Genomic DNA, 112973 nt, shown 5'->3' with positions numbered 1-112973 from the left:
GGAATGGTGCAGGATCTCGCCCTTGGGCAAGGCATGGGTGATGAAGACGTTTTCAACCGTTTCAAGATAGAAGTCGGCGGTGAGGTCCATCACCGCGAGATATTCGTCGTAGAAGTCGCGGTGCTTCTCGGCGGAATCGCCGTCGCCCTCCACCAGATGGCGGAACAGGTCCCGATGGGCCTGCAGGTGGCGGTCCAGGTTCATGGACATGAAGCCGTTGAGCTGGAGGAAGCCCGGATAGACCTCGCGCATGGCGCCCGCATGGGGCCACGGCACGGAAGTGATCACGTTGCGGCGGAACCAGTCGATGCCGCGGTCCTTGGCGAGGGCGTTGACCGCGGTGGGGCACTCGCGGGTATCGATGGGGCCACCCATGAGGATCATGGACTTGGGCACGTAGGGGTCGTCCTCGGCCTCCATGCGGGCGATGGCCATCAGCACCGGCACGGCGGGCTGGCACACCGCCATGACGTGGCAGTCGCCGCCCATGCTGTGGAAGATGGAGATCAGGTAGTCCACATAATCGGACAGGCCGAAGCGGCCCTCCGAGAGCGGCACCAGCTTCGCGTCCACCCAGTCGGTAACGTAGACGTCATGGGTCGGCAGCATGGCTTCCACGGTGCCGCGCAGCAGGGTCGCGTGGTGGCCGGACACCGGAGCCACGATCAGGAGGCGCGGCTGCGGCCGGCGCGGCGGATATTCGAATGCACGCTCGAAGTGCAGGAGGTTGCAGAAGGGTCGGCGCCAGACGGTATTCACATGCACCGGCACGCTCTGTCCGCCCACGCTGACGCGGGGAATGTCCCATTCCGGCTTGCCGTAGCGCCGCGTGGTGCGCTCGAACAGCTCACAGGCGGCCGCCATCGATTTGCCGAGGGTGGTATGGGAGACCGGATTGATGGGATTCTTCAGGAAGATCCGGCTGGCATCCGCCAGGGCCCGCGACGGATTGAGCGCCGCGTGGCTCATCTCATACATCCAGTAAAGGGGAGTCGAGAGGCCGACATCGCCCTGCGGCGGCAGGCGCATCGCGCTTGCGAACTCACCAATTGCCATGTTCGCTCCTCGCGTTTAGTGCGCTGTTCGCGATCTTGTCGTTACGAAGCGTGGGCGCACTCACAGGTTTGGTCAATGCCGACAAAAGACATAGGACGCTCTCGCGGGTCTTGTATGACCAAGATGTCACAATGCCCTTGCGGCAGTGTTACCGTGCGCTCCGTCTTTCCGGGGCGCGCCGCATGACCTCTGCCTTTGCCACGTCGCTGCACGGCCGCCCCTCGGGCCTGCGGCTCGACACGCTGATTCGCTTGCGCTGGCTGGCCGTCACCGGCCAGATCGCGGCGCTGGTGGTGGTGAATCTGGGCCTCGGCTTCCCCCTGCCGCTCAGCTCGTGCCTCGCGGTGGTGGTCCTGTCGGCCGCGGTGAACGTGCTGCTGCGCGTCAAGTATCCGGTCGCCCGCCGGCTGGGGGATGCGGCGGCCGGGCCGCTGCTGGCCTATGACGTGCTGCAGCTGACGGCGCTCCTTTACCTCACCGGCGGATTGAAGAATCCGTTCGTGCTGCTCTATCTCGCCCCGGTGATGATCTCGGCGACCACCTTGGCCTGGGGCACCACCGTGCTGCTCGGCATCCTGGCGGTGGCCTGCGCCGGCACCGTGGGCCTGTGGGCGCGGCCGCTGCCTTGGGCGGGGAGCGATATCCCGGTGCTGCCCGAGCTTTATCTCGCTGGTATTTGGGTGTCGCTTTCCGTGTCGGTGGGCTTCATCGGGCTGCATGCGTGGCGGGTGGCCGAGGAGGCGCGCGAACTGGCGGATGCCCTCGCCGCCACCGAGCTGGTGCTTGCCCGCGAGCAGCACCTGACCGCCCTCGACGGGCTCGCCGCCGCCGCCGCGCACGAGCTGGGCACGCCGCTCTCCACCATCTCCCTGGTGGTGAAGGAGATGCAGCGCTCCATGACCGACGACGATCCCCACGCGGAGGACGTGGCGCTCCTGCGTGACCAGGCGAACCGCTGCCGCGACATCCTGCAGACCCTCACCTCCCTGCGCTCCGGGGATGCCCCGTTCGACCGCATGCCCCTCGCCCTGCTGCTGGAGGAGGTGGTGGAGCCACACCGGAATTTCGGCATCGGCATCCATGTGTCGGTGAAGGACGATCCCGGCGCGCCGGTGATCGCGCGCAATCCGGGGCTGCTCTACGGCCTGGGCAACCTGGTGGAGAATGCGGTGGACTTCGCGTCCAGCCGCGTGGATATCAGCGCCGAATGGAGCACCGCGGGCCTCGACATCGTCGTGGCGGACGACGGGCCGGGCTTTGCGCCGGAGGTCAGCGGGCGGATCGGCCAGCCCTATGTCACCTCCCGCGCCCGCGACCGGCTGGAGCCGGACGGGGAGAGCGGCCTGGGCCTCGGCTTCTTCATCGCCAAGACGCTGCTGGAGCGCACCGGCGCGAGCCTCACCTTCGAGAACCGCCCCCCGCCCGGCACCGGCGCGGTCATCGGCATCCACTGGCCGCGCACCGCTCTCGCCATCGAGGTGGATCCTCGCGCGACAAACGGACGCAGTTCGGATTAGTCTGGGTCCCGGACGGCGTAAAAGCCGTGGCGGGCTCTTTTCGTTGGCCGGTCCTGCCGGCACTGGATTTGAGGAAGACGTGATGAATGAGACGCCGCTGCCCGACGTTGGGGAAGACCGGTCGGTTCTGATCGTGGACGACGACCGCTCCTTCCTGCAGCGCCTCGCGCGAGCCATGGAGGCCCGGGGGTTCGAGGTTGCCACCGCGGAGACGGTGGCCGACGGCCTTGCCCGGGTCGAGGCGTCGGCACCGGCCTATGCGGTGGTGGACATGCGCCTCGGCGACGGGACCGGGCTCGATGTCATCTCGGCGCTCAAGAAGCACCGGCCGGGGGCCCGGGCCATCGTGCTCACCGGCTACGGCAACATCGCCACGGCGGTGACGGCGGTGAAGCTCGGCGCGGTGGACTATCTGGCCAAGCCGGCCGATGCGGACGACGTGGTGGCCGCCCTCCTCGCCAGCGCCGACCACAAGCCGACCCCGCCGGAAAATCCCATGTCGGCGGACCGGGTGCGCTGGGAGCATATTCAGCGCGTGTACGAATTGTGTGGACGCAACGTATCGGAAACGGCGCGCCGCCTGTCCATGCACCGCCGCACGCTCCAGCGGATTTTGGCCAAGCGCGCGCCGCGCTAGCGGCTCGCGCAACGCAAAGTCGGCGCGCCGCGCTAGCGGCTTGCGCAACGCAAGATCAGCGCGCCGCGCGAGCGCCAGCGGGGCGAGGGTGGAGCGGGGTCGGCTTCAGATCCACCCTGCCTACCTCCGCCGTCATGTCGGGGCTTGACCCGGCCATGACGGCGGTTCGGGACGAACTGCCGTCGCCGGGTGTCAATCGCCTCACAGCAGTCCGCGCAGCAGGTCCGGATCGTGCAGCACGGCGAGCCGCGTGGCGGCGGCGCGGGCGAAGCGCAGGGTCAGCGCCTTGCGGGTCGCGCCGGGCAGGGGATGCAGCGGGGCCGCGCGCAGGCAATCGGCGCCGAAGGCGTCCGCCACCAGGAGGCCGGTCTCCTCGGGCAGGATCTCGACCGGGAAGTCGAGCGGCACCGCGAACATCAGCCGGTCGCAGAAGGCGCGGTATTCCGGCCATTTGGCATCGGTGCGGAAGTCGGCCACCGACGACTTGATCTCCACGATGGTGATCTCGCCCTTCGACCCGACGGCGAGGATGTCCGCCCGCCGTCCGGTCACCAGCGAGAATTCCGGGATCCCGGCTATGCCGGCGAGGGCAAGGTGGCGCAGCACGCCGCGCTGCACCGCCCGCGCCGTCTCCGACTGGCGTCCGTCCGGCCGCGGCGCCGGCAGGCCGTCCCTCACTGCTTCGCCTCCGCCGGGGTGCCCTCGCTGGCGCTGGCGGGCGCGAAGCCGCGCTTGATGGCGGCGTTGAGCTCGCCGCCGAACACGAAGATTGTTGCGGTAAGGTACAAAAACACCAGCGCGATCATCACGGAGGCGAGGCCGGCATAGGTGGTGACGTAATTGGCGGGGAATTCGGCGAGATAGAAGCCGAAGGCGGTGGCCGCCACCAGCCACAGCACCAGCGTGACCAGGATGCCCGGCGCCACTTCGGCGATCTTGCGCCGCCCGGCGGGCAGCCAGAGGTGGGCGACCACCAGCGATACCACCAGGATGATCGAGGTGGCGCCGAAGCGCAGCAGGGTGATCACGCGCGAGAACGGCGCCAGGGCCGGCAGTTGCGCCACCGCCGTCTGCCACAGCAGCGGGCCGAGCACCACGAGGAAAGACAGGGCCAGCATGGAAACGGCGGCGAGCAGCACGTAGCCGATGGATTCCAGGCGCAGCCAGTACCAGTGACGCATCTCCTTGACCCCGTAGGCGCGGTTGAGGCCGATGCGCAGGCTCTCCACGCCGTTGGAGGAGAAGTAGATGGCGAGGATCACGCCATAGGTGAGCACGTCGGTGCGCACCTGGTTCACCACGTTGTAGATCTCGCGCGAGATGGGGCCCGCCACCTGCTCCGGCCAGGTCTCCAGGATAAGCTGGATGGTTTCCGCCGCCAGCGGACGCAAATCAAGGAAGCCGGCCAGCGCCGTGACGAAGATTAGGAACGGGAACAGCGACATCAGCGCGGACAGGGCGATGTGGCTGGCGATGGCCCAGCCGTCGTCCGCGGAGAAGGTCCAGACCGCGTCGAACACGATATGGTAGATGCGCCGCAGCATGAAGGCTCCCGTTTCCCGTCACATCGGGCTTTCCGCTGGGATTGGCAAGCGCGGGACGCCGGACGGCGGCATCGCACCGTGTCCGCGCGACTGCGGCTGGCGGGCCGCGGGAGGCTGGGATAGAGACGCGGCGGGGCCGATCGGATGCCGCATCCGCGAGCCCTCCGGAAGAGGACCATGACGAGCCCCGAACCGGGTCCTGCCGCACCAGGGCCTCCCGCCCCGGATCCTTCCCCAGCCGGCCCGGCCAAACCCGGCTCGGCGGGATCGGGCGGCGCCGCGCCGGGCCTGCGGGCCCGGCTCGCCGGCTTCGTCGGGCCGGCCCATTTCAAGCTCGGCTTCCGCGCCGCCTTTGCCGGCCTCGCCGCCTATGCGCTGGCCTATGGCCTGTCGCTGCCCAACGGGTATTGGGCGGTGCTCACCGCCGTGCTGGTGGTGCAGTCCACCATCGGCGCGAGCCTTGCCGTCGCCATCGACCGGGCGCTCGGCACGGTGGTGGGCGGCGTGGTGGGGGTGACCGCCGCCATGCTGGTGGGCGATTCGGTGCCGCTCACCTTCGTGGCGCTGGGGGTGCCGTCTTCCTCACCGCCACCCTCTCCGCCCGCTCGTCGAGCTACAAGCTGGCGCCGGTGACGGTGGTGATCGTGCTGCTGGCCGATCCGGGCCACGTGCAGCCGTGGCTGGCGGGCCTGCATCGGGTGTTTGAGATCGGCGTGGGCGGGGTGGTGGGCATGGCGTGCGCCATCCTGATCCTGCCCGAGCGCGCCCTGTTCCGGCTGTTTCCCCATTGCGCCAAGACGCTTCGGATGTGCGCCCGCCTGCTGGAGCTGGGCCGGGACGGGCTGCTCGGGCGCGGCCTCGACCCGGGGGAGGTGGATGTCCTCAATACGCAGACGCGCACGGCGCTGCGCGCCGCCGATGCCCGCATCGCCGAGGCGCGCGCCGAACGCGCCGGGTGGCTGACCGGCCATGCCGATCCCGCGCCGGTGGTGCGCAACTGCCGGCGCCTGTGGCATTCGGTGATCATCCTGCTCCGGGTCTCCGACCGGCCCCTGGTGGAGCCGGTGGCGGGACGGGTCGCGCCGGCCCTTGATGCGGCGGTGGCGGCGCTCGGCGCCAGCATGGAGGGCCTCGCCGCCCGGCTCGACGGCGCGGCGGTGCCGGACTTCGCCGGCCGCATGGCCACCGCGGCGGCGGCCGTCGCCGCGCTGGAGGCGGAAGCCGAGCGGCTCAAGGCGGAGGGCGGGCTCGATGTCGCCCGCAGCGAGACGCTCATCGCGCTCTACTCGGCCGTTTCGGCCTGCGCGCAAGTGCGGGAGAACCTGGAGGATCTCGTCGCCCGCTACGACGAGGTGAAGGCCGAAGGCGGCGAGGGGGCGTAATCAGGCGTTGCTTTGGAACGGTTCCGAGGCAAGGATAGGCTAATTCTGCAATGCACAATTCCGGGAGTTGCCCATGTCCGTCAGCGCCGCCCTTCAGCCCGTCGGCACCGACCCCGTGGATGCGGTCGCGCTTGGTCGGCTGGCCACGGGGCGCCTCGAAGCCCTGCTGGCGGAAGCGACCTCCCTGGTGCGGGCGCGGGTGAGCGACGGCGGGCGCATCTCGTCGGCTTTGCTGGAGCGCGAGCAGCGCGCCACCCACGGCCTCGCCTGGTTCGCAACGTATGTCTTCTCGGTGCGCGAGCTGGTGCACTATGCCGACCGCCTCACCGAGATGGGCAAGTTCAGCGAGACCGAGCGCCTGATCGTGCAGATCGGCCTCGGCGAATATGTCGCGCAGATCCTCGGCGGCATCCCCATGAGCCAGGGGGAGATCGTCCGCCTCGGTGACCTCTACGTGGCCGAGGCGTCGGTGGCGAAGCTGCGCGAGGACCCGGCCATCGCCGCCCTCGTCGCCGGCGGCAACACCGCGCAGAGCCGCGCGGCGCTGGCCGACATCGTGCGCGCCGCCCACCCCACCGGCACCATCGGCGAGGCCGGCCTCGATGAGACCATGGAGGCCATGCGCACCGAGATGCACCGCTTCGTGGAGGCGGAGGTGGCCCCCCACGCCCACGAATGGCATCTGAAGAACGACTACATCCCGCTGGAGATCATCGCCCAGCTGTCGGAAATGGGCGTGTTCGGCCTGACCATCCCGGAAGAGTTCGGCGGCCTCGGCCTGCCCAAGGAGGCCATGTGCGTGGTCACCGAGGAGCTCTCGCGCGGCTATATCGGCGTCGGCTCGCTGGGCACCCGCTCGGAGATCGCGGCGGAACTGATCCTCGCCGGCGGCACCGACGACCAGAAGGCCCATTATCTGCCGAAGCTCGCCTCCGGCGAGATCCTGCCCACGGCGGTGTTCACCGAGCCCAATACCGGCTCGGACCTTGCCTCGCTGCGCACCCGCGCGGTGAAGGAGGGGGACGTCTACAAGGTGTCGGGCAACAAGACCTGGATCACCCATCCTGTCCGCGCCGACGTGATGACGCTCCTGGTGCGCACCAACCCGGCGGAGCCCGGCTACAAGGGCCTCAGCATCCTTCTGGCCGAGAAGCCGCGCGGCACCGACGAGAACCCGTTCCCGGCCGAGGGCATGACCGGCGGCGAGATCGAGGTGCTCGGCTATCGCGGCATGAAGGAATACGAGATCGGCTTCGACGGCTTTACCGTGCCGGCGGCCAACCTGCTGGGCGGCGAGGAGGGGCAGGGCTTCAAGCAGCTCATGACCACCTTCGAGAGCGCCCGCATCCAGACCGCCGCCCGCGCCGTGGGCGTGGCCCAGGCGGCCATGGAGGTGGGCCTGAAATATGCCGAGGAGCGCGTCCAGTTCGGCAAGCCGCTCATCGCCTTCCCCCGCGTCGCCGACAAGATCGTGATGATGGCGGTGGAGACCATGATCGCCCGCCAGATCACCTATTTTGCCGCCCGCGCCAAGGACGAGGGCCGCCGCACCGACCTCGAGGCCGGCATGGCCAAGCTGCTGGGCGCCCGCGTCGCCTGGGCGGCGGCGGACAACGCGCTGCAGATCCACGGCGGCAACGGCTTCGCGCTGGAATATCCGGTGTCGCGCATCCTGTGCGACGCGCGCATCCTCAACATCTTCGAGGGCGCCGCCGAGATCCAGGCCCAGGTCATCGCCCGGCGTTTGCTGGACGGGGGGAACTGAGCGCCAGGGTATCGAAGGCAGGGTATCGAAGGACCGCGGCCCCGGCGCCGTGGTCCTTCGCTTGCCGGAGCTTCCCGAGGGGGTGGAAAGCGGACCGCCAAGGCGCGCGGTGCTCAGGCCTTCAGCCGGGCCGCATTGTCCTGCGCATAGGTCGCCAGCGAACGCGGCGGCTTTCCGGTCAGGGTTTCCACACCGTCGGAGACCGCGGCCGTCCAGCCTTCGCGCACCGGATGGAAGATGGACGCGAGGAAGCGCGCATAATCCTGCGGCACGCCGGCACCGGTGAGGATGGCGACGAAGGCGTCGTCGTCGATGGGCGTGTAGGCGACGGGCTTGCCGACCGCGGCGGCGAGAATCGCCGCCGCGTCCGCGTAGCCGAGCGCCTCGGGCCCCGTCAGATTGTAGGCCTTGCCATCGAAGCTGTGGGAGGCGAGGGCGGCAGCGGCGCTTTCGGCGATGTCGCGGGCGTCGATGAAGCTGCTCTTCCCCTCCGCCGCCGGCAGGGCGATCCGGCCGTGGTCGAGGCCGGCTTTCCAGAAGGTGTGGAAATTGTCGGCGAACCAGTTGGGCCGCAGGATCACGAACGCCGTGCCCGAGCGCTCGAGCGCCAGTTCCAGCTGGCGGTAGGGGATGCTGTCGTCGGCGTCGACGCCGAAGACGCTCAGCAGCACCACCTTCACCTTGCGCTCCGCCGCGGCGGCGATCACCGGCAACAGCCGGCCCACGGGATCGGTGGATCCGGTGGGGAGCATCACGAAGGCGCGGTCGACGCCGGCAAAGGCGGAGGCGAAGGTGGCGGGATCGGCGAAGTCGAACACCACCCCCTCCGCGCCGTCCACCGCCTTGCCGGTGCGCGAGGCCGCCTTCACCCTCTCGCCCCTGGCCAGAAGGGCCTCCACCAGGGGACGGCCCACATTGCCCGTGGCGCCCAGAACCAGAATCGCACCCGACATCGTCCGCTCCATAAGTTTCAATTGGAAACCAGGTATCGAACAGATACATACATGCCCGGTGGGTGCTCGGTAAGAACGAACCTGAGGCTCACATGGTCACCTCCGGGAAACCGGGGGCGGGAACCGGGGCGGAAAATCCGGGGTGCCGATGCTTGCTTTCGATGTGTATGAGGACCGCTGCCCCACGCGGATGGTGCTGGACCGTTTGGCGGACAAATGGGCGCTTCTGATCCTCGACCGGCTGCACGACGGGCCGGTCCGGTTCAACCATCTGCGCCGCGACATCAAGGGCATCTCGCAGAAGGTCTTGTCGCAGACCCTAAAGAAGCTGGAGCGCGACGGGCTGATCTCGCGGCAGGTCTTCGCCACGGTGCCGGTGACGGTGGAATATGGCCTCACCGATCTCGGCCGGACGCTCACCGACACGGTGGCCGCCCTCGCCCATTGGGCCGAACGCAACATGGATGCGGTCGTCGCCGCCCAGAAGGCCTACGACGCCGCCGCTCGCTAGGGCGTTTTCGAGCGAAGCGGAGACCGGTTCGCGCGGAGAAAACGCGATCGCGCAAAGGTTTGGAGCGTTTCGCCGATTCCGTGAAACGCTCCAGGACCGATCGACCTGTCTGAATGTCGATCCGCTCCACAGGCGCCCGAGGCCGACGGAGGCGGCCGTCGCCCGGTGGCAGCTCACGCGTCCGGCGTGATCCCCATGTCGATCTTCATGTCGATTTCCAGATGATCGTGGCCGGTCAGCTTGAGGAAGGCGCGCAGGGCGTCGGGCGACAGGGCTGTGGTGCGATCGTTGGTGAGGGGGTGGCAGCAGATGGCGTCGGCGCGCAGCAGCGCGGCATCGATGGCGATCCTCACGAGCCCGGCCGTGTCGTTGACCGCCGCCAGCAGCGTCACCGATCCCGGCAGGACCCCGAGCTGCTCATAGAGGGCTTCAGGCGAGCCGAAGGACAGCGATCCTCGGGCGCCGAGCGGGCCGCGCAGGGCCTTGAGGTCGACCGGCGTGTCCTCGGCGATCGTCACCAGGAAATGGGTCTTCCGGCTGTCACGCAGGAACAGGTTCCTGGTGTGCGCGCCGGGAATGTCGCCGCGCAGCACCTTGGATTGCGCCACCGTATGCAGGGGCGGATGGGAGTAGGTGGTGGCGGGGATGCCCCGCGCCGCGAGAAAGTCGAGCAGGGCATCGGGGGTCAGCGGCATGGGGGGCGCCGGGATGAGGACAGTCCCGGTCGCCATAGCGTGCGCCGGCGCCGCGGGCAAGCCGCAGCCGGCAGAAGCGCGGCCGTGCGCCTCAGCGCAGCTTGGTGAGGCAGGCGCCGGCAGCTTCGGCGGCGCTGCGGGCGGTGCCGCGGGAAATGGCGCCGGACATCACCAGCCCCTTAGTGGTGTCGGCGACGAGGCTGCGCGGGTCCGACGCGCCGACGAAGCCCGGAGCGGCCGCGGCATAGATGGTCTTGGCATCGCCATCGAGGCCGGCGGCGCACTTGTCGCCGGCGGCCTGGTCCGCGAAAGCGGGGGCGGCAAGGGTGGAAACGAGCAGGACGGCGATCGAAAGCTGCTTCATGGGGGGGAGCCTTGCAGTGTGTGACTTCGGAATGCGGACACAGCCCGGTTCAGCGGATGCCCACGCGATTGACGGGGCCGCCGGCATTGGCGCCGACTCCTCGTCCCGGCGCAAGGCCCACGCCGGCCGCGCCCGCGCCGGCGCCGGGCAGCACGCCCACGCCCGGTGCTCCGGCACCGGGAACGCAGCCGGCCGGATAACCCGGCCGCGTGCAGTGGACCGCGGCCCGGGCCGCCGGCGCCACGGGCCGCGCCACGCACCCCTTCGGCACGCCCACCGTCCGGCAATAAACTACGGCGGAGGCCGGCGCGGCATGGAGGAACAGGAGACCGGCTGCCGAAAGCAGGGCCGTGGACAGGGCTGTGCGGGCCTTCATGTGGGGCTTCCAAGGTTTGCCGATGACTTTGCGACAGCTAGCGGCCATGCTCCGCGCCCACAATGACGATTCTTGGCCTCATGCCGGTGGGCGGTGGTGCAGCTGCTCGCGTCCGGCGCGGGCGGGGAGAGGGACGTGGAACAGGCGGGGATTGCACCGATCGGGGCGGGCCCGGGGCTTCCCGAATGGCTGCAGGCCGGCGTGGGCGCCGAGGCGCACGCTGCCATGCGGGCGCACCCGGCGTTCGGCCGCGCCCTGTCGTGCGTCGCATCGGGCATGACCGGGCTCTATGCCGGCAATCGCCTGATGAACCGCCTGCTGGGCGACCGCGGGCGAGCCGTGTTCGGCCTGCTCGTGCTCTATCTCCATGCGCTTGCGCCGGCCCGCGGCGGCGGGCTCACGGCGGCGCGGATGGCGGCACTGTGCATGCACACCGGCCTGTGCAGCCGTGGCCGCGCCAAGGCGCTCCTCGCCCTCATGCGCTGGGGCGGATACGTGGCGCCGGAAGCCGATCCCGGCGACCGGCGGTCGAAGCCGCTGGTACCGCAGGAGCGGCTGCGCGCGCTTCAGCGCCAGCGCTGGGACGTGATGTTCGGCGCCGTGGCGCTGGTGGACCCGGCGATGGAGCGCCTGGCGCGCAGGCTCGGCGAGCCGGCATTTTCCGATGCGCTCATCGTCGCCCTGGGGGATGCCTTCTGCGCCGGCTATCGCGTGGTGTCCGACGCGCCGCCGCTCGATGGCCTGATCGACCACGACGGCGCCCTCATGGTGCTGCTCGCGCTCCTGTCGTGCGAGGACGAGGATCAGCCGCCGCCCGCCATCGCCGAGCTGGCGCGCCGGTTCGACCTGTCGCGGGCCCATGTGCTGCAACTGCTGCGCGAGGGTGAGGCGCGGGGCCTCGTGCAGCGCGGCGAGAAGGGCGCGGGGCGGCTCTCGCCCGCCGGCCGCGACGCCGCCGGTCGCTTCTTCGCCGCCGCCTTCTGCCTTGTCGCGGCCAGCGCCCGCGAGGCGGAACGGGAAGCGGCCCGCGCCTGAGTGCATCGGCGCTACGCGCGCCGGCCGCAACTCACCCTTGCCATTCCGCCACCCTTTCGCTCCTGCACAAATTCCTTAAGACTAAGGTCGAGGCATCGACGTCTCGGGGAAGGGCAGGTCATGACCAGTGCGGTTTGGTCGACGCAGGCGGGGCGGGATGCGGAGGATGTGAAGGACCAGCCGCTCCGGGACGACATCCGCCTGCTCGGGCGCATCCTCGGCGACACGGTGCGCGAGCAGGAGGGCGAGGAGGTGTTCGACCTGGTGGAGCGCATCCGCCAGACCTCCATCCGCTTCCATCGCGACGACGACGAGGCGGCACGGGAGGAGCTGGGGGCACTGCTGGGCGACCTCAACGCCGACCGCGCCCTCGATATCATCCGCGCCTTCAGCTACTTCTCGCACCTCGCCAACATCGCCGAGGACGAGCACCACATCCGCCGCAACCGCGCCCACGCCATCGCCGGCTCGGCGCCGCGGGTCGGGAGTCTGGCCAATGCCTTCACGCGGGCGCAGGCGCAGGGCATCGGCGCGGGCGCGCTGGCCGATTTCTTCTCCGGCGCCCGCATCAGCCCGGTGCTGACCGCCCACCCCACCGAGGTCCGCCGCAAGAGCACGCTCAACCGGGAAATGGAGATCGCCGCGCTGCTCGACCGGCGCGAGCGCGTGGTGCCGACCCCGGCGGAGCAGGCGGAGGACGAGGAGACCCTGCGCCGCGCGGTGCTGACCCTGTGGCAGACGGCGCTGCTGCGCCGCATCAAGCTCACCGTGCTGGACGAGGTGGCGAACGGCCTCTCCTATTACGACTACACCTTCCTCTCCGAGCTGCCCCGTCTCTACTGCATCATCGAGGATCTCCTGTCCCAGGACGGGGCGGAGGTGGCGCTGCCCTCCTTCCTGCGCATCGGCAGCTGGATCGGCGGTGACCGCGACGGCAACCCCTTCGTCACCGCCGAGGTGCTGAAGGAGACCGTGCGGGTCCATCGCGAGCGCATCCTTGCCTATTACGAGCAGGAGCTGACGCAGCTCGGGGCGGAATTGTCCCTCGCCGCCCGCATCGTCAAGGTTTCCGAGGCGCTGGGCGAGCTCGCCTCCCGCTCGCCTGACCGCTCGCAGGAGCATCGCGAGGAGCCTTATCGCCTCGCCCTCGCTTATGTGCTGGGGCGGCTGCGGGCCACCGCCCGCAGCCTGCGCGGCGAGGATGCCGAGCCCGGCGGACTTGCGCCCTATGCCGGCGCGGGCGAGCTGAGGGCCGATCTCGACATCATCGACGCCTCGCTCTGCGCCAACGGCTCGAAGGTGCTGGCGCGCGGCCGCCTGCGGCTGCTGCGGCGGGCGGTGGACTGCTTCGGCTTCCACCTCGCCTGCATCGACCTGCGGCAGAATTCCGACGTGCACGAGCGCGTGGTGGCCGAGCTGTTCGAGAAGGTGGAGCCGGGGACGAACTATGAGGGGCTCGGCGAGGAGGCGCGCATCGCCCTGCTCCTGCGCGAGCTGGCCACCGCCCGGCCCCTGGCCTCGCCCTTCGTGACCTATTCCCAGGAGACGCAGGCTGAGCTCGCCATCCTGCACGCGGCCGCCGAGGCCCACCGGGCGCTCGGGCGCGAGGTCATTCCCAACTGCATCATCTCCAAGGGCGAGGGGGTTTCCGACCTGCTCGAGCTGGCGCTGCTGCTGAAGGAAGTGGGCCTCGTCACGGCCGAGGGGACCAGCGAGATGAACATCATCCCGCTGTTCGAGACCATCTCGGATCTCAAGGCGTGCGCGAAGGTGATGGACCGGGCCCTGGCCATCCCCGCCTATCGCCGGCTGGTTTCGAGCCGCGGCGCCGAGCAGGAGGTGATGCTCGGCTATTCCGACAGCAACAAGGACGGCGGCTTCGTCACCTCCGGCTGGGAGCTGTACAAGGCGGAGATCGGCCTTATCGAGGTGTTCCGCGCCCACAAGGTGCGGCTGCGCCTGTTCCACGGCCGCGGCGGCTCGGTGGGGCGCGGCGGCGGGCCGAGCTACGACGCCATCCTCGCCCAGCCGGGCGGAGCGGTGAACGGGCAGATCCGCATCACCGAGCAGGGCGAGATCATCGCCTCCAAATACTCCAACCCGGACGTGGGCCGGCGCAACCTGGAGATCCTGGTCTCGGCGACGCTGGAGGCGTCCCTGCTGCAGCCCCAGCACAACGCGCCGCGCACCGAATTCCTCACCGCCATGGAGGAAATCTCCGACACCGCCTTCGGCGCCTATCGCAACCTCGTCTACGAGACCGAGGGCTTCGAGGATTATTTCTGGTCGTCGACGGTCATCAGCGAGATCGCGACCCTGAACATCGGCTCGCGCCCCGCCTCGCGGGCGAAGACGCGCTCCATCGAGAAGCTGCGCGCCATTCCCTGGGTGTTCTCCTGGGCCCAGTGCCGGCTGATGCTGCCGGCCTGGTACGGCTTCGGCACCGCGGTGGAGGCCTTCGCCGAGCGGCGGCCGGACTATGGCCTGTCGTTCCTTCAGGCCATGTACCGCGAATGGCCCTTCTTCCGTACCCTGCTCTCCAACATGGACATGGTGTTCGCCAAGAGCTCGCTCGCCATCGCCTCGCGCTATGCGGAGCTGGTGCCGGACGAACAGCTGCGCGCCGCCATCTTCGGGCGCATCCGGGCCGAATACGAGCGCACACTGAGGCACCTTCTGGCCATCATGGGGCACAAGAAGCTGCTGCAGGACAATCCGCTGCTCGACCGCTCCATCCGCAACCGCTTCCCCTATCTCGACCCGCTCAACCACCTGCAGATCGAACTGTTGCGCCAGCACCGCGCCAATGCCGGCGACGACAAGGTGCTGCACGGCATCCAGCTGTCCATCAACGGCATCTCGGCGGGGCTGAGGAACTCAGGGTGAGCATCCCGTGGTCGTCGTGAACCCATCTCCCGCTTGCCGGCGAGGGCGGCGGCACATGGGCCAGGGCCCGCGCAACCCGGCGCCATCCCATTCCGGCACAGCCGGTCACCTGCGGCGGCACGCAGGGTGAACACACCGTGTCCGAATCGGATCGCGGTGTGGTTTCCCTGTCTGTCCCGGTTGGGGAATGGACCTCGCGCCGCATGCGCGTGCGTGCCGCCGTGGTCGAACGAATATGAGGCCGGACGTTCCCCCTTCCGCGAGCGGGTCTTTGAGGCTCTAATTGAAACGATTAGTGTTCGCTCCGGCGCGCCAACAAGAACGAGAAGCTCCAAGGATCGCAGCCATGTCCCTCACCCTCGGCGTGATCGCCGACGACTATACCGGCGCCTCCGACCTTGCGAACACGCTGACCAAGGAAAGCGTGCGCACGCTCCAGACCATCGGCGTGCCCGATGCCGCCCTCGCGCTGCCCGATGCGGATGCGGTGGTGGTGTCGCTCAAAAGCCGCTCCGTGCCGGCGGAGGAGGCGGTGAAGATGTCGCTCGCGGCCTGTGCATGGCTGAAGGCCCGCGGCGCCTCGCATATCCTGTTCAAGGTGTGCTCCACCTTCGATTCCACCGATGCCGGCAATATCGGTCCGGTCACCGACGCGCTGCGCCTGGCCACCGGCGCCGCCATCGTTCCGGTGACCCCGGCGTTCCCGGAGACGGGGCGCACCGTGTTCATGGGCCATCTCTTCGTCGGCACCGTGCCGCTGAACGAGAGCCCGCTGAAGGACCATCCGCTCAACCCCATGACGGATGCGGACCTGCGGCGGGTCCTCGCCCGCCAGAGCACCGGCCGCGTCGGCCTCGTGCCGCTGAAGGATGTGGCGGCGGGCGTCGACGCGATCCGCGCGCGGCTGGAGGCGCTGGCGCTGGACGGGCGCACGGCGGCCATCGTCGATGCGGTGTTCGATGCCGACCTCGTCGCCATCGGCGCCGCCGCAGCGGGCCTGCCCTTGTCCACCGGCGCTTCCGGCCTCGGCCTCGGCCTCGCCCGGGCGCTGGTGGCGGGGGGGCGGGTGCTGTCGCAGGCGGGCGACGGCGGCGCCATCACGCAGGGGATCGCCGGGCTTGCGGCGGCGGTGGCCGGCAGCTGCTCGGCGGCGACGCTGGAGCAGATAGCGGTGGCGGAGCGGGTGATGCCGGTGCTGCGCCTCAGCGCCGAGCGCCTGGTGACCCATCCGGACGAAGAGGTGGCCGATGCCCTCGCCTGGGCGAAGGGACGCCTCGCGGCCGGGCCCGTGCTCATCGCCGCCAGCGACAATCCCGAGCAGGTGGCGCAGGTGCAGGCCCGCTTCGGCCGCACGGCGGCCGGGCTCGCGGTGGAGCACGGCACGGCCGCCATCTCGCAGGGGCTGGTTGCGGCCGGGGTGCGCCGCCTCGTCATCGCCGGCGGTGAGACCTCGGGGGCAAGCGTCGATCGCCTCGGCCTGCCCGCCTTTCTTGTAGGTCCGGAGATCGCCCCCGGCGTCCCGCTCCTGCGCACCGCGGGGCAGGCGGGGGAGCCCATGGTGCTGGCGCTGAAGTCCGGCAATTTCGGCGGCCCGGACTTCTTCGCCCGGGCCTTCGCCTTGATGGGGGCGGGCGTCGCCTGACGCCGCCCCTTCCGCTTCGGGATCCGAGGGTGGAGGTTCACTCCCCCGGCTGCAAGGCCGGGGGAGACGCCGGGGCCGGGGCCCCATGGGGGGCGGCCGGGGCCGCCGCCTCCAGCGTCGCGTGGCCGTGCTGGGTCAGCGGCCGGTTGCCGGAGAGCGCCCGCAGCAGCACGTAGAACACCGGCGTCAGGAAGATGCCGAAGGCGGTGACGCCGATCATGCCGGAGAACACGGCGATGCCCATGGCCTGGCGCATCTCCGCCCCGGCGCCGATGGAGCTGACCAGCGGCACCACGCCCATGATGAAGGCGAGGGAGGTCATCAGGATGGGCCGCAGCCGCAGCCGGCTGGCCTCCATGGCGGCCTGGACTGGCGTGCGGCCGGCGAACTCCAGCTCACGGGCGAACTCGACGATGAGGATGGCATTCTTGGCCGAGAGCCCCACCAGCACCACGAGGCCGATCTGGGTGAACACGTTGTTGTCGCCCCCGGCGAGCCACACCCCGGTCATGGCGGCGAGCAGGCCCGTCGGCACGATCATGATGATGGCGAGCGGCAGCATCAGGCTCTCATATTGCGCCGCCAGCACCAGGAAGACGAGGAAGATGGCCAGCGGGAACACCCACACCGCCGAGTTGCCGGCGAGGATGTCCTGGTAGGTCAGCTCGGTCCATTCGAAGGAGAAGCCCTTGGGCAGGGTCTCGTTCGCGATGCGCTCCACCGCCGCCTGGGCCTCGCCCGAGGAGAAGCCGGGGGCGGCGCCGCCGTTCACGTCCGCCGAGAGGAAGCCGTTATAGCGCATGGCCCGCTCCGGCCCCGCCGCCGAGCGCACCTTGAGCAGGGCGGACAGCGGGATCATCTCGCCGGTCTGCGAGCGCACCTTCAGCGTGCCCACGTCCTCCGCCCGCGCCCGGAACGGCGCGTCGGCCTGGACGCGCACCGTGTAGGTGCGGCCGAACTTGTTGAAGTCGTTCACATAGGACGAGCCGAGATAGATCTGCATGGTCTCGAACACGTCGGTGACGGCGACGCCGAGCTGGCGCGCCTTCACCCGGTCGATGTCGGCGAACAGCTGCGGCACGTTCACCTGGTAGGAGGAGAACAGGCCGGCCAGCTCCGGCGCCTGCCGGGCGGCGCCGAGGAAGGCCTTGGTGGCTTGGTCGAGGGCCTCGTAGCCGAGGCCGGCCCGGTCCTCGATCTGGAACTTGAATCCGCCGATGGTGCCGAGGCCCTGCACCGGGGGCGGCGGGAACATGGCGATCATGGCGTCCGGAATGGCGGCGAACTTGCCGTTCAGCTTCATGGCAAGGGCGTTGCCGTTCAGCGAGGGGTCGCGCCGCGCCTCGAACTCGTCGAGGCCGACGAAGACGATGCCGGAGTTGGACGAGTTGGTGAAGCCGTTGATGGACAGGCCCGGGAAGGCGATGGCCGACTTCACGCCCGGCTCCTTCAGGGCGATGTCGCTCATCTTGCGGATCACCTCTTCCGTCCGGTCGAGGGTGGCGCCGTCGGGCAGCTGGGCGAAGCCGACGAGATACTGCTTGTCCTGCCCCGGCACGAAACCGGGCGGCACGGCGCGGAACAGCACCACGGTCATGGCCACGAGGATCACGTAGAGCCCCAGCATGATCGCCTTGTGGGCGATGGCGCGCTTCACCACCGAGCCGTAGGCGTCCGACCCGCGCACGAAGGCCTTGTTGAAGCCCCGGAAGAACCAGCCGAACAGGCGGTCCATGATGCGGGTCAGGCGGTCCTTGGGCGCGTCGTGGCCCTTCAGCAGCAAGGCGGCGAGGGCCGGGGACAGGGTCAGCGAGTTGACGGCGGAGATCACCGTCGAGATGGCGATGGTGAGGGCGAACTGCTTGTAGAACTGGCCGGTCAGCCCGGTGATGAAGGCCAGCGGCACGAACACCGCGATCAGCACCAGGGCGATAGCGATGATGGGGCCGGAGACCTCCTGCATGGCCTTGTAGGTGGCCTCGCGCGGGGAGAGCCCGTTCTCGATGTTGCGCTCGACATTCTCTACCACGACGATGGCGTCATCCACCACGATGCCGATGGCGAGCACCAGCCCGAACAGGGTCAACGCATTGATGGAGAAGCCGAAGACGTGCATCACCGCGAACGTGCCGACGATGGAGACCGGCACCGCCAGAAGCGGGATGATGGATGCCCGCCAGGTCTGCAGGAACACGATCACCACCAGCACCACCAGCGCCACCGCCTCCAGCAGCGTGTGCACCACCGCGTCGATGGAGGCGCGGACGAACTGGGTGGTGTCGTAGACGATGGAATAGTCCACGCCTTCCGGCATGTTGGCCTTGACCTCCTCCATCACCCGGCGCACCTCGTCGGCGATGCGGATGGCGTTGGAGCCCGGCGCCTGGAACAGCGGCACGGCCACCGCCGAGGTGTTGTTCAAAAGCGAGCGCAGCGCGTATTCGGAGGCCCCGAGCTCGATGCGCGCCACGTCCTTGAGCAGCACGATCTCGCCGTTCGAGCCGCTCTTCACCACGATGTTGCCGAACTCCTCCTCGGTGGCGAGGCGGCCCTGGGCATTGATGGAGAGCTGAAGGTCGAGGCCGGGCGCGCCGGGGGAGGCGCCCACCACGCCGGCGGCCGCCTGCACGTTCTGCGCCTGGATTTCCCGCACCACGTCGGCGGCGGACAGGCCGTGCTCGGCCACCTTCTGCGGGTCGAGCCAGATGCGCATGGAATAGTCGCCGGCGCCGAACAGCTGCACCTGCCCCACCCCTTCGATGCGGGCGAGGCGGTCCTTCACGTTCAGCACCGCGTAATTGCGCAGGTAGGTGGTGTCGTAGCGGTTGTTGGGCGAGATGAGGTGCACCACCATGGTGAGGTCGGGCGACGACTTCACCGTGGTCACGCCGAGGCGCCGCACCTCCTCCGGCAGGCGCGGCTCCGCCTGGGAGATGCGGTTCTGCACCAGCTGCTGCGCCTTGTCCGGGTCGGTGCCGAGCTTGAAGGTGACGGTCAGCGTCATGATGCCGTCGGTGGTGGCCTGGCTGGACATGTAGAGCATGTCCTCGACGCCGTTGATGGCCTCCTCCAGCGGCGTGGAGACGGTCTCCGCGATCACCTTCGGGTTGGCGCCGGGATAGGTGGCGCGCACCACCACCTGCGGAGGCACCACCTCCGGATACTCGGAGATGGGCATGGCCCGCATGGCGATCAGGCCCGCGAGGAAGATCATGACGGACAGCACGCCCGCGAAGATGGGACGGTCGATGAAGAACTTGGACAGGTTCATGGCACCCTCCCCCCATTGGAGGCGGTTGATCGGGATTTGCTGAAGGACGCGGGCACGCACGCGCTCATGCCTTCGGCGCGCGGGGCGCGGCGGCGAGCGAACAGGGGGAAGGGGCTGCGCCGTGTGCCGGGGGCGTTGACACCCGGCGCAGCCCACTCCCAGCCTCCGCCGAAAAGGCAGAGGAAGAGGCGATCTGGGGTCGTCATCGCGCCACCCCGGACCTCGGGGGCTCCCGATTTGCCGGGGATGGCGCGCTGAAGATCAGTGGGGCGCGGCGATGGCCCCGGTGGCGTCCGTCACCCGCATGGGCACCGCCTCCGGCGTCACCACGGCGCCGGGGCGCACGCGGTGCAGGCCGTTGACGACGACGCGCTCGCCGGCGGTGAGGCCACCGGTCACCACCCGCAGCCCGTCCACCGGAGCGCCGAGGGTCACCTCGCGCCACACCGCCTTGTTGGCCGCGTCCACCACGAAGACGAATTTCTTGTCCTGGTCGGTGCCCACCGCCCGCTCGCTCACCAGCAAGGCGGGCTCTGTCTTGGGCTGGCCCATTTCGAGGCGGGCGAACTGGCCGGGCAGGAGGCGCCCGTCGGGATTGGCGAAGCGGGCGCGCACCCGGACCGTGCCGGTGCGCGGGTCCACCTGGTTGTCCACCAGCTGCATGTGGCCCTCCACCGGCGCGCTGCCGGCAGACGTGGTCATGAGCACCGGGATGCGGTCCAGCTCGTTGGAGACATCGGCGCCGGCGCCGAGCCCGGCGAGGGCCCGGGCGACGGTCGCCTCGTCGGCATTGAAGCTCGCATAGATGGGGTCCACCGAGACCAGGCTGGTCAGCACCGGCGCGCCGGGGCCGGCGGCGACAAGGTTGCCCACCGTGATCTCGGACTTGCCCACCCGGCCGGAAACCGGGGCGCGGACCCGTGTGTAGCTCAGGTTGAGCTTCACCGCGTTGAGCTTGGCCTGGGCGGCGCGCAGGCTCGCCTCGGCGGCGCGCTGGCCGTTCACCCGCTCGTCGAGGTCGCGCTGGGACACGGTGCGCGTGTTGAACAGCCGCTCGCCGCGCTCCAGCTCGTTGCGGGCGAGCTCGACGCGGGCCTGGGCGGCGGTCACCTGGGCTTCGGCCTCGTCCACTTCGGCCTCGAAGGGCTCGGGATCGATGGAGACGAGGAGCTCACCTTCCTTCACCAGCGCGCCTTCGCGGAAGTGGATGGCCTTGATGGCCCCGGCGACGCGGGAGCGCACCTCCACCCGCTCCACCGCCTCGAGGCGGCCGGAGAAGGTGTCGAACAGGCGGGCGTCGCGCTGCTCCACCGTCGCCACCGCGACGGTAACGGCGGGGACCACCGGGGCGGCGGCCTTCTCCGCGTGGGCGCCCTCCTGCGGCAGGCCGTAGAGGGTGCCGAGAACCGCCACGACGGCGACGCTCCCGAGGAGCAGGCCGTTGCGGATGCGGGCGGCCGCCGGTCGCCTGGTGGTTCCGGGCTCGGCCGCGCCTCGATCGGTGGGGGTGGAAACGGCCGGCGCGGTGTTGACGGGCTCGGAATTCGTGGATTCGGAGTTCATGGATTCGGAGTTCATGGGGGGCAGTCCTGAAGGTCCGGGTGTTCAGAGGACGGACGAGTGGGGCGTGCGCCGACGCGTCCGCGTGGATTCGAAGAAGCGGGAAAACAGGGTGCGCAGGGTGCCGCCCCAGGAGGCGGGTTTCTCGGGCGCGGCTGCGAAGCCGTCGGGCCAGTGGGTGGGACCCGGCAGGAGGTCGAACTCGGTCGGCACGTCCGCCTGTTCGAGGGCGCGGGCATAGCGGGCGCTCTCGTCGCGCATGGGGCAGTCCTGCGCGCTCACCACGAGGGCCGGGGGCAGGCCCTGGAGGCGCGAGCAGGCGAGGGGCGTGGCGTACGGGTGGGCCGCCTTCTCGGGGGAGCCCAGATACTTCTGCCAGCCATCCGCCCACTTGCAGCCGCAGACCCCGGCCTCCGCCTCCCGGATGGAGGCGGTGGCGAGGCGGGGGTCGAGCATGGGCGAGACGAGAATCTGGCCGGACAGGTGGGGGGCTTGCTGGTCACGCGCCATCATGGCCAGGCCGGCGGCGAGGTTGCCACCCGATTCCTCCCCCGCCACATAGAGCGGCGCGCCCCGTCCGGCGAACTCGGCCCGCCGCCGGTAGAGCGTGGCGAGCGCGCCGAACGCGGCCGTGAGGGCGAACGGAAAGGGATGGTCCGAGGCCAGGGGATAGTCGGCCGACACCACCACCGCCCCGGCCTCCGCCAGCAAAGCGGCGATGAAGGCGCCGCATTCCAGCGTGCCGCCGGTGAACGCGCCACCGTGGAGGTGGAAGACGAGCGGTGCCGATCCCTTGTCCGGGCGGACGCCATAGAGGCGGGCTGGCAGGGAGCCGGTCTCCGTCTCGAGGCGCATCGCAGTCCAGGTGGCAGTCATCTCATCCGTCCTCAACCCCGAGCGGTCGGAGCAGCCTTGTGCAGTGCGATAACGTTATTGCCGATGAGGCTGCCGATAAAGCCTGCTGGATTGATATTATTATTCACCTTTGTGAACAATAAGCGCTGATCGACCAATGGAGCGCACGGCGATGGACCAGCTTGCTGCAATGCGGGCGTTCGTCCGGGTGGTGGAGACGGGAAGCTTCACCCGGGCGGCCGACCTGATGGACATGCCCAAGGCGACGTTCACCAAGCATATCCAGACGCTAGAGGGGCATCTGCGCACGCGTCTGCTCAACCGCACCACCCGGCGTGTCACCGTGACCCCCGACGGGGCGGCCTATTACGAGCGGGCGCTCGCCATCCTCAACGACGTCGACGAGCTGGACGGCTCCCTGTCCTCGGCGCAGGCGGCGCCGCGCGGGCGGCTGCGCATCGATCTTTCACCATCCCTGGCGACGCGGCTGCTCATTCCGGCCCTGCCGGACTTCCTCGCCCGCTATCCCGACATCGCCCTCGACGTGGGCTGCACCGACCGGCCGGTGGACCTGCTGGGCGAGAATGTGGACTGCGTGATCCGGGTCGGCGAGATCCACGACCCGAACCTCGTGGCGCGGCGCATCGGCGAGCTGCATTTCATGGCCGTGGCGGCGCCGTCCTATATCGCCCGCCATGGCATGCCGGCTCATCCGCGGGACTTCGACGACCGCCACCTCATGATCCGCTATTTCAGCGCCCAGACCGGGCGCTACTACCCCTTCGACTTCGTCCGCGGCACGGAAGTGGTGGAGGTGACCGGCCGCTATCGCGTCGCCTCCAACGACGGCAATGCCTATTTGGCCGCCGGGCTTGCCGGCCTCGGGGTGATGCAGGCGCCGCGGTTCCAGATCGAGGAGCACCTGCGCTCGGGCGCCCTCGTCCCGGTGCTCGCCGACTGGACGCCGGGGAGATGCCGATCCACGTGGTCTATCCGCCGAGCCGGCACCTCTCCAACCGGCTGCGCGTGTTCGTGGATTGGGTCGCCGAGCTGTTCGCCCGCTCCGAGCTCGTCCGGCGCGCGGCAGCGTGAGGCAGGCGGACCGGCGGCGCCTCAGTCGTCCGAATAACGCTGCTCGGCCCATGGGTCGCCGCGCATGTGATAGCCGCGCTCCTCCCAGAAACCGGCGGTGTCGCGGGCGATGAACTCGATGCCCTTCAGCCACTTGGCGCTCTTCCAGAAATAAAGGTGCGGCACCACGAGGCGTGCCGGCCCGCCATGCTCGCGGGTCAGCGGCGCCCCCTCCCAGGAATGGGCGATGAGGGCGTCCTCGGCGGCGAAGTCCTCCAGCAGCAGGTTGGTGGAATAGCCGTCGTAGGAATGCAGCATCACCGCCACGGCGTGCGGCGCCGGCTTCACCCTCTCGATGAGGTCGCGGGTCGAGACGCCCTCGAACGCATTGTCGTAGCGCGACCAGGTGGTCACGCAATGGATGTCGCTGACGTTCCGCGTCTGCGGCAAAGCGAGGAACTCGTCCCAGCTCAGGGACAAGGCGGTCTCCACGGCGCCGGACACGTCGAGGCGGAAGCGCTGCGGCGTCACCATGGGGCTGAGGCCGAGATCGAGCACCGGCCAGTCCTTCACCAGGTGCTGGCCGGGCGGCAGGCGCTGGGCGTCCGACCGGGCGACGCGGCCGGTCAGGAAGCGGCCTTCCTCGGCCCAGCGCTTCTTGGTGGCGGTGAGCTTGGTGTCGGGGGGCAGCGCGTCGTCGCGCGGTGTTTCGCTGGTCTTTTCGTTCACGGCGGGGCAGCTCCAAAAGAACGAAGGCGGAGAACGAACTCTGGCGAGCGGAAGCGACCATGATGGCATGGTGGCCGGGTCCGCGAAATGCGGCCGGCCCTTGCCCTCGCCCGCTCGTTATGAAAAACGCACGGTGATCGACACGGGCGGATGCGTGATGGGTGAAGCAGAGACGGCGGCGGGGAACGGCGGCGACTTCCCGGATCTTCGGCCCCTGTTCGCCGATGGCAAGCCCGCGCCGCGCGGCACCCTGACCGTGAACGCTCCCCTCGCCGACCTTACCTGGTTCCGCGTCGGCGGGCCGGCGCAATTGCTGTTCCAGCCCGCCGACGCGGACGCCCTTGCCGACTTCCTCGCCCGCCGGCCGGCGTCGCTCCCGGTGACCGTCATCGGCCTCGGCTCCAACCTCATCGTGCGCGACGGCGGGGTGCCGGGCGTGGTCATCCGCCTTGGCCGCGGCTTCACCGAGGTCGCAGTGGAGGGCACCCGCGTCACTGCCGGCGCCGGGGTGCCGGACGTGAAGGTCGCCCGGGCGGCGGCGGATGCGGGCGTTGCCGGTTTCTCCTTCCTGCGCGGCATTCCCGGTGCCATCGGCGGGGCGCTGCGCATGAACGGCGGGGCCTATGGCGGCGAGGTCAAGGACGTGCTGGTGCGGGCGGACGGCGTGACTTTCGCCGGCGAGACGGTGAGCTACACCAATGCCGGGATGGACTTCACCTACCGCCATTGCGGCGTGCCGGAGGACGTGATCTTCACACGCGCCGTCTTCGAGGGCCGGCCGGGCGACCCGGCCGAGATCGCCGCCGAGATGGCGAAGGTCACCGAAAGCCGGGAGGCGACGCAGCCGATCAAGAGCCGCACCGGCGGCTCCACCTTCAAGAACCCGCCAGGCCTGAGCGCCTGGAAGCTGGTGGACGCGGCCGGCTGCCGGGGCCTCACCATCGGCCGGGCGCAGGTGTCGCAGCTCCACACCAACTTCCTGATCAATCTCGGTGGCGCCACCGCGGCCGAGATCGAGGGCCTCGGCGAAGAGGTGCGGCGCCGGGTGAAGGCCCATTCGGGGATCGAGCTGGAATGGGAAATCAAGCGCATCGGCCTGCCGCGAGGGCTGCCGGGCGCGCACGACGTTGCGGGCCATTAGCAAAGGCGCAAGGCAACGGCGCGATGGTGTGGCGCCGCGCCGCCCGAGGGCGGGCGCGAGAGATCGGGCGCGAGAAATCGGGAACAGGCAGATGGCGAAACACGTGGCGGTGCTCATGGGCGGCTGGTCCGGCGAGCGCGAAGTCTCCCTGAACTCGGGAGCGGCCTGCGCCGCGGCCCTGGAAGGCGCCGGCTACAAGGTGACCCGCGTCGACGTTCAGCGCGACGTGGCCGAGGTGCTGGCGCGCCTGAAGCCGGACGTGGCCTTCAACGTGCTGCACGGCTGTCCCGGCGAGGACGGCACCATCCAGGGCATCCTGGAGATCCTGCGCATCCCCTATTCCCATTCCGGCGTGCTCGCCTCGGCCCTGGCCATGGACAAGGCGCAGGCGCGAATCATGCTCGCCGCCGCCGGCGTGCCGGTGGCGAGGGGGGGCTGGTGGCGCGCGGCGCGGCGGCGAAGGCGCACGTGATGGAGCCGCCTTATGTCCTCAAGCCCAATGCGGGAGGCTCCAGCGTCGGCGTGTTCATCGTGCGGGAGGATCAGGCCCATCCGCCGCAGGAGCTGACCCGCCTCGACTGGTCGTTCGGCGAAATTCTTCTTGTGGAAGAGTTCATTCCCGGCCTGGAGCTCACCTGCGCCGTGATGGGCGACAAGGTGCTCGATGTGATCGAGATCGAGTCCACGCAACAGTTTTACGATTACGAAAGCAAGTATGCACCCGGTGGTTCGCGCCACATCCTTCCTGCCCGGATTTTACCTGAAATTTACCAACGGGTGCAGATGTTAAGCCTCACGGCGCACCGAGCTCTCGGCTGCCGGGGGGTGTCGCGCAGCGACTTCCGTTTCGACCTCTCGAAGGGCGATGCCTCCGGCCTCGTCTGCCTGGAGGTGAACACCCAGCCCGGCATGACGCAGACGTCTCTGGTGCCGGAACTTGCAGCCCACGCGGGCGTCTCATTCGGTGAGCTTGTGACATGGATGGTGGAGGACGCGTCGCTGGAGCGCTAAGACCCCGCCCCGGCGCGGGGATGAGACCGTCACAGCGCCCCACCCCGCTGCCGCCGCCCGGCCGCCACAAGCGCCTGGTGATGGATTCGCGCCCGGCGAGCCGCAGTGCCCTCCTGCTCCGCCGCCTCACCGTCCGCCTCGCCGCCTCCCGCCTCGGGCGGCGCAGCGCCAGCCTGCTCACCCTCGCCGTGGTCGGCGGCTTTGCCGTCTACGGCGTCGTCCTCGGCGGGCACGTGGAGGTGGCCAAGGGCATCGTCCTCGACGTCGCCGACGCCGCCGGCAACATCGCCGGGTTCAAGGTCAAGGAAGTGAACATTTCCGGCCATGATCACATGACCCCGCCGGAACTCCTCGAGGCGGCCGGCATCAAGGCCTCCACCTCCATCCTGTTCGTGAACGCCGACGAGACCCGCGCGCGGCTCGAGCAGCTGCCGTGGATCCAGTCGGCGGCGGTGCGCAAGTTCTATCCCGACCGCATCGACATCGCGGTCACCGAGCGGCAGGCCTTCGCCCTCTGGCAGATCAACGGGGAAATCAAGGTGATCGCCCGCGACGGCACGCCCATCGCCCCCTATTCGGACGATCCGCGCTACGTGCAGCTGCCCATCGTGGTGGGCGAGGGCGCGCAGAAGCAGGTCGGCCCCATCGTGGATGCCCTGGCCCGCCTGCCGGCGCTGCGTGACAACGTGCGCGCCGCCATCCGCGTCGCCGAGCGCCGCTGGACGCTGAAGATGCGCAACGGCATCGACGTGCGCCTGCCGGAAACGGGGATGGAGGAGGCCCTCGCCACCCTCATGGATCTCGACCGCGACAAGAAGCTGCTCACCCGCGACATCACCATCGTTGACCTGCGCCTGCCCGACCGGGTGGTGGTGCGGCTCTCCGATGCTGCCGCCGACGCCCGTGCCCAGATGCTGAAGGCGCGCGCCAAGGCCAAGAAAGGAGGCCCCGCATGAGGCAGAGGCTCGCCCAGGGCTTCGCGCCGAAGATGCGCCCGTTGCCGCACAAGAAGAGCGGCATCGTCGGCGTGCTCGACATCGGCACCAGCAAGGTGGTGTGCGCGATCGCGCGCCTCAAGCCGCGCGGGGCGTCGGATGTCCTGACCCGGCGCACCCATTCCATCGACGTGCTCGGCATCGGCCACACCCGCGCCCACGGCATCAAGGGCGGCGTGGTGGTGGACATGGCCAAGGCGGAGCTCGCCATCCGCCAGGCCGTGGACATGGCCGAGCGCGCCTCGGGCGTGCAGATCGCCTCCGTGGTGGTGGGCGTGTCCGGCGGGCGTCTCGCCTCGCAGCACTACGAGGCCGCGGTGCGCCTCACCGCCCCGGCGGTGGAGGAATTCGACATCCGCCGCGTGCTGGAGGCGGCGTCCACCTATGCCGTGGGCGACGGCCGGGCGGTGATGCATGCGCTGCCGGTGGGCTATTCCCTGGATGGTCGGCGCGGCATCGGCGAGCCGTGCGGCATGCTCGGGCGCGAGCTCGGCGCCGACATGCACGTGATCACCGCCGACCTCACCGCGCTCAAGAACCTGGTGCTCTGCGTCGAGCGCTGCCATCTTTCCATCGAGGCCATGGTGGCCGCCCCCTATGCGGCGGCGCTCTCCTCCCTCACCGACGACGAGATGGAGCTGGGCGTCACCCTCATCGACATGGGGGCGGGGACCACCACCTTCTCCATCGTCGCCGGCGGCCACTGCGTCTATGTGGACGGGGTCGCCCTGGGCGGCCAGCACATCACCAACGACGTGGCCCGCGGCCTGCCGGCGCGCCTTGCCGACGCCGAGCGCCTGAAGGCGCTGCACGGCGCCGTGGTGGCGGTCTCCTCCGACGAGCACGACATGCTGACCGTGCCGCCCTTGTCGGGTGATTCGCGCGACCAGCCGCACATGGTGCCCAAGTCACGCCTCGTCACCATCGTCCGCCCGCGGGCGGAGGAAATTGTCGAGCTGTTGCGCGATCGCCTCAAGGCCTCGGGCCATGCCGGGGACGCCGGGCGGCGGATCGTCCTCACCGGCGGCGCGGCGCAATTGCAGGGGCTGGCGGACCTCGTGGCCCGGTTCATCGGGCCGCAGGTGCGCATCGGCCGCCCGCTGGGTGTTTCCCGCCTGCCGGAGGCCGCGCGCGGCACGGCCTTCGCGGTGACGGCGGGGCTTCTGGTTTACCCACAGGTTGCGGGCCTCGAGCATTTCGAACCCCGCCGCCGGCAGGCGGTGGTGGGCGAAAGCGCGGGATATTTCGGTCGGGTAGGACGCTGGCTGAAGGACAGCTTTTAGACATGGTTAACGAAAGCTGCCGTAACAAAGAGGTCATCAAGGATTCGCGAGCGGCGGACAGGGCCAATCGGGACGGAGCAATAGCATGACGATCAACCTTCAGATGCCCGACATTCGTGAGCTTCGTCCCCGGATCACGGTGTTCGGCGTGGGCGGCGCCGGGGGCAACGCGGTTAACAACATGATCACCGCAGGCCTCCACGGCGTGGAGTTCGTGGTGGCCAACACCGACGCCCAGGCGCTCTCGCTCACCAAGGCCGAGCGGGTGGTCCAGATGGGCGTGGCGGTGACCGAGGGTCTCGGCGCCGGCTCCCAGCCGGAAGTCGGCCGCGCCGCCGCCGAAGAAGTCATCGACGAGATCCGCGACCACCTGTCCGGCTCGCATATGGTGTTCATCACCGCCGGCATGGGCGGCGGCACCGGCACGGGGGCGGCTCCGGTCGTGGCCCGCGCCGCCCGCGAGCTCGGCATCCTCACCGTGGGCGTGGTGACCAAGCCCTTCCACTTCGAGGGCGCCCGGCGCATGCGCGTCGCCGAGCACGGCATCAGCGAGCTGCAGAAGAGCGTCGACACCCTCATCGTCATCCCCAACCAGAACCTGTTCCGGGTGGCGAACGAGAAGACCACCTTCGCCGACGCCTTCGCCATGGCCGACCAGGTGCTCTATTCGGGCGTCGCCTGCATCACCGACCTGATGGTGAAGGAAGGCCTCATCAACCTCGACTTCGCCGACGTGCGCGCCGTGATGCGCGACATGGGCAAGGCGATGATGGGCACCGGCGAGGCTTCCGGCGACAAGCGCGCCATCCAGGCCGCCGAGGCCGCCATCGCCAACCCGCTGCTGGACGAAACCTCCATGCGCGGCGCCGGCGGGCTCTTGATCTCCATCACCGGCGGCAAGGACATGACCCTGTTCGAGGTGGACGAGGCGGCGACCCGCATCCGCGAGGAAGTGGATCCGGACGCCAACATCATCCTCGGCGCCACCTTCGACGAGGTGCTCGACGGCATCATCCGCGTGTCGGTGGTGGCCACGGGCATCGACCCGGCGGTGATCCCCGAGCAGATCGCGCCGATCGGCGACCGCTTCCCCGAGCTCGCCGGGCGCAAGATCTCCAACGCCGGCCGCGCCGCGGTGGAGGCGACCCGCGAGGCGCAGATCCGCAGCGCGGTGGCCTCCATCACCGCCGACGACCTGATCGGCCTCGAGGACGCCGCCGCCCAGCAGCCGCAGGCGAGCTATGCTCCCCCGCAGCAGCGGGACTTCGCGCCGCAGGCCCAGGCACCCGCGGCTCCCCAGCATGCACCGGCCGATCGTGGCGTCGCCATCGATGACGTGACCATCCGCACCGCGCCGCCCAAGGCCTCGTCCTTCTATGTCGAGCCCGAGCCGGCGGCGCCTCCCGCGCCCATGGTGGAGGACGAGTTCGCCCCCTACATCCCGCCGGCCGGCCAGCGCCCGCGCAGCCCGCGCATGCCGCGCGTGGATGAGCTGCCGCTGCCCGCACAGAACCAGATCCGCGCCCAGCGCGGCGAGCCGCCGGTGGCCCAGGCCCAGCCGGACAAGAAGCGGATGACCCTGCTGCAGCGTCTCGCCCATGTGGGCCGCCGCGAGGAGGAGCCGGAGCCCCAGCGCCGCGAGCAGCCCAGCATGCGCGCGCCGGAGCGCCGTCCGGTGGATCCGCGCACCGCCGATCCCCGGGACAACCGAGGGGAAGGCCGTGGCGAAAGTCGTGGTGACATGCGCCCGACCATGCCCGCCCGTCCCGGCGACCCGGTCTCCGAGTTCGCCAAGCGTCCGCCGGCCCGTCCGGCCGCCGAGGTGCCGTCCCGTCCGGGTCCGCATCGCGACGAGGACGACCAGCTGGAAATCCCCGCTTTCCTGCGGCGGCAGGCCAACTGATCGACCGGCCGGCGGGCCGAAGCCCGCCGGCCGGCACCCTTCATGACTACCGGCCAGGCAGCGGCGCGCCCGGCGCGGACCGCGGTGCCGCGGATGGGTCGGAACGCCGCCTGATTGCCACCTTCCGGCCATCGATTCGAATCGCCGACGGCAAGCCCGGGAACGCACCGACCGGAGGGGACGCACCCGCTGAGTCGCGTCCAGCCGGCCCGAAGGAAACCTCACAACAGCTGTAACACAGGCGCCGCGCAGCGACTCGGTGCGAGCTGTAAGCTTTTGATAGTTAATGAAAATTTGACGTGTCGACTTGGTAACAGAGGGTAAGCAAGCGTGATTTGGCGCCGCCCTGCGAGGCGACTACGGTGCACCCAGCCAAAAAGTTCCACACGTCGAGCGTTGACAGTTTTTTCGTACAACCTCGGCGAAAGTGGGAAGGCAACGTGAAGGTTTGAGGGAAGGAGTGCGGCGGCCACGGGGCGCCGGGTTTCTTCTCCAACACGGGACGCACCGGACATGCAGACCACTCTGGCTCGCGAGATCGCACTGAAAGGTGTCGGCGTCCACGCCGGGGTCGAAGCGACCCTCACCCTGAAGCCTGCGCCCGCGAACACCGGAATCGTCTTCATCCGCTCCTTTGCCGACCAGTCGCCCCGCAAGGCCACGGTGAGCCGCACCTCGGTGCAGGCGACCGATCTTGCCACCGTCCTCGGCGACCGTTCGGGCGCCCTCGTTTCCACCGTCGAGCACGTGCTCGCCGCCTTCAGCGGCCTTGCCATCGACAATGCCATCGTCGAGATCGACGGCCCGGAAGTCCCGATCCTCGACGGCAGCGCCGCCGACTTCGTGCGCGCCGTGGATGCCGTCGGCGTCGCCGAGCTGCGCGGTCGCCGCAAGTTCCTGAAGGTGCTGAAGCCGATCCGCGTGGAGAACAACGGCTCGTTCGGCGAACTCCTCCCCTACGAGGCGGGCTTTCGCCTTGAGGTGGAGATCGAGTTCGCCCACGACGCCATCGGCCGGCAGCGCTTTGCCGCCACCATGTCCCCCTCGGTGTTTCGCCGCGAGCTGTCCGGCGCCCGCACCTTCGGCTTCCTCAAGGACGTGGAGCGCCTGCGTTCCGCCGGCTATGCCCGCGGCGCCGCCCTGGAGAACACCGTCTGCCTCGACGAGGGCGGCGTGATCAATCCGGACGGCCTGCGCTTCTCCGACGAATTCGTGCGGCACAAGGCCCTCGACGCGGTGGGCGACCTCGCCCTCGCCGGCCTGCCGCTGCTCGCCCGCTACCGTTCCTTCCGCGGCGGCCACAAGCTGAATTTCCAGGTGGTGGACGCCCTCTTCGCCGATCGTTCGGCCTACGCGATCGTGGAAGCCCCGACCCGGCCGGTCCGCGACACGGTGGGCGCTGAGATCGGTGTGGCGAGCCCGGTTCCGGTGTTCGCCCCGGAGATCTGAGGACGGTCCGAGGCGGGCCTGCCTGTTTGCATCCGAAAGCGCCCGAAGCCTGCTTCGGGCGCTTTCGTTTTACTGGGCGCGCCCTCGGCCAGATGGAGCGGAAGGGCGGAAGGGCCGGCCCCGGATTGCGCTTTGGCCTCGTGGACGATATCGCCAAGCCGGCGCATTAACGTCCTGGATGCGTTCCCTGTGCAAAATGGCGCCGAATTGTGCTCTGGCCGGGGGTCATGGCATTCTCGCCCGGCGTTGCCGGAGTGACACACCCGCCGGAACCCGGCTGCGGTGTCACCCCGTCGCCACATTGCCGACCGAAAGCCCCGATAGCGCGGACGGCGCAGCATTTTTCGGACGGCCCGGCGGGCGGGGATCGGAACCGGAAGGGCGAGGGCTGCGGAAGCCGCGCATGCTCGGGACTGGCCCCACGCCGGTTCTGCGCAGGGGCGCAGGGGTCGAGGGCCGGGGTCTGCACGCATGGCGTGGTTTCCCTGTCCGTGGATCCTCGGTTACAAGCGGCGCCATGGGGCGCGGGACGGAAGCTGAACCGTGATGCGATTCTTCTACGAGGCTCTGCACGCCCGCGCCGTTCTCAAGGCCGCGGGGCTCGCCCTCGCCTTGAGCATGAGCCTCTTCGTAGCCGGCTGCGCCGGCGACAAGGACGACGTGCTCATCCCCGACGAGCCGGCGGAGAAGATCTACAACGAAGGCCTCACCCTCCTGCGCCGCCAGGAGCCGGAAAAGGCCGCCAAGCGATTCGAGGACGTGGACCGCACCCATCCCTATTCGGAGTGGGCGCGCAAGTCCCTGATCATGACCACCTACGCCTATTTCGAGGCCGGCAAGTACGACGAGGCCATCGCCACTGGCCGCCGGTACGTGGCGCTCTATCCGGGATCGCAGGACGCAGCCTACGCGCAGTATCTCGTCGCCTCGGCGCTTTATGAGAACATTCCCGACATCACCCGCGACCAGCGCAAGACCCGCCAGGCCCTCGACGCTCTGGAGGATGTGGCGCGCAAGTATCCGAACACGGAATACGCCGCCACTGCCAAGAAGAAGATCGAGGTGGCGCGGGATCAGCTGGCCGGTAAGGAAATGATGATCGGTCGCTATTACCTGGAGCAGCGCAACTACACCGGCGCTATCAACCGTTTCAAGGTCGTGGTGACGCAGTACCAGACCACGCGTCAGGTGGAAGAGGCCCTCATGCGCCTCGCCGAGGCCTATATGGCGCTCGGCGTGGTGGGCGAGGCGCAGACCGCCGCCGCCGTGCTGGCCTACAACTTTCCTGACAGTTCGTGGTATAAGGCCGCCTACAAGCTGGTTCAGTCCGGTGGGGCCGAACCGCAGGAGAACAAGGCGTCCTGGATCAGCCAGGCGTTCAAGAAACCGGGGCTTGGCTGATCCTCCATGCTGGCTGCGCTCTCGATCCGGGACATCGTCCTCATCGAGAAGCTCGATCTCACCCTCTCGGAAGGCCTTACGGTCCTCACGGGTGAGACGGGTGCTGGCAAGTCGATCCTGCTCGATGCCGTGTCCCTGGCCCTCGGCGGCCGGGGCGACGGGGCCCTCGTCCGCCATGGCGTCGCCAAGGGGCAGGTGACCCTCACCTTCGATCTCGCCGCCGATCATCCCGCCCATGCGATCCTCGCCGGCGCCGAGCTGCCGGACGAAGGCCCCCTCGTCATCCGCCGCATCCAGATGGCTGACGGGCGCACCCGCGCCAGCGTCAACGAGGAACCGGTGAGCGTGCAGACCCTGCGCCTCATCGGCGCCAGCCTCGTGGAGCTGCACGGCCAGCACGCCGACCGGGCCATGGTGGACCCGGCCAGCCACCGGGCCCTGCTCGACGCTTTCGGCGGACTGGCCCCGGACGCCGCCGGCCTCGGCCTCCTGTGGCGTGCCTGGCGCGATGCGCTGGCCATCGCCCGCGAGGAGCGCGCCCGCCTGGAAGCCGCCGCGCGCGAGGCGGACTATATCCGCCATGCGGTGGAGGAGCTCTCGGCGCTCGCGCCCGCCGCCGGCGAGGAAGCGCTCCTCTCCGAGCGGCGCACCGCCATGATGCGCGCCGAGAAGATCGCCGGAGACCTCGACGAGGCCCTCGATGCGGTGGCCGGCGGCAGCTCTCCCGTGCCGTCCCTCGCCGCCGCCGTGCGTCGTCTGGAACGGCGGGCCGGCGAGGCGCAGGACCTGATTCGCCCGGCGGTGGAGGCCATCGACCAGGCCCTCGACGCCCTTGAGAGCGCGCGCGCCCATCTCGAGGCGGCACTCGCCGACGCGGCGTTCGAGCCGGCGGAGCTGGAGCGCATCGAGGAGCGCCTGTTCGCCCTGCGCGCCGCCGCCCGCAAATATGGCGCGGGTGTCGATGACCTGCCCGGCGTGGCGGCCCGTTTTGCCGCCGAGCTGGAGCGGCTGGATCAGGGCGCCGCCACCCTCGCGCGCCACGAACAGGCGGTGGCGGCCGCCGAGGCGGCCTATCGCGCCGCGGCCGACGCCCTTTCCCGCGCCCGGCACGGGGCGGCGGCCCGGCTCGACGACGCGGTGGGTGCGGAACTGCCGCCGCTGAAGCTCGAGCGGGCGACCTTCCTCTGCCGCGTCGCCAGTGATCCCGCCGCGGCGGGGCCGGACGGCTGGGACCAGGTGGAGTTCTGGGTCTGCACCAATCCGGGTTCCCGGCCGGGGCCGATGATGAAGGTGGCGTCGGGCGGCGAGCTCGCCCGCTTTCTGCTCGCCCTGAAGGTGGTGCTCGCCGATCGCGGCTCCGCGCCCACCCTCATCTTCGACGAGATCGACACCGGGGTCGGCGGAGCGGTGGCGGACGCCATCGGGCAGCGGCTCGGCCGGCTGGCGGGGAAGGTGCAGGTGCTGTGCGTGACCCATGCCCCGCAGGTGGCGGCGCGGGCCCGGCATCATCTGCTCATCGCCAAGGCGAGCGCCGACGGTGCGGCCGGGGCCGAGGCGCCGGTCACGACGCGGGTCGCCGCCCTCAGCGCCGCCACCCGCCGCGAGGAGATCGCCCGCATGCTGGCCGGCGCCACAGTGACCCAGGAGGCGCGCGCCGCCGCCGACCGCCTGCTGAAGGCGGCGCGCTGAGCGGTCGGAGCCGTCCCTGCGGGGCGGGTTGCGGGTCAGTCCGCCGGCGGCTTGTCGCGGCGCAGCGACTTCACCTGGCCCCGGCGCTCCTTGGATGCGAGCCGCCTTTCCTTGGATGCCAGGGTGGGACGCGTCGGCCGCCGCACCGGGGCCACCACGGTGGCGCTGCGGATCAGTTCAACCAGGCGGGATATGGCGTCCTCGCGGTTGCGTTCCTGGGTGCGAAAGCGCTGCGCCTGGATGACGATGACCCCATCCTGGGTCATGCGCCGGCCGGCGAGGCGGACGAGACGGTTTTTCACGCCCTCCGGCAGATGCGCCGAGCCGGCTGCGTCGAAGCGCAGCTGCACGGCGCTCGATACCTTGTTCACGTTCTGCCCGCCGGGGCCGGAGGCGCGCACGAAGACAAGCTCGATCTCATCCTCGGGAATGGCGATGCGGGAGGTGATCTCGATCATGGCGGGTCCTGGCGCGACCCTTCGAGGGATGGAAACGCCCGCGCTTCCATCCCTCGAAGGGTGAATCACGCAAGCATAGCCGACGGGAAGGGATTCGGCTTTTCGCCGGTCGTGGCCAGAACCGCCTCCAACCCGCTGCTGGGATGTGCGGCGCGCGGTGGTCGGCCTCCCTCCGCCGCCCGGCGGGGATCCGGGTCCGGCGGGATCAGATGGCGTGGCGGTTCGCGGTGGGCCCGAAATGCTCCACGTAGCGCGGGCTGATGACCGACACCGGCAGGATGATGAGCACGTCGGTGGTACCGAACTGGTGGTCCACCACCGCGCCGTCGCCGACGAAACCGCCGAGGCGCAGATAGCCCTTGATGAGCGGTGGCAATGCCTGCAGCGCGGCCTTGGGGCTGATCTCCGTCCTGGCCATGCGGTCCATGGCCACGTACCGGCTCTCGACGGCGCGGGCGCGCCATTCCTCGGGGGCCAGTGCGTTGTGGTGGAGGAAGGAGAGGGGCAACGCGAGGGCGTCGGGGTTCGTGCCCTCCAGGCTGGCGCAGCCGAACATGGCGTCGATCTTGTTGCGCAGGATGTAGGTCCACACCCCGTGCCAGAGCAGTTCCACCGTGCGCTTGTTGCGGTATGGCTTGAGCACGCAGGAGCGGCCGAGCTCCAGGAATTTCAGGTCCGGATGGGCGGCGATGACGCCGTTCACGTCGAACTCGCCCTGGGTATAGAAGCCGCCGTGGCGCCGGGCCACTTCCTGCCGCAGCAGACGGTAAGTGCCAACCACCTTTGGCTTGCGCCGGCCCAGCACCACCTTTCCCGCCTCGTGATCGAGGACGAGCAGGTGCTCGCAGATGGAATCGAAGCTGTCCATGTCGCGTCGGGCGAGGCGGGTGCCGGCGTCCGGCACCGCCGACATCTCTTCGTAGAAGACCTTGTAGCGCAGGCGCTGGGCGCGGCGCACGTCCCGCGCGGTGCGCGCCAGCCGCACCTCGAGGGCGCCGAGGCGCCCCAGGACGAGGCCATCATCGTCCGGCGGCAGGGCGTCCTTGTGGCGGATGCCCGAATAGGCGCGCAGGTCCGCCACCAGCTTCTGCGGCGTGGGCAAGCCCGGCTTGGCGGGAACCGGCCTGGGTGCGAATTTGTCAAACAATGCGGGAAAGGCGGCGTCTGGCTCGAGAAAGGCGGGCCGCGGCGCCGCGGTATTGTGGCCAGGATGCCGTGCCAAATCCCTGGTCCAATCCTTGGCCAGGTCCTTGGCCAAGTCCTTGGCGAGGTCCCGCGCAACGTCGATTCCCCGCCCGAAAAGCGCCGGGAGGTTGAACCCGGGATCCGTTTGTTCGGAACGTTTCATGCAACGACCCCCTCCTTGGGCCGCCGCTGGAGGCGTCCGCCCGCGCCGTGCGAAGGCACGCGGGGCGCCCGCTCCAGTCTCGGTCGGCGAGTCGCCGTCTTGCTAGCCGCCATCTTGTGAGCCGCCATCCCGCCGGTCGTCATCGACCAACGCCACCCACGAACTTCACCGTCAACCGACGCCGGCGCACCAAGCCTTGTGCACACATCCCCGGGCTGGAAGCCCCGGCCCAGTGCCCCCATCCGCCGAGGGCTCGGTGCCGACGGCAGGATGTGAATGTCACCAACACCATAGATTTCCAACGCTGATGTGACAATGCCGGCGGCAGGGCCGCGCCGGCGCGCCTTGCCGGCCCCGCTGCCGGATGATAGCCGGCATGGCCGGGTCCAGGCCGGCGTGATTCGATCGGGGGGCATCATGAGGAAGTTCAGCCATATGGCGGCGGGCCTCGCCCTTGCCGCCGGCGTGGCGCTGGCCGCGGCAAGCCCGGCGCAGGCGCAGCTGCGACCCACTCCGGCCGAGGTGGATACCATCGAGGTCCAGGGCGTGGGGCAGGTCACGGTCCTCACCTACCGGGCCCAGTTCGTTTCTGCCGATCCGGTCACCCGCCGCGTGGTGTTGGAGGGGCCGTACGGCCGCCGCTGGGCGGTGATCGCGCCGCCCCTTCTCGGCGACCTCAGCGCCTTCCGGAACAGCGAGACCCTGATCATCCGCGTGGCGCCGGGTGAGGTGACCGCGCTCGGCAAGGCCCGCCAGGGCCGGCCCGGCGAGGTGGTGAACGAGGTGGCGCTCAATGCCGGCCTACCCGGCTGGCCCGAGGGCTTCGGCGTGCGCGAGGTGACGATCACCACCATTTTCGTGGCCATCGACAAGGCGGCGGGCACCGTCACATTCGAGGGACTCGACGGCGTGGTGCGCACCCTGAAGGCCTCCAGGGCCCAGGTGCTCGCCGACCTGCAGCAGGTGGAGCCGGGCGATCTGGCCCAGATCACCTATCTGGAAGGCATCGCGGTCAACGCCATCCGCTGAGGCCGGCCCAGGCCGCCGATGGCATTGGCCGGGCGGCCTGCGCGCCGCGGTCGGTCGGGCGGGCGGGGCGCCCCGTGCTCCGGCGGCCGCCCCAACCACCGGATTCCGGCTGGCCTTCGCATGCCCGTGATGCGCGCGGGCATGCCGGTGCCCTGATCCAGATCGCCACGGTCCGCGCGAGCGCCCACCGCCTGCGCCGTAAAGTGGCATGGCGGCCTGCACCGGGTCAGGCGGCGGCACGCGGGCGCTCGGCGGCGGCGCGGTAGGCCAGCGCTTCCGCGAGATGGCGCCGGCCGACGCCTTCCGCCCCGTCGAGGTCGGCGAGGGTCCGCGCCACCTTGAGCACCCTGTGGTAGCCGCGGGCGCTGAGACGCATGGCGTCCGCCGCATCGCGCAGCAAGGCTGCGCCCGCGGCGTCCGGGACCGCCACCTGCTCCAGAAGGGGGCCGGAGGCGGCGGCATTGGTCCGCACGTCCGGCCGCCCGAGAGCGGCGTAGCGCTCCATCTGGATTTCCCGCGCCAGAGCCACCCGCGCCGCCACCTCCCGCGAGCCTTCGGTGGGCGCCGGCAGGACCAGGTCGGAGGCGGAGACGGCCGGCACCTCCAGATGCAGGTCGATGCGATCGAGGAAGGGGCCGGAGAGTCGCGCCTGGTATTCATCCGCGCAGCGCGGCCCCCGCTTGCAGGTGAAGCCGGGCTCCCCCGCCCGGCCGCATCGGCAGGGGTTCATGGCGGCGATCAGCTGGAACCGCGCGGGATAGGTGACGCGGTGATTGGCCCGCGCAATCAGCACCTCGCCGCTCTCCAGCGGCTGGCGCAGCGAATCCAGCACCTGGGGCGAGAATTCCGGCAATTCGTCGAGGAACAGGACGCCGTTATGGGCGAGGGAGACCTCGCCCGGCTTCGCCTTGGCGCCGCCGCCGACCATGGCGGCCATGCTGGCGGAGTGGTGGGGCGCGCGGAACGGGCGGCGATCCATGAGGGCGCCGTCCTCGATCGCTCCGGCCACCGAGGCGATCATGGACACATCCAGCATCTCGGCCGGCGACAAAGATGGCAGGATCGAGGGAAGCCGCTGCGCCAGCATGGACTTTCCCGCGCCGGGCGGACCAATGAAGAGAAGGTTGTGCCCGCCCGCCGCCGCGACCTCGAGGGCACGCTTTGCGGTCTCCTGGCCCTTCACATCCCTCAGGTCGAGCATGGTTTCCCCCGGCGCCTTCATCCTCGGTTCGGGCCGTCCCATCACCTGCCGGCCGGTCATGTGGTTGGCCAGCTGGATGAGGGATTGGGGCGCGAGGATCTCCATGTCCGGGCTCGCCCAGGCGGCCTCCGCGCCGCAGGGCGCCGGGCAGATCAGGCCATGGCCACGGGCGTTCGCGCCGATGGCGGCGGGCAGCGCGCCGGCCACCGCGGCGATGGCCCCGTCCAGCGCCAGCTCACCCACCACCGTGAAGCCGTCGAGGGCGTCCGACGGGATGGCGCCGATGGCTGCCATCAGCCCGAGGGCGATGGGCAGGTCGTAATGCGAACCCTCCTTGGGCAGGTCGGCCGGGGCGAGGTTCACGGTGATGCGCCGCGCGGGAAGCGCGAGCCCGGAGGCGATGAGGGCGGCGCGCACGCGTTCCTTCGCCTCGGTCACCGCCTTGTCCGGCAGCCCCACGATGGTGAAGGCCGGAAGGCCCGCGGCCACGTGCACCTGCACGTCCACGGGGCGCGCCTCCACCCCTTCGAATGCGACCGTCGCAACCCGCTGGATCACCGCCCGCCCCCGCTGAATGCTCTCAACCAACGGTAGTCGAGACACGCCTCAGCGGCAAGAACGAAAGTGGAACAATTCCGCTTGCGCGGCGTCCGCTCCCGGTTATGCTCCCGCGCAGCTTCGGCGGGATGAGGTGTGCGGCCATGGGGGCGGCGGGTTCGGAAGGCGGCGTGCACAGCCATGACAGCCACGTGGCCGAGATGTTCGGGCCGCAGGCGGCGGCCTATGTGGCGAGCGCGGTGCATGCGCGTGGCGCCGATCTCGAAGCACTGGCGGCACTGGTCGAGGATCTGCGCCCGGCCCGGCTGCTGGACCTCGGCTGCGGCGGCGGCCATGTGAGCTTCACCGCCGCGCCCCATTCCGGCGCCGTGGTGGCCTACGACCTTTCCGCCGACATGCTGGGCGCCGTCACGGCGGAGGCGCAGCGGCGCGGCTTCGACAATATCGTCACCCAGCAGGGCGTGGCCGAACGCCTGCCTTTCGCCGACGGCAGCTTCGACCTGGTGGCCTCCCGCTACAGCGCGCACCACTGGCGCGACGTGCCGGCGGCGATGCATGAGGCGCGGCGCGTGCTGAAGGACGAGGGCCGGATGGTGATCATGGACGTGATCGCCCCCGACTGGCCCGTGGCGGACAGCTTCCTCCAGGCGGTGGAGATCCTGCGCGATCCCTCGCACGGCCGGGATTACAGCGAGGCGGAATGGGTGGATTTCGCGGAGACCGCCCGCCTGCGGGTGACGCGCACCGCGCGCCGGCGCCTGCGGCTGGAATTTGCCTCCTGGGTCGCCCGCATCCGCACGCCGGACCTGCACGTGGCCGCGATCCGTTCCCTGTTCGCCGGGGCGGCCGCGGAGGTGGCCAGCCATTTCGAGTTCGAGCCGGACGGTTCCTTCACCCTCGACACCCTGACCCTGGAGCTGGAAGCGGCGTGAGGGTGACGGAGGGGTCCTGGGCTCGGCCCTATTTCTTCTCCAGCATCAGCGTGCCCTGCTTCTTGATCAGCCCCTGCGCCTTGCGGGCCAGCAGGTCGAGGAGGAAGGGCAGCTCCACCGAGAGGTGAACGGCATCATCGGTCACGTCCAGGGTGCCGTTTGCGGTCTGGGTGAGGGCGGCGATGCGGAAGTCCAGGTGCGCGCCGGTCCACACCTCCTCGAGGAGGGTGATGTGGCGGCCGAAGCGGTCGCGCACGGTGGTGAGCCCGACCTGAAGTCGCCGCACCGCCTCCGCCTGGCCGAGGCGGTGCGGAATGGAGGCGGTGAAGGGCTGTCCCATGGCTGCTCCCGTTGCTTGTCCCGTGCCGCGGCCGGGCACGACCTTCTGGACACGGACTTCTGGCACGACGCCCGGGGAACCCGGACTTCCGGGGCGGTCCGGGTTCCCCGGGGCGGCGTGCGGCCTCAGGCCGCGCGCTTCTCCTCGATCCGGTCCCAGATCTGCGCCGCAATGTCCGGTCCGCCGAGACGCTTGATGGCGCGCAGCCCGGTGGGCGAGGTGACGTTGATCTCGGTGAGGTTGCCGTCGATCACGTCGATCCCCACGAAGATGAGCCCCATCTTCTTCAGCGAAGGACCAATGCGCGCGCAGATCTCCAGTTCCCGGTCGGTGAGGTCGGTGGGTTTCGCCGCGCCGCCGCGCACCATGTTCGAGCGAAGATCGCCCTCGCTGGGCACCCGGTTCACCGCCCCGGCCGCCTCGCCGTCCACCAGGATGATGCGCTTGTCGCCGTGCTTCACGGCGGGCAGGAAGCGCTGGACCACCCAGGGCTCGCGGAAGGTGGTGGCGAACAGGTCGTAGAGCGAGCCGAAATTGAGGTCGTCGGCGGTCAGGCGGAACACGGCGGCCCCGCCATTGCCGTAGAGCGGTTTCATCACCACGTCGCCGAACTCGGCCCGGAAGGCCTTGATCTCGTCGAGGTCGCGGGTGATCAGCGTGGGCGGCATCAGCTCGGGAAACTCGGTGACGAAGATCTTCTCCGGCGCATTGCGCACATGGGCCGGGTCGTTCACCACCAGCGTCTTGGGATGAATGCGCTCGAGCAGGTGCGTCGCCGTCACATAGGCCATGTCGAAGGGCGGGTCCTGGCGCATCAGCACCACGTCCATCTCGCCGAGCGCCACGCGCCGCTTCTCGCCGAGGAGGAAATGGGCTCCCGCCTCGTCCTTCACCTCGAGCGGCTCGATGGTGGCGAAGACCTGGCCGTCGCGCATGGCCATGCGGTCGGGCGTGTAATGGTAAAGCGTGTGCCCGCGCCGCTGGGCTTCGAGCAGGAGGGCGAAGGTGGAATCGCCCGCAATGTTGATGTTGGCAATGTGGTCCATCTGGACCGCGACCTTGAGGGCCATGGCAATCTCCGGCGCCCACGGGGGGCTTCGCCTTATCTATAGGCGGCGGGCGCGCCCCGCCACCTTGCTTCAGAACTCCGCCTCGAACGCGCCGGGCAGGTGCTCGGCCTCGCCGGTGCGGGCGAGCAGCACCGCGTCGAAGCGCATGTTGAGGGCTGACAATTCCGGGTGCGCCGCGAGGTAGGCCGCTGCGGCGGCGGCGATGCGCCGCCGCTGGCGCGGCAGCAGGGAGAAGGCCGCCTCGGCGAGGCCGGCCCTGAGCTTCACCTCGCAGAAGACGAGCAGGTCGCCCTGCCGCGCGATGAGATCGATCTCCCCGGCCTTGGTGCGCACGCGCCGGGCAAGGATGTTGAAGCCCCGCGCGCCCAGCAGGGCGGCGGCGCGGTCTTCCGCGGCGAGCCCCCGGTCGTGGGCGGCACGGCGGCGCTGCGTGTCCGGCGAGGCCGGCGGCTCAGTCATCGCCGGCGGGCTGCGGACCGGAGCGGCCCTCGGTCACGGCGAGGGCCCGGGCATAGACTTCGCGTTTCGGACGCCCGGTCACCGCCGCGACGGCGGCCACCGCGTCCTTCAGCGAGCTCTCCCTGAGGGCGCGGGCGAGGGCTGCGTCCACCGCCGCATCGCCGGCGGCCTCCTCCAGCGGCGGGCCGATGACGAGCACGATCTCGCCCCGCGGAGCCTCCACTCCGGCATAATGCGCGGCGAGGGTGGGAAGGTCGCCCCGGCGCACCTCCTCGAAGGTCTTGGTCAGCTCGCGGCAGATGGCCGCCTTGCGGGGGCCGAGACGCTCGGCAAGGTCGGCGAGGCTTTCGGCCAGGCGCGGGCCGCTCTCGTAGAAGACGAGGGTGGCCGGAACCGTGGCGAGCGCGGCGATGCGGTTCCTGCGCTGGCCGCCCTTCGGTGGCAGGAAGCCGTCGAACAGGAAGCAGTCGGTGGGCAGGCCGGCGGCGACGAGGGCGGCGAGCAGCGCCGAGGCGCCGGGCACGGGATGCACCTTGTGGCCGGCCTCGGCCGCTTCCACCACCAGCTTGAAGCCGGGATCGGAGACCAGGGGCGTGCCCGCGTCCGAGATGAGGGCGACCCGCGCCCCGCCGGCCAGCCGGGCCAGCAGCTTCGGCCGGGCGCTGGCGCCGTTGTGGTCGTGGTATGGCACGAGGGAGGTGGTGATGCCGTAGCGGTCCAGCAGGCGGCGGGACATGCGGGTGTCCTCGCAGGCGATGATGTCCGCCGCCGCCAGGGTCTCCAGGGCACGGATCGTGACGTCGGCGAGGTTGCCGATGGGGGTCGCCACCACGTGCAGGCCCGGCGAGAGGGGCGGCGGGGACACGGTCGTCCCGGCGAGGAGGAAGGTCTTCGCGCCCCCTGCGGCATGGGGTTCCGGCCGGGCGGGGGAGGGCGATCTGTGCGGACTGGTCATCGAATCACCATAGCCCCGCCGGGGCGGGACGAAAACGGGCCTCAGCCCATATGCCGCGCCGCCGTGACCACCGCCTGGCCGAAGGCGAGGCCGCCGTCATTGGCCGGCACCTGGGCGGGAACGAGCACCGTGAGGCCGTGCCGCCGGAGCCGCCGTGCCGTTTCCTCCAGCAGCAGCGCATTCTGGAAGACGCCGCCGGAGACGGCGACGGTGGCGAGCCCCTCCGCCGTGGCAGTATGGGCCGCCACGGTGGCGAACACATCGGCGAGGCCGGTGTGGAAGGCGGCGGCCATGGCGCCGCGGTTCCGGCCGGCATGAAGATCTTGCATCAGCGCCTGCCAGAGCGGGGCGGGATCGATTTCGGTCAGACCCGCTTCCGGGCGCAGCGCGAACGGATAGGGGGGAGTGCCGGCTTCCGTGACCGCCACCGCCTCCAGGGCCATGGCGGCCTCGCCCTCGTGGCTCAGCCGGTCCGGCGCGAGGCGCAGGAGCGCCGCCACCGCGTCGAACAGCCGGCCGGCGGACGAGGCGGACGGCGCGTTCAGCCCCCTGCCCACCATGGCGCGCAGGGTGGCGACGGGCTTTCCCGCGAACAGGCTGGCGAGATGCGGATCGCCAGCCACCGCCGCCGGCCCCAGGGCGCGGTCGAGATGGGCCAGCAGCACGCGCCACGGCTCGCGGCTCGCCGCGTCGCCGCCGGCCAGCGGAATGGGCGAGAGGCGCGCGGCGCGGCGGCTCGTCCGGTAATCGCAGACCAGCACCTCGGCGCCCCAGACGGTGCCATCCTCGCCGAGGCCCAGCCCGTCGAGGGCGATGCCCACCACCGGCCCGTTCGCCCTTCGCCAGCCATTCTCCGCCATGGCGCCGGCGACATGGGCGTGGTGGTGCTGCACCCGCTCCACCACGAGGCCGCGCGCCAGCGCGACGGCTTCGCCGAGGCGGGTGGCGCGGTAGTCGGGGTGCAGGTCCACCGCCACCACCTGCGGGCGATGGGTGAACAAGGCGGTGTAGTCGGCAAGGGCGATCTCGTAGGCGTCGCCGGTGGCCGGCTCGTCCAGGTCGCCGAGATGGTGGGAGAGCAGCGCCTTCGACCCGTGGGTGAGGCAGAGGGCGTTCTTCAGTTCACCGCCCATGGCGAGGACGGGCGGGGCGCCGGCGAAGTCCTGCGGCAACGGCAGCGGCACGGGGGCAAGGCCCCGCCCGCGCCGCATCACCCTGGGCGCCCCGGCGGCGGTGCGTGCGACGCTGTCGTCGAGGCGCCGGGCGATGGGCCGGTCGTGCATCAGGAAGGCATCGACGATGCCGGCGAGGCCATCGCGCGCCGCATCGTCGCGGAAGATCTGCGGCTCGCCGGAGCGGTTGCCCGAGGTCATCACCAGAGGTCGGCCGGTCTCGGCGAGCAGCAGGTGGTGCAGCGGCGTGTAGGGCAGCATCAGGCCGAGATGGTGCTGGCCGGGGGCGATGCCGGACGCCAATGGCGCGCCTTGTTTCAGGGGCAGCAGCAGGATCGGGGCGGAGGGATGGAGGAGCGCGGCGTCCTCGTCCGCCGAAATGGTGCACAGCCCGTGGGCGGTGGCGAGGTCCGCCATGACGGCGAGGGGCTTGGTGGGCCGATGCTTGCGGGCGCGCAGTTCGGCGACGGCGGTCTCGCAGGTGGCGTCGCAGGCGATGTGGAAGCCGCCGAGCCCCTTCACCGCGAGGATGCGGCCGGCGCGCAGCAGGGCGGCGGCATGGCCGATGGGGTTCGCCTCGGCGGGCGCGCCTGCGCCTTCCACCCACAGGCGCGGTCCGCAGTCCGGGCAGGCGATGGGCTGGGCATGAAAGCGGCGGTCGGCGGGGTCTTCATATTCCGCCCGGCAGGCGGGGCACATGGCAAAGCCGGCCATGGTGGTGGCCGGCCGGTCATAGGGCAGGCCGGTGACGATGGAAAAGCGCGGCCCGCAATCGGTGCAGTTGGTGAAGGCATAGCGATGGCGCCGGGCCGCCGGGTCGGCGATCTCGGCGCGGCAGGCGGGGCAGGTGGCCACGTCCGGCACTACGCCGACTGACACGGTGCCGGCGCCGCTCTCGATGATGCGGAAACCGGGCTCGGGCACGGCCGCCGGGCGTCGCGTGATCGCTTCCACCCGCGCCAGCACGGGGGCTTCGGCCAAGAGAGCCGCGGCGAAGGCATCGAGGACCGCGCGGGGGCCGCTCGCGTGGATGATCACCCGGTCGCCGGCATTGCGCACATCACCGTCGAGGCCGAGCCGCGCGGCGAGGCGGTAGACGAAGGGGCGGAAGCCCACCCCCTGAACGATGCCGCAGACCTCGATCTGCTCCGCCCCCCCTTTCCCGTTCGGCATGGGACGGCTCAATGCACCGTGCAGACCATGCAAGGATCGAAGGAGCGCACGATGTGCTGCACGCTCACCGGCGTGGTCTCTCCCTGTCGGATCGGCGCGCCCACGAGGGCGGTTTCCAGCGGTCCGGGCTGGCCTCCGGCATCGCGGGGCGAGAAGTTCCAGGTGGTGGGGGCGATGATCTGGTAGCGGGCGATGCGGCCCTTCTCCACCACCATCCAGTGGCCGAGCGCGCCGCGCGCGGCTTCGGTCAGCCCGAAGGCGCGGCCGGCATGGGGCATCGTGCCCTGGGCGCACCAAGGCGCGCCGGGTTCCAGCTCCCGCACCCAGCCTTCCATGGCCACGAGGGTGCGCGCCGTCTCCACCAGCCGGCCGACGACCCGCGAGCGCACATTGGCGCCTTCCGCCGTGGCAAGGTCGCGGGCGAGGGGATGGCCCGCCACCACCTGCCGGGCGAAGGCGCCGGTCTCGAAGGTGAGGCCGGACAGCCGCGGCGCCTTGCACCAGGTGTAGCCGGTCTCGTCCGCCGCATCGGGGAAGGTCGAGCCCTCGAACGGGGCGTGGGGACCCTCCCGGCCTTCCATGCGGGCGAAGGTGTGGTCCTCGGCGATGGCGGCGGGATCGAGCGCGCCGTCCCGTCCCCCGGCGAAGGTGCCAGGGGCATAGAGCCGTCCGTCCGCCTGCGGATAGGCACCGTAGGACAGGAACCGGTCGTGGGCGCGGCCGAGGGTGACCAAATCGAGATCGGCGGCGATCTCCAGGAACAGGCGGAAATCGCCATCCGGCCCGGCTCGACGCCACGCATCGAGGTCGGCGGCGGCGGACAGCTCCGCCACCTGCTCCAGCGGCGCGCCGTAAAGGCGTTCCTCCAGGTCCGCCCGCACGGCGCCGAGGGTGGCGAGAAGACGCATCTGGTCCCGCGCGTCCGCCCCTTTCGCCACCCCGCCGGGCTGGAGTGCCAGCGTATGCGGCCAGCGGCCCGCGAGCAGGCCCAGCACATGGAGCAGCGTCGTCCGCGTCGCCAGCGCCCGGCGCACGCTCTCCCCCTGCGCCGCCTTGAAGCGCCGGGCGGCGGTGGCGAACCACGGCCGGTCCTCATAGATGGCGCGGGCGAAGTCGGGCATGAAGAAGACGTGGAAGTGGGTGAGGTGGTCGGCCACGTTCTCGGTGGCGAGGATCAGGTTGGTGGCGACACGGCCATTGTCCGTCGGTGCGATGCCCTGGAGCGCCGCCAGCGCCACCGCCGCCGCATGGGACTGGGACACCGAGCAGATGCCGCAGATGCGCGGGGCGATGACGAGGGCGTCGCGCGGGTCGCGCCCTTCCAGGATGCGCTCGAAGCCGCGGAAGAGGGGCGAGGAGACGAACGCCTCCCGCACCGCTCCGTCGGCCACGTCGAGGCGGACCTCAAGATCGCCTTCCACCCGGTTGAACGGGCCGACGACGAGGCGCGTGGGGCCTTGGCTCATCGTTTCCGGATGTCCCGGACGGCCGGCGGCGTCAGAACGTGGTCGGAGGTGGCGTTGCGCCTGAGGCGTTCCGGCGTCGCCGCCTTGGCGAGGGAGGAGAGGGCGATGAACCAGGCCTTGGGCATGTCCGTGGGCAGGCCCACCGGGATGCCGCCGATCTTCGGCGTGTCCAGGAAGGCATGGCCCGGCTCCTCGAATTCCGGCGCGGTACAGTTGATGCAGGCGTGGCCGCCACGGGTGCAGGACCCCTCGCCGTTCCACAGGCGGGTGTTGCAGTCGCCATGGGCCTGGGTGCCGAGGCAGCCCAGATGCTCCATCATGCAGCCGAGGTCGCTCATTTTCTCGGCACTTGCCTTGTACTCGTAATATTCGTTGCGCGGGCAGCCGTGATGAACGAGGTGGTCGGCGTAGAAGCGCGGGCGGGCGTAGATGTCCAGGTCGTCGGCGTGGATCAGCCCGGCGGCGAGTAGCATCAGCGTCTCGGTCACCCAGTTGGGATGGGTGGGGCAGCCGGCGATATTGATCACCGGCAGGCCGGAGCGGGAGCGGAAGGCGGTCCCCAGCGCGCCGCCGGGACGGCGCCCGTCATATTGCAGGCCGCAGGCGTCGGCCGGATTGACGCCGGCGGCGGTCACGCCGCCATAGGCGGCGCAGGTCCCCACCGCCACCACGTGCTCGGCCACGGCCGCCAGCCGCCGCACCCATTCGATGGTGGCGACGTTGGTGCCGGCCAGCATGTGGAACCGCCCGGTGCCGTTGGGGCCGCGCAGCAGGGCGCCCTCCACGCACAGGGCGTCGAGGGGCGCCTCGCCCGACAGCACGGCATCGAACAGGGCGAGCGCCTCTGCGCCGGTCTCCTCCGAGAGGGTCGGGTGCCAGAGGAAGCGGATGTTGGCGCTGGCGAGGGTCGCCGACAGGTCCGGCGCCTCGGCGCAGAGCAGCGACATGGTGCAGCCGCCGCACCCGCCCGATTGCAGCCAGAGCACGGTGAAGGGACGGCGGGGCGGAACCGGCCCCGGTCTCGCGCTCATGGCCGGCTCTCCGGCAGGACGAGGGCGACCACCGCCCCGCCGTCCGGATGGTTCGCGGCCTCCAGCCGGCCTTCGTGCTCCTCGGCGATGCGGTAGCAGATGGACAGGCCCAGCCCGGTGCCCTTGCCCACCGGCTTGGTGGTGAAGAAGGGATCGAAGACACGCCCGATGATCTCCTCGGGAATGCCCGGCCCGGTGTCGCGCACCCGCACCACCACCTGTCCGCCCTTCTGCCCGCCCCCCGGTGCGGCGACGCGGGCGCCGGTGATCTCGAGCCGACGGTCGGGCCGGCCCTCCATGGCGTCCACGGCGTTCTGCACGAGGTTCATCATGACCTGGTGGATGTGGCCGGGATGACCCACGACCTCCAGCCCCTCCGGCACGCTGACATGGATGGAGAGATCGGGCATCTGCGATTTCGCCACCCAGTCCACCGCCGAGCGCACCACCGAGGCCATGTCGAACACCTCGCGCGCCTCGCGCCGGTCGGAGGAGAAGCGGCGCAGGTCCGCCACGATGTCGCGCACCCGCTCGGCGCCTTCCAGCATGCCGGCAAGGGTGGCGGGGATGTCGGCGAGCGCCCGGTCCACGCGCAACTCGCCCCGCACCTTGGCGAGGCTTGCGGGATCGGCGCCGGCATGCACCGCGTCGAGATAGGCAATGAGCCGCTCGGCATAGCGCTTCAGCGCGTGGGCATTGCCGTAGACGAAGGAGATGGGGTTGTTGAGCTCGTGGGCGACGCCCGCCACCAGCCGGCCGAGGGAGGCCATCTTCTCGGCATGCACGAGCTGCTGCTGGGTGCGCTTGAGGTGCTCGTGGGCCTGCGCGAGCTCGTGATAGGCGGCGCGCAGCTCGCCGATGGGCCGGCCCACCAGCACGATGCCCACCGCCCGTCCGCGCGGGTCGAAGCGCAGCGCGCCGTTGACGGACACCGCGAGCGGCCCATCCGGCGTCGCCAGCGCGAATTCCCGGTCGGCGATGCGCTGGCGTCGGGCCACGGTGGACAGGACGTCGGCGGCGCCGGTGGGGGAGGCGGCATCAAGGAGTTCGGCGAGGGGGCGGCCGAGGAGGGCGTCGGCGCGCTGGCCGAAGGCGCGCTCGGCGGCGAGGTTCACCTGCTCCACCCGGCCGGAGAGGTCGCAGGCGACCAGCACGTCGGTCATGGAGCCGAGCAGGCCGGCGATGAAACCCTGGGCCTCCTCCAGCGCGGCGTTCTTCTCCTCCAGCTCCACCTGCTGGCGGACGAGCTCGGCATAGGTCTCGTCCATCTTGCGGATGACGGCGATCCACGCCTCCTCCGCGTCCACCGCGCCGAATTCCGTCCCGGCCCCGGCGAAGGCGAGGGGCGTGTCGGTGAGAAAGTCCTTGCCCTCGGGGAGGGGCATGCGGCGGTCCTGGGCACGAGGCGGCGAAAAGAGAAGGTTAATCCCGCCCGTCCCCGGGCGCAACGCCCGAGGTGTCCGGCGGCGCCCAGGTGGTGTTCCGTTGACGTCCAGGCCGCGTCAGCGCGACTCGATCCCGTCCCGCAGGGCGCGCAGGCGGTCGTAGAGGTCGGGGAAGTCGTCCTGCCTGGTGATGCCCACCATCTGGAGGAAGGCAGTCGGTCCGAAGCGGAGCCACAGCACCACCTTGATGGGGGTGCCGGTCTTCGCGTCCTTGCCGGTGGCCATGACCTCGAAGCCCGTCTGGCCGGAGATGCGCAGCGGCTCGGCCCGCTCGAGCCGCAGCTCCCGCACCCCGGGCAGGCCGGACATGAGGCGCACGGCGAAGTCGCGGCGATCGCCTTCGCGCGGGGACGGCGCGCCGATGGACACCACGAAGACCGGCTGCTCGGCGCCCTCGATGGCATTCTTTGGTCCGTCGGTGAGGAACACCACCGTGCCTCCCGCGGTGGCCACCGGGCGGAAGCCAGCCAGGTCGGTGAGGGCGAAGGGGAGCGCCGCCATCTGCTCGGTCACCGAGCGGATGGACAATGTGGCGAAGGCGGCCTTGACCACGGCGGACGGGTAGGCCTCGCTCTCGGAGTCCGGCGCCTGGAAGGTCAGGAAGGCCGTCACGGTCTCGTTGCCGGCCAGCAGCACCCATTTGCGCACCGTCACCAGACCGGCGGACTGGGTCGCCTCGTAGAGCATCGCCCGGGCGCCGGCGAGGGGGAACGGCTCCTGCTTCAGCAGGGTCACCCCCTTGGCCGCGAGGGCCTGCTCGCTCATGCCGGCCTCGATCTGCCCGAAGGCGTCCGGCGGCAGGTCGCGAATGATGAGGGAGGCGTTGCGGGCGCGGTCCTCGAAGCCGGGGAAGGCCTGGCTCTCCGTCATCCCCGCCGGCGGCACGAGGCCGATGACGGAGCCGCGCGGGAAGATCACGCCGGCGGTCATGGCCATGGCGGGAACCAGCAGAGCCAGCGCCAGCGCGACGGCGAGGGGGACGGCGGCAAGAGGACGGCGCATGAACGGCTCCGGCACGGACAATCGCCCCGTTTCGGGCGGCAATCCGGCATTTAGGTGGGGATCGCGAGCGGGGCAAGCGGCGGGAGCACGCGCCTGGAGCACGTATTCCTGAGCTGCCTCGCCATCCGACCGGCGCGTGATCCACCCGATCGGGTTGATACAGCGGGATCTGGTCCGGGACTAGGCGGTGGTGACCCGACGCAATGTGAGGTTGAAACGTCCGCCTTCGGGCAGCAGCGTGGAGGTCCCCGCCAGGATGCGGTCGATGCCGTGAAAGGCAAGGCGGCTCGGCCCCGAGAGCAGGAAAATGTCACCGGAGGCGAGGCGCAGGGAGCGGGTGGGACCGCTCCGCTCCTCGCCTCCGATGCGAAACAGGGCGGTGTCGCCGAGGGAGACCGACAGAACCGGCGCGGTGAAGTCCGCCTCGTCCCGGTCCTGGTGCAGGCTCATGCGCGCATCGGGCCCATAATAATTGATGAGGCAGGCCTCGGGCGGCGCGGGAAAGCCCGAATACCGTTCCCACAACGCCAGGAGGGCCGCCGGCAGGGGCGGCCACGGCCGGCGCGTGTCCGGATGGAAGGTCTGATAGCGGTATCCGGAGGCGTCGGACACCCAGCCGAGGGGACCGCAATTGCTCATGCGCACCGAAAAGGGCTTGGCGGTGCGGGGCATGGCGGGCGTGAAAAGCGGCGCCTCGGCGAGGACGGCGCGGATATCGGCGACGAGCGCTGCTTGCGCCTGCCGGTCGAGCGCCTCCCGAAACCACAGCGCGCCGGCGGCGACGTCGAGGGCACCCGAAGATGCCGTCATGCCCGGGAAGACCGCAATCCGGCAATTTGAAGAAGACGCCGGAGCGCCATGGCGGCTTTCCCTTGGCTGGAGCCGGGCTTTAATACGATAGTAACTATATATTACAGCGCTGATTTTGGCAAAATAGGAACAAATTGGCCCATGACGATGTCTTCCCGGGATGCTGGGGATGGGAAGAGGAGTTGTCATGAGAAACCGTCTTGTCCTCGGTGTCGGCGCCGCGGCCCTTCTGGCTGGCGCGTCCGGCGCGGCAGCGCAGTCCACGGTGGCGGTGCCGGGAGGTTACGTAACCTTCACCCCGGCCCAGCGCACCTACATGGAAACCTATGTGCTGCGTCATCCGGTACCACCAGCACCGGTCCCCGGCGGCTTCGTCGCGGCCATCGGGGAGGTCGTGCCGCAAGGCGTCGAGCTGCGGCGATTCGCGGTGGCGCCCGGCGAGGTGCAGCCGGGCTACGGCCCGCAAATCTACGGCCCGCAAATCTACGGCCCGCAAGGCTACGACCAGCAGGTGTACGACCAGCAAGGCTACGACCCGCGGGGATTCGACCAGGCCGATTATGACGCGCCCGCCGCCCCCGGCCCGGCTTACGGGGAGGGGTACGGCGTCTCGGGCTACCGCTACGTCGTGATGCCCGGCAACGAGACGGCGGTGGTGGAGCCCCGCAGCCGGCGGATCATCCTCATCATTGAATGACGCCGGGAGGACCGGTCCGGGGCGGCCCGCTCTGCCGCTCCGGAGCCGGTGGCCGCCGGCCGCCGTCTCCGGCATAGTGCCGCCCGCCGCGGCCCGCCGCGTCAACGGAGGAGACCTTATGGCCCCGCACGGGAAGTTCTACTGGAACGAGCTGATGACCGACGACGTGGAGCGGGCGAAGGCGTTCTACGGCGCCACCTTGGGCTGGACCTTCGACGCCATGCCCATGGAGGGCGAGCGGACCTATTATGTGGCCATGCTGGGCGAGGAAGCGGTGGCCGGGATGATGGACAAGACCGACCTTCTGCCGCCCACCGTGCCGCCGCACTGGTTCAGCTACATCAACGTGGACAAGCTGGACGCCCGGCTCAAGTTGCTGGAGGAGAATGGCGGGCATGTCATCCGCGCGCCGTTCGAGGTGCCGGGCATCGGCTGGATCGCCATCGTCGCCGACCCGACCGGCGCGCCCATGGGCTGGATGACCGCCGCCGATTGATTGCCGGCGGATACATCGTATCGGCGCTGGTCCTCGCGAAGGCGTGAAAAAGCGCCGCCCCGCCTGCCGGAACGCCTTGCGGGGCCAGAACACCCCCCTATATGCGCCTCGATCGTCGTTTTCGCGACGAACCCCAATTTACGTTCAGGGGGCCGGCGGATCGGCTGCGGGAGGGGCCTGCGGTCATCCCCCGCGGGTGCCGAAAGGGCCCGGTCGGCCTGCCGGCAAGGAGAAAACCATATGGCCAAGATCATCGGTATCGACCTCGGCACCACCAATTCCTGCGTTGCGGTGATGGAGGGGTCTGCCCCGAAAGTCATCGAGAATGCCGAAGGCGCGCGCACCACGCCTTCCATCGTCGCTTTCACGGAGGACGGCGAGCGTCTCGTCGGCCAGCCTGCCAAGCGGCAGAGCGTCACCAATCCCGAGCGCACCTTCTTTGCGGTCAAGCGCCTGATCGGCCGCCGCTACGACGATCCCACCGTCGAGAAGGACAAGCACCTCGTCCCCTACTCCATCGTGCGCGCCGACAATGGCGACGCCTGGGTGGAAGCGGACGGCAAGAAGTATTCCCCCTCGCAGATCTCCGCCTTCATCCTGCAGAAGATGAAGGAGACGGCCGAGTCGTTCCTGGGCGAGAAGGTGGAGAAGGCGGTCATCACCGTCCCCGCTTATTTCAACGACGCCCAGCGCCAGGCCACCAAGGACGCCGGCAAGATCGCCGGCCTCGAGGTGCTGCGCATCATCAACGAGCCCACCGCCGCGGCGCTCGCCTACGGCCTCGACAAGAAGTCGGCCGGCACCATTGCGGTCTATGACCTCGGCGGCGGCACCTTCGATGTGTCGGTGCTGGAGATCGGCGACGGCGTGTTCGAGGTGAAGTCCACCAACGGCGACACCTTCCTCGGCGGCGAAGACTTCGACATGCGGCTCGTGGGCTACCTCGCCGACGAGTTCAAGAAGGAGCAGGGCATCGACCTGCGCAACGACAAGCTGGCCCTCCAGCGGCTGAAGGAAGCCGCCGAGAAGGCGAAGATCGAGCTGTCGTCCGCGACCCAGACCGAGATCAACCTGCCCTTCATCACGGCGGATGCCTCCGGTCCCAAGCACCTGACCATGAAGCTCACCCGCGCCAAGTTCGAGGCGCTGGTGGACGACCTGATCCAGCGGACGGTCGAGCCCTGCCGGCTGGCGCTGAAGGATGCCGGCCTCACCGCCGGGCAGATCGACGAGGTGGTCCTCGTCGGTGGCATGACCCGCATGCCCAAGGTGCAGGAAGTGGTGAAGCAGTTCTTCGGCAAGGAGCCCCATAAGGGCGTCAATCCGGACGAGGTGGTCGCCATCGGCGCCGCCATCCAGGCGGGCGTGCTCCAGGGCGACGTGAAGGACGTGCTGCTGCTCGACGTGACCCCGTTGTCGCTGGGCATTGAGACGCTGGGCGGCGTGTTCACCCGCCTCATCGACCGCAACACCACCATCCCGACCAAGAAGGGCCAGGTGTTCTCCACCGCCGAGGATGGACAGACCGCGGTGACCATCCGCGTCTTCCAGGGCGAGCGCGAGATGGCGGCGGACAACAAGATGCTCGGCCAGTTCGACCTCATGGGCATCCCGCCCGCGCCCCGCGGCGTGCCGCAGGTGGAGGTGACCTTCGACATCGACGCCAACGGCATCGTCAACGTCTCGGCCAAGGACAAGGGCACCGGCAAGGAGCAGCAGATCCGCATCCAGGCGTCCGGCGGTCTCAACGAGGTCGACATCGAGAAGATGGTGAAGGACGCCGAGGCCCACGCGGCCGAGGACAAGAAGCGCAAGGCCCTGGCGGAAGCCAAGAACCACGCGGAAGCCCTCATCCACTCCACCGAGAAGGCGGTCGCCGAGCACGGCGACAAGGTCGGCGCGGCGGAGAAGGGGGCCATCGAGGCGGCTCTCGCCGATCTCAAGTCCACGCTGGAGAGCGGCGACGCCGAAGCGATCACGGCCAAGACCAACACCCTGGCCCAGGCCTCCCTCAAGCTCGGCGAGGCCATGTATGCGGCCCAGCAGGGCGGCGAGGCCGGTGCCTCCAAGCCGGCGGACGACGTGGTGGACGCCGAGTTCACCGAGGTCGACGACGACAAGAAGAAGTCGGCCTGATCCCTTCGCCTCAGGCGAATGTCAGGGCAATATGATGCCTGTCCCGGCTCCGGCCGGGACAGGCATCGCATCGGGGCGTGATGGATGAAGGCCGCAGCGAAGGTCGTTCTGGGCGCCGCATCGGGCGCCCTTCTCGTTTCATCGGCGGGCGCTGACCAGCCGAAACGCCTGACCGCCCAGTCGTTTTACGACCGGGCTGTCGTGGTGGAGATGGTTCTCATCGACGCGATCCGGAGCAACAAGCCGCGCCGTCTCCTGACGCTGTATGACGCGCTCCTTGACGAGTACGATGTCACGTGGGGTCGGGCGGCAGAAGCAGATGGGCGCGTGTGTGCCCGGTTGATTTCGGCGCTGGCCGTGGTCGCGGCGACCGTCCACGATCACGTCGAACAGCGGACCGAGCCGTCAAGTATGGCCAACAGCGCCTGGGTGAATTATCGGCGGGATTTGGCGCAGTGCGAAAAGCAGCCGGGCGTGGTGGTCTTTGACCGGAAGCTGCCGGAGAAATTGAGTGAGGTCTTCTGAGGCCATGGCCAAGCGCGATTATTACGAAACCCTCGGCTGCGACCGCGGCGCCGACGAGACGGTGCTGAAGGCCTCCTACCGCAAACTTGCGATGAAATGGCATCCGGACCGCAACCAGGGGGATGCGGAAGCCGAGGTCATGTTCAAGGAGGTCAACGAGGCCTACGAGGTCCTGAAAGACCCCCAGAAGCGTGCCGCCTATGACCGCTTCGGCCATGCCGCCTTCGAGAATGGCGGCGGGGGTGGCCCCGGCTTCGGCAATGATTTCGCCTCCTCCTTCGCCGACATCTTCGATGACCTGTTCGGCGGGAGCATGGGCCGCGGGCGCGGCGGCGGGCAGCAGCGCGGGCGCGGGGCGGACCTGCGCTACAATATGGAAATCACGCTGGAGGAAGCCTTCGTCGGCAAGACGGCGCAGATCAAGATCCCCACCTCCATCACCTGCGAGGCCTGCACCGGCACCGGCGCCAAGCCCGGCACCCAGCCGAAGGCCTGCCGCACCTGCGGCGGGGCGGGCAAGATCCGCCATGCCCAGGGCTTCTTCACGCTGGAACGCACCTGCCCCACCTGCCAGGGGCGCGGGTCGGTCATCGAGGACCCCTGCGGCGCCTGCGGCGGCGCCGGGCGGGTGACGCGCGAGCGCGCCTTGTCGGTGCAGATCCCCGCCGGCGTCGAGGACGGCACGCGCATCCGCCTCGGCGGCGAAGGCGAGGCCGGTGTGCGCGGCGGGCCGGCCGGCGACCTCTACATCTTCCTCTCCATCGAGCCCCACGCCTTTTTCCAGCGGGAGGGGGCCGATCTCTACTGCCGCGTGCCCATTTCCATGGTGACGGCGGCGCTGGGCGGCGCGGTGGAGGTGCCGACCATCGACGGCGACAAGACCAAGGTGAAGATCCCCGAGGGCACCCAGTCGCAGAAGCGGTTCCGCCTCTCCGGCAAGGGCATGCCGGTCCTGCGCACCCGCAACCACGGCGACATGTATGTGCAGGTGGTGGTGGAGACGCCGCAGAAGCTCACCAAGCGGCAGAAGGAACTGCTCGCCGAGTTCGATAAGGAAAGCTCCGGCGAGACCCACCCGGAATCGGCCGGCTTCTTCGCCAAGGTGAAGGAGTTCTTCCAGGGAGCCTCGGGCGAGGGGGCCTGATCCCCGCCGCTTCCGCAGGGATCAGGCGGCCTTTCGGGCGCATGTTTCCATTTCCGCCGCCAGTGCGCGGGCGATGCCCGCGTCATAGGGGGTCTTCGCCAGGGGGCCGAGCAGCCCCGTGAGGGCGCCGTCGTCGAAGACGACCGGCGTCGTCAGCAGGTAGTGCATCTCCACCAGTTCGCGCATCACCGGATCGAACAGGCCGGCGAGCCGCAGCATGGCCCGGTTCGCCACCAGCAGGCGGGGCTTGGCCTTGGCCATCGCGAAGGCGCGCTCCGCCACGTCCCGCACCGTGATCGTGCCGGCCCCGCCGAGATTGAAGGTGCGGCCGAAGGCGTCGTCGCACCCGATCAGGTCCCGCACCACCGGCCCCACGTCCGGGACGAAGATGAATTCGTGTGGCGTGTCGATGGGCCCCACCACCCTGGCCCGCCGCCCCTGCGCCGCCGCGGCGAAGATGTCGGAAAGGAAGCTGCGCTCCACGCCGGGCCCGTAGAAATCGGGCAGGCGCAGGATCGAGGCGCGGATCGTCCCCGCCGCGTCCGCCGCCATCAGGATGTCCTCCTGCGCCTTGCGCAACTGGCCCTTGCGGGTGTGCGGCGTGCGCGGGTGGGTCTCGTCGACCCGCGCCGCCTGCGGCCGGCCGAACGGATAGGCGGTGCCGATGAGGAGCAGGCGGGAGACCCCTTCCGCCGCCGCGGCCTCGATGGTCCGCCGCATAAGGACGGGGTGCAGGTGGAAGGCGTCGTAGGGCACGCCCACCATGGTGACGAGGGTGTCGAGGCCGTGGAAGGCGGCGCGCATGCCGGCTGCGGTGTCCGGCTCCCAGGCGCGGCGCACGGCCAGGGGCTGCGTCCCGAAGGCTGCGGCAAGTCCGCTTTCCGAACGGCCGATGGCGGCGAAGGGCGTGGCGGCGGCGGCCAGGGCGGCGGCGATGCTGGCACCGACCGGGCCGGTGGCGCCGACGAGGCCGATGCGCGGCGCGAGGGCGGCGGGGGTGGGTTGCAGGCGGCGGGCGGAAGGCATTAGAGTTCTCCTGAACGATGTTCACTGAACATAGTTCATAAACTGAACGTCGTTCATGTCAACTCCGTTCGAGGAGGTCCTGTGCCATCGTCCGCCGCGCCGCGTGCCCGAAGAAGGGAGGACGCCCGCGCCCGCATCCTCGCCGAAGCCCGGCGCATCGTGCTGGAGCAGGGCTTCGAGGCCCTCACCATGCGCCGCATCGCCGAGGCCGCCGGGTATTCCGCGGCCGCCCTCTACCTGCATTTCGAGAATCGCGAGGCGATCGCCCGCGCGCTCGGGGAGGAGGGGATGCGCGCCCTGCTTTCGACCCTGTCGCTGGCGGGCCAGATCCCGGACCCGCTGGCGCGCCTGACCGCGCTGGCCCTCGCCTATGTCGCCTTCGCCCGCGACGAGCCGGAAACCTACCGGCTGATTTTCATGGAGCCGGGTTTCGCCGCCAGTGCGCTCGGCGGCAAGGATGCCGCGGGGGCTGCGGCATTTGCGCTGATCGCCGGCGTGTTCCAGGACCTGGCCGCGGCCGGTCGATTGAGGCCCGGCAAGGCGCCGGACGCCCTTGCGCTCACCTTCTGGATCCTGCTGCACGGGACCGCTAGCCTCAAGCTCACCTGCTCCGCCTTTCTTTCGCCACCTGAGGAAGAACTTCTCGCCTCCGCCCTCGACAGCCTCCTGCTTGGTGTGCTCGCCGGGCCGCACGAATCTTGACCCCGCCTCCTTTCCCGTCTAAGCGCCTGATATCCGACCTTGTCGGGCGCTCGAGGTGCCGTAGATGCTCCACTCCCACGACCAGCGCAGCCCGCTTCGCAAGCAGCCGTTGCCGAAGCCCAACCTCAAGGACGAGGTCCGCTTCCTGCAGTCGTGGTTCCAGAATCCGCTGAAGACCGGCGCCGTGGCGCCCTCCAGCCCGGCCCTCGCCAAGATGATGGCGAGCTATATCGACCCGCGGCAGGACGGCCCGGTGATCGAGCTCGGGCCCGGCACCGGCCCGGTCACCAAGGCCCTGCTCCAGCGCGGTTTCGCCCCGGAGCGCCTCTTCCTCATCGAGTACAATCCAGAATTCTGCGCCCTGCTGCGCCTGCGCTATCCCGGCGTCACCGTGATCAACGGCGACGCCTACAAGCTGGGCAAGACGCTGGAGGACCGGCTGCCGGGCAAGGCCGTGGGCACCATCTCTTCGCTGCCGCTGTTCACCATGCCCGAATCGGAGCGGCACCGGATGGTGAACGAGGCCTTCGACCTCTCCCATCCCGGCGCGCCGTTCGTGCAGTTCACCTATGCGGTGGTCTCGCCGGTGCCCCTGGTGGCGGGCGCCATCGAGGGCGAGCGCTCCCCGCGCGTGTGGCGCAACATCCCGCCCGCCCGCGTGTGGGCCTATCGTCGCCCCTGATGTTTCGGGCCGGCGCCGTCCCGCGCCGGTCTCATCCCGAGGCGGGGCCGCCGTGACGGACTTCCTCTATCTGACCCATCCGCAGGTGCGGGTGGACCCCGCCGTCCCCGTTCCCCGCTGGGGCCTGTCGGAGACCGGCGTTGCGCGCACGCGCGCCTTTGCCGCACGCGCCGACCTCTCCTCCTATAAGCGCATCGTCTCCTCCACCGAGGAGAAGGCCCTCCAGGCCGCCGGGCTCATCGCCGCCGCGCTGGGCCTCGACGTGCAGGTCGGGGAAGGCCTCGAGGAGAATGACCGCTCCGCCACCGGCTATCTCCCGGAGGCTGAATTCCAGAGTATGGCCAATGCCTTCTTCGCCCGGCCGCAGGACAGCGTGTCCGGCTGGGAGCGCGCGGTGGATGCGCAGGCCCGCATCGCCGCGGCGGTGGCCGCGGCCCTGAAGGACGGGCCTCCCGGCGACCGGCCGGCGATCTTCGTCGGCCATGGCGGCGTCGGCACCTTGCTTCTGTGCCACCTCGCGGGCTACCCCATCTCGCGCGTTCACGACCAGCCGCCGGTGGGCGGCGGATGCTGGTTCCGCGCCGGGAGCACTGCGCGCCCGGACCGGTGGCGCACCATGGAGGAGGCCGGATGAGCGAGGCACACGCCGACGCCCGGGACCGACTGATCGTCGCTCTCGATTTTCCCAGCGCCAGCGCGGCCGAGGCGCTGGTGTGGCAGCTTGGCGATGTGGTGAGCTTCTACAAGATCGGCCTTGAGCTCACCGTCGCCGGCGGCCTCGACCTTGCCGCCGACCTCATCGGCGCCGGCAAGAAGGTTTTCCTTGACCTCAAGCTGCACGACATCGGCAACACCGTCGAGCGGGCCACCGCCGCGGCGGCGGAGCGGGGGGTGAGCCTGCTCACCGTCCATGCCTATCCCCAGACCATGGCCGCCGCCGCCCGCGGCGCGTCGGGCAGCGACCTCCAGGTGCTGGGCGTCACCGTGCTCACGTCCTATGACGATGGCGACCTCGCCGCCGCCGGCTACGGCGCCGGGGTGACCGACACGGTGCGCCTGCGCGCCGGCCAGGCGCGGCAGGCGGGGATCGCCGGCGTCATCTGCGCGCCGACCGACGCCGCCATGGTGCGGGGCATCCTCGGCCCGCGGGGCCTGGTGGTGACGCCGGGCGTGCGGCCGCGGGGGGCGGAGGTTGGCGACCAGAAGCGCATCGCCACGCCGGCCGAGGCCATCGCCGCCGGGGCCGACATGATCGTGGTGGGCCGGCCCATCGCCGCCGCGCCGGATCCGCTCGCCGCGGCGCGCGCCATCCTCGAAGAGCTGGGCGGCTGAGGAGGGGGGCAATGTCAAAGGGCTACTGGTTCCTCAATCTCGATGTGGTCAACCCGGTGGACTACATCACCTACCGGGAGGCGAACCTGCGCTTCGCGCAGGCGCACCAGATGGACTTCGTCATCCGCGGCGGGGACTTCGAGCATCTCGAAGGCATCAAGCGGCATCGCAACGTGCTGGTGGAGATGGCCTCCTTCGACGTTGCCGTCACCACCTACGAGGCGCCCGACTATCGCCCCGTCCGCGACCTGCGGCAGGCCACCGCCATCGCTGATCTCGCGGCGGTCGAGGGTTATGACGGGCCGCAGCCCTCGCCGGCCCCGCCGCCGGAGGGCACGGTGGACAAGCCCCGTGGCTACTGGATGGCCAAGGTGGATGTGACCGATCCGGAGCGCTACAAGGACTACATGGCAGCCAACGCGGCGCCCTTCGCCGAGTATGGCGGGTGGTTCCTGGTGCGGGGCGGGCGGCATCAGCTGCTCGAGGGACATGGCCGCGCGCGCTACGTGGTCGTCGCCTTCAAGGACGTGGCGACGGCGCGCGCTTGCTATTACTCACCCGGCTACCAGAGGGCGCGCGCCATCCGGCAGGAGGCCGCGGTGGCCGACGTCGTCCTCGTCTCCGGCTATACCGGCCGGGAGGCGGCACCCGTCTGAGGCGCCGCCGCACGCAAGCCGGGGCGTTGAGGACCGGCCGGCAAACCACGAATCGGGGACATGAACCGTGTCTGATCTGCGCATCGTCATCGCCGGAGCCGGCGGCCGCATGGGCCGGGCCCTCATCAAGGCCATCGCGGAGACGACTGGTCTCGAGCTGGTCGGCGCCCTGGAATATTCGGGCTCGACCCATCTCGGCGAGGATGCGGGCCTGATGAGCGGCCTGAGGCCCAACGGCGTGACCGTGGAAAGCGACGTCGCCCCCACGCTCAACGGCGCCGACGTGGTGGTGGATTTCTCGACGCCTTCCGCCACGGTGCGGCTCGCCGAGCGCCTCGCGGAAACCGGCATCGCCCATGTCATCGGCACCACCGGCTTTTCCAACGCCGACAACGCGGCCATCGCCGCCGCCGCCCGGCGCACGCCGGTCATGAAGTCGGGCAACATGAGCCTCGGCGTCAACCTGCTCGCCGCCCTCACCCGCCGGGTGGCGGCGACGCTGGACGACAGCTTCGACATCGAGATCGTGGAGATGCACCACAACAAGAAGGTGGATGCCCCCTCCGGCACCGCGCTCCTCCTCGGCGAGGCGGCGGCGAACGGGCGCGGCCGCGCGCTGGACGAGTGCTCCGAGCGCGGCCGCGACGGCCACACCGGCGCGCGCAAGCCGGGTGCCATCGGCTTCGCCAGCCTGCGCGGCGGCTCGGTGGTGGGCGAGCACGTGGTCATCTTCGCCGGCCCCTCCGAGCGCATCGAGCTCACCCACAAGGCCGAGGACCGCATGATCTTCGCCCACGGCGCGCTGGTGGCGGCGCGCTGGGTGAAGGGCCGCGAGCCGGGCCTCTATTCCATGGCCGACGTGCTCGGCCTTGCCGACTTCTGAAAAAACGCCGGAGCGTCCTTCCATGTCCGACCGCATCCTCGTCCTCGTCCGTCACGGGCAGAGCGAGTGGAACCTGAAGAACCTGTTCACCGGCTGGCGCGATCCCGACCTCACCGAGCAGGGCGTCGCCGAGGCGAAGCGTGCCGGCACGCTGCTGAAGGCCGAGGGCCTGTCCTTCGACGTGGCCTTCACCTCCGCCTTGACGCGCGCCCAGCGCACCCTCGCTTTGGTGCTCGGCGAAATGGGACAGGAGGGGGTGAAGACCTCCCGGGACCAGGCGTTGAACGAGCGCGACTACGGCGACCTCTCCGGCCTCAACAAGGACGACGCCCGCGCCAAGTGGGGCGAGGAGCAGGTGCACACCTGGCGCCGCTCCTACGACGTGCCCCCGCCCGGCGGCGAGAGCCTGCGCGACACCGTGGCCCGCACCCTGCCTTACTACGTGCAGGAGATCCTGCCGTGCGTGCTGCGCGGCGAGCGCACGCTGGTGGCGGCCCACGGCAATTCCCTGCGCGCATTGGTGATGGTGCTGGAGAAGCTCTCCCCCGAGGGCATCATGAAGCGCGAGCTCGCCACCGGCGCGCCCATCTTCTACCGGCTGGCGGCGGATTCCACCGTGCTGGAGAAGCGCGACCTCATCGCCTGAGGCGTGATCCCCCGCCCGGAGGGCAGGAGCGGGCGCCCGGTGCGGGCGTCCGCTCCCGGCACGCCGGCGGTGGACGGGGGAGCGGCGGGCGCATCTTGCCCCGCCTCGATTCTTGACACCCGCGAGGCGCCGCCTCTATATGCGCGTCTCTCGGTGAGGCAGCGTAGCTCAGTTGGTGAGAGCGCCGGATTCATAACCCGGAGGTCGGCGGTTCAAATCCGCCCGCTGCTACCAGTTCCACACCGCCCTCATTTCCACGCCGCCCTCAAAGCCCCGCCTCGGCGAGGAATGCGCGCACGATCGCGCGGGTCTCGCCGGCCCGGCCCACGAGAAGATGGCCGCCCGTGTCGTAGACGACGAGCCGCGCACCCGGGATCCGCGCCGCCGCCACTTCCGCGGCGGGCAGGGTGTTGAAGAGGTCGTCGCGGGCCGAAACGATGAGGGTGGGGACCGTGATCCGCTCCAGCGGCAGCATTGGCGGCGGGCAAGCGCTGTCCAGCCGGATGCCCGCCGCGCGCACGGACACCGGCGCGACCGAGGCGGCAATGCCCATGACCCGCGCCCGTTCGCCTTCCCCCGCCTGATCCAGCAGCGCCGGCCGCACGCCGACGAAACGGATCAGCATGGCGGGACCCAGCGCCTTGATCATCCACCAGAAGAAATCGCCCCCGGCCTGCACCACCGCGAACACCATGCGGCTGCCTCCGGTGGGGTCCACGGCGACGGGGCTGTGCGGCGCGTCGAGGGCGGGCACCAGCAGCACCAGGGCGCGGACCTTGTGGGGATGCCGCACCGCCAGTGCCGCGGCCGATCGCGCCCCGGCCGACAGGCCCATCACCAGGACAGGCCCCAGGCCGAGATGGTCGAGGAGGGCGGCATGGGCATCGGCCTGCGCCGCCACGCCGCCATCGGGGGCATCGGCGGTGTCGGGCACGCCGGTCCGCAGGTAGCCGAAGCGGGATGGGGCGATGACGCGGAAGCCATCCCCCATGAGGTCGGCGGCGAAGGAAAGGCCGTGGTCGAAGCCGCCGCCCGCACCGTGGATGGACAGCAGGACCGGGCCCTCGCCGACGTCGGCATATTCCACCGGCCCGCAGGACAGGTGCGCCACTTGGCTGCCGGAGGCGACGGTTTCGAGCGCCCGGGCGTGCGCGGCCCGAAAGCGTCGGATGATCACCGCGACGGCGACCAGCGCCGCCAGGCCCAAGACGAGGACGAGGAAAACACCGGTCGAACCCATGGCGTCTGGCCTCTGTGCGGACGTATGATCTTAGAGCACGCGCGCAAAGGAGGGGCCATGACGTTCGGAGCTGCAGTCCAGAGCTGCCTGTCGAAATACGCGACCTTCAGCGGCCGCGCGCCGCGCAGCGAGTTCTGGTGGTTCTGGGTGTTCACCCTGCTGGCGGAGATCGCCGCCCTGGTGGTGAGCGCGACGCTGCTGAGCGGCTCGGTGGTGACGGGATCGGCCACCTCGTCCATGCAGGGTTGGTTCGTCTTCGTCTCCCAGAGCTGGCTCACCGGCATCGTCCACCTGGCGCTCATCCTGCCGTCGCTGGCGGTGGCGGTGCGGCGGCTGCACGACGTGGGGCGCAGCGGCTGGTGGTTCCTCATCCTCTTCGTGCCGTTCGGCATCTTCGTGCTGTTGTTCTGGTGGGTGCAGCCCTCCGAGCGGGAGCCCAACGCGCACGGCCTGCCGCCGCTGCTGGCGGCAGGCTGACGCGCGGGGCACCGGCCCTCAGGTGTCGTCGCGGGTGCGCACCCACTCGATGATGCCGGAAAAATCCTTGCCCTCGTTCCCCTCGGCGGCGAACGCGGTGTAGAGGGCGGTGGCGGCCGCGCCCAAAGCGGTGGCGGCGCCGGAGGCGTCGGCGGCTTCCTGCGAGAGCTTCAGGTCCTTCAGCATCAGCGCCGCGGCAAATCCCGGCTGGTAGCCGCGATTGGCGGGGCTGGCGGGCACCGGGCCCGGCACCGGGCAGTAGGTGGTGAGCGACCAGCACTGGCCGGACGAGGTGGAGGCGACGTCAAAGAGCGCCTGGTGGGAAAGGCCGAGCTTCTCGCCCAGCACGAAGGCCTCGCTCACCGCGATCATGGAAATGCCGAGGATCATGTTGTTGCAGATCTTGGCCGCCTGCCCCGCGCCGGCGCCGCCGCAATGCACGATCTTCTTGCCCATGAGCTCCAGCAGCGGCCTTGCCGCGCCGAAGGCCGCGTCGGCGCCGCCGACCATGAAAGTCAAGGTCGCCGCCTCGGCGCCGCCGACGCCGCCGGAGACGGGCGCGTCCACGCTGGCGTGGCCCGCCGCCTTGGCCGCCTCGTGGAAGGCGCGGGCGGACGCGACGTCGATGGTGGACGAATCGATGAAGAGCGTGCCGGGCTTCGCCGCCTCGAACAGGCCTTCGGCCCCGGTGGTGGCGGCGATCACGTGCTTGCCCGAGGGTAGCATGGTGACTACCACCTCGGCTGTGGCCACCGCCGCCTTTGCACTGTCCGCGAGGACCACGCCCCTCGCCCTGGCTGCCTCCAGCGCCGCGGGCACGAGATCGAAGCCGAGCACATTGTGGCCCGCCTTCACGAGGTTGCCGGCCATGGGCCCGCCCATGTTGCCGAGGCCGATGAATGCGATGGTGGTCATGATGGGTCCTCCCCAGATGGGCGCCGCCGGTGCGGCCCCGGTCGATCTTCTCAGCCGTCATGCCCCGGCCTGTCCGGGGCATGACGGCCTGGAGGGTGTGCTGCGCGGAGCCGCCCTCAGTTCCCCTGCGCGATCAGCGCACGGGAGATGATGAGCCGCATGATCTCGTTGGTGCCTTCCAGGATCTGGTGGACCCGGAGGTCGCGCACGATCTTCTCGATGCCGTAGTCGGCGAGGTAGCCATAGCCGCCGTGGAGCTGGAGCGCCTCGTTGGCGACCTGGAAGCCGGTGTCGGTGGCGAAGCGCTTGGCCATGGCGCAGAGCTGGGTGGCGTCGGGGGTCTTCGCATCCAGCGCCGCGGCGGCGCGCCAGAGGAAGGTGCGCGCCACTTCCAGCTCGGTCGCCATGTCGGCGAGGCGGAACTGGAGGGCCTGGAAGGCGTCGAGCCGCTGCCCGAAGGCCTTGCGTTCGCGCATGTAGGCAAGCGTGCGCTCCAGCGCCGCCTGGGCGCCGCCCAGGGAGCACGCGCCGATGTTGAGCCGGCCGCCGTCGAGCCCGGCCATGGCAATCTTGAAGCCGTCGCCCTCCGCGCCGAGGCGGTTGGCCACCGGCACGCGCAGGCCCTCGAAGATGACGGAGCGGGTGGGCTGCACGTTCCAGCCCATCTTCCTTTCGTTGGCGCCGAAGGAGAGGCCCGGCGTGCCGGCCTCGATGACGAGGGTGGAGATGCCCTTGGGGCCGTCGCCACCGGTGCGCACCATCACCACGTAGATGTCGGACGCGCCGGCGCCGGAGATGAACTGCTTCTGCCCGTCCACCACATAGAAATCGCCATCGCGCACCGCCCGCGTCTTGAGGGCGGCGGCATCCGAGCCGGCGCCGGGCTCGGTGAGGCAGTAGGAGGCGAAATGCTCCATGCTGGCGAGGCGGGGCACCCATTTGCGCCGCTGGTCGTCGTCGCCGAAGCGGTCGATCATCCAGGTCGACATGTTGTGGATGGACAGATAGGCCGAGGTCCCGGGGCAGCCGGTGGCGAGCGCCTCGAAAATCAGCGCGGCGTCGAGGCGGGAAAGGCCGGAGCCGCCCACGTCCTCGCGCACATAGATGCCGCCCATGCCGAGCGCCGCGGCGGCGCGCAGGGCGTCCACCGGGAAGTGCTTGGTCTCGTCCCACTCCACCGCGTAGGGGGCGATCTGTTCCCTGGCGAAGTCGCGCGCCATCTCGCGGATGGCGACCTGGTCCTCGGTGAGCGTGAACATGTGGAAGGCGCCTTGGTGCGAGCCGTCATCCACCCGCGGGGGCGCGCCCCTCGGCGGGCATGGTCCTGCCGAAGCCGCCCCCTCCGGCGGAGGGGGCGGCGGTCCGGCTCAGTTCATGGTGGGGATGACGAACTCGGCGCCGTCCTTGACGCCGGAGGGCCAGCGCGACGTGACGGTCTTGGTCTTGGTGTAGAAACGCACGCCGTCCGGCCCGTGCTGGTTAAGGTCGCCGAAGCCGGAGCGCTTCCAGCCGCCGAAGGTGTGGTAGGCGAGCGGCACGGGGATCGGCACGTTGATGCCCACCATGCCCACGTTCACCTTGGAGGCGAAGTCGCGCGCCGCATCGCCGTCGCGGGTGAATATGGCAACGCCGTTGCCATATTCATGCTCGGTGGGAAGGCGCAGAGCCTCCTTGTAGTCCGGGGCGCGCACCACGGAGAGGACGGGTCCGAAGATCTCCTCCTTGTAGATGCGCATGTCGGCGGTCACGTGGTCGAACAGGCAGCCGCCCATGTAGAAGCCGTTCTCATAGCCCTGGAGCTTGAAGTTGCGGCCGTCCACCAAAAGCTTGGCGCCTTCCTTAAGGCCGATGTCCACATAGCCCTTCACGCGCTCCACCGCCTCGCGGGTGACGAGGGGGCCGAAGTCGGCGGAATTGTCGGTGGAGGGGCCGATCTTCAGGCTCTCCACGCGGGGCACCAGCTTCTCCAGCAGCCGCTCGGCGGCGTCCTGGCCCACCGGCACCGCCACCGAGATGGCCATGCAGCGCTCGCCGGCGGAGCCGTAGCCGGCGCCGATGAGGGCGTCCACCGCCTGGTCCATGTCCGCGTCGGGCATGATGATCATGTGGTTCTTGGCACCGCCGAAGCCCTGGATCCGCTTCCCGTTGGCGGCGCCCCGGGCATAGATGTACTGGGCGATGGACGACGAGCCGACGAAGCCGACGGCCTGGATGTCGGGATCGTCGAGGATGCCGTCCACCGCTTCCTTGTCGCCGTTCACCACGTTGAGGATGCCCGGGGGCAGGCCGGCTTCGAGCATCAGCTCGGCGAGATGCATGGGCACGCCGGGATCGCGCTCGGACGGCTTCAGGATGAAGGCGTTGCCGCAGGCGATGGCGGGGCCGAACTTCCACATGGGGATCATGGCCGGGAAGTTGAACGGGGTGATGCCGGCCACCACGCCCAGCGCCTGGCGCATGGAATAGATGTCGATGCCCGGTCCGGCGCCGTCGGAGTAGTCGCCCTTCATCAGGTGCGGGATGCCGACCGCGAACTCGACCACCTCCAGCCCTCGCTGGATGTCGCCACGGGCGTCGGGAATGGTCTTGCCGTGCTCGCGGGCCAGGAGCTCGGCGAGGGCGTCGTAGTCGCGGTGCACCAGCTCCAGGAACTTCATGAGCACGCGGGCGCGGCGCTGGGGATTGGTGGCGGCCCAGGCCGGCTGGGCCGCCTTGGCGTTCTCCACCGCGGCCCGCAGCTCGTCCTTGGAGGCGAGAGCGACGCGGGCGATCACCTCGCCGGTCATGGGCTGCCAAACGTCGGCATAGCGGCCGGACGTGCCGGGCACGTGCTTGCCGCCGATGAAATGGCCGATCTCGCGCATGATGCGTGTCCTTCTTGAGGGATGCGTTTCCGGTACAACCGCAGCCCTTTCCGGGCCGCGTTCGTTGGCCGGCACATTGCCGTATCTTTTTATGCACATCTACGGCAATCTCCGCACCATCCATGTGCATCAGTTCACATCAGGGAGAGGCATGCGCGCCGGTGATTTCGACTGGTCCGACCTGAGGTTCTTCCTGGCGGTGGCGCGCGCGGGGCGCCTCACGGCGGCGGCGGCGCGCCTGAAGGTGGAGCATTCCACGGTCAGCCGGCGCATCGCCGCGCTGGAGGTGGCGCTGGGCGCCAAGCTCTTTGATCGCCGGCCCCACGGCTACGGCCTCACCGCCGCCGGCGAACGCCTCATCGCCGCCGCCGAGGGCATGGAGACGCTGGCGCTGGCCGCCCAGGGGGAGATCGGCGGGGCGGACCTCGGCGTCGCCGGCACCGTGCGCGTCGGCGCGCCGGACGGGTTCGGCACCTTCTTCCTCGCCCCGCGCATCGGCGCGCTGGCCGACCTGCATCCGGAACTGGACATCCAGCTCCTGGCCATGCCGCGCCTGTTCTCCCTGTCGAAGCGGGAGGCCGACATCGCCATCTCCCTGTCGCGGCCGAAGGAGGGGCGGCTGCACGCGCGCAAGCTCACCGACTACCGGCTGGGCCTTTACGCGGCGCGGGCCTATCTCAATCGGCACGGGCCCATCGAGAGCCGCGCGAGCCTGCAGCGCCACCCGTTCATCGGCTATGTGGACGATCTCATCTACGCACCGGAGCTGGACTACGTGCCGCTGGTGGCCAAGGACCTGCGCGTGCGGCTGAAGAGCTCCAGCCTGGTCGCCCAGCTCACCGCGACGCAGGCCGGGGCGGGGGTGTGCGTGCTGCCCTGCTTCATGGCCGACCTGTTCCGCGACGAACGGCCGGATGCCCTCGTGCCGATCCTGCCGGAGGAGGTGGGGCTGACCCGCACCTTCTGGCTGCTCACCCACACCGACACCCGCGACCTCGCCCGCATCCGGGTGGCGGCGGACTTCATCACGCACCTGGTGCAGAACGCACGCGGACAATTCCTGTCATCAAGGTAGTATCGGGTGGAAAGCATCGGCGGCTGGCCTCGGAGGGGGCCGGCCCAAGGACCGTTGGCCGAGATCTGGATGCACACGCGGACAACGAGCCCCCCTTCGCCGATGGCCCGGCAACAGACGGTCGCCCTGTGCGCCGTTCTCGCCGCCGCCTATGTGCTGCTGGGGCGGCTGACGTTCGCGGTTTCGGTGGAGTACGGCAACGTCACCAGCGTGGTCTTCGCGCCGGAGGGGGTGGCCCTCGCATTCTGCATCCTGTTCGGCCCTCGGGTTGCGCCCGGCATCGTCCTCGGCCAGGTGATCCTGTCCTTGTGGTCCGGCCCCTCTCTCCTCGGTGGTATGTTCATCGGCTTCACCAATGCCGCCGAAGGTGTCCTTGGCGGATGGCTGTTCCGGCGCTGGGCGATATCGCCGCTCTTCAACCGCCCGCGGGACGTGGCGCTGTTCGTGGCGATGGTGTTCCTCATCCTCCAGCCGGTCAGTGCCACGGGCGGCGTGCTCGTCCTTTATCTGTTGGGTGCCATTCCGGCCGACATCATTCCGGCGGGCTGGGCCCCCTGGTGGGTCCAGGGCCTGCAGAAGCCCCTGCCGTCGCTGGATCTGGTTCCCTCCGCCTGGGTGCACTGGTGGATCGGCAACTCGGTGGGGCAGCTTCTGGTGGCGCCGCTTATCCTGGCCTGGAGCGAGACCCCGGCCACCCGTGCGTCCGCGACGGGCGGGCTCGACTTTGCGTTGAGCGCCGGCGGTATCGCGCTGGTGGCGGCCTTGGCCTTGAGCGGGTTTCCCACCCATCCCCTGCTGTTGCTCGCCGTGACCTACTTCCTGCTGGTCTGGATCGGTCTCAGGCGCGGACTGCGCGGCATCACCCTCGCCAACGTGCTCATCGGTGCCGCGGTGACCTGGGCGGGGGCGTCCGGCGAGGGTTTCATGTCCCACCTGACGGTGGCGGACCGGCTCTCGAACGTCGGCTTCTTCGTGGCCGCGGCCTGTATCGTGTCCCTGATGCTGTTCGCCATGTTCGAGGAGCGCGAGATCCTCATCGCGCGGCTGACCCGGCTTGCCTCCTGGGACTCCCTGGTCGAGCTCCACAATCGCCGGTATTTCATCGAGACGGCGGAACGCGAGGTGGCCGCTTCGCAGCGCTATGGCCGTGACCTGGTGCTGCTCATGCTCGATGCCGACAATTTCAAGCAGCTCAATGACCGCCATGGCCATGCCGCCGGTGACGCTGCGTTGAAGATGATCGCCCACGTGTGCGCGACGGTTGCGCGGCGCAGCGACGTGACCGGACGCATCGGAGGGGAGGAGTTTGCCCTTCTTCTGCCGCAGGCGACGCTGGAAGCTGGCCAAATTCTGGCGGAACGCCTGCGGGCGCAGATCTCGGCGACCCCTGTCCCCGTCGGGGCGGCGCTGAATCTCCACGTCACGGTCAGCATCGGTATCGCAAGATTGGGCGGTCGGGAAAATCTCGATGCGCTCATGGGCGCCGCCGATAAGGCGCTCTATGCCGCCAAGCGCGCCGGACGCAACAGGGCGGCTCTGGCGGATTGACGAGCGCGAGCCCTTGCTCCGCACCTTGACTGAGCCGCCCTCTCCCCCTATACGAGCCGCTTCCCGATCCAGCGGGTGAGTGTCGAAGGGCCGTATGGCCCCGAGCGGCGTTCCCTGCGTGACACGATACAAGAAGGACTTCTGCCATGTCCCGGCGGTGCGACCTGACCGGCAAGGGGGTTCTGAGCGGCCACACGGTGAGCCACTCGAACCACAAGACCAAGCGCCGGTTCCTGCCGAACCTGTGCAACGTCACGCTTGAGAGCGAGACGCTGAAGCGCACCATCCGTCTGCGGGTGAGCGCCAATGCGCTCAAGAGCGTGGATCATCGCGGCGGCCTCGACGCCTTCCTCAAGAAGGCCCGCGACGAGGAGCTGTCCCCGCGCGCGCTCGAGTTCAAGCGCCTGATCGCCAAGGCCGAGGCGGCTCCCGCCGCGGCCTGAGGTCGACCTCAGGGTTCTGAGACGTATTCACCCGCGGGCGGCGACGCTTGCGGGTTTTCGTCGTCTGCGGCGTGGCGTGTGCGGAGTGGGTGGCCCGCTTCTTCACACCAGCTGGCGCACCGCCTCGGTGAGCCGCTCCAGGTCTTCCGGCCGTGACAGGCGGTGGTCGCCGTCCTTGATGAGGGAGAAGACCACGTCGTCCTCGGCGAGGCAGCTGACCAGCCGCATGGCGTGCTCCCACGGCACGTCCTCGTCGCGTGCCCCCTGCAGGATGCGCACCGGACAGCCCACGGCGAACGGCGCGCCGAGCAGCAGGTGCCGTCGCCCATCCTCGATCAGGCCTCGGGTGATCACATAGGGCTCCTCGCCGTAAAGCGTCGGCTTGAGGAAGCGCCCGGTGGTCTCGATCAGCGTCCGCACCGGCGGCGGGAAGCGCGCCCACATGAGCGCTTCGGTGAAGTCCGGCGCCGGGGCCACCAGCACCAGCCCCTTCAGGCGCCTCTCGCCCCGTGCCGCCAGCAGGCGGGCGAGGAGCAGCGCGATCCACCCGCCCATGGACGAGCCGATCACCACCTGCTCTCCTTCCGTCTTCGCATCGAAGACCGCAGCCGCCTCCTCCAGCCAGTTCGAGAGGGTGGCGTCCTCGAAGGCGCCGCCGGAGGCGCCGTGGCCGGAATAGTCGAAGCGCACATTGGCCCGGCCGTGCGCCGCCGCCCAGCGGGCGAGGTGCTCGGCCTTGGTGCCGGTCATGTCGGACTTGAAGCCGCCGAGCCAGAACAGGCCGGGCGCGGCGCCGGCCAGCGCGCGCACGGCGATGTCGCGCCCGCCCACGTCCAGGCGGGAGGCGTCCTCGTTCAGCGGCGCGTCGGAAAGGGGCCTGTCAGAAGGGATCATGCCGGGGTCCGGATCAGGCGAAGGTCGCGAAGTAGCGCTCGATGATGCGCCCATAGATGCGGGCGAGCGCCCGGATGTCGCTGACCGGCGTCGCCTCGTCCACCTTGTGCATGGTCTGGCCCACGAGGCCGAACTCCACCACCGGGCAGAGGTCCTTGATGAAGCGGGCATCGGAGGAGCCGCCGGAGGTGGAGGCCTCGGGCCGGCGCCCCGTCTCCGCCGCCACCGCATCGGCGACGAGGTCGGTGAACGGGCTGGGCGCGGTGAGGAAGCTCTGGCTGGCGCCGGGCCGGAAGGCGAGGGCGTAGGCTGCCCCCGCCGAATCGAGCCGGCGCACGATCTCCGCCTTCAGGCTCTCCAGGGTGAAAAGGTCGTTGAAGCGCACGTTGAAGCGCGCGGTCGCCTCCGCCGGGATGAGGTTGAAGACGGGATTGGCCACGTCCACCGAGACCACTTCGAGGTTGGACGGAGGGAAGAAATCGGAGCCCTCGTCCAGCGGCATGGCGGTGAGGGCCGCCAGCAGCTTCAGCAGGCGGGGAATGGGATTGTCGGCGAGGTGGGGATAGGCCACGTGCCCCTGCACGCCCTTCACCGTGACGATGCCGGAGAGGCTGCCTCGCCGCCCCACCTTGAACGCGTCGCCGAGGGCCTGCGGATTGGTGGGCTCGCCGAGCACGCAATGGTCGATGACCTCGCCCTTGGCCGTGAGCCACTCCACCACCCGCACCGTGCCGTCCAGCGCCGGGCCCTCCTCGTCGCCGGTGATCAGGAAGGAGAGGCTGCCGCGCGCCGGCCGCCCGAATGCGAGGGCGGCGGCGAGGAAGGCGGCCACCGCGCCCTTCATGTCCACCGCGCCGCGTCCGTAGAGCACGCCGTCCTCGACCGTGCCGGCGTAGGGCCCATGCCGCCATGCGGCGGCGTCGCCTTCCGGCACCACGTCCACATGGCCGGCGAAGCACAGATTGGGGGCCGCCTCGCCGATGCGGGCGTAGAGATTGACGACGGGCACGCCGTCCGTGGAGAAGGTCAGGCGCTCCACGTGGTATCCGGCAGCCTCCAGCCGGCGGGCGACCAGCTCCAGGGCATCCTGCGCATGGGGCGTGACCGAAGGGGCGCGGATGAGCTCGGCGGCGAGCGCCACCGGATCTGCGGCTTCTTCCCCCGGCTGGGGCTTGACGGGAACGGCACCGGTCATCAAGGAAACCTCTCGCCTCCCGGGGCGGACAGGGTGGCGACCGATTTAGCGGGAAACACCTGCGCCTTTCCAGCAGTTTCGTGGCAAGACGGCTGGGTTCGGCGCGTCTTTCCTGCGGATCCGCCACGAGGATGCCGCCTTCGGGCGACAGGAACGCCGCCGCGGAGGTTCCATATGCGATCGATGAAGTCCGCGGCCAGCTTGGCCGCGCTCGTGCTGTTCCTGTTTTCGGTGCAAGGCGCTGCGGCGCAGCAGCCGGAGCAAGGAACACCTGCGCCTGCGCCGGCTGCGGATTCCCATGCCACGGTCCCTCCCGCCACGGTTCCTCCCGCCGCGAACCCGCCCGCCTCCTCCGCACCTGCGGTCCCGGCGGCGGCCGCCGCGCCCGCCGCCGCCGCGCCGCCGCGTCCGGCGCCCGCGCCCCCGGATCCGGCCATCGTCGCCCTGCGCGAAAAGATGGAAGCGAGCCGCGTGTCCCTCGATTCGCTGGAAGCGGCCCTGGCGGTGGAAGGGCTGCGGCCGCCGGACCTCGACGAGCTGCGCCAGCGCATCGATCCGGCGCGCCGCGATCTTGTCGCCGTCGGCGAACAGATCTCGCCGCGCCTGTCGGATGCGCAGACGCGCCTCGGCGCCCTGGGCGCCAAGCCTGCGGAAGGGGCCACCGAGGACCCTGCGGTGATCGCGGACCGGGAACGCCTGCAGAAGCTCTCCGCCGACCTGGACGCGGCGCTGAAGCAGAACCGCGCGCTGCTGATGCGCGTCGATCAGATCACCGACCGCATCAGTTCCCGCCGCCGCGCCCTGTTCACCGGGCAGATGTTCGAGCGTTCCGATTCCATCCTCGACCCCGACCTGTGGGCCAACGCGTTCAACGCCATCCCCTCCGAGGTGCGGGCGTTCCGGTTCCTGACCGGCGACTGGGCGGCCTTCGCCACGCGCCGCCACGGCTTGCTGGCGATCCTCGGCATCGTCGCCGGTGCCGCCGGCATCGTGATCGCGGTGGTGGCGGGCGGCCACTTCCTGCGCCGCAGGCTGCGCACGCCCGCGCCCGAGGGGGGCGAGGCCTTCTCCCGGCTGCGGTCGGCGCGCGAGGCCCTGAAGGTCCTGTTCCTGAATGCCCTGGTGGCGCCCGCCGCCACCCTCGCTGGCCTTGCCTTCCTCGGCGCGTTCGAGGTGATTCCGCCGCGGGCGGAGGACCTGGTGCGCGGGCTCGTCGTCGCCATCTTCATCAAGGCCGTCGGCAATGCCATGGGCCGTGCCCTTTTGGCGCCCGACGAGCCCTGGCGCCGCCTGCCGCCCGTTTCCGACCGGGGCGCGGTGATCGCCTACCGTTACTTCTCGTTTGCGGTGTGGACGCTGGCCATCTCCGCCTTCCTCAATGCCCTGCACAAGGCGCTGTTCGCGCCCCTGGGGCTGACGGTCAGCACCAGCGCGCTCATGGCGCTGCTCATCGCGGGCTTCATTGCGCGCTTCCTGGTCAATCTCGCCGGCACCGAGGAGGCCGCGGACGACGAGGAGGCGAAGCCGGCCGACGCGGCGGCTCCGGTTCCCGCCCGCTCGTTCGAGGGGCGGCACTGGTTGCGCTTCGTGGTGTGGATCGTGGTGGCCTTCCTGCTGGTGGCGCTGGTGACGGGCTATGTGAGCTTCGCCGCCTTCGTCGCCGCCCGCATCGTGGTCGCGGCGGCGGTGCTGGGCGGGCTCTATCTGCTCTATGCGCTCATCGACGCCTTCTTCAGCGAGGGCCTGTCGTCGGATACGCACCGCGCGCGGTCGTTCGCCAAGACCCTCGGGCTCAAGCCCACCAGCCTGGAGCTCCTGGGCGTCGTTGTCTCCGGCCTGCTCAAGGTGCTGCTGTTCGTGGTGGCGGCCTTCCTCATCGCCGGCAGCTGGGGCACCTCCACGGCGGACGTGATGGACACGGTGGAGCGGGCCTCCTTCGGCGTGCGCATCGGCAACGCCACCATCACGCTGTGGAGCGTGTTCTACGCGGTGGCGCTGCTGCTGGTGAGCCTGGTGGTGGCCCGCGCCTTCCAGCGCTGGATCACCACCTCGCTCCTGCCGCGCACCGGCCTCGAGCCGTCGCTGCAATCGTCCATCGGCACCATCGTCGGCTATGTGGGCACCATCATCGCCATCATGATCTCCATGAGCGAGATCGGGCTCAACCTGGAGAACATCGCGCTGGTGGCCGGCGCCCTCTCGGTGGGTATCGGCTTCGGCCTGCAGTCCATCGTGTCCAACTTCGTCTCCGGCCTGATCCTGCTCGCCGAGCGGCCGATCCGGGTGGGCGACACCATCAACGTGAAGGGCGAGGAGGGCTATGTCCGGCGCATCTCGGTGCGCTCCACCGAGATCGAGACGTTCGAGCGGGCCACGGTGATCGTGCCCAATTCCGACCTCATCACCGGCATGGTGAAGAACTGGACGCACTCCAACACCACCGGGCGCATCATCGTCGCGGTGAGCGTGTCCTACGATACCGATGCGGAGGAGGTGCGCGACATCCTCGTCTCCTGCGCCTGCGACCATCCGCAGGTGCTCCAGTCGCCGCCGCCGCGGGTGTTCCTCACCAAGTTCGCCGATGCGGGCATGCTGTTCGAGCTGCGCTGCGTGGTGGCCAACGTGGACTACGCGCTGACGGTGAAGAGCGACCTGCATTTCCAGGTGCTCTCGCGGTTCCGCAAGTCCGGCATCGGCATGGCCGTCCAGCCCTGGGCCTCGCTCTCCCGGGCGCCGGCGGACATGGTGCCGCCGCCGCCCGTCCCGCCGGATCCGCTGCAGTGAGGGGGCCAAGGGCCGCGCATCGGCCCGGGTCCCCGGCCAAGCGTGTTAACGCTTCCTCACCGCCCAGGCGTGCTAACGCTTCCTCAACCGTGGGGGCCGCACAAGGTCATCGGACCTGCGGGGGCGACGCCTCCGCGAATGCCAGCTGGAAGTGAGCCATGCGCGACCCGATCCTTCGCCGTTCCGTCCTCGCCGGTGCCGGGCTCGCGCTGACCCTCCTCGTCGCCGGCTGCGGCACGACGGACACTGCCCTCGACACGCAGCCGGCCTTCTACGCCAACCTCGCCAAGACCGGGAAACCGGTGGACGTGGCCGCCGCCGCCTCCCTCCTGTCGGACTATCGCACCGGACGGGGCCTGTCGCCGCTCACCCCGGACGAGCAGCTCAACAAGATCGCCCAGGACCAGGCCAATGCCATGGCCAGGGCCGACAACCTCTCCCACGAGGTGGGCGGGCGCAATTTCATGACCCGCATCAAGGCGTCGGGCTACAACGCCTCCAAGGCGGTGGAGAATGTGGGGGCGGGCTACCATACCCTGGCCGAGGCGTTCTCCGGCTGGCGCGATTCCCCGTCCCACAACAAGAACATGCTGGAGGCGGGCGTCTCCCGCATGGGCATCGCCACGGCGAACGCCCCCAACTCCAAGTACAAGGTGTACTGGGCCCTGGTGTTGGCCCAGCCCGACAGCGCCGGGCGCTGAGGCGTCGTCGCCGGGCCGGTCCTCATCCGGCAAAACACCTGTGTGGACCTTCCCGATCCGAGCCTGTAGCGTGCGCCGCAACATGGACGGGGGCGGAAAGGCGCGGGAGTGATGCTGGCGCACAGCAGTGACTATGAACGCCGGCGCCGGGCGTTCCACTGGGATATCCCGAGCCGCTACAACATGGCGGTCCACGCCTGCGACGCGGTCGCCGCCCGCGCGCCGGATCGGCCCGCCGTGTTCCTGCCGGCGGGCGACGGGTTCCGCCCGGTGTCCTATGCGGCCCTGGCGGCGCTGTCCAACCGCCTCGCCCATGCCTTGCTGGCGCATGGCGTTGCGCCCGGCGACCGGGTGGGGATCCTCCTGCCCCAGTCGCTGGAAGTCCTCGTCACCCATCTCGCGGTGTACAAGATGGGCGCCATCGCGGTGCCGCTGGCTGGCGCCTTCGGCGTCGACGCCATCGCCTACCGCCTCGCCGATTCCGGCGCGAAGGCGCTGGTGACCGACGATGCGGGTCTTGCCAAGCCCGCGGCGCGACCGGAGGCGCTGGCCCTCGTCGTCGGCGTGGACGGCGCGCGGGGCGGGGCCGAGGGCGCCGTCCTCGCCTTCTCCGACCTGCTCGACGCCGCCTCCGACCGGCCCCTCGACATCGCTTCCGGGCCGGACGATCCGGCGCTGATGATCTATACCTCCGGCACCACCGGTCAGCCCAAGGGCGCGCTGCACGGCCACCGGGTGCTGTTGCCGCACGTCAGCGGCGTCACCTTCACCCACGAGGGCATCGGCCAGGCCGGCGACCGCATGTGGACGCCGTCCGACTGGGCCTGGGCCGGCGGACTGCTCAACACCGTGTTGCCGGCGCTGGCCCTCGGCGTGCCGGTGGTGGCGCAGCCGCGCGGCAAGTTCGATCCCGAGGCCGCCTTCGCGCTTCTCGCCCGCGCCGAGGTGCGCAACGTGTTCATCCCGCCCACCGCGCTCAAGATGATGCGCACGGTGCAGAACCCGGGCGCGCGCTTCGGCTTCCGCCTGCGCACGGTGGGCTCGGCCGGCGAGGCGCTGGGGGCGGAGACCTTCGAATGGGGGCGCGAAGCGCTCGGCGTGCCGGTGAACGAGTTCTACGGCCAGACCGAATGCAACTACGTGATCGGCTCCAGCGCCGCCCTCGGCGTCGCCAAGGCCGGCGCCACCGGCAAGGCGGTGCCCGGCCACGAGGTGGCGGTGCTGGGCGAGGACGGCGAGGTCCTGCCCCCCGGCCGCATGGGCCAGATCGCCGTGCGCACACCCGACCCGGTGATGTTCCTCAGATACTGGAACCGGCCCGAGGCCACCGCCGACAAGGTGAAGGACGGCTGGCTCATCACCGGCGACCTCGCGCGCATGGACGAGGAGGGCTATTTCCATTTCCTCGGCCGCGACGACGACGTGATCACCTCGGCCGGTTACCGCATCGGCCCGGCGGAGATCGAGGACGTGCTCATCCGCCACCCGGCGGTGGCCATCGCCGCCGCCGTGGGCAAGAAGGATCCGTTGCGCACCGAGATCGTGAAGGCCGTGATCGTGCCCATGCCGGGCGTGGTGCCGACCCCGGAGCTGGAGGCCGACATCCGCGACTTCGTGCGCACGCGCCTTGCGGCCTACGAATATCCCCGCGAGATCGTGTTCGTGAACGAGCTGCCGCTGACCACCACCGGCAAGGTCATCCGCCGGCTGCTGCGGGAGTGAGCCGCGGCCGGCTCGCCCCTCGCCTCCTCGCCCTTCGCCTCAGTGCGCGGCGCGGGGGATGATGGCGCCCCGGTGCATGATGACCTCCGCCGCGAGGCGGTGGCCAGCCTGCGCCGCGTCCTGTGGCGAGGCGCCCGCGAGCCGGGCCGCCAGATAGCCCGCATTGAAGCTGTCGCCGGCCCCGGTGGTGTCCAGCGGCGCGACCGCGCGCTCCACCGGCACCTCCACCGTGCGCCCGTCCGCATGGACGAGGGCGCCCGCCACGCCGTTCTTCACCACCACCTCCGACACGCCGTAGGTGGTGATGCGCTCGATGGTGGCGGCGGGCGAGGCATCGCCCCACAGGGCCACCTCGTCCTCGAAGGTGGGCAGGGCCATGGACGAGCGCTTCATCGCCTCGGCGAACACCGTGCGCGCCCGGTTGAGGTCGCCGCCCCAGCCGCGGGGGCGGAAATTGCCGTCGAACACCCGCCAAGTCCCGGCAACTGCGGCGCCGGGACCCTCCCCCTCGCGCGCGTTGCCGGCCATCTCCAGCGCCGCCAGGAAGCGGCCGAGGCCTTGGTTGGAATAGAGCGACAGAGTGATGCCGGAGAAATAGACGACGCCCGCGCCCACCAGCGCCGCCGCCACGTCCTGCCAGCCCTCCGCCTCGAACAGGCTGCGGGCGGGGGAGGTGTCGCGCCAGTAATGGAAGCTGCGCTCGCCGGCATCGTCCGTGGTGATGAGATAGAGCCCCGGCACCCGGCCCCTGGCACGCTGCACGAGGCTCATGTCCACCCCCTCGGCGGTGCCGAGGGCCAGGATATCGCCGGAGAACGCGTCGTCGCCCAGGGCGGTGGCATAGGCCACGTCCACGCCGGCGCGGGCCAGATAGACCGCGGTGTTGAACGTGTCGCCGCCGAAGGCGAGGCCGAAGCGCCCATCGGAGCCGCGGGCCAGCTCCACCATCACTTCGCCCACGCAGACCACCTTGGACACGACGCGCCTCCGCCCGTTCTGCCAGGCGCCCGCCTTCGGAGCGCCGTCGCCTGGCCGGTTTAGAGCATTTTTGCCCCCGGTTGAATCACCCGGGGCCCGGCTTTCACTGGAGGCTGGGGGGAACCACCCGGACATAAGTGCCCCCGCGTGCCCAGGGGCCGCCGCTCAGCTCCGGAAGCACCGTCATGGGCGAGCCGTAGCGGGCGCGCAGCTCCCGGGCCCGGCGGGTGTTGGCCTCGATGAGGCACAAGGAGCGCTGCTCGAAATTGCCGATGCCGCGTGGCCCCTCGAACGGGGCGACGCTCTGGCAGTCGAAATTGCGGTAGAGCAGGAAGCGCGACTGCGCCTCGTCCAGCAGGCTGCGCCACCGCGTGCGCTGCACCGCCGGCAGGTCGCTGCGGGCGTCGATGACGACGAGGGCATTCGCCAACTCGGCCTCTAGCTCCTGCTCGGAGGTGCGGGTGAAGTCGAAGAGGCAGCGATTGTATTCCCGCGTCGAGCGGCGGTCGCGCGGGCAGGCCGGGTTGCCGGCCCAGCGCTCCGGGGGCCTCGGCGCGGGCCCGGATTTCGTCCCGCCGGACGGCGGTGCCGGGAACGGGGCGGTCGCCGCCGGCTGCATCCCCGCTTCCGGGAGATCGATGGCGGCGGTCACCGCGGCAGGCGGGGGTGGTTCGGCGGCGGGTTCGCGGAGAGGCGTTTCGGGCGGGAGCGTTTCGCGGGCCGTGGTGTCGCCGGGCGGCACGGTGTCCCGGCGGGGCAGGTGAATCAGGGCGAGGGCCGGGCCGAGGGCGAGGGCGAGCAAAGCGAGGCCGGGGCCCCACCGCCGCACGCCACCGCCGCGGCCCGCCACCGCTCAGGCGACCTTGCGGTTCGCCGCGAGGAAATCATCCATGCGCGTGAGCGCCTGCACGATGTTCTCCCGCGAGGTGGCATAGGACAGGCGCAGGTAGCCCTCGCCATGGAGGCCGAAGTCCGGCCCGCCGATCACCGCGACGCCCGCCTCTTCCAGCAGGGCGGAGGCGAGCGTCTTGGCGGAGGCCCAGCCGGTGCCGGTGATGTTGGGGAAGGCGTAGAAGGCGCCCTTGGGCGTGGCGCAGGTCACGCCCGGCAGCCGGTTCAGCCCCTCCACCACCATGCGGCGGCGGGCGTCAAACTCGGCGGTCATGGCGGCAACCGAGTCCTGCGGACCCTCCAGCGCCGCGATGCCGGCATATTGGGTGGCGGCGTTGACGCAGGACCAGCAGTTCACTGCGAGCTTGCGCACCTGGTTGTAGAGCACCTTCGGCCAGATGGAGTAGCCGAGCCGCCAGCCGGTCATGGCGTAGGTCTTGGACCAGCCGTTGAGCAGGATCAGCCGGTCGCGGATCTCGGGATAGGCGAGCAGCGTGCGGTGTTCTTCCCCGTCGAACAGGAACTGGTCGTAGATCTCGTCCGACATGAGGGCGACATGGGGGAAGTCGGCGAGGCCCTTCACCAGCTTGTCGATCTCGGCGGCCGGCGTGACCCCGCCGGTGGGGTTGGCGGGGGAGTTGATGATGATGAGCCGGGTACGCTCGGTGATGAGGGCGAGCGTCTCCTCGGCCGAGAAGGCGAAGCCGTTCTGCTCGCGGATCGGCACCGGCACCGGCGTGGCGCCGGTGTGCTCGATCATGGAGCGGTAGATGGGAAAGCCCGGGTCCGGGTAGAGGATCTCGGCGCCCGGTTCGCCGAACAGGCGGATAGCAGCATACATGGTGACCTTGCCGCCCGGCATGATCATCACCAGGTCCGGGTCCACCTCCGCGCCATGGCGGCGGTGGAGGTCGGCGGCCACCGCCTCGCGCAGGGGCAGGATGCCGACGGAGGGCGTATAGCCGTGCTGCCCGTCGCGCAGCGCCTTCACCGCGGCCTCGACCACATGGTCGGGCGTGCGGAAGTCCGGCTGGCCGATGCCGAGATTGAGGATGGAGCGTCCCTCGCCCGCCAGCGCCGTCGCCCGGGCGAGCACGGCGAACGCGTTCTCCTCGCCGATGCGGTCGAAGGCGGAAACCGTGGTGAGCATGGCGAAACGCTCCTTGGGGCGGCACTCGAATGTGGCCGCGGCGTCTGGCGCGCCGCTTTTCGGGGGACGGACTGGATAGCACCGATGACGGGGGGAGGGGAGAGGGGGGAGAGGAGAGGAGAGGGGGGGACGACGCGTCGCTCTTGCGGTGAGCGCGTGCGGCCGTGTTAAGCAGGCCGCCCTCTGCCCTCTCGCGCGAGTCCCGCCATGACGTCGTTCCAGGAGATCGAGATCGCCATCGTCGGCGGTGGCATCGTCGGCCTTTCGGTCGCGCGCACGCTCCAGCGGCTGGGTATCAGCGTGATCTGCTTCGAGGCCGCGACCGCCGGCAGCGGCCAGTCGGCGGGCGGCTCGCGCATCATGCGCGCGGCCTATAGCGACCCGGCCATGCTGTGGCTGGCGCAGAAGGCCCGCAAGGGGTGGGATCAATGGGAAGCCGAGGCGGGGCTCGATTTCATCGACCGCACCGGCTCCTTCCTCATCGTCGAGAACGCCGAGGCGGAGCGGGCCCGGCTCGAAGGCCTGAAGCTCAAGGTGCGCTTTGTCAGCGAGGAGGAGCAGCGCGTGCTGCTGCCGGTGCGCGAGCCCTGGCGGGCCCCGGTGATCCTGGAGGAAGAGGCCGGGACTATCCGCGCGCAAGCGAGCATCGCGTGGCTCAAGTCGAGCCTCGGGGCGGCGCTCCTGGAGCACACGCCCGTGCTCGGCCTCAGCCAGCGCGCGCGCCATGTGCTCGTCGCCACCCGCACGGCCATCTTCCGGGCCCGGCGGGTGCTGGTGGTGGCGGGCATGCAGACCCCGGTGCTCGGCCGGGCCATGGGCGTGAGCGTGCCGCAGGTGTACAGCGTCCACCAGCGCCTGCTCTTCCCGCTGAAGCCCGGCTATCGCGACCGGCCCATGGTGTCATTCCGTGACAAGGGCGATCATCGCCATGGGGTGCTGTACACCTACGGCCTTCCGGCGCTGCACGACGACCTGTTCGCGGTGGGCCTGGAGCCCAGCGACACCGACCGCACCGGCGGCGGCGATCCCGACATGGTGGTGGAGCACACGCTGGCGCTGGTGGAGGAACTGCTGCCGGGGCTGGAGACGGGCGGCTTCCGCATCGAATCCTGCGTCTCCACCTCGCTGGAGCATCCGCAGGACGGCGCCCCGTGGGAATCCGAGCGGCTTGAGGTGGTGCGGCGCGGGGCGGTGGACTTCTTCGCCGGCGGCCATCTCTTCAAGTTCGCCCCCGCATTGGGCGAAATGCTCGCCGGCATGGTGCTCGGCGGGGATGTCCCGGCCATGTTCCAGCCGGAGTGAGGCGGCCTGATCGCGACCGGCCCATGCCCTGGCCCATGCCCTGACCCATGCCTTTTTCGTCGGGGGCCCGGGCATTTGGCGGTTCCCACAATCGCGAAAAAATGCTCCGTTTTCCTGCATCGGCGCGCCGTCTGCCCATGCCGCCCGACAACGACAATGGCCGCCCGCCACGGGGCTCGGGCGGCGAACTGAGGAACGCCATGCAGATCCCCCACAATCCCTTCAAGCGTGCCCTTCATGACGGCCGGCAGCAGATCGGCTTCTGGTGCGCCATTCCTTCCAACTACGTCTCCGAGATCCTGGCCGGCGCCGGGTTCGACTGGATCGTGCTCGATACCGAGCATTCCCCCAACGAGCTGCCCAACGTGCACGCCCAGCTCCAGTCCATGGTCGGCGGCACGGCGCAGCCGGTGGTGCGGGTGCCGTGGAACGATTCCGTGACGCTGAAGCGCTTCCTCGACATCGGAACGCAGAGCTTCCTCATCCCCATGGTGCAGACGGCCGAGGAGGCGAAGGCCGCGGTGGCGGCCACGCGCTATCCGCCCCACGGCATCCGCGGCTACGCGGTGGCGGCCCGCGCCACCCGCTTCGGCCGCATCCCGGATTATTTCGAGCGCTATGCCGACGAGATGTGCGTGCTGGTGCAGGTGGAGACCATAGAGGCGCTGGAGCGGGTCGAGGAGATCGCCGCGGTGCCGGGGGTCGACGGCGTCTTCATCGGTCCCGGAGACCTGTCCGCCTCCATGGGCTTCCTGCACCAGCCGGCGCATCCGAAGGTGGTGGAGGTCATCGAGAAGGGGCTCGGGCGCATCGCGGCGGCCGGCAACCGGGGCGGCGTGCTGGTGAGCGACCCGGCGCTGGCGCAGCGCTACATGGCGGCCGGCTCGGTCTTCACCGCCGTGGGGGTGGACGCCGCCCTCTTCGCCCGCACGGTCGACGGGGTGGTCAAGCGCTACAAGGGATAGCCGGGGGTCCGGGAGGAAGGCGCGGGTCAGCGCGCCTTCTTCTTGATGCGCACCAGCTTGAAGAAGCCCACCGGGAAGACCGGAGAGATCTCGATGACCTCCATGTCGGGATACTTCGCCGCCCAGTTCTTCAGCCGGCTGGCCTTGAAGGCGATGCTCCAGCCCACCTTCTTCACCAGCGGGGCCAGCGCCGCCTCGATGTGCATGGCGGGGCCTTCGTCCGCCCCGAGCTTGGAGGCGACGATGATCTCGCCGCCCGGCTTTAGCACCCGGTACATCTCGTCGAGCGCGCCTTCCGGGTCCGGCACCAGCGTGATCACGAACGGAACAGTGACGGCGTTGAAGCTCTCGTCAGGGAAGCCGAGGTTGCAGGCGTCCATGGCGGCGAGCAGGCCCACCTGGGACAGGCCGCGCTCCACCTTCTTCTCCACCGCCTTCTGCAGCATGTGGAAGGACAGATCGATGCCGGTCACCTGCGCGCCACGGGGGTAGTAGGGCAGGACGAGGCCCGTGCCCACGCCCACTTCCAGGATCTTCGGCCCGCAGGCGGCGGCGGCGTTCGCCGCCTTGCGCTGGGCGTCGGCGAGCAGCTTCACATAGACCTTGTCGTAGATGGGCGCCCACTTGGCGTAGACGCGCTTCTGCCCTTCGAGATCGTACTGAACCGCCATCGTCGGTCTCTCCCAGCCCCAGCCGCCCCTCAGGCGACCTCGGCGATGCTCTTGGCCACCCGCTCCGCCTTCACGATCGTGCCGCCGCCATAGAGGCGGGCGGCGGCTCCGGCGCCATCGTAGAGCACGCAGGCCTGCCCCGGCGCAACGCCTTCCTCGCCGACCGCCAGATAGACGGCCGGTGTGCCATCGGCGCCACGGCCGAGCCGGGCAGGCACCGGCGGGCGCGTCGAGCGCACCTTCACGAACACCTCCGCCTCCCGCGCCACGGCCTCCTCGAACGGCATGTCGCCGAGCCAGTTCACGTCGGCCATATGGATGGCGCGCACCGCCAGAGCCTCGCGCGGGCCGACCCGCACTTCCCGCCGCGCCGCGTCGATGGCGATCACGTAGAGCGGTTCGGGCGTGGCGATGCCGAGGCCCTTCCGCTGTCCGATGGTGTAGTGCATGACGCCGCGATGGCGGCCGAGCACGCGGCCGTCGAGATGCACGATGTCGCCCGGCTCGGCGGCTTCGGGGCGCAGACGCTCCACCACTTCCGCATAGTCGCCGCCGGGCACGAAGCAGATGTCCTGGCTGTCCGGCTTGTCCGCCACCGGCAGGCCGAATTCGGCGGCGAGCGCCCGCACGTCCGCCTTGCGCATCTCGCCGAGGGGGAAGCGCAGGCGGTCGAGCTGCGCGGCGGTGGTGGCATAAAGGAAATAGGACTGGTCGCGCGCCTCCTCCGCCGCCCGGAAGAGGCCGCGCCGGCCATCGGGCAGCGCTCGGCTGGCCACATAATGGCCGGTGGCCAGGTAGCGGGCGCCGAGCTCCTCGGCTGTGGCGAGGAGGTCGCGGAACTTGACCGTGCGGTTGCAGTCCACGCAGGGGATCGGCGTGACGCCCGCGGCGTAGCTCGCGGCGAAGCGGTCGATCACCTCCTCCTGGAAGCGGCTTTCATAATCCAGCACGTAATGGGGGATGCCCAGGGTGCGGGCCACCTCGCTGGCGTCGTAGATGTCCTGCCCGGCACAGCAGGCGCCGCGCCGGTGGGCCGCCTCGCCATGGTCGTAGAGCTGGAGCGTCACGCCCACCACGTCATAGCCGGCGCGCGCCAGGAGGCCCGCCACCACGGAGGAATCCACCCCGCCCGACATGGCCACCACCACGCGGATGGAGGCGGGGTCGCCCGGCATGTCGAAGGGAGGAGCCGCTGGGATCATGTTGGTTCTTCGTTCCGCCGCGTGGCGCGGGCGCGGCCTCAATATAGGTGCGTGCGCCCGGGACGCAATTCGTTCCCGTTCTCAGGCCAGGTTTCCGGGCCAGGTTTCCGGGCCAGGTTTCCGGGCGAGGTTCTCGGGCCCCGTTCTCTGGGCCGCGTCCTCTTGGTCCTGCATCACGGCAAAATCGGGGTCGGTCGCGCCGCCGGGGCAGGCTGCACGCAGCTCCCCTCTCGTGGGACCGACGGATGCGGGGGGTGCGAGGCGCGCCGACGCTCCTATGCGCGCGCGGCGCGGCGGGCGGGCTCCTCGTCCTCCGCCGGGCCCTCGAACACCGCGATCAGCGCCCGCCTTATGGTGGACTGGCGGGCGGCGCCGGTGATCTTCGCGCCCATCAGGTCGGTGACGTAGAACACGTCCACCGCCCGCTCGCCGAAGGTGGCCACATGCGCCGAGGCGATGTTGAGGTTGAGCCGCGACAGGGTGTTGGTGAGGGCGAACAGCAGGCCCGGCCGGTCGAGGCCGGACACCTCCACCACCGTGTGCCGGTTGGACCAGGAATTGTTCACCGTCACCTCGGGCTCCACGGTGAAGGTGCGGCGGCCCTTGGGCAGCTTGCGGGCCATCACCTCCGGCAGCCGGACCTCGCCGGTCAGCGCCTGCTCCACCGCCTCCTGGATGCGGCCGGCGCGGCGCAGTTCGTCGTCGTCCCGGTCGAAGGCGCGGCGGATGGCGATGGTGTCGAGGGCAAGGCCGTCGGTGGTGGTGGAGATGTGGGCGTCCACGATGTTCGCCCCCGCCGCCGCGCACGCCCCGGCGATGATCGACAGCAGCTTGGGATGGTCGGGCGCGAGCACGGTGAGGGTGGTGATGCCGCGCCCCGGCTCCAGCGCCGCATGGGTGGCGATGGAGCGACCGGCCTGCTCGGTGGCATCGACGAAGCGGGCGTGGCGCAGCTTGGTGTCGAGGTCCACCCGCAGCCAGTAGGGCGGGTAGTGCCGCGCCACGTAGGTGGCCACCTTCTCGTCGGTCCAGTCGGAAAGCGCGTGGCGGAACTGGCCCTGGGCGGCGGTGACGCGCTTGCCCCGGTCCACTTCCGAGAAGCCGCCGGTGAGGACCGGCTCGGTCTCATAATAAAGCGTGCGCAGCAGCTGGGCCTTCCAGCCGTTCCACGTGCCCGGCCCCACCGCCTTGATATCGGCGGTGGTGATGATGGTGAGCAGCTTCATGCGCTCGAGGTTCTGCACCACCGAGGCGAAGTTCTCGATGGTCTTGCGGTCGGACAGGTCGCGGGACTGGGCCACCTGCGACATGACGAGGTGCTGCTCCACCAGCCAGGCCACCGTCTCGGTCTCCACCGGCGAGAGGCCGAAGCGCGGGCACAGGCGCCGGGCGATGCGGGCGCCGGCCACCGAGTGGTCCTCGGGGCGGCCCTTGGCGATGTCGTGCAGGAGCAGGGCCACATAGAGCAGGTTGCGGTTCTTCACCGTGCCCATGAGGTCGTTGGCGAGGCCGTTCTCCGGATTGACCTTGCGCTCGATCTCCGAGAGCACGCCGATGCAGCGCAAGAGGTGCTCGTCCACCGTATAGTGGTGGTACATGTTGAATTGCATCATGGCCACGACCTTGCCGAACTCCGGCAGGAAGCGGCCGAGCACGCCGGCCTCGTTCATGCGCCGCAGGACCGTCTCAGGCGCGTTCTTCGAGGTGACGATCTCCAGGAACAGGCGGTTCGCCTCGGCATTCTCGCGCACGGCGGCGTCGATCAGCGGCAGCGAGCGGGCGGCCAGCTGCATGGCATCGGGATGGAGCGCGAGGTTGCGCTTGTCCGCCACGTGGAAGATGCGGATGAGGTTGACCGGGTCGCGCCGGAACGCGTCCTCGTCCGCCACGTTCAGGCGGTCATGGTCGAGGATGAAGTCCGTCGTTTCCTTCAGCGTGATGCGGCGCGAGCCGGCACGGAAGCGCTCCACCATGCCCTTGAGGCCGGGAACCGGCTTCTCGTGGCGCTCCTCCAGCGCGGCGGAGAGGATGGCGGTAAGGTCGCCCACATCCTTCGCCACGAGGAAATAGTGCTTCATGAAGCGTTCCACGTCCTTCTGGCCGGGATGCTCCGTGTAGCCGAGGCGCTGGGCCATATCCCGCTGCACGTCGAAGGACAGGCGGTCCTCGGGGCGGCCGGTGAGGAAGTGGAGATGGCAGCGCACCGACCAGAGGAAGTCCTCGCAGCGGGTGAAGAGGCGCGCCTCCTCGCGGGTGAAGACCGCCTTCGCCACCAGCTGGCTGGTGGTCTGCACCCGGTAGACGTACTTGGCGATCCAGAACAGGGTGTGCAGGTCGCGCAGCCCGCCCTTGCCGTCCTTCACATTGGGTTCGACCAGGTAGCGCGACTGGCCGGAGCGGCGCAGGCGCTCTTCCCGCTCCGCCATCTTGGCGGCGACGAACTCGGCCCCGGTGCCTTCCACTACTTCCTTGTCGAAGCGCTTCTCCAGGTCCTCGAACAGGGCTTTCTCGCCCACCAGGTAGCGCGCCTCGAGGATGGAGGTGCGGATGGTGAAGTCCGCCCGCGCCTGGCGCAGGCACTCCTCCACCGAGCGCGTGGCGTGGCCCACCTTCAGCCCGAGATCCCACAGGATATAAAGCATGGCCTCGGCCACGCTCTCGCCCCAGGCGGTCTGCTTGTAGGGCAAGAGGAACAGGATGTCCGTGTCGGACCCTGGCGCCATCATGCCCCGGCCGTATCCGCCCACCGCGGCGACGGCCATGCGCTCCGAGCGGGAGGGGTTGTCCACCGGATAGAGGAAGGTGGCCGCCACCTCATGGGCCGAGGTGATGACCGCGTCCTGCAGGGCGGACAGGCGCATGGCGCAGCAGCGCCCGCAGCCGTCCTCCTTCAACAGGCGCTCAGCTTCGGCGTGGCCCTCCTGGAGGGCCTTCTTGAGGCGGAGCACGACCGCGTTGCGCAGGTCGATGTCACGTCCCTTGTGGGCGGCGCCGATCTCTCGGATCTCCGCCTTGAGCATCAAGCCTTCGAAGGGTTCGCCGATGACGCGGTGGGCTCTGGGGGTACGGATGGTGGACATGCTCGGCGATCTGCAAGGCCCGCGAGGAAAAGGCAGTCTTCCCCTTTACCGCAATCATCCGCTGGCCGCGAGCGGCGTGTTGCGGCTGCGCTCATCAAAGCGCCCATCTTCGGAGGGAGGATGCGTACCTGACGCAAGGAGATGCATCATGCGAGGATGGACGAGGGGGAGGGTGCCGGCGGTCCTCGTCATGGCCGGGTTGACTGTCGCCGGCTTGACTGTCGCCGGCTTGGCCGTGGGCACGCAGGCCGCGCAGGCGCAGACAGCGGCCCAGACCCGGCAGTCACCGGCCCAGACCCGGCCGAGCGCGCGCCCGACGCCGAAGCCCACCCAGCCCGCCCGCACGTCGCCGACCACGCGGTCCCGGTCCACGTCCCCGCTGCGTCCGGACCCGACGCCGGATCCGCGGCCGAACCCCTACCCGAAGCCGCAGCCGACGCGGCCGACGACGCAGGCCCCCCGCATGGCCCCGCCGCCCGACGACCCGTCGCCGGTGGTGCTCCAGCCGTCCCAGCGTGCGTGGGGGCCCGGCGGGCCAGTGGCGGCCGGCGCGGCCCTCGGCTCACTGCAGCCGGGACTTGCCACCTCCGTGGCGGGTCCGGCTCCGGCCAACGGCATGTGCTGGTATTACAAGACCCCTGACCGCCGGGTCGGCTTCTGGGACAAGTGCACGCCGTAGCGGCGGCACGCCGTGGGATCGCTGGCGTCCCGGCTTGACCCCCGCCGGGGCCGGCTTTGCGGGCCTTCCTTAACCGCTCCTTATGGCCGCCGACCTTACCTTTCGCCATCGCGGCCGCCGGGAAGGCGTCTGCGGCACGCGCTGCGCTTCCGCCCCAATTCCATGGTGGAAGGGGCGGGAATCGATCGATTGGTGAGCGACGGGTCTTGCGGATGGTGGCACGCGGACGAGGCGAGGGCATGAGGCGGGAACCGGTGCTGGAGCGCCAGGAATCCCTGTTCGACATCCGCCTCGATGCGCGCGACCGCTCGGGTGGCGCCCCGCCTCCGGCGGACCCGCCGCGCCGCGTCCGCGCCGCGAAGAAGGCCGAGCCACCGCCGGAGCCGCCGGCGCCCCGCCGCGGCCGCGCCGAGCCGCCCGCCCGCCCGCGGCGCAGGCGGCGGGGGCCGTTCCTGTTCCGCCTCGTCAAATGGGGCTTCATCCTCGGCCTGTGGGGCGTCCTGGCCCTCGCCGGCGTCATCGCCTACGAGGCGTCGAAGCTGCCGCCCATGCAGACGCTGATGATCCCCAAGCGTCCGCCCACCGTCACCGTGCTGGCCGCCGACGGCAAGGCGCTGGCGACGCGCGGCGACATGGGCGGTGTCGCGGTGCCCATCCGCGAGCTGCCGCCCTATCTGCCGAAGGCGTTCGTCGCCATCGAGGACCAGCGCTTCTACAGTCATTTCGGCCTCGATCCGGAGGGCCTGGCGCGGGCGCTGGTCACCAATCTCACCTCGCGGCGCCTGCGGCAGGGCGGCTCGACGCTGACCCAGCAGCTGGCCAAGAACCTGTTCCTCACCCAGGAGCGCACCGCCTCGCGCAAGGTGCAGGAGCTGGTGCTGGCCCTGTGGCTGGAGCACAAGTTCACCAAGGACGAGATCCTCGACCTCTATCTCAACCGCGTCTATTTCGGCGCCGGCGCCTACGGGGTGGAGGCGGCGGCCCAGCGCTATTTCGGCAAATCGGCCCGGCAGGTGAGCCTCGCCGAGGCGGCCATGCTCGCCGGGCTGGTCAATTCCCCCTCCCGCCTTGCCCCCACGCGCAACCTCAGGGGGGCGCAGCAGCGCGCCGCTTTGGTCCTCTCCGCCATGCGCCAGCAGGCGATGATCTCGCAGGACATGGCCGGCGCCGCCCTCGCCCGTCCGGCGCAGCTGTCGCGCGCCGGCATGCCGGATTCGTCCGGCTACGTGGCCGATTGGGTGATGGACCAGATGGATTCCTTCGTCGGCGAACTGCCCGGCGACGTCACTGTGCGCACCACGGTGGAGCCCGCCCTGCAGCAGGCGGCCGAGCGCGCGCTCGAGGACACCCTGGCGAAATCCGGCGCCAAGTACGGCGTCGGGCAGGGCGCGCTGGTGATGCTCGACACGGACGGCGCGGTGAAGGCGCTCATCGGCGGCCGCTCCTATGCGGACAGCCAGTACAACCGGGCGGTCACGGCGCGGCGCCAGCCGGGCTCCGCCTTCAAGCCCTTCATCTACCTGACTGCGCTGGAGCACGGCCTGACCCCGGACACCGTGCGCGAGGACGCGCCGGTCCAGCTCAAGGGCTGGCGGCCTGAGAATTCCACCCACGACTATCGCGGTCCGGTGACGCTGACCACCGCCCTCGCGCTCTCGCTCAACACCGTCTCGGTCCGCCTGACCCTGGAGGTCGGCCCCAAGGCGGTGGTGGCGACGGCGAAGCGCCTCGGCATCGCCTCGGCGCTCGATCCCAACCCCTCCATCGCCCTCGGCACGTCCGAGGTGTCGGTGCTGGAGCTGGCATCCGCTTATACCCCCTTCGCCAATGGCGGCATCGGCGTGGTGCCCCATGTGATCGACACGGTGAAGTCGGCGGACGGCAAGACCCTCTACCAGCGCGCCGGCGCCGGGCCCGGCCGCGTCATGGATCCCGCCTATGCGGCCATGATGAACCAGATGATGACCCAGACCCTCGCCATCGGCACCGCCCGCCGCGCCGACCTGCCGGGCTGGCAGGCGGCGGGCAAGACGGGCACCTCGCAGGATTATCGCGACGCCTGGTTCGTCGGCTACACGGCGCGCTACGTGACGGCGGTGTGGCTCGGCAACGACGATTCCTCGCCCACCAAGAAGGCATCCGGCGCCAACCTGCCGGTGGAGATCTGGAGCCGGGTGATGAAGACGGCGCACCAGAATGTGCCGGTCGCCGAATTGCCCGGAGGCCTGCGCACGGCCGGTTTCGGCGGCATCGGCTATGGCCAGCCGGGTGGCAGCTTCCTGCCGCCCGAGAGCGTGCCGGACGACCGGCCGCCGGCCGTGGTGGGGGAAGCGCCCGCGCCCCGGCAGGAGGAGCCCATGACCCTCGACCGCTGGTTCGTGCAGACCTTCCTGGGAGGCGGCCAGCGGCGATGAAGGGGATCTGCCGTCGCACCGAACGGCTCAGCCCGGCTGACCCTTGCCGGGCCGCGCGCCTTGCGTCGGTGGCCCGGCTCTAGGATAAGGCTGGGATGACCAGCCCCGTTTCCGACGTCGCGCCCGACGCTCCCGATCCCTTCCTCGAAACCGGCCGGCTGCTGTTCGCCGGCGATTGGCAGTTCGTCACGGCGGCGCCCACCATCGAGGTGCTGCCGCCCATGCAGGGGATGGAGATCGCCCTGGCCGGCCGCTCCAACGTCGGCAAGTCCTCGCTGGTCAATGCGCTGACCGGCCGCAAGGCGCTGGCGCGCACCTCGGTGACCCCCGGTCGGACGCAGGAGCTCATCTTCTTTCGGGTCGGCCCCGAACTGTCCCTCGTCGACATGCCGGGCTACGGCTTCGCCAAGGCGCCGAAGGAGAAGGTGGACGCCTGGACGCGGACCATCAAGGCGTATCTGCGGGGCCGGGTGAATCTGGCGCGGGTGTTCGTGCTCATCGATTCCCGCCATGGCATCAAGCCGGTGGACGAGGAGATCCTGGACCTGCTCGACAAGGCCGCGGTCTCCTACGCCATCATCCTCACCAAGATCGATCAGGTGAAGCCGACCGCCCTGCCGGGCGTGATCGCCGGGGTCGAGGACAAGATCCGCCGCAGGCCCGCGGCCTATCCGGTGGTCTATCCCACATCAAGCGAGAGCGGGGCCGGCTTTCCCGAGCTTCGGGCCGCGGTGGCGCGGCTCCTGGCCGAGCAGGGCTGAAGCGGCCGGTCGTCACGAAGCTCCCGATGGGCCGGGGGCGGAGGGGCCATTGCGCCGGGGTGGGGAAAGCGGCCCGGGGCGCCGGCGGAACGGCTTGCGGGTGCATGACGCCGCGCCGAATTCAGGGCGTTTCCGTCAGCCGTCGGGGCGCGGCAATGCCCGCGCCAAGGGGGCGGCGACGCTTGATCGGCGGTGTTAGAATAGTCCGTCGGCGGCCCGCCGTCTCAGGCGGACGTGTCGGCGAGCGAAAACAGGCGCGCGCGATTTCGGCGCGCCTGATCTCAGCGCCGGTCGCTTTCTTCCTGGAGGAGGGCCTCGGTGGCGGCGATGGCGCCTTCGAGGTCGGAAAGCTTGCGCAGCGTGCCATCGGAAGGAAGAGTGGTGCTCTTCGCTGCGGTCAGGAGCAGGTCACGCTGAGCCGACTTGAGACGTTCGAGAAGGCTCGAAAGGTCGGCCTCTGCCTGTTGCGCCATTTTATTATTCAACTCCACAAATGCAGAAAACAGGCGCAGCCTGCGAGCCACGCCCGTTTGCTTGTTCAGCGCCTGCCGCCCGAAATCACGGGCGACAGGCGGAAGAATTCAGTCGGCGAGTTCGATGCCGCGGGCTTCGGGGCCCTTGGGACCCTGACCCACCTGCACCACCACGCGCTGGCCCTCGGCCAGATCGGTGAGGCCGGACCGGGAGATGACGGTGACATGCACGAACACGTCCTTGCCGCCGCCTTCCACCGCGATGAAGCCGAAACCCTTGTCGGGGTTGTACCACTTCACCGTGCCGACGCGCTCCTCGGTGGGGCCGGTCGCCGCACGCGGGCCGGCGCCCGCGGAACGGGGCGCGCCGCCGCCGAAGCCACCGCCGCCAGCACCGGCGCCGAAGCTGGTGCGGCGCGGGGGAGCGGCTTCCGCCGTGGAGGTATCGACCTCAAGCACTTCGGTGACCTGACGGCCTTTCTGGCCCTGGCCGACACGCACCGAAAGCTTGGATCCGGGAGGCACGCTCTCCTGGCCGGCGGCTTCGAGGGCGCGGGCATGGAGGAAGACGTCGCCCGAGCCATCGGCGAGCTCGACGAAGCCGAAGCCCTTCTCGGGGTTGAACCACTTCACCGTGGCGTCGATGGGCGGGCCCGACGGCATGGGGGCACTGAAGCTGCTGCTCGGCGATGAAAACGGACGGTCCCCTCCGAAGCCGCGGTCACGCGGCGGCGCAAAGTCGTCGTCAAAGCCACGGCGGCGCGGCTCTCGGAAGTCTCGGTTACGGCTCATGTGTATTTCCGTTGAGGTCAGTCGCCAATTTTGGCTTAGGGCCATCCACCACTGCCAGATGAAGATGCGTTCTTCGTGCCAATTTAAGATGCACGCACAGGGCGTCTTGAGTTCCGCCTTCGCACAACGCTCGATCCAGCCACCCGCGTCTCGCCTCGTAGCCTAATGGACAAGGTCGGAATTTCGTGCCCATGCGCATGGGCCCACGCCTCCAACCAGCAAACAGACTATCACATCTGCTTGGCTTTGGTACATGAATGTTGAATGACCGGAGCGGGCCGTGCACCGCCGCCGTGGCCGGGGACAAGTGCCTACCGCTGCGGCGAAAAGGCTCAGTTGCACCGCCGCGCCGGTGCGCCGCGGCATATCGGAAGAACTCCAATTTTTATTTCGCCGGTATCCATCTATTCATGTCGGCATGCAACGCGTGGGGGCCCGGAAGCGCCCCGCCCTTGAGGAAGCCGCGATGACCCACCCTGACGAGCGCACCCGCCATCATGCGGCAGCGGACGCGCCGCCCTTCGAGGGGTCACCCCTCGACCTGCCGCCGTCGCAGGAGGCGCTGGCGCTGATGGAGGCGCGCCGTTCCCTGCCGCTGCGGGCCCTCGTGGCGCCAGGCCCCACCGTCGACGAGCTCCGACCGCATGTTGGCCATCGCCACCCGGGTGCCCGATCACGGCCGCCTCGTGCCGTGGCGCTTCATCGTTCTGGAAGGCGAGGGCAGGGCGGTGGCCGGGGATCGGCTCGACGCCCTGTATGCCACCCAAAATCCCGGCCTGGCGCCGGACAAGGCGCATATGTGGCGCGACTATCTGCTGCGCGCGCCGGTGACCGTGGTGGCGGTGAGCCGGCCGGATCCGGCGGCGAAGGTGCCGGTGTTCAACCAGGTGCTGTCGGCGGGGGCGGCCTGCATGAACCTCGTGCTGGCGGCCACCGCCCTCGGCTATTCCGCGCTGTGGCTGCTGAAATGGCCGGGCCGGGATCCCGATGCGGCGGCGCTGCTCGGCGTGGCGCCGCACGAGACGGTAGCCGGCTTCCTCCACATCGGACGCCCGGCGGCGCGGGCGCCGGACCGCCCGCGGCCGCGCCTCGACGAGGTGGTGACGCGCTTTAAGCCCTGAACGCTCCGCCGATCTCGAAGCGGGGTCAGTGCGTCAGCTGCATTTCCACGCGATAGGCGCGACGGAAGTAGATCGCCGAGACATACAGCGCGGCGAGGCCGAACAGCGCCATGAGGGCATATTCGCCGATGTCGCCGAGGTTGGCGAGGCCGGCGAGCGCCCAACCGGCGGCGACGGCGGTGGCGAAGGCTTCGGTGGCGATGAGGGCCGTCGCGCTCAAGACCGTCAGCGCATGGCGCCCCTTGCCCCTCGTCCCGGCACCCTTCGCCCCCGTCTTGTCCGAACCCGCCATCTTTCGTCTCCCGCACGGCGTCAGGAACAGCCTGCCGTCCGCCCCAGCGCGCTTTTGCGTTCCAGTGAAACGCAAGACGCGCTAGATGATTGGTTTAACGCATTTTCTTCACGCGAACCGCAACCCGCTTCGCTCGAAAACGCCCGATATGGGCGGCGAAACTGCGACGGGCGCGGCCCGGGGTCAAGTGCGACCCCCTCGGCCGTGGCCCGCACCGCGACCCTTGCCCGCCGGACCGAGGACGATCATGCAGCCAGCCCACGCCTTCGAAAGCACCCATGCGACGCGCGGTGTCGTCGCCGCCCCGCACCAGCTCGCGGCGGAGGTCGGGCGCGATGTGCTTGCGGAAGGCGGAAACGCCATCGAGGCCATGGTGGCCGCCGCGGCCGCCATCGCGGTGGTCTATCCGCACATGAACCATCTGGGTGGCGACGGCTTCTGGCTCATTCGCGAACCGACGGGGCGGGTGCGCTACATCGAGGCCTGCGGCTTCGCCGGCGCCCATGCGAGCATCTCCCATTACCGCGACATGGGCCTGGAGGCGGTGCCCACGCGCGGCCCCCTGGCCGCCTTGACGGTACCGGGAGCGGTGGGCGGCTGGCGCCTCGCCCTCGAGGCCGCCCAGGCGCTGGGGGGGCACATGAGCCTGCCGCGCCTGCTCGAGCCCGCCGTCCGCTTCGCCCGCGAGGGGGTTGCGGTTTCCGCCTCGCAGGCCAGGCTTACCGCGGAGAAGAAGGCAGAGCTGGAGCATGTGCCGGGCTTCGCCGCCGCCTTCCTGCCGGGCGGCGCGGTGCCGGCGGTGGGGGCGCTCCAGCGCCAGGCGCGCCTTGGCGACACCCTCGACCACCTGGCCCGCGCCGGCCTCGGCGATTTCTATCGCGGCGACGTGGGGCGCGAAATGGCCGCCGATCTCGATGGCATCGGCAGCCCGGTCACCCGGACCGACTTCGAGACCTACCAGCCGGTGGCGCGGGCGCCTTTGGCGGTGAAGCTGCCTCGGGCGCAGCTGTTCAATGCGCCGCCGCCGACCCAAGGCCTCGCCTCGCTGCTCATCCTCGCGCAGTTCGCGCGGCTCGGGGTCACCGAAGCCGAGGGTTTTGCGCATGTGCACGGCCTGGTGGAGGCGACGAAGCGCGCCTTCATGGTGCGCGACCGCGTGGTGTGCGACTTCGACCACCTGACGGAGGACCCCGGCGCCCTGCTTGCGCCGGCCGCCGTCGACACGCTCGCCTCCGGCATCGACATGCGCCGGGCGCTGCCGTGGCCGCAGGGCCGGGGGGGGGCGACACGGTTTGGCTCGGCGCGGCCGATGCGTCCGGGGTCGTCGTCTCTTACATCCAGTCGATCTTCTTCGAGTTCGGCTCCGGCTGCGTGCTGGGCGGGACCGGGGTGCTGATGCAGAACCGCGGCGCCAGCTTTTCGCTGGATCCCAAGGCGCGGAACCCGCTGCGACCCGGCCGCAAGCCCTTCCACACCCTCAATCCCGCCATGGCGGTCTTTCCCGACGGGCGGGTCTTGGCCTACGGCACCATGGGCGGGGAGGGTCAGCCCCAGACCCAGGCGGCGGTCTTCAGCCGCTACGGCCTGTTCGGCGTGCCGCTGGCCGAGGCCATCGCCCGGCCCCGCTGGCTGCTGGGGCGGACCTGGGGGATGTGGAGACGCGTCTGCGGCTCGAGCCGCGGTTTCAGGAGGGCCTGGTGGAGCGTCTCTCGGCGGCAGGCCACGACCTGAGCGTCGTGCCCGACGCCTACAGCGACCTCATGGGCCATGCGGGCGGCGTGGTCCTGCATCCCCGCGGCCAGATCGAAGGGGCGCACGATCCCCGCTCGGACGGAGGCGCCGCTGGAGCGTAGATCCGGAGGGCGCGGCACCCGCGGCGGTGCACGCGCCCCACAACGAAACCGGCCGCTCTCCGGGGAAGAGAGCAGCCGGCGGCTTCGGCTTTTTCGCGGACCTTCGATACGGATTTGCCGCTCAGCTTGATTCACCCTGAGCGCATCCGGCTCCAAGGCTGCTTCGGACTTCAGCGCTGGTCGCGCCGCTCGTCCCGCTGATTGGTGCTCTTCTGGCCTCCCTGCTGCTGTTGGCCGCCTTTCTGGCCCGGCACCTGCGCCTGCTGTTGCGCCTTGCCCTGGCCGGACTGGCTCTTCTCATTCGGGTTCTGGGGATTGCGCTGGTCCTGGTCACGATTGGACATGATCGCTTCTCCACTTCAGCCCCGCTGACAACAACGCTCGCGCACGGCGAAGGGTTCCGGCGGCGCGGCCCTTCGCGTCGCCATTGCCGGCACAAACGAAAAGACCCGGCCGGAGCCGGGTCTTGTGCGTCGGGACGAAAAAGCGAGGGCTCAGGCGGCCTCGTCGGCCTCGAGGTCGGCGTCGAGGTCGGCCTCTTCGGCGACCTTGGCGGCGCCGCGGCGCGGCCCCTTGAGCAGGTTCTGCTCGATGAGCTTCACCGCCTCGGTCTCGGTGATGTTCTGCACCGCCGAAAGCTCGCGCGCCATGCGATCGAGAGCCGCCTCGTAGAGCTGGCGCTCGGAATAGGACTGCTCGGGCTGGGCATCGGAGCGGTAGAGGTCGCGCACCACCTCGGAGATGGAGACGAGGTCACCGGAATTGATCTTCGCTTCGTATTCCTGCGCGCGACGGCTCCACATGGTCCGCTTGATGCGGGCGCGGCCCTGCAGGGTCTCGAGCGACTTTTCGACGATATTGGTCTCGGAAAGCTTGCGCATGCCGACGCTGGCGATCTTCGGCACGGGGACCCGCAGCGTCATCTTGTCCTTTTCAAAGGAGATCACGAACAGTTCGAGCTTGAAACCGGCGACTTCCTGCTCCTCGATGGCCGTGATGCGGCCTACGCCGTGGGAAGGGTAAACAATGTGCTCGCCCGTCTTGAAACCGAGACGGGCTTGCGTGTTCTTCTTTGCCGACATGCTCTTGACACTCCTGATCCGGCCCGGGGGCCGAACCTGTTGGTGCGCCGGCCGGCCGGTCCGGTCACCGGGACGACACGCACCCTCAGCTGCGGACTTGGGTCGCGGCCGGAACGCCCGACAACCCGCTCTGCCAGTCGATGGCGATGATCAACCGCTCGCGCCACGCCGTAGAAGCCGGCTGGCACGCGAATTCCCGCCCCTGTGTTCCCGAGAATGCGCCCGAATACATGCACGACCATATTGCAGGCGCGATGCGGCTGGAGATGGAAGCAATCGACTGTAAAGTTACGTATATCACAATTTTTGTCGGAATCAAAGCGCGCCGTGTCGCGGACCTTACCTTGCCGCTCCGCTCCGGCATCTTGACGGTCCTTGCCCCGCCGGGATCGGCGAAGGATGGTCGGTGTCATATAAGCATTTCTTTATATCCTTATTGCGAGGAGGTGGATCCTCGTGCTACAGGGGCCGGCAGATTTCGCGTCCACCGGCGCGGCTCATTCCAAGCGGAGCGATCCATGAGCAACGATTATGTGGTGAAGGACATCAACCTTGCCGACTGGGGCCGCAAGGAACTGGACATCGCCGAGATCGAGATGCCCGGCCTCATGGCCACCCGCGCCGAATACGGCCCGTCCCAGCCGCTCAAGGGCGCCCGCATCGCCGGCTCGCTGCACATGACCATCCAGACCGGCGTGCTCATCGAGACCCTCAAGGCGCTCGGGGCCGACGTGCGCTGGGCCTCCTGCAACATCTACTCGACCCAGGACCATGCCGCGGCCGCCATCGCCGCCGCCGGTACCCCGGTATTTGCCGTGAAGGGCGAGACGCTGGAAGAGTATTGGGAATACACCCACCGCATCTTCGAGTGGGCCGATGGCGGCACGCCGAACATGATCCTCGACGACGGCGGTGACGCCACGCTCCTGGTCCATCTCGGCAAGCGCGCCGAGGAAGGTGACACCGCCTTCCTCGACGGCGCCACCAACGAGGAGGAGGAAGTCCTCTTCGCCGCCATCAAGCGCCGCCTCAAGCACAAGCCCGGCTGGTACTCGCTCCTCGCCAAGACCATCCAGGGCGTGACCGAGGAAACCACCACGGGCGTGCATCGCCTCTATGAGATGCACAAGAAGGGCACGCTGCTGTGGCCTGCCATCAACGTCAACGACAGCGTCACCAAGTCGAAGTTCGACAACCTGTACGGCTGTCGTGAGTCCCTGGTTGACGGCATCCGCCGCGGCACCGACGTGATGATGGCCGGCAAGGTCGCCATGGTCGCGGGCTTCGGCGACGTGGGCAAGGGTTCCGCCGCTTCGCTGCGCAACGCCGGCTGCCGGGTGATGGTGTCGGAAGTCGATCCCATCTGCGCCCTGCAGGCGGCCATGGAAGGCTATGAAGTGACCACGATGGATGACGCCGCGTCCCGCGCCGACATCTTCGTGACCGCCACCGGCAATCTCGACGTGATCACGGTTGAGCACATGCGGGCCATGAAGGACCGCGCCATCGTCTGCAACATCGGCCACTTCGACAGCGAGATCCAGGTGGCCGGGCTGAAGAACTTCAAGTGGCACAATGTGAAGCCGCAGGTGGACGAGGTGGAGTTCTCCGACGGCAAGCGCATCATCCTGCTCTCCGAAGGCCGCTTGGTGAACCTCGGCAATGCCACCGGCCACCCGAGCTTCGTGATGAGCGCCTCCTTCACCAACCAGACGCTGGCGCAGATCGAGCTGTTCACCAAGCCCGGCCAGTACGACAAGCAGGTCTACACGCTGCCGAAGCACCTCGACGAGAAGGTGGCTTCGCTCCATCTCGACAAGATCGGCGTGAAGCTGACCAAGCTCACCGACCAGCAGTCGGCCTATATCGGCGTGCCGCAGCAGGGCCCCTTCAAGCCCGAGCACTACCGCTACTGACGGCTCCCGGCCGTGGCCGGCGGCCACGGCGCCGCTCATGCTCCGGAACGCCGGCCTTCGGGCCGGCGTTCTGCGTTCATGCCGGTGCGTGCACCCTCGTTCCCGGAGTTCCGGGGCGGATTCCCCGCTTCCAAGGGCTTTACCGCAGCGCATTGTGTTCCCCCGCGATCGGAGCTAGGTGTTGAACGCACCCGCTTCGGGCGGGCGGAGCCGGGCGGTTCCGGATGCGGCCCAGCGCGACAGTCGCGGGGCCCATCCTCGGGCCGGGGTCTGCCCGTATCCCGCCGGGGGGAAACGCGCGGGGGCTTGCCTTGAACGGTTTCGTGCGACGGACGCGAGGCGTGACACTGCGCGGCGCGGGGGCGGGACTGCCTCGGCGCCAGGGCGCTTCGTGCTCATCTTCACCCGCGCCGGCGTCCCGGTGCTGAGCGGCCATCGCCCTCTATGTCCATGAGCTTTTCCCGCGATCGCTCGCGCCTCCTGCCGTTCGCCGCCGAGATCGGCGCCCTCGGCGTGGTCTTCGGCGACATCGGCACCAGCCCCCTCTACGCCCTGAAGCAGGGTGTGCTGGCGGTGGGCGGCACCAATTTCCTGGGTGCCGACGTGCTCGGCCTCCTGTCCCTCATCACCTGGAGCATCATCCTCTCGGTTACGGTGAAATACGTGATGCTGGTCCTGCGGGCGGACAATGACGGGGAAGGCGGCATCCTCGCCCTCGTGACCCTGCTCGACCTCCACCGCAGCGCACTGGGTCTGCGCTGGTATCTGCTGGCCGCCGGCCTGCTCGGCGCGGCCATGCTCATCGGCGACGGCGTGCTCACCCCGGCCATGTCCGTGCTCTCCGCCATCGAGGGACTTCAGGTCATCGCGCCGGAGCTGGAGCACTGGGTGGTGGCGCTGACCGTCCTGGTCCTGCTCGCCATCTTCCTGTCGCAGCGGCTCGGCACGGAACGCATCGCCGCCTTCTACGGGCCGGTGATGCTCATCTGGTTCGGCTCGCTCGCGGCCCTGGGCGTCTACGGCATCCTGCAGGCGCCGCAGGTGCTGGCCGGGCTCGACCCGCGCTACGGCATCCTGCTCATGGTGCAGCACCCGGGTCTTGCCGGCGTCATCCTCGGCGCCTGCTTCCTGGCGGTGACCGGCGGTGAGGCGCTTTACGCCGACCTCGGCCATTTCGGCCGCCCGGTGATCGCGCGCGCCTGGATGTTCGTGGCCATGCCGGCGCTGCTGCTCAATTATTTCGGCCAGGGCGCGATCCTGCTGGTGGATCCGAACGCGGTGCGCAACCCGTTCTACGACCTGTGCCCGGACGTCTTCGACGTGCCGCTGCTGTTCCTGGCCACGGCGGCGACGGTGATCGCCTCCCAATCCATCATCACCGGCGTGTTCTCGCTGGCCAAGCAGGCCATTGAGCTCGGCTACCTGCCGCCCATGCGCATCCGCTATACCAGCGAGCACAACGAGCAGCACATCTATGTGGGCCGGCTCAACTGGCTGCTGATGATCGCCTGCATCGCCGTGGTGCTGGGCTTCGAGGCCTCCGACCGGCTCGCCTCGGCCTACGGCATCGCGGTGGCCTTCGCCATGGTCACCACCTCCATCCTGTTCATCGCCCAGGTGCACCGGGCCTGGGGCTGGCCGGCGCCGGCGGTGTGGCTGATGGCGACGGGGCTCCTCGCCATCGACTTCGCCTTCGCCTCGGCCAACATGACCAAGATCCATGACGGGGGCTGGCTGCCCCTGAGCATCGCCGGGGCGGTCATCTTCGTGATGGTGAGCTGGCGGCGGGGATTGGAGGGCGTCGTCGCCCAGCAGGTGCGCTTCACCGAGCCGCTGGACAATTTCGTCGCCCGCAAGGATCGCACGAACGACGTCGAAAGCCCGCGCACCGCCATCTTTCTGTCTCGTGCGGGTGCGATGACCCCTGTCGCGCTGTCGCGAATGGCGGACCTCCTCAAGGTCCGGTTCGAGATGGCGGTCATCGTTTCGGTGTGGATCGCCGCGCGCCCCCGGGTGTCGGTGGAGGACCGGGTGAAGGTGACGACCCTCAACGACGGGTTCGTGCGGGTGGATCTGCGGTTCGGCTACATGCAGCAGATCGATGTTCCCTCCGTGCTCGGCCCGGCGCTCAGCGCCCGCGGGATCGATCCGGACGCGGCCATCTACGTGATTGGCCACGAGCGGATCATTCCGCCCGACGAGGTGACGAAGGTGAGGGACGTGGTGGCCCACGTCTTCGCCTTCCTTGCCCGCAACGCGGAGCGTTCGGTGGACCGGTTCGGGCTGCCGCGGGCGCGGACGGTGGAGATTGGCTATCCGGTGAAGCTCTGAGGGCCACCGGAGGCGCCTCGCGCAAGCCCGCGCGAGCAGCGTTCCGAGCGAAGACCACAAAATGCCGCTTCAATCTCGCACGAAAGCGTGCAGATGTGAGCGGCAGCTGACGTTGCGGGCGGGGGGTCGGTGACGCAATGAGTGTGCGGGCGGTGCTTTCCAGAATTTGGGCTTTCCTGCGGGATCGCGTCGGCCTCCACGGGCTCGGCTTCGTCCTGAGCCTCATCGTGATCGCGTTCGCAGCGGTCGTCCTCTACCGGATGCTTCACAATTTGAAGCTCGCGGACGTGATGGATGCCCTCGCGGCGAAGAATCCGCGCGACGTGGTGATCGCCTTCTTCCTCGTGGCCGGCGCCTACCTCACGCTCACCTTCTATGACTGGTTCGCCCTGCGCACCATCGGCAAGGACCATGTGCCCTACCGCGTCGCGGCGCTCTCGGGATTCTGCTCCTATTCCATCGGCCACAACGTGGGGTTCACCGTCTTCACCGGTGGCTCGGTGCGCTACCGCATCTATTCGGCCTGGGGGCTCGGCGCCATCGACGTGGCCAAGATCTGCTTCGTGGCGGGCCTCACCTTCTGGCTGGGCAACATCGCCGTGCTCGGTCTCGGCATCACTCTGCACCCGGAGGCGGCCACGGCGGTGGATCACCTGCCGCCGGCCATCAACCGGCTCATCGGCATCGGTGCGCTGGCGGGCCTTTTTGCCTACATTGCCTGGGTCTCCTACGCGCCGCGCACCATCGGCCGCTCGACCTGGTATGTGACGCTGCCGCGCGGGCGCACCACTCTGGTGCAGGTGGGCATCGGCATCCTCGACCTCACCTTGTGCGCGGCGGCCATGTACATGCTGATGCCGGGCACGCCCTACATCGATCCGGTCTCGCTGGCGGTGATCTTCGTGACGGCGACGCTGCTCGGCTTCGCCAGTCACGCGCCCGGCGGGCTCGGCGTGTTCGACGCGGCCCTCCTCGTCGCCCTGCCCCAGTTCGATAAAAGCGAGCTGGTGGGCGCGCTGCTGTTGTTCCGCCTCTTCTACTATATCGTGCCGTTCGCCCTTTCGCTGAGCCTCCTCGGGGCGCGCGAGCTGAGCCTGCGCATCGGCAGCGGCAAAGCCGCCACCCCGTTGCCGGGGGCGACGCTCGCGCGGGATGCGGCCGCGCCGGTCGCCCCCCGCGAGGCCGAGGTTCCGAAGTCGGCGGCCGAGTGAGCCGCCGAGGGCCGGGAGAGCAATGTCTTGCTCTCCTTGTCGAGAGAATATAAAAAGCGAGCGCTCGCTCTTATTTTATGCGCCGATCGCGCGCATCCCCCGCACCGCCGAGGCCGCCATGGACTTCACCATCTCCCCCGCCCTCGATGACCTGAGGCGCCGCATCGCCGGCTTCGTCGAGCGCGAGGTGATCCCCGTCGAGGCGGACCCCGCAGCCTGGGATGCGCACGAGAACATCGCCGCGGCCCCCCTGGCGCGCCTGCGGGAAAAGGCAAGGGCCGAGGGCCTATGGTGCCTCCAGCTCAAGCCGGAGAATGGCGGGCTGGGCGTCGGCCGGGTCGGCATGGCGGTGTGCTACACCGAGATGAATCGCTCCATCTTCGGTCCGGTGGTATTTAATTCCGCCGCGCCCGACGACGGCAACATGATGGTGCTGGAAGCCGTCGGCACGGCGGAGCAGAAGGCCCGCTGGCTGGCACCCATCGCCAGCGGCGCGGTGCGCTCCGCCTTCGTCATGACCGAGCCGCATCCGGGCGGCGGCTCGGATCCGTCCATGATGCTCACCCGGGCCGAGAAGCAGCCCAACGGCAGCTATCGCATCTTCGGCCGCAAATGGTTCATCACCGGCGCGGAGGCGGCGGAGCATTTCATCCTGATCGCCCGCACCTCGGATGACCCGCGCAACGGCCTGACCGCCTTCGCCTTCCATCGGTCCGCGCCGGGCTGGCGCATCGTGCGCCGCATTCCCATCATGGGGCCGGAGGAACATGGCGGGCATTGCGAGCTGGAGTTCGACGGCCTCGAGATCCCGCCCGAGGACGTGCTGCTCGGCGAGGGCAAGGGGATGAAGGTGACGCAGATCCGCCTCGGCCCGGCCCGCCTCACGCATTGCATGCGCTGGCTGGGCCTCGCCATGCGCTCGGTGGCCATCGCGCGGGACTATGCCGCCGTCCGCGAGGGGTTCGGCGTCCGCCTCGCCGACCGGGAGAGCGTGCAGACCATGCTGGGCCGCATCGCCATGGAAATCGAGATCGGCCGCCTCCTCACCATGAAGGCGGCGTGGGAGCTCGACCGCGGCGGGCTCGCCCGCAAGGAGGTGTCCATGGCCAAGATCAAGGCCGCCAACACGCTGCACCTCGCCGCCGACACAGCCATCCAGATCAACGGCGCGCGCGGCTATTCCAAGGATACGGTGCTGGAATGGATCTACCGCTACGCCCGGCAGGCGCGCCTCGTGGATGGGGCGGACGCGGTGCATGAAATGGTGCTGAACCGTTTCCTCGACAAGGAAGAAGACGGCTTCTGGAATTGGCCGGTGAGCGCGCCTGCGGACGGGGTCGCATCGTGAGCGGCGCCGGCTTCGACGTCGCGGCGCTCGACGCCCATCTGAAGGCGCACATTCCCGGCCTTGCCGGCGGTCCACGCCTCGCGCCCATATCGGGGGGCCAGTCCAACCCCACTTTCTTCGTCACCTATGACAACCGCGCCTTGGTGCTGCGCAAGCAGCCGCCGGGCGAGCTCCTGCCCTCCGCCCATGCGGTGGATCGGGAATACCGCATCATGCGGGCGCTGGCCGGCACCGCCGTGCCGGTGCCGCCGACGCTGCTTCTGTGCGAAGACCGATCCGTCATCGGCACCCTCTTCTACGTGATGGAGAAGGTGGAGGGCCGGGTCTTCCACGACTGCACCCTCGCGGGGGTGACCCCGCAGGAGCGGCGGGCCATGTACGGCGCCATGGCGAAGACCCTCGCCGCCCTCCACAATGTGGACGTGGCGGCGGTGGGGCTCTCCGACTTCGGCCGGCCGGGCAATTATTTCGGCCGCCAGATCGCCCGCTGGACACGCCAGTGGGAGCTGTCGAAGACGCGGGAGGACGCCAATATCGACCGTCTCGTCGCCTGGCTGCCGGCGCATGTGCCGGACGATGACGTCACCAGCATCGTCCACGGCGACTATCGCATCGGCAACCTGATGTTTCATCCCACCCGCCCCGAAGTGGTAGCAGTGCTGGACTGGGAGCTGTCCACCCTCGGCCATCCCCTGGCCGACCTCGCCCATTGCGCCATGGCCTGGGTGTCCCGGCCCGAGCAATACGGGGGCATCGAGGGGCTGGATCTCGACGCCCTGGGCCTTCCCTCGCGGGAAGTGTTCGTGGCCGACTATGCCGCGGCGGCGGCGCACGGGCGCGCCATGGGTGACTTCCACATGGCCTTTGCCCTGTTTCGGTGGGCGGTCATCTTCGAGGGGATCGCGGCGCGGGCCAGGGCCGGCAATGCGGCGGCGGAGGGGGCGGCGCAGACCGGGCAGCTCGCCCAGGCGTTTGCCGCCCGGGCCGCCGCCTTCACCTGAGAGGTGTCAGCGCGGCGCGAGCGCGGCTTCCACGAAAGCGGTGACGCCATCCGCATAGCCTGCCGCATCGATACCGCGCGCGCGGTATTTGCCGCGCTTCACGTACCAGTCCTGCAGCAGCGGCTTGACCAGGGTGGCGGCGAACAGCGCGTCGCCCTTGGCGAACACGCCCCGCTTCATGCCTTCGCCGATGACGTCCGCCAGCATCCGCTCGGTGAGGCGCTCGCTTTCCACCGCCTGCCGGCGCGCCGCGGGCGGGAATGCCTTCGCCTCCATGTAGGCGAAGACGAACCAGGAGTGCATGGCTTCGGACAGGGCGATGTGGCGGGTGATGAGCCAGCGCAGGTGCAGCGCCGGGCTGGCGGCCACTTCCTGCGGCGCCGCGCCCAGCACCTCTTCCACGGCGTGGGACACCTCCCCGAGGATCATGAGGAGCAGGGTGTCCTTGCTGTCGAGGTACGAATAGAGCGCGCCCATGCTGAGGCCGGACTCCGCCGCGAGCTGGCGCAGCGTCATGGCATGGAAGCCCTGGCTGTTGGCGAGTTCCAGCGCTGCGGCGATGATGCGGGCGAGATTTGCCGCCGCCACATGCGGCTTCTGCACCTTGATGCGGTCGCGGTGGCGCGCATGGATGCGGGCTGCGAGAGCGTCCAGCGAATAGTCCCCGAAACCGCCGGCCTCCGCATCCCCGACCAAACCGCATCTCCCGTCGCGCGACTGGCGCAGACTGCGGAGGGGCGGTGGAAAGTCAAGCCGCCGGGGCGCCTCACACCATGGCGCAGAGCGCTTCCATGCGGGCGCAGACATCCGACAGGGACTGGGGCCGGCCGTCCGAAGGCACGCTGAGGAGGAGGTCGGCGAAGTCGCCGGCTTCCTGCTGGCGCAGGAATTTCACCACATCGTCGACGTTGGAGGCCTTGGTTTCGGCCTCTCCGATCACGATGCGCAGGGAGAAGGGATCGTTCGCGGGATGCTTCTGGCCCATGTCCGTCTCCATTGGTGCCACGCACCGGGCGCGGTATGGCAACCAGAGCCGTAACGCAGGCATGGCCGCCGGGTTCCTGCGCGTCGCAAGCCGGCGGTCACTTCTGCGCGTGGCCCGGCGCCGGCTCAGGCGCCGTGCTGGATGAGGTCCGGCAGGCGGCGGGTGAGGGTGCGCAGCACGCTCTGGGAGCCCTTCGTCATCACGTCGAACACGCCGTCGCTCTCGGCATCAGCGCCGAAGCCTTCGTGCTGAAAGCGCAGATGGGTGCCGCCGGAGGCGGTGGGGGTGAGGGTCCAGGTCAGCACCGTATCGATATAGTGGCCGAAGCCCTTCAGCTCCGGATGGCCGCCCTTCCAGCGGAAGGACAGCTCGCGCTCGGGAATGGCGGTCTTCACCTGGCACTGGAATTCCCCGTCCCAGCGCTCGATGGGCCGGCCCCAGATGGTGAACTTGTGTCCCTCCAGGGGCTGGATGTCGTTGGGGAAGAACCATACGGCGAGCCATTCGGAATCGCTGATGGCGCGCCAGACGAGCTCGATCGGATGATCGAATTCGGCCTCGGTGACAATGGAGCGGGTCTCGACAACGTCTGTCATGGAGCAATCTCCCGAAAAGCAATCAATGACATGCGCGAAAAACGGCCAGGACCCGCAAAGCAAGAAGTGGGCCTTGGCGGCGGTCAGGGTGGTGGGATGCCCGCGAGCTCGGCATGGAACTGGTGGGCGAAGGCGGCGCGTGCGGTTTCCTGCGGAAACAGAATGTCCGCGTTCCATTCGGTGGTGAGTGTGTCGTCCGGCCAGGGCCGCGCCTGCTTGTGCCAGGCGAGCCGGGGCCAGAGCGGGTTGCGCGCGCGTGCGCCGTCGGGTCCCGGCACGGCGGGCCGGCCGAGATGGAAGCCCAGGAAGGCCATCACCTCCGGCCTGAAGGCGAGGGCGAAGGCGATGCCGTGCCGGATCTGCCGGGGCGGCGGCCGCAGCAGCCGCTGCTCGATCACCGCGAAGGAGGCCGGCGCCGCCGCCGCCGCGAACTCGCGCATCACCAGCAGCCGGAACCCCGCTTCCAGTGGCGCCGCCGGAACGGCGTGGACAGCGGTGGGCTCCGCGTGCACCGGGGGCGCGGCGGGGAGGGGGCGCGTCATGTCCGGCCTTTCGCTGGCACCGATCCTGCTTGAAGGGCGATGCCCAAGCGGGCGGGAGGCGTGATGGCGACGGCGGACGCCGGCTGAGCCGAAACCGGCTTCGCTGTCGGCAGGGCGCGGAGACGAATGGTGTCGTGGTGAAGACGGACTATATCCCCGAGCTCAGCGAGGTCCGCATGGAGCGGCGCGCACCGGAAGGCCCGTTCACGCTCTCCGCCGCCGATGCCGGCTACGTGGAAGCATGCCTGCGGCGCGTGGAGGCGGCGTTCGGGTTCGACGCGTTTCCGGGCGTGCCCTTCGCCCATATCGCCGGCCGCGCCTTGATCCGTCGCTTCATCGTGTGGTGGCGCACCCTCGAGCCGGAAGGCGCGGCGCAGGCGGAGGCCCATGCCCAGCTCCCCGGCGCCATCCGCCTGCTGGACACCGTCTCGGCCTTCATGGAAGAGCGCGCCGGCCGCGCCCGACCCGGCATGCCCTGAGCAAGCGGGCCGGCTCATGCCGGCGCGGATCCCGGAGCGGGCGGAGAACGGTCGGCGGCCCGCAGGGCGTCGAGGCAGGCGAACAGGGCCAGGCGGCCGTCGGCCACGGCCTCCTCCGCCGTGTCGCCGACGCCATGACATCCCGGCACGTCGGGAAAGCTCGCGACAAAGCCGCCGCCCTCCTCGGGCGGGATGGACGCGACAATGGCCGGATAGGCGGAAGGGTCGGGCGCTGTGGAGGCGGTCATTGGTCGATCCCGTCCATGCGATCCACCATGGCGACGAAGGCCCGCACGTGGACGGAGCGGATCTTCTGCTTCATGGGAACGGCGACGCAGTCGGGCACCGAGGGATGGGTGAACACCACGTGGGTGCCGGTCACCTTGCGAAACTTGATCGCATACTGGGACGCGGTGATCTCGAGGTCCGCCGGCCTCCATTCCCCGCACGGATTGGCGCGCAAGGCTTCGAGCCTCTTATTGTGCATGACAGTATCCATCAAATGAAAAGGGCAAGGCCTGGAAAGCCTCCAGTTTAGGCGCGCCCCCGATCCGGGCAAGGCGAAATGGTGGGCACGGGAAGGGGCACGGGTGGGGGCGAATATGGGCTCGGCATGGTCCGGGCGCCCTGAAGGCCTGCGAGGGCTGGCGGCTGCTGACGTCCAGCCGTACACCGGCACTCGGGCTTGCCTCCGTGCGCGGGGGCGGTGTAAGGCTCGGGTGTCGTTCTCTTTTCAGCCCGCCATTGCCTTGCCCCTCACCATCTGCACCTGGAACATCAATTCCGTCCGCATCCGCCTCGATATCGTCCGCGAGACGGTGGAGAGGCTGCGGCCGGACGTGCTGTGCCTCCAGGAAACCAAGTGCCAGGACGACAAGTTCCCCCTGAACGCCATCCGCGACATGGGCTTCCCGTACATCGCGCTCAACGGCCAGAAGGGTTGGCACGGGGTTGCGACGTTCTCCCGGCATCCGTTCGCGCAGGTGCGCAAGGGCGATTTCTGCGGCAAGGGCGACGCGCGGCATGTGGCCGTCACCCTCGCGCCCGGCGATGCTCTGGGCAAGCCGCTGACCATCCACAACTTCTACGTGCCCGCCGGCGGCGACGTGCCGGATCCCGACCTCAATCCGAAGTTCGCCCACAAGCTCGCCTTCCTCGACGAGATGACGGCCTGGAGCGAGCTGGCCGCCGATGCTGCCGATCCCGAGCGCCACGCGGTGGTGGTGGGCGACCTCAACGTTGCCCCCCTCGAAACCGACGTGTGGAGCCACAAGCAATTGCTCTCGGTGGTCAGCCACACCCCGATCGAGGTGGAGAAGCTGAACCGCTTTCAGGCATCCGGCCCCTGGGTGGACGTGATGCGTGCCTTCGTGCCGCCGCAGGAGAAGCTCTTCACCTGGTGGAGCTACCGCTCGCCCGACTACACGGTGAACGACCGCGGCCGCCGCCTCGACCATGTGTGGGCGAGCCGGCCCCTCGCCCCCTCGGCGCGGGCGATGACGGTGCTGAAGGAAGCGCGCGGCTGGGAGAAGCCCTCCGACCACGTGCCGGTGGCCCTCACCTTCGGCTGAAGCTCTCGCGCTCCGGCGTTTCTAGCCGGGGCTTTTGCGCGCCGACCGTCCCTCGGTCTTCGGTTCGAGGCGCTCGACGGCGCCCGCTCAGGGCTTGGCGGGCGGCGGCGTGGCGGGTGTCGCGGGAGGCGCAGGGGTCGCAGGAGGCGAATCCGGTGCCCCCAGGCCCAAAGCGGCGCCGAGCTTGCCCTTGGGCACCTTCACCACCTGGAGGCCCGCCGGCAGCACGAACAGCCTGGGATCCTGCGGCCCGCGGACGAGCCCGGTGGCCTCGAACAGCACCTGCTTCCTGCCCTTGATCTCCACTTCGGTGCGAAGGGCGATGCCGTCCGGCGTGATGCAGGCGATGGTGGGACCCATGGCGGCGGCGAGCTGCGCCGGGGTGGGCGCGTCCATTTTCCAGAGGTCGCAGGCCTCGCCCGCCACCCGGTCGGTCCCCACCTTGCTGCCCGCGCCGCTGACGGCGCCGAGGGCGTATTCCGGCGGCAGCTCCACCTCGAGCGCCACGTTCGGCAGGTTGGGCGTGCGCATCACCATGCGGCGCGCCGCGAGGTCGAGGATCCCGATGATGCTGCCGGGGATGCTCGGCCGCGTCATCTCCACCCGCATCTTGCCCTGGCTGTGGGCGAGATCCAGGGTCCCGCCACGCTTAAGCTCGGCCTTCAGCGAGAAGTCGACGGTGGGCAGGGGCAACGGGTCGGCACGCGCGGAACCGCCCAGCCCCGCCTCGCCGAGGCCGAGTAAGCCCGCCACGGCGATGGCAGGAAGATGCCCGCACCCGTGCCGCGTCCCGTGCGTGGGCTTCTTCCCGAGCATGGGGTCGGGCCTGGCCGTGACCGGTGCCACCCCCCCGCCAATCGCCCGAAGCACGCCCCTCGCTCCAAGCTGTCGCATTTCAAGTCCTCCGCTCTCTCTCCTTAGCAGATGTTGACCGCCGCGCGGCAACGCTGATCCGGCTGTTTGCGGTTCGAAATAAGGAGTATGCGAAAAATGCAGCCACGGCGGGGCGCAGCCGGCGAGGCTGTCGTAAAGCCTTCGCCGAGGCGCGCCAGCATCGGCAGAATGCGGTGTGGCCGGCGATTCGCGGGCCGCGTGGGAAGGACGACGAATGGTGATGTCCGGGCCCGGCCAGGGGCCAGACCTCCAGGGATCAGGGCTTGACGGACCAGGCCTCCAGGAGGCGCGGATCAAGGTGCGCATGCCGCGCGCCGACGACGTCGTGACGCACCCCGTCGCGCCGCAGGAGCCCGCGCCGCCGGCCGCCGCGGCACCGGCGGTTGTCGACCGGGCGGCAGCCATGGCGCGCCGCAGGCTCCTGGCGGGAACAGGTGCGCTGGCGGCGGTGCTGGCGACGGGGCTGGTGCTCGATGCGGTGCACCCGGTGCTGGCGGGCATTCTGGCCTGCATCCTCCTGGCGCTGTTCGTGTCGCTGCCCGTGCCCGCCGCCGTGCCCCAGGCCGTGCCGGAGGCGGAGCCCGCGCCCCGCCCGGACCGCCCGGATCGCCGGGACCTGCAGGCGGCGGCGGTGGTGGCGGCGCTGCCCGAGCCCGCTTTGCTGCTGACGCCCCAGGCCGAGATCATGGTCGCCAACGAGCGCGTCGCCCTCGCCATCGGCCCGACCCGGGTGGGAGACCCGCTGTCGTTCGTCGTGCGGGTGCCGGAGGTACTCGATGCGGTGCGGGCCGCCGCCGCCGATGGCCTGCCCCGCCGCGTGGAGTTCGCCGAGCGCATCCCCCTCGACCGCTGGCTGGAGGCGCACGTGGTGCCGCTGCGGCTGGAGACGCCGCCCCGCACCGGCCGCGGCGCGGGGGAGGCGGGACCCGACGCGGTGCTGCTCACTTTCCGCGACCTCACCCAGCAGCGGCGGGTGGAGCAGATGCGCGCGGACTTCGTGGCCAATGCCAGCCACGAGTTGCGGACCCCCCTCGCCTCCCTGTCCGGCTTCATCGAGACCCTGCAGGGTCCGGCCCGCAACGATGCGCCGGCGCGCGAGCGCTTCCTCTCCATCATGGCGGCGCAGGCGCGGCGCATGTCGCGCCTCATCGACGACCTGCTCTCGCTCTCGCGCATCGAGCTGCACGCCCATGTGCGGCCGCAGACCAAGGTGGATCTCGCCGCCATCATCGCCCATGTCTGCGACAGCCTCGCCCCGCTGGCGCAGGATCGGGGCGTCGCGCTGGAGCAGGTGCGGGACGTGGAACGGCTGGAGGTGCTCGGCGACCGTGACGAGCTCATCCGCCTGTTCGAGAACCTAGTGGAGAACGCCCTGAAATATGCGCCCTCGGGCAAGAAGGTGGAAGTGCGCCTCGGTCGCGACGGAAGCGCCGCCCAGGTGAGCGTGCGCGATTTCGGCCCCGGCATCGCGCCGGAGCACCTGCCGCGCCTCACCGAGCGCTTCTACCGGGTCGACGTGGCGGCGAGCCGGGACCAGGGCGGCACCGGCCTCGGGCTCGCCATCGTCAAGCACATCGTGGCGCGCCATCGCGGCCGGTTGGGCGTCGATAGCGTGCTGGGCGAGGGGGCAACCTTCACCGTGCGCATGGATGCTTTGCCGGATTGCGAAAAAAGCGTAGAAAAGGCAGGCGCGTAGGCAGTCATCTCCCTGTCATGCAGTCGTCATAGAACCTTGGCGCGCGGGGACTAAGAGTCCCGAGCCCAACGTTGCCCCGGCCCTGGTCGTGGGGCGACGCAGAATTTGGCAAGGAGAGATATCGTGAAGCTCACCACCGCTCTCGGCGTGATCGCCGTGGCCGGCACGCTGTTCGCTGGCAGCGCATCTGCTGGCGACATCACCGGCGCCGGCGCTACGTTCCCTGCTCCTGTCTACCAAGCTTGGGCCGTCGCCTATAAGGACAAGACCGGGACCGGCCTCAATTACCAGTCGATCGGCTCCGGCGCGGGCCAGACCCAGATCTTCAATCGCACCGTCGATTTCGGCGCCTCCGACGCCCCCGTGCAGACCGAGAAGCTGGCCCAGCAGAAGCTCCTGCAGTTCCCGGCTGTCATCGGCTCCGTGGTTCCGATCGTGAACCTCGAGGGCGTCGCCGCCAACCAGCTCAAGCTGACCGGCCCGGTGCTCGCCGACATCTATCTCGGCAAGATCACCAAGTGGAACGACAAGGCGATCACCGACCTCAATCCCGGTGTGCAGCTCCCCAACCTCGGCATCGTGCCGACCTATCGGTCGGACGGCTCGGGCACGACCTATGTGTTCGCCTCCTACCTCGCCGACGTGAGCGCCGAGTGGAAGTCCAAGGTCGGCGCGGCCACCTCCGTCTCCTGGCCGGCGGGCGCTGGCGGCAAGGGCAACGAGGGTGTTTCCGGCACCGTCAAG

General features: G+C 69.9%; 101 protein-coding genes, 1 tRNA gene and 3 pseudogenes (2 of these 105 only partly in view). 56 read left to right on the top strand and 49 right to left on the bottom strand.

Annotated elements, in window-relative coordinates:
* On the bottom strand, nucleotides 1–1056 hold the 5' portion of the coding sequence (locus EZH22_RS06720; protein ID WP_203194943.1) for a polyhydroxyalkanoate depolymerase. The gene continues 378 nt to the left of window position 1, outside the view; only the first 1056 of its 1434 coding nucleotides appear in the window; the start codon lies at nucleotides 1054–1056; its stop codon lies off the left edge, out of view.
* Nucleotides 1057–1238: 182 nt separating this feature from the next.
* Between EZH22_RS06720 and EZH22_RS06715 the strand changes: the two genes are divergently transcribed.
* Both EZH22_RS06715 and EZH22_RS06710 read left to right on the top strand, forming a co-directional pair.
* Nucleotides 1239–2573, top strand: a complete 1335-nt coding sequence (locus EZH22_RS06715) for an ActS/PrrB/RegB family redox-sensitive histidine kinase (RefSeq protein ID WP_203194942.1) — start codon at nucleotides 1239–1241, stop codon at nucleotides 2571–2573.
* An 82-nt stretch (nucleotides 2574–2655) separates the two neighbouring features.
* Nucleotides 2656–3210: an ActR/PrrA/RegA family redox response regulator transcription factor gene (locus EZH22_RS06710; protein WP_203194941.1), complete on the top strand. Its 555-nt coding sequence runs from the start codon at nucleotides 2656–2658 to the stop codon at nucleotides 3208–3210.
* 201 nt (nucleotides 3211–3411) lie between these two features.
* Here EZH22_RS06710 and EZH22_RS06705 read toward each other — a convergent pair whose 3' ends face one another.
* A complete protein-coding gene (locus EZH22_RS06705) occupies nucleotides 3412–3888 on the bottom strand; it encodes an MmcB family DNA repair protein (RefSeq protein ID WP_231711346.1) in 477 nt (158 codons plus the stop codon).
* Complete coding sequence (locus EZH22_RS06700) at nucleotides 3885–4754, bottom strand: YihY/virulence factor BrkB family protein (protein ID WP_203194940.1); 870 nt, start codon at nucleotides 4752–4754, stop codon at nucleotides 3885–3887. Before EZH22_RS06700 ends, EZH22_RS06705 begins: the two co-directional genes overlap by 4 nt.
* A gap of 177 nt (nucleotides 4755–4931) precedes the next feature.
* Between EZH22_RS06700 and EZH22_RS06695 the strand changes: the two genes are divergently transcribed.
* From EZH22_RS06695 to EZH22_RS06685, 3 genes are all read left to right on the top strand, one after another.
* A complete protein-coding gene (locus tag EZH22_RS06695; protein WP_203194939.1) occupies nucleotides 4932–5387 on the top strand; it encodes an FUSC family protein in 456 nt (151 codons plus the stop codon).
* Nucleotides 5384–6136, top strand: a complete 753-nt coding sequence (locus tag EZH22_RS06690) for an FUSC family protein (RefSeq protein WP_203194938.1) — start codon at nucleotides 5384–5386, stop codon at nucleotides 6134–6136. The genes EZH22_RS06695 and EZH22_RS06690 overlap by 4 nt, the downstream gene beginning before the upstream one ends.
* A 73-nt stretch (nucleotides 6137–6209) precedes the next feature.
* Complete coding sequence (locus EZH22_RS06685; RefSeq protein WP_203194937.1) at nucleotides 6210–7901, top strand: acyl-CoA dehydrogenase family protein; 1692 nt, start codon at nucleotides 6210–6212, stop codon at nucleotides 7899–7901.
* 113 nt (nucleotides 7902–8014) lie between these two features.
* On the opposite strand, the gene EZH22_RS06680 is transcribed toward EZH22_RS06685, so the two are convergent.
* Nucleotides 8015–8854 (bottom strand): SDR family oxidoreductase, encoded by an 840-nt coding sequence (locus EZH22_RS06680; RefSeq protein ID WP_203194936.1) that lies wholly within the window; start codon nucleotides 8852–8854, stop codon nucleotides 8015–8017.
* Nucleotides 8855–9002: 148 nt separating this feature from the next.
* Between EZH22_RS06680 and EZH22_RS06675 the strand changes: the two genes are divergently transcribed.
* Complete coding sequence (locus EZH22_RS06675; RefSeq protein ID WP_203196419.1) at nucleotides 9003–9365, top strand: winged helix-turn-helix transcriptional regulator; 363 nt, start codon at nucleotides 9003–9005, stop codon at nucleotides 9363–9365.
* A 173-nt stretch (nucleotides 9366–9538) separates the two neighbouring features.
* Here EZH22_RS06675 and EZH22_RS06670 read toward each other — a convergent pair whose 3' ends face one another.
* From EZH22_RS06670 to EZH22_RS06660, 3 genes are all read right to left on the bottom strand, one after another.
* Nucleotides 9539–10060, bottom strand: a complete 522-nt coding sequence (locus tag EZH22_RS06670; RefSeq protein ID WP_203194935.1) for a prolyl-tRNA synthetase associated domain-containing protein — start codon at nucleotides 10058–10060, stop codon at nucleotides 9539–9541.
* Nucleotides 10061–10151: 91 nt separating this feature from the next.
* Nucleotides 10152–10424: a hypothetical protein gene (locus tag EZH22_RS06665; protein ID WP_203194934.1), complete on the bottom strand. Its 273-nt coding sequence runs from the start codon at nucleotides 10422–10424 to the stop codon at nucleotides 10152–10154.
* Nucleotides 10425–10473: 49 nt separating this feature from the next.
* Nucleotides 10474–10800 (bottom strand): hypothetical protein, encoded by a 327-nt coding sequence (locus tag EZH22_RS06660; RefSeq protein WP_203194933.1) that lies wholly within the window; start codon nucleotides 10798–10800, stop codon nucleotides 10474–10476.
* Nucleotides 10801–10896: 96 nt separating this feature from the next.
* On the opposite strand from EZH22_RS06660, the gene EZH22_RS06655 reads away from it, so the two are divergent.
* From EZH22_RS06655 to otnK, 3 genes are all read left to right on the top strand, one after another.
* On the top strand, nucleotides 10897–11835 hold the full coding sequence (locus EZH22_RS06655) for a hypothetical protein (protein WP_203194932.1): 939 nt from the start codon (nucleotides 10897–10899) through the stop codon (nucleotides 11833–11835).
* A gap of 120 nt (nucleotides 11836–11955) precedes the next feature.
* Nucleotides 11956–14721, top strand: coding sequence for a phosphoenolpyruvate carboxylase (gene ppc, locus EZH22_RS06650; RefSeq protein ID WP_203194931.1), 2766 nt, complete (start codon nucleotides 11956–11958; stop codon nucleotides 14719–14721).
* A gap of 346 nt (nucleotides 14722–15067) precedes the next feature.
* Complete coding sequence (gene otnK, locus EZH22_RS06645; protein WP_203194930.1) at nucleotides 15068–16363, top strand: 3-oxo-tetronate kinase; 1296 nt, start codon at nucleotides 15068–15070, stop codon at nucleotides 16361–16363.
* A 37-nt stretch (nucleotides 16364–16400) separates the two neighbouring features.
* On the opposite strand, the gene EZH22_RS06640 is transcribed toward otnK, so the two are convergent.
* The 3 genes from EZH22_RS06640 to EZH22_RS06630 all read right to left on the bottom strand — a co-directional run bounded on the left by EZH22_RS06640 (nucleotide 16401) and on the right by EZH22_RS06630 (nucleotide 22070).
* A complete protein-coding gene (locus tag EZH22_RS06640; protein ID WP_203194929.1) occupies nucleotides 16401–19634 on the bottom strand; it encodes an efflux RND transporter permease subunit in 3234 nt (1077 codons plus the stop codon).
* Between the two features lie 261 nt (nucleotides 19635–19895).
* Nucleotides 19896–21212, bottom strand: coding sequence for an efflux RND transporter periplasmic adaptor subunit (locus tag EZH22_RS06635; protein WP_231711345.1), 1317 nt, complete (start codon nucleotides 21210–21212; stop codon nucleotides 19896–19898).
* Between the two features lie 27 nt (nucleotides 21213–21239).
* A complete protein-coding gene (locus EZH22_RS06630; RefSeq protein WP_203194928.1) occupies nucleotides 21240–22070 on the bottom strand; it encodes an alpha/beta hydrolase in 831 nt (276 codons plus the stop codon).
* Between the two features lie 151 nt (nucleotides 22071–22221).
* Between EZH22_RS06630 and EZH22_RS06625 the strand changes: the two are divergent.
* A pseudogene (locus tag EZH22_RS06625) lies at nucleotides 22222–23141 on the top strand (LysR substrate-binding domain-containing protein).
* 21 nt (nucleotides 23142–23162) lie between these two features.
* Here EZH22_RS06625 and EZH22_RS06620 read toward each other — a convergent pair.
* Nucleotides 23163–23849: a sulfite oxidase-like oxidoreductase gene (locus tag EZH22_RS06620; protein ID WP_231711344.1), complete on the bottom strand. Its 687-nt coding sequence runs from the start codon at nucleotides 23847–23849 to the stop codon at nucleotides 23163–23165.
* A gap of 157 nt (nucleotides 23850–24006) precedes the next feature.
* Between EZH22_RS06620 and murB the strand changes: the two genes are divergently transcribed.
* The 8 genes and pseudogenes from murB to recN all read left to right on the top strand — a co-directional run bounded on the left by murB (nucleotide 24007) and on the right by recN (nucleotide 34721).
* Nucleotides 24007–24990: a UDP-N-acetylmuramate dehydrogenase gene (gene murB / locus EZH22_RS06615; protein ID WP_203194926.1), complete on the top strand. Its 984-nt coding sequence runs from the start codon at nucleotides 24007–24009 to the stop codon at nucleotides 24988–24990.
* Between the two features lie 91 nt (nucleotides 24991–25081).
* Nucleotides 25082–26001 (top strand): annotated as a pseudogene (locus tag EZH22_RS06610) (D-alanine--D-alanine ligase).
* A gap of 20 nt (nucleotides 26002–26021) precedes the next feature.
* Complete coding sequence (locus tag EZH22_RS06605; protein ID WP_231711343.1) at nucleotides 26022–26957, top strand: cell division protein FtsQ/DivIB; 936 nt, start codon at nucleotides 26022–26024, stop codon at nucleotides 26955–26957.
* Nucleotides 26954–28279, top strand: a complete 1326-nt coding sequence (gene ftsA, locus EZH22_RS06600; protein ID WP_203194925.1) for a cell division protein FtsA — start codon at nucleotides 26954–26956, stop codon at nucleotides 28277–28279. Before EZH22_RS06605 ends, ftsA begins: the two co-directional genes overlap by 4 nt.
* Nucleotides 28280–28364: 85 nt before the next feature.
* Complete coding sequence (gene ftsZ / locus EZH22_RS06595) at nucleotides 28365–30182, top strand: cell division protein FtsZ (RefSeq protein WP_203194924.1); 1818 nt, start codon at nucleotides 28365–28367, stop codon at nucleotides 30180–30182.
* A 513-nt stretch (nucleotides 30183–30695) separates the two neighbouring features.
* On the top strand, nucleotides 30696–31631 hold the full coding sequence (lpxC, locus tag EZH22_RS06590) for a UDP-3-O-acyl-N-acetylglucosamine deacetylase (RefSeq protein WP_203194923.1): 936 nt from the start codon (nucleotides 30696–30698) through the stop codon (nucleotides 31629–31631).
* Nucleotides 31632–32177: 546 nt separating this feature from the next.
* Complete coding sequence (locus EZH22_RS06585) at nucleotides 32178–33032, top strand: outer membrane protein assembly factor BamD (protein ID WP_203196416.1); 855 nt, start codon at nucleotides 32178–32180, stop codon at nucleotides 33030–33032.
* 6 nt (nucleotides 33033–33038) lie between these two features.
* A complete protein-coding gene (gene recN / locus EZH22_RS06580; RefSeq protein WP_203194922.1) occupies nucleotides 33039–34721 on the top strand; it encodes a DNA repair protein RecN in 1683 nt (560 codons plus the stop codon).
* 35 nt (nucleotides 34722–34756) lie between these two features.
* Here recN and arfB read toward each other — a convergent pair whose 3' ends face one another.
* Both arfB and EZH22_RS06570 read right to left on the bottom strand, forming a co-directional pair.
* Complete coding sequence (gene arfB, locus EZH22_RS06575) at nucleotides 34757–35179, bottom strand: alternative ribosome rescue aminoacyl-tRNA hydrolase ArfB (RefSeq protein WP_203194921.1); 423 nt, start codon at nucleotides 35177–35179, stop codon at nucleotides 34757–34759.
* A gap of 205 nt (nucleotides 35180–35384) precedes the next feature.
* Nucleotides 35385–36326: a GNAT family N-acetyltransferase gene (locus tag EZH22_RS06570; protein WP_203196415.1), complete on the bottom strand. Its 942-nt coding sequence runs from the start codon at nucleotides 36324–36326 to the stop codon at nucleotides 35385–35387.
* Nucleotides 36327–36944: 618 nt separating this feature from the next.
* Here EZH22_RS06570 and EZH22_RS06565 point away from each other — a divergent pair.
* Nucleotides 36945–37556 (top strand): hypothetical protein, encoded by a 612-nt coding sequence (locus tag EZH22_RS06565; RefSeq protein ID WP_203194920.1) that lies wholly within the window; start codon nucleotides 36945–36947, stop codon nucleotides 37554–37556.
* A 226-nt stretch (nucleotides 37557–37782) separates the two neighbouring features.
* Here EZH22_RS06565 and EZH22_RS06560 read toward each other — a convergent pair whose 3' ends face one another.
* Nucleotides 37783–39315, bottom strand: coding sequence for a YifB family Mg chelatase-like AAA ATPase (locus EZH22_RS06560; RefSeq protein ID WP_203194919.1), 1533 nt, complete (start codon nucleotides 39313–39315; stop codon nucleotides 37783–37785).
* A 143-nt stretch (nucleotides 39316–39458) separates the two neighbouring features.
* Between EZH22_RS06560 and EZH22_RS06555 the strand changes: the two genes are divergently transcribed.
* Nucleotides 39459–40247 carry a class I SAM-dependent methyltransferase gene (locus tag EZH22_RS06555; RefSeq protein ID WP_203194918.1) on the top strand — a complete coding sequence of 263 codons (789 nt, stop codon included), beginning with the start codon at nucleotides 39459–39461 and terminating at the stop codon, nucleotides 40245–40247.
* Between the two features lie 28 nt (nucleotides 40248–40275).
* Here the strand turns inward: EZH22_RS06555 and EZH22_RS06550 are convergent, their stop codons facing one another.
* From EZH22_RS06550 to EZH22_RS06505, 10 genes are all read right to left on the bottom strand, one after another.
* The gene (locus tag EZH22_RS06550; RefSeq protein WP_203194917.1) at nucleotides 40276–40587 is read right to left on the bottom strand and encodes a polyhydroxyalkanoic acid system family protein; all 312 of its coding nucleotides are present in this window, start codon (nucleotides 40585–40587) and stop codon (nucleotides 40276–40278) included.
* 125 nt (nucleotides 40588–40712) lie between these two features.
* A complete protein-coding gene (gshB, locus tag EZH22_RS06545) occupies nucleotides 40713–41657 on the bottom strand; it encodes a glutathione synthase (protein WP_203194916.1) in 945 nt (314 codons plus the stop codon).
* 69 nt (nucleotides 41658–41726) lie between these two features.
* Nucleotides 41727–42116, bottom strand: coding sequence for a YraN family protein (locus EZH22_RS06540; RefSeq protein WP_203194915.1), 390 nt, complete (start codon nucleotides 42114–42116; stop codon nucleotides 41727–41729).
* Nucleotides 42109–43071 carry a 16S rRNA (cytidine(1402)-2'-O)-methyltransferase gene (gene rsmI / locus EZH22_RS06535; RefSeq protein WP_203194914.1) on the bottom strand — a complete coding sequence of 321 codons (963 nt, stop codon included), beginning with the start codon at nucleotides 43069–43071 and terminating at the stop codon, nucleotides 42109–42111. The genes EZH22_RS06540 and rsmI overlap by 8 nt, the downstream gene beginning before the upstream one ends.
* A 41-nt stretch (nucleotides 43072–43112) precedes the next feature.
* The gene (hypF, locus tag EZH22_RS06530) at nucleotides 43113–45416 is read right to left on the bottom strand and encodes a carbamoyltransferase HypF (RefSeq protein ID WP_203194913.1); all 2304 of its coding nucleotides are present in this window, start codon (nucleotides 45414–45416) and stop codon (nucleotides 43113–43115) included.
* Nucleotides 45417–45424: 8 nt separating this feature from the next.
* Nucleotides 45425–46882: a nickel-dependent hydrogenase large subunit gene (locus EZH22_RS06525; protein WP_203194912.1), complete on the bottom strand. Its 1458-nt coding sequence runs from the start codon at nucleotides 46880–46882 to the stop codon at nucleotides 45425–45427.
* On the bottom strand, nucleotides 46879–47913 hold the full coding sequence (locus EZH22_RS06520) for an NADH-quinone oxidoreductase subunit B family protein (RefSeq protein WP_203194911.1): 1035 nt from the start codon (nucleotides 47911–47913) through the stop codon (nucleotides 46879–46881). Before EZH22_RS06520 ends, EZH22_RS06525 begins: the two co-directional genes overlap by 4 nt.
* On the bottom strand, nucleotides 47910–49298 hold the full coding sequence (locus EZH22_RS06515) for a sensor histidine kinase (RefSeq protein WP_203194910.1): 1389 nt from the start codon (nucleotides 49296–49298) through the stop codon (nucleotides 47910–47912). The genes EZH22_RS06520 and EZH22_RS06515 overlap by 4 nt, the downstream gene beginning before the upstream one ends.
* A gap of 117 nt (nucleotides 49299–49415) precedes the next feature.
* A complete protein-coding gene (locus tag EZH22_RS06510; RefSeq protein WP_203194909.1) occupies nucleotides 49416–50360 on the bottom strand; it encodes a hypothetical protein in 945 nt (314 codons plus the stop codon).
* Between the two features lie 180 nt (nucleotides 50361–50540).
* On the bottom strand, nucleotides 50541–51170 hold the full coding sequence (locus EZH22_RS06505; protein WP_203194908.1) for an alpha-ketoglutarate-dependent dioxygenase AlkB family protein: 630 nt from the start codon (nucleotides 51168–51170) through the stop codon (nucleotides 50541–50543).
* A 187-nt stretch (nucleotides 51171–51357) separates the two neighbouring features.
* On the opposite strand from EZH22_RS06505, the gene EZH22_RS06500 reads away from it, so the two are divergent.
* From EZH22_RS06500 to dnaJ, 5 genes are all read left to right on the top strand, one after another.
* Nucleotides 51358–51867, top strand: coding sequence for a hypothetical protein (locus EZH22_RS06500; protein WP_203194907.1), 510 nt, complete (start codon nucleotides 51358–51360; stop codon nucleotides 51865–51867).
* Nucleotides 51868–51985: 118 nt separating this feature from the next.
* A complete protein-coding gene (locus EZH22_RS06495) occupies nucleotides 51986–52363 on the top strand; it encodes a VOC family protein (RefSeq protein WP_203194906.1) in 378 nt (125 codons plus the stop codon).
* Nucleotides 52364–52603: 240 nt separating this feature from the next.
* Nucleotides 52604–54499, top strand: coding sequence for a molecular chaperone DnaK (gene dnaK / locus EZH22_RS06490; RefSeq protein ID WP_203194905.1), 1896 nt, complete (start codon nucleotides 52604–52606; stop codon nucleotides 54497–54499).
* Between the two features lie 84 nt (nucleotides 54500–54583).
* Nucleotides 54584–55024 (top strand): hypothetical protein, encoded by a 441-nt coding sequence (locus EZH22_RS06485; protein ID WP_203194904.1) that lies wholly within the window; start codon nucleotides 54584–54586, stop codon nucleotides 55022–55024.
* Between the two features lie 4 nt (nucleotides 55025–55028).
* On the top strand, nucleotides 55029–56168 hold the full coding sequence (gene dnaJ / locus EZH22_RS06480; protein ID WP_203196414.1) for a molecular chaperone DnaJ: 1140 nt from the start codon (nucleotides 55029–55031) through the stop codon (nucleotides 56166–56168).
* A gap of 21 nt (nucleotides 56169–56189) precedes the next feature.
* Here dnaJ and EZH22_RS06475 read toward each other — a convergent pair whose 3' ends face one another.
* Nucleotides 56190–57194, bottom strand: coding sequence for an NAD-dependent epimerase/dehydratase family protein (locus EZH22_RS06475; RefSeq protein ID WP_203194903.1), 1005 nt, complete (start codon nucleotides 57192–57194; stop codon nucleotides 56190–56192).
* An 81-nt stretch (nucleotides 57195–57275) separates the two neighbouring features.
* Here EZH22_RS06475 and EZH22_RS06470 point away from each other — a divergent pair, with 81 nt between their 5' ends.
* The 8 genes from EZH22_RS06470 to EZH22_RS06435 all read left to right on the top strand — a co-directional run bounded on the left by EZH22_RS06470 (nucleotide 57276) and on the right by EZH22_RS06435 (nucleotide 62329).
* Entirely contained in the window at nucleotides 57276–57896 is a 621-nt protein-coding gene (locus tag EZH22_RS06470; RefSeq protein ID WP_203194902.1) for a TetR/AcrR family transcriptional regulator, read from the top strand.
* A gap of 64 nt (nucleotides 57897–57960) precedes the next feature.
* Nucleotides 57961–58578, top strand: a complete 618-nt coding sequence (locus EZH22_RS06465; protein WP_203194901.1) for a class I SAM-dependent methyltransferase — start codon at nucleotides 57961–57963, stop codon at nucleotides 58576–58578.
* Nucleotides 58579–58630: 52 nt separating this feature from the next.
* A complete protein-coding gene (locus tag EZH22_RS06460) occupies nucleotides 58631–59212 on the top strand; it encodes a histidine phosphatase family protein (protein ID WP_203194900.1) in 582 nt (193 codons plus the stop codon).
* Nucleotides 59209–59910 (top strand): orotidine-5'-phosphate decarboxylase, encoded by a 702-nt coding sequence (gene pyrF / locus EZH22_RS06455; RefSeq protein ID WP_203194899.1) that lies wholly within the window; start codon nucleotides 59209–59211, stop codon nucleotides 59908–59910. Before EZH22_RS06460 ends, pyrF begins: the two co-directional genes overlap by 4 nt.
* An 11-nt stretch (nucleotides 59911–59921) precedes the next feature.
* A complete protein-coding gene (locus tag EZH22_RS06450) occupies nucleotides 59922–60566 on the top strand; it encodes a DUF1330 domain-containing protein (RefSeq protein ID WP_203194898.1) in 645 nt (214 codons plus the stop codon).
* 67 nt (nucleotides 60567–60633) lie between these two features.
* Entirely contained in the window at nucleotides 60634–61449 is an 816-nt protein-coding gene (dapB, locus tag EZH22_RS06445; RefSeq protein ID WP_203194897.1) for a 4-hydroxy-tetrahydrodipicolinate reductase, read from the top strand.
* 22 nt (nucleotides 61450–61471) lie between these two features.
* The gene (locus EZH22_RS06440; protein ID WP_203194896.1) at nucleotides 61472–62095 is read left to right on the top strand and encodes a 2,3-bisphosphoglycerate-dependent phosphoglycerate mutase; all 624 of its coding nucleotides are present in this window, start codon (nucleotides 61472–61474) and stop codon (nucleotides 62093–62095) included.
* 157 nt (nucleotides 62096–62252) lie between these two features.
* A tRNA-Met gene (locus EZH22_RS06435) sits at nucleotides 62253–62329 on the top strand.
* A 31-nt stretch (nucleotides 62330–62360) separates the two neighbouring features.
* Here the strand turns inward: EZH22_RS06435 and EZH22_RS06430 are convergent.
* The gene (locus EZH22_RS06430) at nucleotides 62361–63335 is read right to left on the bottom strand and encodes an alpha/beta fold hydrolase (protein ID WP_203194895.1); all 975 of its coding nucleotides are present in this window, start codon (nucleotides 63333–63335) and stop codon (nucleotides 62361–62363) included.
* 57 nt (nucleotides 63336–63392) lie between these two features.
* Here EZH22_RS06430 and EZH22_RS06425 point away from each other — a divergent pair, with 57 nt between their 5' ends.
* The gene (locus EZH22_RS06425; RefSeq protein WP_203194894.1) at nucleotides 63393–63812 is read left to right on the top strand and encodes a DUF805 domain-containing protein; all 420 of its coding nucleotides are present in this window, start codon (nucleotides 63393–63395) and stop codon (nucleotides 63810–63812) included.
* 18 nt (nucleotides 63813–63830) lie between these two features.
* Here the strand turns inward: EZH22_RS06425 and mmsB are convergent, their stop codons facing one another.
* The 3 genes from mmsB to EZH22_RS06410 form a co-directional block, all read right to left on the bottom strand.
* Nucleotides 63831–64727 carry a 3-hydroxyisobutyrate dehydrogenase gene (mmsB, locus tag EZH22_RS06420; protein ID WP_203194893.1) on the bottom strand — a complete coding sequence of 299 codons (897 nt, stop codon included), beginning with the start codon at nucleotides 64725–64727 and terminating at the stop codon, nucleotides 63831–63833.
* A 116-nt stretch (nucleotides 64728–64843) separates the two neighbouring features.
* Nucleotides 64844–65986 carry an isobutyryl-CoA dehydrogenase gene (locus EZH22_RS06415; RefSeq protein WP_203194892.1) on the bottom strand — a complete coding sequence of 381 codons (1143 nt, stop codon included), beginning with the start codon at nucleotides 65984–65986 and terminating at the stop codon, nucleotides 64844–64846.
* A 108-nt stretch (nucleotides 65987–66094) separates the two neighbouring features.
* The gene (locus EZH22_RS06410; RefSeq protein ID WP_203194891.1) at nucleotides 66095–67591 is read right to left on the bottom strand and encodes a CoA-acylating methylmalonate-semialdehyde dehydrogenase; all 1497 of its coding nucleotides are present in this window, start codon (nucleotides 67589–67591) and stop codon (nucleotides 66095–66097) included.
* Between the two features lie 151 nt (nucleotides 67592–67742).
* On the opposite strand from EZH22_RS06410, the gene EZH22_RS06405 reads away from it, so the two are divergent.
* From EZH22_RS06405 to rpmB, 3 genes are all read left to right on the top strand, one after another.
* Entirely contained in the window at nucleotides 67743–68666 is a 924-nt protein-coding gene (locus EZH22_RS06405) for a LysR family transcriptional regulator (protein WP_203194890.1), read from the top strand.
* 102 nt (nucleotides 68667–68768) lie between these two features.
* Nucleotides 68769–70214, top strand: coding sequence for a sensor domain-containing diguanylate cyclase (locus EZH22_RS06400; RefSeq protein WP_231711342.1), 1446 nt, complete (start codon nucleotides 68769–68771; stop codon nucleotides 70212–70214).
* A 146-nt stretch (nucleotides 70215–70360) separates the two neighbouring features.
* A complete protein-coding gene (gene rpmB / locus EZH22_RS06395; RefSeq protein ID WP_203194888.1) occupies nucleotides 70361–70657 on the top strand; it encodes a 50S ribosomal protein L28 in 297 nt (98 codons plus the stop codon).
* A 102-nt stretch (nucleotides 70658–70759) separates the two neighbouring features.
* Here the strand turns inward: rpmB and EZH22_RS06390 are convergent, their stop codons facing one another.
* The gene (locus EZH22_RS06390) at nucleotides 70760–71551 is read right to left on the bottom strand and encodes an alpha/beta hydrolase (protein WP_203194887.1); all 792 of its coding nucleotides are present in this window, start codon (nucleotides 71549–71551) and stop codon (nucleotides 70760–70762) included.
* Between the two features lie 13 nt (nucleotides 71552–71564).
* On the bottom strand, nucleotides 71565–72746 hold the full coding sequence (gene dapE, locus EZH22_RS06385; RefSeq protein ID WP_203194886.1) for a succinyl-diaminopimelate desuccinylase: 1182 nt from the start codon (nucleotides 72744–72746) through the stop codon (nucleotides 71565–71567).
* 174 nt (nucleotides 72747–72920) lie between these two features.
* Between dapE and EZH22_RS06380 the strand changes: the two genes are divergently transcribed.
* The 3 genes from EZH22_RS06380 to EZH22_RS06370 all read left to right on the top strand — a co-directional run bounded on the left by EZH22_RS06380 (nucleotide 72921) and on the right by EZH22_RS06370 (nucleotide 77953).
* The gene (locus EZH22_RS06380; protein ID WP_231711341.1) at nucleotides 72921–75530 is read left to right on the top strand and encodes a DUF3772 domain-containing protein; all 2610 of its coding nucleotides are present in this window, start codon (nucleotides 72921–72923) and stop codon (nucleotides 75528–75530) included.
* A 158-nt stretch (nucleotides 75531–75688) separates the two neighbouring features.
* Nucleotides 75689–76231 (top strand): CAP domain-containing protein, encoded by a 543-nt coding sequence (locus tag EZH22_RS06375; RefSeq protein WP_203194885.1) that lies wholly within the window; start codon nucleotides 75689–75691, stop codon nucleotides 76229–76231.
* A gap of 111 nt (nucleotides 76232–76342) precedes the next feature.
* Nucleotides 76343–77953: an AMP-binding protein gene (locus EZH22_RS06370; RefSeq protein ID WP_203194884.1), complete on the top strand. Its 1611-nt coding sequence runs from the start codon at nucleotides 76343–76345 to the stop codon at nucleotides 77951–77953.
* Between the two features lie 39 nt (nucleotides 77954–77992).
* On the opposite strand, the gene EZH22_RS06365 is transcribed toward EZH22_RS06370, so the two are convergent.
* From EZH22_RS06365 to EZH22_RS06355, 3 genes are all read right to left on the bottom strand, one after another.
* Nucleotides 77993–78931: a sugar kinase gene (locus EZH22_RS06365; protein ID WP_231711340.1), complete on the bottom strand. Its 939-nt coding sequence runs from the start codon at nucleotides 78929–78931 to the stop codon at nucleotides 77993–77995.
* Nucleotides 78932–79034: 103 nt separating this feature from the next.
* Entirely contained in the window at nucleotides 79035–79760 is a 726-nt protein-coding gene (locus EZH22_RS06360; RefSeq protein WP_203194882.1) for a lysozyme inhibitor LprI family protein, read from the bottom strand.
* A 24-nt stretch (nucleotides 79761–79784) separates the two neighbouring features.
* The gene (locus tag EZH22_RS06355) at nucleotides 79785–80972 is read right to left on the bottom strand and encodes a pyridoxal phosphate-dependent aminotransferase (protein ID WP_203194881.1); all 1188 of its coding nucleotides are present in this window, start codon (nucleotides 80970–80972) and stop codon (nucleotides 79785–79787) included.
* 207 nt (nucleotides 80973–81179) lie between these two features.
* Here EZH22_RS06355 and EZH22_RS06350 point away from each other — a divergent pair, with 207 nt between their 5' ends.
* On the top strand, nucleotides 81180–82274 hold the full coding sequence (locus tag EZH22_RS06350; protein ID WP_203194880.1) for an NAD(P)/FAD-dependent oxidoreductase: 1095 nt from the start codon (nucleotides 81180–81182) through the stop codon (nucleotides 82272–82274).
* A gap of 101 nt (nucleotides 82275–82375) precedes the next feature.
* Nucleotides 82376–83239: an aldolase/citrate lyase family protein gene (locus EZH22_RS06345; protein WP_333473692.1), complete on the top strand. Its 864-nt coding sequence runs from the start codon at nucleotides 82376–82378 to the stop codon at nucleotides 83237–83239.
* 26 nt (nucleotides 83240–83265) lie between these two features.
* Here the strand turns inward: EZH22_RS06345 and EZH22_RS06340 are convergent, their stop codons facing one another.
* The 3 genes from EZH22_RS06340 to EZH22_RS06330 form a co-directional block, all read right to left on the bottom strand.
* Nucleotides 83266–83910 (bottom strand): class I SAM-dependent methyltransferase, encoded by a 645-nt coding sequence (locus EZH22_RS06340; protein ID WP_203194879.1) that lies wholly within the window; start codon nucleotides 83908–83910, stop codon nucleotides 83266–83268.
* Between the two features lie 29 nt (nucleotides 83911–83939).
* Nucleotides 83940–85112, bottom strand: coding sequence for a tRNA 2-thiouridine(34) synthase MnmA (mnmA, locus tag EZH22_RS06335; protein ID WP_231711339.1), 1173 nt, complete (start codon nucleotides 85110–85112; stop codon nucleotides 83940–83942).
* A 275-nt stretch (nucleotides 85113–85387) separates the two neighbouring features.
* Nucleotides 85388–88192 carry a [protein-PII] uridylyltransferase gene (locus EZH22_RS06330; RefSeq protein ID WP_203194878.1) on the bottom strand — a complete coding sequence of 935 codons (2805 nt, stop codon included), beginning with the start codon at nucleotides 88190–88192 and terminating at the stop codon, nucleotides 85388–85390.
* Nucleotides 88193–88340: 148 nt separating this feature from the next.
* On the opposite strand from EZH22_RS06330, the gene EZH22_RS06325 reads away from it, so the two are divergent.
* From EZH22_RS06325 to yihA, 3 genes are all read left to right on the top strand, one after another.
* Nucleotides 88341–88871, top strand: a complete 531-nt coding sequence (locus EZH22_RS06325; protein ID WP_203194877.1) for a hypothetical protein — start codon at nucleotides 88341–88343, stop codon at nucleotides 88869–88871.
* A gap of 239 nt (nucleotides 88872–89110) precedes the next feature.
* Nucleotides 89111–91285 carry a transglycosylase domain-containing protein gene (locus EZH22_RS06320; RefSeq protein ID WP_408647674.1) on the top strand — a complete coding sequence of 725 codons (2175 nt, stop codon included), beginning with the start codon at nucleotides 89111–89113 and terminating at the stop codon, nucleotides 91283–91285.
* Nucleotides 91286–91380: 95 nt separating this feature from the next.
* Entirely contained in the window at nucleotides 91381–92046 is a 666-nt protein-coding gene (gene yihA, locus EZH22_RS06315) for a ribosome biogenesis GTP-binding protein YihA/YsxC (RefSeq protein ID WP_203194875.1), read from the top strand.
* 281 nt (nucleotides 92047–92327) lie between these two features.
* On the opposite strand, the gene EZH22_RS06310 is transcribed toward yihA, so the two are convergent.
* Both EZH22_RS06310 and EZH22_RS32350 read right to left on the bottom strand, forming a co-directional pair.
* Nucleotides 92328–92570: a hypothetical protein gene (locus EZH22_RS06310; protein ID WP_231711338.1), complete on the bottom strand. Its 243-nt coding sequence runs from the start codon at nucleotides 92568–92570 to the stop codon at nucleotides 92328–92330.
* Nucleotides 92571–92627: 57 nt separating this feature from the next.
* Nucleotides 92628–93311: a cold-shock protein gene (locus tag EZH22_RS32350; RefSeq protein WP_203194874.1), complete on the bottom strand. Its 684-nt coding sequence runs from the start codon at nucleotides 93309–93311 to the stop codon at nucleotides 92628–92630.
* 644 nt (nucleotides 93312–93955) lie between these two features.
* Here EZH22_RS32350 and EZH22_RS06300 point away from each other — a divergent pair.
* Complete coding sequence (locus tag EZH22_RS06300; protein WP_231711337.1) at nucleotides 93956–94432, top strand: nitroreductase family protein; 477 nt, start codon at nucleotides 93956–93958, stop codon at nucleotides 94430–94432.
* A gap of 25 nt (nucleotides 94433–94457) precedes the next feature.
* Here EZH22_RS06300 and EZH22_RS06295 read toward each other — a convergent pair whose 3' ends face one another.
* On the bottom strand, nucleotides 94458–94724 hold the full coding sequence (locus EZH22_RS06295; protein WP_203194873.1) for a hypothetical protein: 267 nt from the start codon (nucleotides 94722–94724) through the stop codon (nucleotides 94458–94460).
* A 247-nt stretch (nucleotides 94725–94971) separates the two neighbouring features.
* Here EZH22_RS06295 and EZH22_RS06290 point away from each other — a divergent pair.
* Nucleotides 94972–96577: pseudogene (locus tag EZH22_RS06290) on the top strand (gamma-glutamyltransferase family protein).
* A gap of 170 nt (nucleotides 96578–96747) precedes the next feature.
* On the opposite strand, the gene EZH22_RS06285 reads toward EZH22_RS06290, so the two are convergent.
* Both EZH22_RS06285 and EZH22_RS06280 read right to left on the bottom strand, forming a co-directional pair.
* On the bottom strand, nucleotides 96748–96921 hold the full coding sequence (locus tag EZH22_RS06285; protein WP_203194872.1) for a hypothetical protein: 174 nt from the start codon (nucleotides 96919–96921) through the stop codon (nucleotides 96748–96750).
* Between the two features lie 150 nt (nucleotides 96922–97071).
* Complete coding sequence (locus tag EZH22_RS06280; RefSeq protein ID WP_203194871.1) at nucleotides 97072–97659, bottom strand: CarD family transcriptional regulator; 588 nt, start codon at nucleotides 97657–97659, stop codon at nucleotides 97072–97074.
* Between the two features lie 518 nt (nucleotides 97660–98177).
* Between EZH22_RS06280 and ahcY the strand changes: the two genes are divergently transcribed.
* From ahcY to EZH22_RS06255, 5 genes are all read left to right on the top strand, one after another.
* Complete coding sequence (gene ahcY / locus EZH22_RS06275) at nucleotides 98178–99575, top strand: adenosylhomocysteinase (RefSeq protein WP_203194870.1); 1398 nt, start codon at nucleotides 98178–98180, stop codon at nucleotides 99573–99575.
* Between the two features lie 450 nt (nucleotides 99576–100025).
* Entirely contained in the window at nucleotides 100026–101906 is a 1881-nt protein-coding gene (locus EZH22_RS06270; RefSeq protein ID WP_231711336.1) for a potassium transporter Kup, read from the top strand.
* A gap of 143 nt (nucleotides 101907–102049) precedes the next feature.
* Nucleotides 102050–103117 carry a putative bifunctional lysylphosphatidylglycerol flippase/synthetase gene (locus EZH22_RS06265; protein ID WP_408647720.1) on the top strand — a complete coding sequence of 356 codons (1068 nt, stop codon included), beginning with the start codon at nucleotides 102050–102052 and terminating at the stop codon, nucleotides 103115–103117.
* Nucleotides 103118–103235: 118 nt separating this feature from the next.
* A complete protein-coding gene (locus EZH22_RS06260) occupies nucleotides 103236–104465 on the top strand; it encodes an acyl-CoA dehydrogenase family protein (RefSeq protein ID WP_203194867.1) in 1230 nt (409 codons plus the stop codon).
* The gene (locus EZH22_RS06255; RefSeq protein WP_231711335.1) at nucleotides 104462–105466 is read left to right on the top strand and encodes a phosphotransferase family protein; all 1005 of its coding nucleotides are present in this window, start codon (nucleotides 104462–104464) and stop codon (nucleotides 105464–105466) included. The genes EZH22_RS06260 and EZH22_RS06255 overlap by 4 nt, the downstream gene beginning before the upstream one ends.
* Before the next feature lie 6 nt (nucleotides 105467–105472).
* On the opposite strand, the gene EZH22_RS06250 is transcribed toward EZH22_RS06255, so the two are convergent.
* From EZH22_RS06250 to EZH22_RS06235, 4 genes are all read right to left on the bottom strand, one after another.
* Nucleotides 105473–106162, bottom strand: a complete 690-nt coding sequence (locus EZH22_RS06250) for a TetR/AcrR family transcriptional regulator (RefSeq protein WP_231711334.1) — start codon at nucleotides 106160–106162, stop codon at nucleotides 105473–105475.
* Nucleotides 106163–106232: 70 nt separating this feature from the next.
* Nucleotides 106233–106451, bottom strand: coding sequence for a hypothetical protein (locus EZH22_RS06245; protein WP_203194865.1), 219 nt, complete (start codon nucleotides 106449–106451; stop codon nucleotides 106233–106235).
* Between the two features lie 125 nt (nucleotides 106452–106576).
* Entirely contained in the window at nucleotides 106577–107047 is a 471-nt protein-coding gene (locus tag EZH22_RS06240) for an SRPBCC family protein (RefSeq protein WP_203194864.1), read from the bottom strand.
* A gap of 83 nt (nucleotides 107048–107130) precedes the next feature.
* Nucleotides 107131–107589, bottom strand: a complete 459-nt coding sequence (locus EZH22_RS06235) for a hypothetical protein (protein ID WP_203194863.1) — start codon at nucleotides 107587–107589, stop codon at nucleotides 107131–107133.
* A 134-nt stretch (nucleotides 107590–107723) separates the two neighbouring features.
* On the opposite strand from EZH22_RS06235, the gene EZH22_RS06230 reads away from it, so the two are divergent.
* Nucleotides 107724–108068, top strand: a complete 345-nt coding sequence (locus EZH22_RS06230; protein WP_203194862.1) for a hypothetical protein — start codon at nucleotides 107724–107726, stop codon at nucleotides 108066–108068.
* 14 nt (nucleotides 108069–108082) lie between these two features.
* Here the strand turns inward: EZH22_RS06230 and EZH22_RS06225 are convergent, their stop codons facing one another.
* Nucleotides 108083–108316 (bottom strand): type II toxin-antitoxin system HicB family antitoxin, encoded by a 234-nt coding sequence (locus EZH22_RS06225; protein ID WP_203194861.1) that lies wholly within the window; start codon nucleotides 108314–108316, stop codon nucleotides 108083–108085.
* Nucleotides 108313–108555: a hypothetical protein gene (locus EZH22_RS06220; RefSeq protein ID WP_203194860.1), complete on the bottom strand. Its 243-nt coding sequence runs from the start codon at nucleotides 108553–108555 to the stop codon at nucleotides 108313–108315. Before EZH22_RS06220 ends, EZH22_RS06225 begins: the two co-directional genes overlap by 4 nt.
* Before the next feature lie 262 nt (nucleotides 108556–108817).
* Here EZH22_RS06220 and EZH22_RS06215 point away from each other — a divergent pair, with 262 nt between their 5' ends.
* Nucleotides 108818–109639 carry an exodeoxyribonuclease III gene (locus EZH22_RS06215; protein WP_203196408.1) on the top strand — a complete coding sequence of 274 codons (822 nt, stop codon included), beginning with the start codon at nucleotides 108818–108820 and terminating at the stop codon, nucleotides 109637–109639.
* An 87-nt stretch (nucleotides 109640–109726) separates the two neighbouring features.
* On the opposite strand, the gene EZH22_RS06210 is transcribed toward EZH22_RS06215, so the two are convergent.
* Nucleotides 109727–110455 carry a hypothetical protein gene (locus tag EZH22_RS06210; protein WP_203194859.1) on the bottom strand — a complete coding sequence of 243 codons (729 nt, stop codon included), beginning with the start codon at nucleotides 110453–110455 and terminating at the stop codon, nucleotides 109727–109729.
* Between the two features lie 382 nt (nucleotides 110456–110837).
* Between EZH22_RS06210 and EZH22_RS06205 the strand changes: the two genes are divergently transcribed.
* The gene (locus EZH22_RS06205; protein ID WP_333473731.1) at nucleotides 110838–112229 is read left to right on the top strand and encodes an ATP-binding protein; all 1392 of its coding nucleotides are present in this window, start codon (nucleotides 110838–110840) and stop codon (nucleotides 112227–112229) included.
* Nucleotides 112230–112352: 123 nt separating this feature from the next.
* A protein-coding gene (pstS, locus tag EZH22_RS06200) for a phosphate ABC transporter substrate-binding protein PstS (RefSeq protein ID WP_203194857.1) crosses the window boundary here: on the top strand, nucleotides 112353–112973 show its 5' portion. It continues 420 nt past the right edge of the window; 621 of the gene's 1041 nt are visible here — the first part of the coding sequence; its start codon is at nucleotides 112353–112355; the stop codon falls past the right edge of the window.

The sequence above is a fragment of the Xanthobacter dioxanivorans genome, from assembly GCF_016807805.1.
Lineage (GTDB): Bacteria > Pseudomonadota > Alphaproteobacteria > Rhizobiales > Xanthobacteraceae > Xanthobacter > Xanthobacter dioxanivorans.
The sequence above is the reverse complement of the archived record's forward strand: the minus strand, read 5'-3'. Positions and strand labels throughout refer to the sequence as shown.

Coding starts and splice junctions, on each gene's coding strand:
- recN (WP_203194922.1), top strand. CDS start 33,039: ATGCTGGCTGCGCTCTCGATCCGGGACATCGTCCTCATCGAGAAGCTC.
- EZH22_RS06220 (WP_203194860.1), bottom strand. CDS start 108,555: ATGCACAATAAGAGGCTCGAAGCCTTGCGCGCCAATCCGTGCGGGGAA.
- EZH22_RS06585 (WP_203196416.1), top strand. CDS start 32,178: ATGCGATTCTTCTACGAGGCTCTGCACGCCCGCGCCGTTCTCAAGGCC.
- lpxC (WP_203194923.1), top strand. CDS start 30,696: ATGCAGACCACTCTGGCTCGCGAGATCGCACTGAAAGGTGTCGGCGTC.
- EZH22_RS06605 (WP_231711343.1), top strand. CDS start 26,022: ATGAGACCGTCACAGCGCCCCACCCCGCTGCCGCCGCCCGGCCGCCAC.
- EZH22_RS06495 (WP_203194906.1), top strand. CDS start 51,986: ATGGCCCCGCACGGGAAGTTCTACTGGAACGAGCTGATGACCGACGAC.
- yihA (WP_203194875.1), top strand. CDS start 91,381: ATGACCAGCCCCGTTTCCGACGTCGCGCCCGACGCTCCCGATCCCTTC.
- EZH22_RS06300 (WP_231711337.1), top strand. CDS start 93,956: ATGTTGGCCATCGCCACCCGGGTGCCCGATCACGGCCGCCTCGTGCCG.
- EZH22_RS06280 (WP_203194871.1), bottom strand. CDS start 97,659: ATGTCGGCAAAGAAGAACACGCAAGCCCGTCTCGGTTTCAAGACGGGC.
- EZH22_RS06640 (WP_203194929.1), bottom strand. CDS start 19,634: ATGAACCTGTCCAAGTTCTTCATCGACCGTCCCATCTTCGCGGGCGTG.
- EZH22_RS06345 (WP_333473692.1), top strand. CDS start 82,376: ATGCTCCGTTTTCCTGCATCGGCGCGCCGTCTGCCCATGCCGCCCGAC.
- ftsZ (WP_203194924.1), top strand. CDS start 28,365: ATGACGATCAACCTTCAGATGCCCGACATTCGTGAGCTTCGTCCCCGG.
- EZH22_RS06680 (WP_203194936.1), bottom strand. CDS start 8,854: ATGTCGGGTGCGATTCTGGTTCTGGGCGCCACGGGCAATGTGGGCCGT.
- dnaJ (WP_203196414.1), top strand. CDS start 55,029: ATGGCCAAGCGCGATTATTACGAAACCCTCGGCTGCGACCGCGGCGCC.
- EZH22_RS06630 (WP_203194928.1), bottom strand. CDS start 22,070: ATGACTGCCACCTGGACTGCGATGCGCCTCGAGACGGAGACCGGCTCC.
- EZH22_RS06465 (WP_203194901.1), top strand. CDS start 57,961: ATGCTCCACTCCCACGACCAGCGCAGCCCGCTTCGCAAGCAGCCGTTG.
- EZH22_RS06505 (WP_203194908.1), bottom strand. CDS start 51,170: ATGACGGCATCTTCGGGTGCCCTCGACGTCGCCGCCGGCGCGCTGTGG.
- EZH22_RS06260 (WP_203194867.1), top strand. CDS start 103,236: ATGGACTTCACCATCTCCCCCGCCCTCGATGACCTGAGGCGCCGCATC.
- EZH22_RS06415 (WP_203194892.1), bottom strand. CDS start 65,986: ATGTTCACGCTCACCGAGGACCAGGTCGCCATCCGCGAGATGGCGCGC.
- EZH22_RS06340 (WP_203194879.1), bottom strand. CDS start 83,910: ATGGCGGTTCAGTACGATCTCGAAGGGCAGAAGCGCGTCTACGCCAAG.
- dnaK (WP_203194905.1), top strand. CDS start 52,604: ATGGCCAAGATCATCGGTATCGACCTCGGCACCACCAATTCCTGCGTT.
- EZH22_RS06675 (WP_203196419.1), top strand. CDS start 9,003: ATGCTTGCTTTCGATGTGTATGAGGACCGCTGCCCCACGCGGATGGTG.
- EZH22_RS06380 (WP_231711341.1), top strand. CDS start 72,921: ATGCGATCGATGAAGTCCGCGGCCAGCTTGGCCGCGCTCGTGCTGTTC.
- EZH22_RS06205 (WP_333473731.1), top strand. CDS start 110,838: ATGCCGCGCGCCGACGACGTCGTGACGCACCCCGTCGCGCCGCAGGAG.
- EZH22_RS06405 (WP_203194890.1), top strand. CDS start 67,743: ATGCGCGCCGGTGATTTCGACTGGTCCGACCTGAGGTTCTTCCTGGCG.
- EZH22_RS06685 (WP_203194937.1), top strand. CDS start 6,210: ATGTCCGTCAGCGCCGCCCTTCAGCCCGTCGGCACCGACCCCGTGGAT.
- EZH22_RS06715 (WP_203194942.1), top strand. CDS start 1,239: ATGACCTCTGCCTTTGCCACGTCGCTGCACGGCCGCCCCTCGGGCCTG.
- EZH22_RS06515 (WP_203194910.1), bottom strand. CDS start 49,298: ATGCCCCTCCCCGAGGGCAAGGACTTTCTCACCGACACGCCCCTCGCC.
- arfB (WP_203194921.1), bottom strand. CDS start 35,179: ATGATCGAGATCACCTCCCGCATCGCCATTCCCGAGGATGAGATCGAG.
- murB (WP_203194926.1), top strand. CDS start 24,007: ATGGGTGAAGCAGAGACGGCGGCGGGGAACGGCGGCGACTTCCCGGAT.
- EZH22_RS06225 (WP_203194861.1), bottom strand. CDS start 108,316: ATGACCGCCTCCACAGCGCCCGACCCTTCCGCCTATCCGGCCATTGTC.
- EZH22_RS06450 (WP_203194898.1), top strand. CDS start 59,922: ATGTCAAAGGGCTACTGGTTCCTCAATCTCGATGTGGTCAACCCGGTG.
- EZH22_RS06350 (WP_203194880.1), top strand. CDS start 81,180: ATGACGTCGTTCCAGGAGATCGAGATCGCCATCGTCGGCGGTGGCATC.
- EZH22_RS06295 (WP_203194873.1), bottom strand. CDS start 94,724: ATGGCGGGTTCGGACAAGACGGGGGCGAAGGGTGCCGGGACGAGGGGC.
- EZH22_RS06270 (WP_231711336.1), top strand. CDS start 100,026: ATGAGCTTTTCCCGCGATCGCTCGCGCCTCCTGCCGTTCGCCGCCGAG.
- rsmI (WP_203194914.1), bottom strand. CDS start 43,071: ATGACCAGTCCGCACAGATCGCCCTCCCCCGCCCGGCCGGAACCCCAT.
- otnK (WP_203194930.1), top strand. CDS start 15,068: ATGTCCCTCACCCTCGGCGTGATCGCCGACGACTATACCGGCGCCTCC.
- EZH22_RS06540 (WP_203194915.1), bottom strand. CDS start 42,116: ATGACTGAGCCGCCGGCCTCGCCGGACACGCAGCGCCGCCGTGCCGCC.
- EZH22_RS06235 (WP_203194863.1), bottom strand. CDS start 107,589: ATGACGCGCCCCCTCCCCGCCGCGCCCCCGGTGCACGCGGAGCCCACC.
- gshB (WP_203194916.1), bottom strand. CDS start 41,657: ATGGCCCTCAAGGTCGCGGTCCAGATGGACCACATTGCCAACATCAAC.
- EZH22_RS06425 (WP_203194894.1), top strand. CDS start 63,393: ATGACGTTCGGAGCTGCAGTCCAGAGCTGCCTGTCGAAATACGCGACC.
- EZH22_RS06635 (WP_231711345.1), bottom strand. CDS start 21,212: ATGAACTCCGAATCCATGAACTCCGAATCCACGAATTCCGAGCCCGTC.
- mnmA (WP_231711339.1), bottom strand. CDS start 85,112: ATGATCCCAGCGGCTCCTCCCTTCGACATGCCGGGCGACCCCGCCTCC.
- EZH22_RS06485 (WP_203194904.1), top strand. CDS start 54,584: ATGAAGGCCGCAGCGAAGGTCGTTCTGGGCGCCGCATCGGGCGCCCTT.
- EZH22_RS06555 (WP_203194918.1), top strand. CDS start 39,459: ATGGGGGCGGCGGGTTCGGAAGGCGGCGTGCACAGCCATGACAGCCAC.
- EZH22_RS06430 (WP_203194895.1), bottom strand. CDS start 63,335: ATGGGTTCGACCGGTGTTTTCCTCGTCCTCGTCTTGGGCCTGGCGGCG.
- pyrF (WP_203194899.1), top strand. CDS start 59,209: ATGAGCGAGGCACACGCCGACGCCCGGGACCGACTGATCGTCGCTCTC.
- EZH22_RS32350 (WP_203194874.1), bottom strand. CDS start 93,311: ATGAGCCGTAACCGAGACTTCCGAGAGCCGCGCCGCCGTGGCTTTGAC.
- EZH22_RS06330 (WP_203194878.1), bottom strand. CDS start 88,192: ATGTCCACCATCCGTACCCCCAGAGCCCACCGCGTCATCGGCGAACCC.
- EZH22_RS06475 (WP_203194903.1), bottom strand. CDS start 57,194: ATGCCTTCCGCCCGCCGCCTGCAACCCACCCCCGCCGCCCTCGCGCCG.
- EZH22_RS06660 (WP_203194933.1), bottom strand. CDS start 10,800: ATGAAGGCCCGCACAGCCCTGTCCACGGCCCTGCTTTCGGCAGCCGGT.
- EZH22_RS06370 (WP_203194884.1), top strand. CDS start 76,343: ATGCTGGCGCACAGCAGTGACTATGAACGCCGGCGCCGGGCGTTCCAC.
- EZH22_RS06320 (WP_408647674.1), top strand. CDS start 89,111: ATGAGGCGGGAACCGGTGCTGGAGCGCCAGGAATCCCTGTTCGACATC.
- EZH22_RS06665 (WP_203194934.1), bottom strand. CDS start 10,424: ATGAAGCAGCTTTCGATCGCCGTCCTGCTCGTTTCCACCCTTGCCGCC.
- EZH22_RS06325 (WP_203194877.1), top strand. CDS start 88,341: ATGCGAGGATGGACGAGGGGGAGGGTGCCGGCGGTCCTCGTCATGGCC.
- dapE (WP_203194886.1), bottom strand. CDS start 72,746: ATGACCGGTGCCGTTCCCGTCAAGCCCCAGCCGGGGGAAGAAGCCGCA.
- EZH22_RS06525 (WP_203194912.1), bottom strand. CDS start 46,882: ATGAGCCAAGGCCCCACGCGCCTCGTCGTCGGCCCGTTCAACCGGGTG.
- EZH22_RS06285 (WP_203194872.1), bottom strand. CDS start 96,921: ATGTCCAATCGTGACCAGGACCAGCGCAATCCCCAGAACCCGAATGAG.
- EZH22_RS06500 (WP_203194907.1), top strand. CDS start 51,358: ATGAGAAACCGTCTTGTCCTCGGTGTCGGCGCCGCGGCCCTTCTGGCT.
- EZH22_RS06355 (WP_203194881.1), bottom strand. CDS start 80,972: ATGCTCACCACGGTTTCCGCCTTCGACCGCATCGGCGAGGAGAACGCG.
- EZH22_RS06210 (WP_203194859.1), bottom strand. CDS start 110,455: ATGCTCGGGAAGAAGCCCACGCACGGGACGCGGCACGGGTGCGGGCAT.
- rpmB (WP_203194888.1), top strand. CDS start 70,361: ATGTCCCGGCGGTGCGACCTGACCGGCAAGGGGGTTCTGAGCGGCCAC.
- ppc (WP_203194931.1), top strand. CDS start 11,956: ATGACCAGTGCGGTTTGGTCGACGCAGGCGGGGCGGGATGCGGAGGAT.
- mmsB (WP_203194893.1), bottom strand. CDS start 64,727: ATGACCACCATCGCATTCATCGGCCTCGGCAACATGGGCGGGCCCATG.
- EZH22_RS06700 (WP_203194940.1), bottom strand. CDS start 4,754: ATGCTGCGGCGCATCTACCATATCGTGTTCGACGCGGTCTGGACCTTC.
- ahcY (WP_203194870.1), top strand. CDS start 98,178: ATGAGCAACGATTATGTGGTGAAGGACATCAACCTTGCCGACTGGGGC.
- EZH22_RS06410 (WP_203194891.1), bottom strand. CDS start 67,591: ATGCGCGAGATCGGCCATTTCATCGGCGGCAAGCACGTGCCCGGCACG.
- EZH22_RS06695 (WP_203194939.1), top strand. CDS start 4,932: ATGACGAGCCCCGAACCGGGTCCTGCCGCACCAGGGCCTCCCGCCCCG.
- EZH22_RS06550 (WP_203194917.1), bottom strand. CDS start 40,587: ATGGGACAGCCCTTCACCGCCTCCATTCCGCACCGCCTCGGCCAGGCG.
- EZH22_RS06240 (WP_203194864.1), bottom strand. CDS start 107,047: ATGACAGACGTTGTCGAGACCCGCTCCATTGTCACCGAGGCCGAATTC.
- EZH22_RS06710 (WP_203194941.1), top strand. CDS start 2,656: ATGAATGAGACGCCGCTGCCCGACGTTGGGGAAGACCGGTCGGTTCTG.
- EZH22_RS06520 (WP_203194911.1), bottom strand. CDS start 47,913: ATGAGCGCGAGACCGGGGCCGGTTCCGCCCCGCCGTCCCTTCACCGTG.
- EZH22_RS06390 (WP_203194887.1), bottom strand. CDS start 71,551: ATGATCCCTTCTGACAGGCCCCTTTCCGACGCGCCGCTGAACGAGGAC.
- ftsA (WP_203194925.1), top strand. CDS start 26,954: ATGAGGCAGAGGCTCGCCCAGGGCTTCGCGCCGAAGATGCGCCCGTTG.
- EZH22_RS06245 (WP_203194865.1), bottom strand. CDS start 106,451: ATGGGCCAGAAGCATCCCGCGAACGATCCCTTCTCCCTGCGCATCGTG.
- EZH22_RS06375 (WP_203194885.1), top strand. CDS start 75,689: ATGCGCGACCCGATCCTTCGCCGTTCCGTCCTCGCCGGTGCCGGGCTC.
- EZH22_RS06440 (WP_203194896.1), top strand. CDS start 61,472: ATGTCCGACCGCATCCTCGTCCTCGTCCGTCACGGGCAGAGCGAGTGG.
- EZH22_RS06400 (WP_231711342.1), top strand. CDS start 68,769: ATGGCCCGGCAACAGACGGTCGCCCTGTGCGCCGTTCTCGCCGCCGCC.
- EZH22_RS06670 (WP_203194935.1), bottom strand. CDS start 10,060: ATGCCGCTGACCCCCGATGCCCTGCTCGACTTTCTCGCGGCGCGGGGC.
- EZH22_RS06565 (WP_203194920.1), top strand. CDS start 36,945: ATGAGGAAGTTCAGCCATATGGCGGCGGGCCTCGCCCTTGCCGCCGGC.
- hypF (WP_203194913.1), bottom strand. CDS start 45,416: ATGCCGAACGGGAAAGGGGGGGCGGAGCAGATCGAGGTCTGCGGCATC.
- EZH22_RS06510 (WP_203194909.1), bottom strand. CDS start 50,360: ATGCGCCGTCCTCTTGCCGCCGTCCCCCTCGCCGTCGCGCTGGCGCTG.